Origin of the sequence: Rhizobium sp. WYCCWR 11146 (assembly GCF_013591995.1) — a bacterium.
GTDB classification, from domain to species: domain Bacteria; phylum Pseudomonadota; class Alphaproteobacteria; order Rhizobiales; family Rhizobiaceae; genus Rhizobium; species Rhizobium indicum.
The window spans coordinates 113,977-226,826 of the sequence record NZ_JACCEY010000009.1 but is presented as its reverse complement, the minus strand read 5'-3'; the positions used below and the strand labels follow the sequence as shown (position 1 = coordinate 226,826).

General features: G+C 62.1%; 105 protein-coding genes, 1 tRNA gene and 1 pseudogene (1 of these 107 running past the window's edge). 45 read left to right on the top strand and 62 right to left on the bottom strand.

Going from position 1 to position 112,850, the window contains the following annotated elements; all coding sequences use genetic code 11:
* Positions 1-54: 54 nt before the first annotated feature.
* From HX899_RS05410 to HX899_RS05380, 7 genes are all read right to left on the bottom strand, one after another.
* The gene (locus tag HX899_RS05410; protein ID WP_171600661.1) at positions 55-1,275 is read right to left on the bottom strand and encodes a pilus assembly protein; all 1,221 of its coding nucleotides are present in this window, start codon (positions 1,273-1,275) and stop codon (positions 55-57) included.
* 115 nt (positions 1,276-1,390) lie between these two features.
* Positions 1,391-2,269, bottom strand: a complete 879-nt coding sequence (locus HX899_RS05405) for a transglutaminase family protein (RefSeq protein ID WP_181291791.1) — start codon at positions 2,267-2,269, stop codon at positions 1,391-1,393.
* A 5-nt stretch (positions 2,270-2,274) separates the two neighbouring features.
* Positions 2,275-4,692 carry a circularly permuted type 2 ATP-grasp protein gene (locus HX899_RS05400; RefSeq protein WP_062939745.1) on the bottom strand — a complete coding sequence of 806 codons (2,418 nt, stop codon included), beginning with the start codon at positions 4,690-4,692 and terminating at the stop codon, positions 2,275-2,277.
* 40 nt (positions 4,693-4,732) lie between these two features.
* Complete coding sequence (locus HX899_RS05395; RefSeq protein WP_181291790.1) at positions 4,733-8,059, bottom strand: DUF2126 domain-containing protein; 3,327 nt, start codon at positions 8,057-8,059, stop codon at positions 4,733-4,735.
* A gap of 103 nt (positions 8,060-8,162) precedes the next feature.
* Positions 8,163-9,545, bottom strand: coding sequence for a sensor histidine kinase (locus tag HX899_RS05390; RefSeq protein WP_029871886.1), 1,383 nt, complete (start codon positions 9,543-9,545; stop codon positions 8,163-8,165).
* Complete coding sequence (locus HX899_RS05385) at positions 9,542-10,219, bottom strand: response regulator transcription factor (RefSeq protein WP_003542898.1); 678 nt, start codon at positions 10,217-10,219, stop codon at positions 9,542-9,544. The genes HX899_RS05390 and HX899_RS05385 overlap by 4 nt, the downstream gene beginning before the upstream one ends.
* A 199-nt stretch (positions 10,220-10,418) precedes the next feature.
* Positions 10,419-12,287 carry an adenylate/guanylate cyclase domain-containing protein gene (locus HX899_RS05380; RefSeq protein WP_181291789.1) on the bottom strand — a complete coding sequence of 623 codons (1,869 nt, stop codon included), beginning with the start codon at positions 12,285-12,287 and terminating at the stop codon, positions 10,419-10,421.
* A 435-nt stretch (positions 12,288-12,722) separates the two neighbouring features.
* On the opposite strand from HX899_RS05380, the pseudogene HX899_RS05375 reads away from it, so the two are divergent.
* The 6 genes and pseudogenes from HX899_RS05375 (at position 12,723) to HX899_RS05350 (ending at position 18,448) form a co-directional block, all read left to right on the top strand.
* Positions 12,723-13,590 (top strand): annotated as a pseudogene (locus HX899_RS05375) (ornithine carbamoyltransferase).
* A 63-nt stretch (positions 13,591-13,653) separates the two neighbouring features.
* Complete coding sequence (locus tag HX899_RS05370; protein WP_168308653.1) at positions 13,654-14,700, top strand: ABC transporter substrate-binding protein; 1,047 nt, start codon at positions 13,654-13,656, stop codon at positions 14,698-14,700.
* Between the two features lie 381 nt (positions 14,701-15,081).
* Positions 15,082-16,026, top strand: a complete 945-nt coding sequence (locus HX899_RS05365) for a tripartite tricarboxylate transporter substrate binding protein (RefSeq protein ID WP_011653512.1) — start codon at positions 15,082-15,084, stop codon at positions 16,024-16,026.
* Positions 16,023-16,514 (top strand): tripartite tricarboxylate transporter TctB family protein, encoded by a 492-nt coding sequence (locus tag HX899_RS05360; RefSeq protein ID WP_138333351.1) that lies wholly within the window; start codon positions 16,023-16,025, stop codon positions 16,512-16,514. The genes HX899_RS05365 and HX899_RS05360 overlap by 4 nt, the downstream gene beginning before the upstream one ends.
* Before the next feature lie 88 nt (positions 16,515-16,602).
* A complete protein-coding gene (locus tag HX899_RS05355) occupies positions 16,603-18,120 on the top strand; it encodes a tripartite tricarboxylate transporter permease (protein ID WP_011653510.1) in 1,518 nt (505 codons plus the stop codon).
* Positions 18,121-18,277: 157 nt separating this feature from the next.
* Positions 18,278-18,448 (top strand): hypothetical protein, encoded by a 171-nt coding sequence (locus tag HX899_RS05350; RefSeq protein WP_003542890.1) that lies wholly within the window; start codon positions 18,278-18,280, stop codon positions 18,446-18,448.
* A 99-nt stretch (positions 18,449-18,547) separates the two neighbouring features.
* Here the strand turns inward: HX899_RS05350 and HX899_RS05345 are convergent, their stop codons facing one another.
* Entirely contained in the window at positions 18,548-19,636 is a 1,089-nt protein-coding gene (locus HX899_RS05345; RefSeq protein WP_138333352.1) for a DUF475 domain-containing protein, read from the bottom strand.
* 353 nt (positions 19,637-19,989) lie between these two features.
* Between HX899_RS05345 and HX899_RS05340 the strand changes: the two genes are divergently transcribed.
* Complete coding sequence (locus tag HX899_RS05340) at positions 19,990-20,220, top strand: hypothetical protein (RefSeq protein ID WP_011653508.1); 231 nt, start codon at positions 19,990-19,992, stop codon at positions 20,218-20,220.
* A gap of 57 nt (positions 20,221-20,277) precedes the next feature.
* Entirely contained in the window at positions 20,278-20,454 is a 177-nt protein-coding gene (locus tag HX899_RS05335) for a hypothetical protein (RefSeq protein WP_171600653.1), read from the top strand.
* Between the two features lie 60 nt (positions 20,455-20,514).
* On the opposite strand, the gene HX899_RS05330 is transcribed toward HX899_RS05335, so the two are convergent.
* The gene (locus HX899_RS05330; protein WP_171600652.1) at positions 20,515-21,027 is read right to left on the bottom strand and encodes an MgtC/SapB family protein; all 513 of its coding nucleotides are present in this window, start codon (positions 21,025-21,027) and stop codon (positions 20,515-20,517) included.
* A gap of 231 nt (positions 21,028-21,258) precedes the next feature.
* On the opposite strand from HX899_RS05330, the gene HX899_RS05325 reads away from it, so the two are divergent.
* The gene (locus HX899_RS05325; protein WP_138333353.1) at positions 21,259-21,972 is read left to right on the top strand and encodes a hypothetical protein; all 714 of its coding nucleotides are present in this window, start codon (positions 21,259-21,261) and stop codon (positions 21,970-21,972) included.
* Between the two features lie 6 nt (positions 21,973-21,978).
* On the opposite strand, the gene HX899_RS05320 is transcribed toward HX899_RS05325, so the two are convergent.
* The 5 genes from HX899_RS05320 to cpdR1 form a co-directional block, all read right to left on the bottom strand.
* Positions 21,979-22,491 carry a hypothetical protein gene (locus HX899_RS05320; protein WP_171600721.1) on the bottom strand — a complete coding sequence of 171 codons (513 nt, stop codon included), beginning with the start codon at positions 22,489-22,491 and terminating at the stop codon, positions 21,979-21,981.
* A gap of 435 nt (positions 22,492-22,926) precedes the next feature.
* Positions 22,927-23,970 (bottom strand): porin, encoded by a 1,044-nt coding sequence (locus tag HX899_RS05315; protein WP_180196139.1) that lies wholly within the window; start codon positions 23,968-23,970, stop codon positions 22,927-22,929.
* Positions 23,971-24,540: 570 nt separating this feature from the next.
* Entirely contained in the window at positions 24,541-24,735 is a 195-nt protein-coding gene (locus HX899_RS35550) for a hypothetical protein (protein WP_138390560.1), read from the bottom strand.
* A gap of 176 nt (positions 24,736-24,911) precedes the next feature.
* A tRNA-Val gene (locus HX899_RS05305) sits at positions 24,912-24,986 on the bottom strand.
* Positions 24,987-25,070: 84 nt separating this feature from the next.
* Positions 25,071-25,433, bottom strand: a complete 363-nt coding sequence (gene cpdR1 / locus HX899_RS05300) for a response regulator CpdR1 (protein WP_003542883.1) — start codon at positions 25,431-25,433, stop codon at positions 25,071-25,073.
* Positions 25,434-25,620: 187 nt separating this feature from the next.
* On the opposite strand from cpdR1, the gene HX899_RS05295 reads away from it, so the two are divergent.
* Both HX899_RS05295 and hisN read left to right on the top strand, forming a co-directional pair.
* On the top strand, positions 25,621-26,502 hold the full coding sequence (locus HX899_RS05295; RefSeq protein WP_131713414.1) for an N-formylglutamate amidohydrolase: 882 nt from the start codon (positions 25,621-25,623) through the stop codon (positions 26,500-26,502).
* Positions 26,503-26,777: 275 nt separating this feature from the next.
* The gene (gene hisN, locus HX899_RS05290; protein WP_164054198.1) at positions 26,778-27,551 is read left to right on the top strand and encodes a histidinol-phosphatase; all 774 of its coding nucleotides are present in this window, start codon (positions 26,778-26,780) and stop codon (positions 27,549-27,551) included.
* A 64-nt stretch (positions 27,552-27,615) separates the two neighbouring features.
* On the opposite strand, the gene HX899_RS05285 is transcribed toward hisN, so the two are convergent.
* On the bottom strand, positions 27,616-28,590 hold the full coding sequence (locus HX899_RS05285; RefSeq protein WP_181291787.1) for an alpha/beta fold hydrolase: 975 nt from the start codon (positions 28,588-28,590) through the stop codon (positions 27,616-27,618).
* Positions 28,591-28,994: 404 nt separating this feature from the next.
* Between HX899_RS05285 and HX899_RS05280 the strand changes: the two genes are divergently transcribed.
* Entirely contained in the window at positions 28,995-29,465 is a 471-nt protein-coding gene (locus tag HX899_RS05280; protein ID WP_181291786.1) for an Hsp20 family protein, read from the top strand.
* Positions 29,466-29,524: 59 nt separating this feature from the next.
* On the opposite strand, the gene HX899_RS05275 is transcribed toward HX899_RS05280, so the two are convergent.
* The gene (locus tag HX899_RS05275; RefSeq protein WP_181291785.1) at positions 29,525-30,574 is read right to left on the bottom strand and encodes a bile acid:sodium symporter family protein; all 1,050 of its coding nucleotides are present in this window, start codon (positions 30,572-30,574) and stop codon (positions 29,525-29,527) included.
* A gap of 45 nt (positions 30,575-30,619) precedes the next feature.
* Between HX899_RS05275 and HX899_RS05270 the strand changes: the two genes are divergently transcribed.
* The gene (locus HX899_RS05270) at positions 30,620-31,474 is read left to right on the top strand and encodes a LysR family transcriptional regulator (RefSeq protein WP_181291784.1); all 855 of its coding nucleotides are present in this window, start codon (positions 30,620-30,622) and stop codon (positions 31,472-31,474) included.
* 54 nt (positions 31,475-31,528) lie between these two features.
* Here HX899_RS05270 and HX899_RS05265 read toward each other — a convergent pair whose 3' ends face one another.
* A complete protein-coding gene (locus HX899_RS05265) occupies positions 31,529-32,581 on the bottom strand; it encodes a low specificity L-threonine aldolase (protein WP_181291783.1) in 1,053 nt (350 codons plus the stop codon).
* A gap of 539 nt (positions 32,582-33,120) precedes the next feature.
* Here HX899_RS05265 and gltB point away from each other — a divergent pair.
* From gltB to HX899_RS05250, 3 genes are all read left to right on the top strand, one after another.
* Positions 33,121-37,845: a glutamate synthase large subunit gene (gene gltB / locus HX899_RS05260; RefSeq protein WP_181291782.1), complete on the top strand. Its 4,725-nt coding sequence runs from the start codon at positions 33,121-33,123 to the stop codon at positions 37,843-37,845.
* Between the two features lie 226 nt (positions 37,846-38,071).
* Positions 38,072-39,526, top strand: coding sequence for a glutamate synthase subunit beta (locus tag HX899_RS05255; protein ID WP_072640575.1), 1,455 nt, complete (start codon positions 38,072-38,074; stop codon positions 39,524-39,526).
* 267 nt (positions 39,527-39,793) lie between these two features.
* Entirely contained in the window at positions 39,794-40,426 is a 633-nt protein-coding gene (locus HX899_RS05250; protein ID WP_181291781.1) for a hypothetical protein, read from the top strand.
* A 34-nt stretch (positions 40,427-40,460) separates the two neighbouring features.
* On the opposite strand, the gene HX899_RS05245 is transcribed toward HX899_RS05250, so the two are convergent.
* Together HX899_RS05245 and HX899_RS05240 are read right to left on the bottom strand one after the other, a co-directional pair.
* Entirely contained in the window at positions 40,461-41,702 is a 1,242-nt protein-coding gene (locus tag HX899_RS05245) for an SGNH family hydrolase (protein WP_180196144.1), read from the bottom strand.
* A gap of 159 nt (positions 41,703-41,861) precedes the next feature.
* A complete protein-coding gene (locus tag HX899_RS05240; RefSeq protein WP_138333364.1) occupies positions 41,862-43,085 on the bottom strand; it encodes a lytic murein transglycosylase in 1,224 nt (407 codons plus the stop codon).
* Positions 43,086-43,289: 204 nt separating this feature from the next.
* Between HX899_RS05240 and galU the strand changes: the two genes are divergently transcribed.
* The gene (gene galU / locus HX899_RS05235; RefSeq protein WP_003542870.1) at positions 43,290-44,177 is read left to right on the top strand and encodes a UTP--glucose-1-phosphate uridylyltransferase GalU; all 888 of its coding nucleotides are present in this window, start codon (positions 43,290-43,292) and stop codon (positions 44,175-44,177) included.
* Positions 44,178-44,352: 175 nt separating this feature from the next.
* Here the strand turns inward: galU and HX899_RS05230 are convergent, their stop codons facing one another.
* Entirely contained in the window at positions 44,353-45,894 is a 1,542-nt protein-coding gene (locus HX899_RS05230; protein ID WP_181291780.1) for an outer membrane beta-barrel protein, read from the bottom strand.
* A 143-nt stretch (positions 45,895-46,037) separates the two neighbouring features.
* Here HX899_RS05230 and HX899_RS05225 point away from each other — a divergent pair, with 143 nt between their 5' ends.
* On the top strand, positions 46,038-47,033 hold the full coding sequence (locus HX899_RS05225) for an SIS domain-containing protein (protein ID WP_181291779.1): 996 nt from the start codon (positions 46,038-46,040) through the stop codon (positions 47,031-47,033).
* Between the two features lie 28 nt (positions 47,034-47,061).
* On the opposite strand, the gene HX899_RS05220 is transcribed toward HX899_RS05225, so the two are convergent.
* From HX899_RS05220 to HX899_RS05165, 12 genes are all read right to left on the bottom strand, one after another.
* Complete coding sequence (locus HX899_RS05220; protein WP_003542867.1) at positions 47,062-47,517, bottom strand: NfeD family protein; 456 nt, start codon at positions 47,515-47,517, stop codon at positions 47,062-47,064.
* A gap of 3 nt (positions 47,518-47,520) precedes the next feature.
* The gene (locus HX899_RS05215; protein ID WP_011653489.1) at positions 47,521-48,561 is read right to left on the bottom strand and encodes an SPFH domain-containing protein; all 1,041 of its coding nucleotides are present in this window, start codon (positions 48,559-48,561) and stop codon (positions 47,521-47,523) included.
* Positions 48,562-48,739: 178 nt separating this feature from the next.
* On the bottom strand, positions 48,740-49,774 hold the full coding sequence (gene hemH / locus HX899_RS05210) for a ferrochelatase (RefSeq protein WP_138333367.1): 1,035 nt from the start codon (positions 49,772-49,774) through the stop codon (positions 48,740-48,742).
* A gap of 125 nt (positions 49,775-49,899) precedes the next feature.
* Entirely contained in the window at positions 49,900-51,894 is a 1,995-nt protein-coding gene (locus HX899_RS05205; RefSeq protein ID WP_181291778.1) for a bifunctional UDP-sugar hydrolase/5'-nucleotidase, read from the bottom strand.
* 174 nt (positions 51,895-52,068) lie between these two features.
* Positions 52,069-52,389: a hypothetical protein gene (locus HX899_RS05200; protein WP_181291777.1), complete on the bottom strand. Its 321-nt coding sequence runs from the start codon at positions 52,387-52,389 to the stop codon at positions 52,069-52,071.
* Between the two features lie 27 nt (positions 52,390-52,416).
* Positions 52,417-52,785, bottom strand: a complete 369-nt coding sequence (gene omp10 / locus HX899_RS05195; protein ID WP_012758937.1) for an outer membrane lipoprotein Omp10 — start codon at positions 52,783-52,785, stop codon at positions 52,417-52,419.
* A 171-nt stretch (positions 52,786-52,956) separates the two neighbouring features.
* Positions 52,957-54,408: a homospermidine synthase gene (locus tag HX899_RS05190; protein WP_077979517.1), complete on the bottom strand. Its 1,452-nt coding sequence runs from the start codon at positions 54,406-54,408 to the stop codon at positions 52,957-52,959.
* Between the two features lie 197 nt (positions 54,409-54,605).
* Entirely contained in the window at positions 54,606-54,971 is a 366-nt protein-coding gene (locus HX899_RS05185) for a DUF4440 domain-containing protein (RefSeq protein WP_138333371.1), read from the bottom strand.
* A gap of 17 nt (positions 54,972-54,988) precedes the next feature.
* On the bottom strand, positions 54,989-55,273 hold the full coding sequence (locus tag HX899_RS05180) for a YciI family protein (RefSeq protein WP_171600646.1): 285 nt from the start codon (positions 55,271-55,273) through the stop codon (positions 54,989-54,991).
* Between the two features lie 2 nt (positions 55,274-55,275).
* A complete protein-coding gene (locus HX899_RS05175; RefSeq protein WP_181291776.1) occupies positions 55,276-55,905 on the bottom strand; it encodes an aminotransferase class IV family protein in 630 nt (209 codons plus the stop codon).
* Positions 55,902-57,056, bottom strand: a complete 1,155-nt coding sequence (locus HX899_RS05170; RefSeq protein ID WP_181291775.1) for an aminodeoxychorismate synthase component I — start codon at positions 57,054-57,056, stop codon at positions 55,902-55,904. The genes HX899_RS05175 and HX899_RS05170 overlap by 4 nt, the downstream gene beginning before the upstream one ends.
* A 358-nt stretch (positions 57,057-57,414) precedes the next feature.
* Complete coding sequence (locus HX899_RS05165; protein ID WP_138333375.1) at positions 57,415-59,268, bottom strand: M3 family oligoendopeptidase; 1,854 nt, start codon at positions 59,266-59,268, stop codon at positions 57,415-57,417.
* Positions 59,269-59,593: 325 nt separating this feature from the next.
* Between HX899_RS05165 and HX899_RS05160 the strand changes: the two genes are divergently transcribed.
* Positions 59,594-61,138 (top strand): sigma-54 dependent transcriptional regulator, encoded by a 1,545-nt coding sequence (locus tag HX899_RS05160; protein ID WP_041936462.1) that lies wholly within the window; start codon positions 59,594-59,596, stop codon positions 61,136-61,138.
* A gap of 178 nt (positions 61,139-61,316) precedes the next feature.
* The gene (locus tag HX899_RS05155) at positions 61,317-63,167 is read left to right on the top strand and encodes a DUF882 domain-containing protein (RefSeq protein ID WP_181291774.1); all 1,851 of its coding nucleotides are present in this window, start codon (positions 61,317-61,319) and stop codon (positions 63,165-63,167) included.
* Between the two features lie 157 nt (positions 63,168-63,324).
* Here the strand turns inward: HX899_RS05155 and HX899_RS05150 are convergent, their stop codons facing one another.
* The 3 genes from HX899_RS05150 to HX899_RS05140 form a co-directional block, all read right to left on the bottom strand.
* On the bottom strand, positions 63,325-63,588 hold the full coding sequence (locus HX899_RS05150; RefSeq protein ID WP_003542853.1) for a DUF2312 domain-containing protein: 264 nt from the start codon (positions 63,586-63,588) through the stop codon (positions 63,325-63,327).
* 91 nt (positions 63,589-63,679) lie between these two features.
* On the bottom strand, positions 63,680-63,985 hold the full coding sequence (locus HX899_RS05145) for a DUF1244 domain-containing protein (protein ID WP_181291773.1): 306 nt from the start codon (positions 63,983-63,985) through the stop codon (positions 63,680-63,682).
* Positions 63,986-64,000: 15 nt separating this feature from the next.
* Complete coding sequence (locus tag HX899_RS05140) at positions 64,001-64,789, bottom strand: N-formylglutamate amidohydrolase (RefSeq protein ID WP_171600720.1); 789 nt, start codon at positions 64,787-64,789, stop codon at positions 64,001-64,003.
* Positions 64,790-64,990: 201 nt separating this feature from the next.
* Between HX899_RS05140 and HX899_RS05135 the strand changes: the two genes are divergently transcribed.
* The 3 genes from HX899_RS05135 to HX899_RS05125 all read left to right on the top strand — a co-directional run bounded on the left by HX899_RS05135 (position 64,991) and on the right by HX899_RS05125 (position 67,674).
* Positions 64,991-65,476 (top strand): DUF1036 domain-containing protein, encoded by a 486-nt coding sequence (locus HX899_RS05135; RefSeq protein WP_011653476.1) that lies wholly within the window; start codon positions 64,991-64,993, stop codon positions 65,474-65,476.
* Entirely contained in the window at positions 65,476-66,915 is a 1,440-nt protein-coding gene (gene pyk, locus HX899_RS05130) for a pyruvate kinase (RefSeq protein ID WP_003542849.1), read from the top strand. The genes HX899_RS05135 and pyk overlap by 1 nt, the downstream gene beginning before the upstream one ends.
* 123 nt (positions 66,916-67,038) lie before the next feature.
* The gene (locus HX899_RS05125) at positions 67,039-67,674 is read left to right on the top strand and encodes a LysE family translocator (RefSeq protein ID WP_138333377.1); all 636 of its coding nucleotides are present in this window, start codon (positions 67,039-67,041) and stop codon (positions 67,672-67,674) included.
* Between the two features lie 2 nt (positions 67,675-67,676).
* Here HX899_RS05125 and HX899_RS05120 read toward each other — a convergent pair whose 3' ends face one another.
* From HX899_RS05120 to HX899_RS05110, 3 genes are read right to left on the bottom strand one after another with little or no spacing between them, the layout of a single operon-like run.
* Entirely contained in the window at positions 67,677-68,234 is a 558-nt protein-coding gene (locus tag HX899_RS05120; RefSeq protein WP_138390542.1) for a DUF4865 family protein, read from the bottom strand.
* Entirely contained in the window at positions 68,231-68,635 is a 405-nt protein-coding gene (locus HX899_RS05115) for a cupin domain-containing protein (protein ID WP_180196157.1), read from the bottom strand. Before HX899_RS05115 ends, HX899_RS05120 begins: the two co-directional genes overlap by 4 nt.
* Entirely contained in the window at positions 68,632-69,051 is a 420-nt protein-coding gene (locus HX899_RS05110; RefSeq protein ID WP_181291772.1) for a tautomerase family protein, read from the bottom strand. Before HX899_RS05110 ends, HX899_RS05115 begins: the two co-directional genes overlap by 4 nt.
* A 117-nt stretch (positions 69,052-69,168) precedes the next feature.
* On the opposite strand from HX899_RS05110, the gene HX899_RS05105 reads away from it, so the two are divergent.
* On the top strand, positions 69,169-70,065 hold the full coding sequence (locus tag HX899_RS05105) for a LysR substrate-binding domain-containing protein (RefSeq protein WP_138333381.1): 897 nt from the start codon (positions 69,169-69,171) through the stop codon (positions 70,063-70,065).
* 229 nt (positions 70,066-70,294) lie between these two features.
* Positions 70,295-71,158 (top strand): phytanoyl-CoA dioxygenase family protein, encoded by an 864-nt coding sequence (locus HX899_RS05100; protein WP_173862975.1) that lies wholly within the window; start codon positions 70,295-70,297, stop codon positions 71,156-71,158.
* 83 nt (positions 71,159-71,241) lie between these two features.
* Here HX899_RS05100 and HX899_RS05095 read toward each other — a convergent pair whose 3' ends face one another.
* On the bottom strand, positions 71,242-72,186 hold the full coding sequence (locus HX899_RS05095) for a GlxA family transcriptional regulator (RefSeq protein ID WP_138333382.1): 945 nt from the start codon (positions 72,184-72,186) through the stop codon (positions 71,242-71,244).
* A 129-nt stretch (positions 72,187-72,315) separates the two neighbouring features.
* On the opposite strand from HX899_RS05095, the gene HX899_RS05090 reads away from it, so the two are divergent.
* Positions 72,316-73,113 (top strand): SDR family oxidoreductase, encoded by a 798-nt coding sequence (locus HX899_RS05090; protein ID WP_138333383.1) that lies wholly within the window; start codon positions 72,316-72,318, stop codon positions 73,111-73,113.
* Positions 73,114-73,180: 67 nt separating this feature from the next.
* Here the strand turns inward: HX899_RS05090 and HX899_RS05085 are convergent, their stop codons facing one another.
* From HX899_RS05085 to HX899_RS05075, 3 genes are all read right to left on the bottom strand, one after another.
* Positions 73,181-74,155 carry a threonine/serine dehydratase gene (locus tag HX899_RS05085; RefSeq protein ID WP_181291771.1) on the bottom strand — a complete coding sequence of 325 codons (975 nt, stop codon included), beginning with the start codon at positions 74,153-74,155 and terminating at the stop codon, positions 73,181-73,183.
* A gap of 156 nt (positions 74,156-74,311) precedes the next feature.
* Complete coding sequence (gene ggt / locus HX899_RS05080; RefSeq protein WP_181291770.1) at positions 74,312-76,048, bottom strand: gamma-glutamyltransferase; 1,737 nt, start codon at positions 76,046-76,048, stop codon at positions 74,312-74,314.
* A 137-nt stretch (positions 76,049-76,185) separates the two neighbouring features.
* Positions 76,186-77,043 carry a helix-turn-helix transcriptional regulator gene (locus HX899_RS05075; RefSeq protein ID WP_181291769.1) on the bottom strand — a complete coding sequence of 286 codons (858 nt, stop codon included), beginning with the start codon at positions 77,041-77,043 and terminating at the stop codon, positions 76,186-76,188.
* A gap of 116 nt (positions 77,044-77,159) precedes the next feature.
* On the opposite strand from HX899_RS05075, the gene HX899_RS05070 reads away from it, so the two are divergent.
* The gene (locus tag HX899_RS05070) at positions 77,160-77,876 is read left to right on the top strand and encodes an SDR family oxidoreductase (RefSeq protein ID WP_138333388.1); all 717 of its coding nucleotides are present in this window, start codon (positions 77,160-77,162) and stop codon (positions 77,874-77,876) included.
* A gap of 45 nt (positions 77,877-77,921) precedes the next feature.
* On the opposite strand, the gene HX899_RS05065 is transcribed toward HX899_RS05070, so the two are convergent.
* The 6 genes from HX899_RS05065 to HX899_RS05040 all read right to left on the bottom strand — a co-directional run bounded on the left by HX899_RS05065 (position 77,922) and on the right by HX899_RS05040 (position 81,918).
* A complete protein-coding gene (locus tag HX899_RS05065) occupies positions 77,922-78,977 on the bottom strand; it encodes an alpha/beta fold hydrolase (RefSeq protein WP_181291768.1) in 1,056 nt (351 codons plus the stop codon).
* 113 nt (positions 78,978-79,090) lie between these two features.
* Positions 79,091-79,726: a hypothetical protein gene (locus tag HX899_RS05060; RefSeq protein WP_062941522.1), complete on the bottom strand. Its 636-nt coding sequence runs from the start codon at positions 79,724-79,726 to the stop codon at positions 79,091-79,093.
* A gap of 112 nt (positions 79,727-79,838) precedes the next feature.
* Entirely contained in the window at positions 79,839-79,964 is a 126-nt protein-coding gene (gene ykgO, locus HX899_RS05055) for a type B 50S ribosomal protein L36 (RefSeq protein ID WP_003542835.1), read from the bottom strand.
* A gap of 164 nt (positions 79,965-80,128) precedes the next feature.
* Positions 80,129-81,205 (bottom strand): 5-(carboxyamino)imidazole ribonucleotide synthase, encoded by a 1,077-nt coding sequence (locus HX899_RS05050; RefSeq protein WP_138333392.1) that lies wholly within the window; start codon positions 81,203-81,205, stop codon positions 80,129-80,131.
* Positions 81,202-81,696, bottom strand: a complete 495-nt coding sequence (gene purE, locus HX899_RS05045) for a 5-(carboxyamino)imidazole ribonucleotide mutase (protein WP_011653459.1) — start codon at positions 81,694-81,696, stop codon at positions 81,202-81,204. Before purE ends, HX899_RS05050 begins: the two co-directional genes overlap by 4 nt.
* An 18-nt stretch (positions 81,697-81,714) precedes the next feature.
* Entirely contained in the window at positions 81,715-81,918 is a 204-nt protein-coding gene (locus HX899_RS05040; protein ID WP_003542832.1) for a YdcH family protein, read from the bottom strand.
* 228 nt (positions 81,919-82,146) lie between these two features.
* Here HX899_RS05040 and HX899_RS05035 point away from each other — a divergent pair, with 228 nt between their 5' ends.
* Positions 82,147-82,320, top strand: a complete 174-nt coding sequence (locus HX899_RS05035) for a YdcH family protein (protein WP_003542831.1) — start codon at positions 82,147-82,149, stop codon at positions 82,318-82,320.
* 206 nt (positions 82,321-82,526) lie between these two features.
* On the opposite strand, the gene HX899_RS05030 is transcribed toward HX899_RS05035, so the two are convergent.
* Both HX899_RS05030 and HX899_RS05025 read right to left on the bottom strand, forming a co-directional pair.
* Positions 82,527-82,787: a helix-turn-helix transcriptional regulator gene (locus HX899_RS05030; RefSeq protein WP_003542830.1), complete on the bottom strand. Its 261-nt coding sequence runs from the start codon at positions 82,785-82,787 to the stop codon at positions 82,527-82,529.
* A 96-nt stretch (positions 82,788-82,883) separates the two neighbouring features.
* Positions 82,884-83,648, bottom strand: coding sequence for a sulfite exporter TauE/SafE family protein (locus HX899_RS05025; RefSeq protein WP_138390531.1), 765 nt, complete (start codon positions 83,646-83,648; stop codon positions 82,884-82,886).
* A 107-nt stretch (positions 83,649-83,755) separates the two neighbouring features.
* Here HX899_RS05025 and HX899_RS05020 point away from each other — a divergent pair, with 107 nt between their 5' ends.
* Positions 83,756-84,409, top strand: coding sequence for a thiamine phosphate synthase (locus HX899_RS05020; RefSeq protein ID WP_171600631.1), 654 nt, complete (start codon positions 83,756-83,758; stop codon positions 84,407-84,409).
* Between the two features lie 10 nt (positions 84,410-84,419).
* On the top strand, positions 84,420-85,502 hold the full coding sequence (locus HX899_RS05015; protein WP_138333393.1) for a tetratricopeptide repeat protein: 1,083 nt from the start codon (positions 84,420-84,422) through the stop codon (positions 85,500-85,502).
* 39 nt (positions 85,503-85,541) lie between these two features.
* On the opposite strand, the gene HX899_RS05010 is transcribed toward HX899_RS05015, so the two are convergent.
* Positions 85,542-87,284: a chemotaxis protein gene (locus tag HX899_RS05010; protein ID WP_138333394.1), complete on the bottom strand. Its 1,743-nt coding sequence runs from the start codon at positions 87,282-87,284 to the stop codon at positions 85,542-85,544.
* Positions 87,285-87,625: 341 nt separating this feature from the next.
* Here HX899_RS05010 and HX899_RS05005 point away from each other — a divergent pair, with 341 nt between their 5' ends.
* The 10 genes from HX899_RS05005 to HX899_RS04960 all read left to right on the top strand — a co-directional run bounded on the left by HX899_RS05005 (position 87,626) and on the right by HX899_RS04960 (position 99,345).
* The gene (locus tag HX899_RS05005; protein ID WP_181291767.1) at positions 87,626-87,955 is read left to right on the top strand and encodes an STAS domain-containing protein; all 330 of its coding nucleotides are present in this window, start codon (positions 87,626-87,628) and stop codon (positions 87,953-87,955) included.
* Complete coding sequence (locus HX899_RS05000; protein ID WP_003552634.1) at positions 87,952-88,320, top strand: response regulator; 369 nt, start codon at positions 87,952-87,954, stop codon at positions 88,318-88,320. Before HX899_RS05005 ends, HX899_RS05000 begins: the two co-directional genes overlap by 4 nt.
* Positions 88,317-90,377: a chemotaxis protein CheA gene (locus HX899_RS04995; protein WP_181291766.1), complete on the top strand. Its 2,061-nt coding sequence runs from the start codon at positions 88,317-88,319 to the stop codon at positions 90,375-90,377. The genes HX899_RS05000 and HX899_RS04995 overlap by 4 nt, the downstream gene beginning before the upstream one ends.
* Positions 90,374-90,883: a chemotaxis protein CheW gene (locus tag HX899_RS04990; RefSeq protein WP_003542822.1), complete on the top strand. Its 510-nt coding sequence runs from the start codon at positions 90,374-90,376 to the stop codon at positions 90,881-90,883. The genes HX899_RS04995 and HX899_RS04990 overlap by 4 nt, the downstream gene beginning before the upstream one ends.
* Before the next feature lie 33 nt (positions 90,884-90,916).
* Complete coding sequence (locus HX899_RS04985; RefSeq protein WP_138333397.1) at positions 90,917-92,626, top strand: methyl-accepting chemotaxis protein; 1,710 nt, start codon at positions 90,917-90,919, stop codon at positions 92,624-92,626.
* A 244-nt stretch (positions 92,627-92,870) separates the two neighbouring features.
* Positions 92,871-94,793 (top strand): methyl-accepting chemotaxis protein, encoded by a 1,923-nt coding sequence (locus HX899_RS04980; protein WP_181291765.1) that lies wholly within the window; start codon positions 92,871-92,873, stop codon positions 94,791-94,793.
* Positions 94,794-95,011: 218 nt separating this feature from the next.
* Entirely contained in the window at positions 95,012-96,820 is a 1,809-nt protein-coding gene (locus HX899_RS04975; protein ID WP_181291764.1) for a methyl-accepting chemotaxis protein, read from the top strand.
* The gene (locus HX899_RS04970) at positions 96,817-97,299 is read left to right on the top strand and encodes a chemotaxis protein CheW (RefSeq protein WP_003542818.1); all 483 of its coding nucleotides are present in this window, start codon (positions 96,817-96,819) and stop codon (positions 97,297-97,299) included. Before HX899_RS04975 ends, HX899_RS04970 begins: the two co-directional genes overlap by 4 nt.
* A gap of 29 nt (positions 97,300-97,328) precedes the next feature.
* Positions 97,329-98,186, top strand: a complete 858-nt coding sequence (locus HX899_RS04965; RefSeq protein ID WP_180196172.1) for a protein-glutamate O-methyltransferase CheR — start codon at positions 97,329-97,331, stop codon at positions 98,184-98,186.
* Between the two features lie 61 nt (positions 98,187-98,247).
* A complete protein-coding gene (locus HX899_RS04960) occupies positions 98,248-99,345 on the top strand; it encodes a chemotaxis response regulator protein-glutamate methylesterase (RefSeq protein WP_138333401.1) in 1,098 nt (365 codons plus the stop codon).
* Positions 99,346-99,427: 82 nt separating this feature from the next.
* Here HX899_RS04960 and HX899_RS04955 read toward each other — a convergent pair whose 3' ends face one another.
* Positions 99,428-100,168 (bottom strand): 3-oxoacyl-ACP reductase family protein, encoded by a 741-nt coding sequence (locus HX899_RS04955; protein WP_181291763.1) that lies wholly within the window; start codon positions 100,166-100,168, stop codon positions 99,428-99,430.
* Positions 100,169-100,242: 74 nt separating this feature from the next.
* Positions 100,243-100,821, bottom strand: a complete 579-nt coding sequence (locus HX899_RS04950; protein ID WP_181291762.1) for a TetR/AcrR family transcriptional regulator — start codon at positions 100,819-100,821, stop codon at positions 100,243-100,245.
* Positions 100,822-101,039: 218 nt separating this feature from the next.
* Between HX899_RS04950 and HX899_RS04945 the strand changes: the two genes are divergently transcribed.
* The 3 genes from HX899_RS04945 to HX899_RS04935 all read left to right on the top strand — a co-directional run bounded on the left by HX899_RS04945 (position 101,040) and on the right by HX899_RS04935 (position 104,094).
* Complete coding sequence (locus tag HX899_RS04945) at positions 101,040-101,840, top strand: inositol monophosphatase family protein (protein WP_138333404.1); 801 nt, start codon at positions 101,040-101,042, stop codon at positions 101,838-101,840.
* Positions 101,841-101,952: 112 nt separating this feature from the next.
* The gene (locus HX899_RS04940) at positions 101,953-103,059 is read left to right on the top strand and encodes a flagellar motor protein MotA (protein WP_138333405.1); all 1,107 of its coding nucleotides are present in this window, start codon (positions 101,953-101,955) and stop codon (positions 103,057-103,059) included.
* Positions 103,060-103,062: 3 nt separating this feature from the next.
* Positions 103,063-104,094: a peptidoglycan -binding protein gene (locus tag HX899_RS04935; protein WP_138333406.1), complete on the top strand. Its 1,032-nt coding sequence runs from the start codon at positions 103,063-103,065 to the stop codon at positions 104,092-104,094.
* On the opposite strand, the gene HX899_RS04930 is transcribed toward HX899_RS04935, so the two are convergent.
* The 5 genes from HX899_RS04930 to HX899_RS04910 form a co-directional block, all read right to left on the bottom strand.
* The gene (locus HX899_RS04930) at positions 104,095-105,345 is read right to left on the bottom strand and encodes an RNA polymerase sigma factor (RefSeq protein WP_181291761.1); all 1,251 of its coding nucleotides are present in this window, start codon (positions 105,343-105,345) and stop codon (positions 104,095-104,097) included.
* Positions 105,346-105,352: 7 nt separating this feature from the next.
* Complete coding sequence (locus HX899_RS04925) at positions 105,353-105,691, bottom strand: YciI family protein (protein WP_012758892.1); 339 nt, start codon at positions 105,689-105,691, stop codon at positions 105,353-105,355.
* Positions 105,692-105,959: 268 nt separating this feature from the next.
* The gene (locus HX899_RS04920; RefSeq protein ID WP_064651210.1) at positions 105,960-106,148 is read right to left on the bottom strand and encodes a YegP family protein; all 189 of its coding nucleotides are present in this window, start codon (positions 106,146-106,148) and stop codon (positions 105,960-105,962) included.
* 283 nt (positions 106,149-106,431) lie between these two features.
* Positions 106,432-107,424: a tripartite tricarboxylate transporter substrate binding protein gene (locus HX899_RS04915; RefSeq protein ID WP_181291760.1), complete on the bottom strand. Its 993-nt coding sequence runs from the start codon at positions 107,422-107,424 to the stop codon at positions 106,432-106,434.
* A gap of 143 nt (positions 107,425-107,567) precedes the next feature.
* Positions 107,568-109,370, bottom strand: a complete 1,803-nt coding sequence (locus HX899_RS04910) for an ABC transporter transmembrane domain-containing protein (protein WP_181291759.1) — start codon at positions 109,368-109,370, stop codon at positions 107,568-107,570.
* Between the two features lie 192 nt (positions 109,371-109,562).
* On the opposite strand from HX899_RS04910, the gene rpmE reads away from it, so the two are divergent.
* Entirely contained in the window at positions 109,563-109,784 is a 222-nt protein-coding gene (gene rpmE, locus HX899_RS04905) for a 50S ribosomal protein L31 (protein WP_003542805.1), read from the top strand.
* 190 nt (positions 109,785-109,974) lie between these two features.
* Here rpmE and HX899_RS04900 read toward each other — a convergent pair whose 3' ends face one another.
* The 3 genes from HX899_RS04900 to HX899_RS04890 form a co-directional block, all read right to left on the bottom strand.
* Positions 109,975-110,490, bottom strand: coding sequence for a DUF1465 family protein (locus HX899_RS04900; RefSeq protein ID WP_003542804.1), 516 nt, complete (start codon positions 110,488-110,490; stop codon positions 109,975-109,977).
* Positions 110,491-110,881: 391 nt separating this feature from the next.
* Positions 110,882-111,073 carry a DUF1192 domain-containing protein gene (locus HX899_RS04895; protein ID WP_181291758.1) on the bottom strand — a complete coding sequence of 64 codons (192 nt, stop codon included), beginning with the start codon at positions 111,071-111,073 and terminating at the stop codon, positions 110,882-110,884.
* Between the two features lie 21 nt (positions 111,074-111,094).
* Positions 111,095-112,393: an MFS transporter gene (locus tag HX899_RS04890; protein WP_181291757.1), complete on the bottom strand. Its 1,299-nt coding sequence runs from the start codon at positions 112,391-112,393 to the stop codon at positions 111,095-111,097.
* A gap of 173 nt (positions 112,394-112,566) precedes the next feature.
* Here HX899_RS04890 and HX899_RS04885 point away from each other — a divergent pair, with 173 nt between their 5' ends.
* Complete coding sequence (locus HX899_RS04885) at positions 112,567-112,731, top strand: hypothetical protein (protein WP_003542801.1); 165 nt, start codon at positions 112,567-112,569, stop codon at positions 112,729-112,731.
* A gap of 44 nt (positions 112,732-112,775) precedes the next feature.
* Here HX899_RS04885 and HX899_RS04880 read toward each other — a convergent pair whose 3' ends face one another.
* Positions 112,776-112,850 carry the end of a PhzF family phenazine biosynthesis protein gene (locus tag HX899_RS04880; RefSeq protein WP_181291756.1) on the bottom strand. The gene runs 849 nt beyond the window's last position, so the window shows 75 of its 924 coding nt (coding positions 850-924); its start codon lies off the right edge, out of view; its stop codon occupies positions 112,776-112,778.

Here is a 112,850-nt window from a genome sequence, read left to right as displayed (position 1 = left end):
GCTCCGGTTTGTTCCGGAGCGGCTTTTTGTTCGGCTTTTCGCCGGGACCTATCGTCAGTTCGTCAGACGCGTCAGCTGTGCGGAAGCCTTCGCTCCGATCGCCTTGAAGGCGGCAAGCAGATCTTCCATCTTTTCCGCCTGGAAATAATGCGCGTCATCGGAAGCGCAATAATGCAGCAGTGCCTGTCCCCCCGCGGGCGCCATAAAGGCAATCGTATAGATTTCGATGCCTTTCGATTTCGCGTCGTCGCATGTCTTCTTCGTCGCGGTATCGTAGGAACGGCCGCCGCTGCTATCATTGTTATTGTCGCCGTCCGTCATGAAGACGATGTACTTCTTCGGTACCTGCCCGGTTTTCTGCTGGTGGGCGGCGTCTTCGGCGTCATTCCCTGCAGCGTTCTTAGCCGTCAGGGACGAATAGGACGTGTTCATTGCGCCACTGGAGTTCGTGCCGCCATCCGCTTGAAGCGCGTTGACATAGCTGGAGACACCTGCGGTTCCCCAAGCAAGACTGCTAGGCGTGTACTCCTTGATATCGTAGGATACCGCGCCTGTGCGTACGTATTCGGCATTGGGATCCGCGCTATTGAGCTGACCAAAAAGATTGCCGGCGGCGATCTTCAGCGCTTCTATCTTAGTGTAATAACGCGTACGCGTGCCGGTGCAGGTGTCGTAGATTGTCTTGCCCTTTTTGTTGAGGTGAGGGTTGCAGTTATACGTGTATGATTCCGTCGTGACGGTGGCGGTAGGGTCTCCCATCGACCCTGATTTATCGAGCGCGAGATACATCGAGATGGAGCCCTGGGTTTGCGAATGGCCGCTAACCGTCGTGCCCGACGTCGAAAGATGCTGCGTGCTGAAGCCGACCGCTTGCATGAGCGGATTGACGGTGAGATCGTAACTCGGTGAAACAGTTACCTGGTAGGATGTCGACTTTCCCGATGTCGTTGTCCGGACATCGACGCCTGTCGTGCTCTTGATATCGACGCTGCTCTGCATGTAATTCGCCATTTGCCCGGCGACGAAATCCCGCGCGAAGGCCTCGGCCTGCGAGGTTTGGATCGTGCCGTTTGCTAGGGCGGTCGCGGTTGCCAGCGCGGCCGAATCGGCGGCTTCCTGCAACTGCTGCTTCGAAAGCAATATATCGCCCACCTGGATCGCCATGCCGGCGGCACCAAAAAGGACGGGCAGTACGATCGCCGTCATTATACCGAAATTGCCGCCACGGTCGCCAAGCATGCGACGCAGGCAGGGATGCAAAAAGGAGGTGCTCATCATGTTCACCCGTATAGGAGGCCCTGTGAGGTGATTTACGCACGCTCCTCCTTTCCGCCGTCCTTACGGCGTCAATAGAATTTTAACGAATCGTCGGATTTTTCCAGTTTTGGGATTATTTCAGCGGGATCACGTCGACCGCCTGGACGGCGCGTTGGCCGCCATAGCTTTTCAATACGCCGATGACGGGAACGACGTCGGAATAGTCCCGGCCATAGGCGACGACGATGTGGTCGGTGCCGGCGGGGATGTCGTTGGTCGGGTCGAGCTCGATCCAGCCGTTCGTCTCACCGCACCAGATCCTGACCCAGGCATGCATGGCGTCTGCGCCTTCCAGCCGTTCCTTGCCGGGCGGCGGGATGGTGCGCAGGAAACCGGAGACGTAGCCGGCCGGAATGCCGAGGCTTCTAAGCGCGAGGATCATGATGTGGGTGAAATCCTGGCAGACGCCGCGCTTCAATCTGAACGCCTCGAGCGGCGTCGTGTCCACCGTCGTCGCGTCGGGGTCGTAGGTGAAATCCTTGTTGATGCGGGTACAGAGCGCATGGGCGATCTGCATCGCCGTCAGATCAGGTATGGCGCTGTTTCGCGCATAGTCGGCGATCTCGCGGGCTTGGGCCAGGCGCGGGCTTTCACCAAGGAAATGGTGCGGCGAATCCGGCGCCAGAGACCAGATGCCGGCGACCTCCTCCGGCAGGTCGGCAAGCAGCGGCGAGAAATCGGCGGCGATCGGCTGGCTTTCCACTTGCACGCGGGCTTGCATGCGAATGTCGAGCGTCTCGTGCGGCGCGCGCAGCATGAAGGAGGTGGTGGGATGATGGAAGAAATCGACGAAATGCGACTGCTCGTCCGGCGTCGGCGAGATGGTGATCGAGCCGGCGACCAGGCGCTGTCGATTGGTCAGCGACAGCGGCATCAGGCGCATGACGTGGCGGGCGCCGGAGGCCGGCACGTCATAGATGTAACCCATGCGGAGGGAGAGATCGTAGAGCATCGCCGTCACCCGAGATAGGTCTGGGCGAGCAGATCGGAAAGCTGCTCCAATTCGCGCTCGAGCCGTTGATAGACCTCGACCCCCATACCCTCCGGTGTCATCACCGCCAGGCCGGAATGGAGCCGCATCGCCTCGCGGTAGAAGGGCGACATCTGGCCGTTGATCAGGGCGTTCGGCAGTTGCTCGACCTCGTGGTGGATCTCGTTCACCTGGAAGAGGACCGAGCGGGGGTTCAGGGGGTCGAGCGCCAAGAGGTCGGTGACGGTCAGCCGCGCCGTGTTGACGTTGTAACGGCGACGGTGGGTCATGACGCTGTCGCCGATTTCGAGCAGCATGTCGAGCGCGCCGTCCGGCGCGTCCGGGCCGGACATATGGCCGAGCAGGCGCGTCATGTGCAGGCCGCGCTCGATATAGCGGCCGAGCGAGAGGAAGCGCCAGCCGGTGAAGCGATACATGTTCTCGTGCACGAGGCCGGCGAAGCCCGCAAGCTTGCGCAGAAGGATGGTCATCGCATGGCTGGCGTCGTCGCCGGCAGCGACGGTGACGTGGAAGCGGCGGGCAGTCTTGGCGAGATCGTTGAGTGCCAGCCAGCCGTCCGGCGAGAAACGGTCGCGGATGTTGCTCGCCGAATAAACGGCGCTGTCGATGTTACGCAGCAGTGTTTCCGGCACGGCCTCGGCGGTATCGATATCGACGGCTGTGAGATACTCGGAGACATCGGCGAGCAGCGGCTGGCTCGGATCGGCAGCTTCGGCGTAACGCGCATGCCAGGCGCGCAGGATGCGCAGCGCCCCTTCGGCACGTTCGATGTAACGGCCGAGCCAGAACAGATTGTCGGCTGCCCGGCTTGGCAGGCTGCCCGGCATGTTGCGGGTAAAGCTGCCCTCGGCCGGCAGCAGCGTGTGGCGCTCGACCGGCTTGTCGCTGACGATCCAGACGTCGGCGGCCGCTCCGCCCGACTGCATGGCGATCGCCGCGACATCGGCGCCGGAGCCGATGCGGGCAAAACCGCCGGGCATAATCTGCCAGCCGTCTGCCGTGCGGGCAGCGAAAACGCGCAGTGACATCGGCCGCGGCACGAGCTTGCCGTCCACCCAGGCGGGCGTCGTCGACAGCGTGACGACCTCCTGGCCGACCAGTTTCGGGCCGTCCGAACTCAGCCAGTCGGTGATGGAATCCTTGGCGGCCGCACGCAGCGAGGAGCCGAGTACGGACTCGCCGTTGTCATCGAAGAAGGGTGCCCGGGAATAGGCCGGGCCGATCACCATCTTCTCGATGTTCTTTGCGACGTGCTCGCGCTCTTCCTTCTGACCGCACCACCAGGTGGCGATCGAGGGCAATTGCAGATCCTCCCCCAGCAGACGGTGACAGATGGTCGGCATGAAGGCCAGAAGCGCCCGGGTTTCGAGAACGCCGGTGCCGAGCGCATTGACGATGGTGACGCTTTCGGCGCGCAGCGCTTCCACCAGGCCGGGCGTGCCGATATGCGAATTCTGGTTCAGCTCCAGCGGGTCGGCAAAGGCCGAATCGAGACGGCGCCAGAGCACGCCGATCGGCTTCAGGCCGGCGACTGTGCGTACCATGACGCGGCCCTTGACGACGGTCAGGTCCTCGCCCTCGAGCAGCATGAGACCGAGATAGCGGGCAATGTAGGCGTGCTCGTAGTAGGTCTCGTTGGCGGGGCCTGGCGTCAGCACGGCGATGCGGTCATCGCCCGAATGTTTCATGCCCTGAAGTGCGTCGCGGAAGGCGCCGAAGAAGGAGGCGAGGCGGTGGACCGGGGTTTCGGCGTAGATATCCGAGAAGGCCCGGGTCGTCGCGACGCGGCTTTCCAGCGCGAAACCGGCGCCTGACGGCGCCTGCGTCCTGTCGGCCAGCACCCACCAGTTGCCGTCAGGTCCGCGGCCGATCTCGAAGGCGCAGAAATGCAGATAGTGCCCGGAGCCTGGCCGGATGCCGGCGAGCGGGCGCTGGAATTCGGGATTGGCGGCCATCAGCGCCGGCGGCAGCACTCCTTCCTCCACCAGCCGGTTGTCGCCGTAGATATCGGCAACGATCGCCTCCAGCAGGTCGGCGCGCTGGACGAGGCCTGCCGACAGCGTCTTCCATTCGCGCTCGTCGATCAGCACCGGGATATGCGAAATCGGCCAGGCGCGTTCGCCGGTGCCCTTGCTGCCATAGGCGCGGTAGAAGACGCCGGCATCGCGCAGGTAGCGGTCGGCGCGGGCAAAACGCTCAGTGAGATCCTTTTCCGGCATTGCGCTCAGATGCGAGAGAAAACGCTGCCAGACCGGGCGGACCGCGCCTTTGTTGTCGACCATCTCGTCAGCGGTGCCAGGAAGCGGCGCATAGTCGAAGGCCACACCCTTGCCGATGCGGTCCTCTGCCTCTCCCCTGCGCTCCGCTGCCGGCCTCTTACCCATCAAAACTGAAACCCTAACCCCCCGGCCCTAACCTTCGGCCTTAAATTCCGGCGGGCCGCCGCAGATCCAGCGTCAGCGGGAATTCAAGCGAACCCGTCTCGACGCGCGGAATGTATCCGCCCGCCGTATGCCCCCACGGCTCGAAGCGGGTGAGTCGTCTTGCTTCCGCCTCGTTACCGTTGACCGGGAAAGTGTCATAGGTCCGGCCACCCGGATGGGCAACATGATAGATGCAGCCGCCGATCGAACGCTTCGACCATGTATCATAAATGTCGAAAGTCAAAGGCGTGTTGATCGGCAGGACGGGATGCAGACCGGAGGACGGTTGCCACGCCTTGTAACGGACGCCGGCGACCGACACGCCGGCGGTGCCGGTCGGCGTTAGCGGCAGGGTGCGGCCATTGCAGGTGACGGTGTAACGCGCGGTATTGCTGGTTTCGAGCCGCACCTGAAGGCGTTCGACGGAGCTGTCGACGTAGCGGGCGGTGCCGCCCGGCGCGCCTTCCTCGCCCATGACGTGCCATGGCTCCAGCGCCTGGCGCAGTTCCAGCTTCGAGCCCTCGTATTCGACTTCGCCGCAGAAGGGGAAGCGGAATTCGAGCTGGGCCTTGAACCATTCCGGGCTGACGTCGAAGCCGTTTTGGCGAAGGTCGGCAAGCACGTCGAGGAAGTCGGCCCAGACGAAATGCGGCAGCATGAAACGGTCGTGCAGGGTCGTGCCCCAGCGGACGAATTTGCCGTCGACCGGGTTGACCCAGAAGCGGGCGATCAGCGCGCGCACCAGCAATTGCTGGGCAAGCGACATGCGCGCATTCGGCGGCATCTCGAAGCCGCGGAACTCGATGAGGCCGAGCCGTCCGGTCGGGCCGTCCGGCGAGAACAGCTTGTCGATGCAGATCTCGGCGCGGTGGGTGTTGCCGGTGACGTCGGTCAAAAGGTTGCGGAACAGGCGGTCGACGAGCCAGGGCAGCGGCTGCTGGCCACGGCCGGGGGCGCCGACCTGCGCCATGGCGATCTCCAGCTCGTAGAGGGTGTCGTGACGAGCCTCGTCGATGCGCGGCGCCTGGCTGGTGGGGCCGATGAACATGCCGGAGAAGAGGTAGGAGAGCGAGGGATGGCGCTGCCAGTGGAGGATCACGCTCTTCAAGAGATCGGGACGGCGCAGGAAGGGGCTGTTGTTCGGATTGGCCGCGCCTACGACGACATGGTTGCCGCCGCCGGTGCCGGTATGGCGACCGTCGATCATGAACTTGTCGGCGCCGAGCCGGGTGGCGCGCGCCTCCTCGTAGATCGCCGTTGTGATGTCGACGCAGTCCTTCCAGTTCGAGGCCGGATGAATGTTGACCTCGATGACACCGGGATCCGGGGCGACGCGGATGACGTTGATGCGCTCGTCCTGCGGCGGCGGGTAACCTTCGATATGGACGGGAAGCTTGAGCTCGGCGGCAGCGTTTTCGGCAGCGGCGATCAGCTCGAGATAATCCTCGATGCGCTCGACCGGTGGCATGAAGACGCAGAGCCTGCCGTCGCGCGGCTCGACCGACATGGCGGTGCGCACGGCACCGCGGAGCTCGCCGAGCGTCTGTTCGATCCGGCCGCGATTGCTCTCGTCGGCATGGAAGGAGGCTTCCGGCATGGCCCGGCCGGCCGGTACGAAGACATCAGGCAGCGGTTCGCGCGGGATCGTCGGATCGGCCGGGTGGATATAGGGATAACGCGCCGGGGGAACATAGGGCAGCGTGCCGAGCGGCAGGCGGTAACCGATCGGACTGTCGCCCGGGACGAGGAAGATCTTGCCGCGGCGGGTGCGCCATTTCTCGCTGACCCAGACTCGGCTTTCCGCCGCCTTGGCATTCCATGCCTGGACCGGAAGGATGTAACCGGTCGCGGTCGTGAGGCCGCGGGCGAAGACGCGGGCGATGCGGTTGCGTTCCTCAGGATCTTTCAGCTTCGAATTCGCCGGATCGACATTTTCGGGAAGGTTGCCTTCCTTGATGATCCAGTCGGCCGGATCTTCATAGGCCGGCTGCACCATGTCAGGCTTGATCGCCAGTTCCTTAGCGATCGCCGTCAGGAGCTTTTCGGCATCCTCGGCGGTGACGCCGGTATCCTTGCCTTCGGCGGCGACCAGATCGAGGTTCTGCCAGACCGGCTTGCCGTCGCGGCGCCAGTAGAGCGAGAAGGTCCAGCGCGGCAGACTTTCGCCCGGATACCATTTGCCCTGGCCGTAATGCAGGAAACCGCCGGGCGCGAAGCGTTCTTGCAGCTTGCGGATCAGGACGTCGGCCTTTTCGCGCTTGGTCGGGCCGACGGCGGCGGTGTTCCACTCCTCGGACTGGAAATCGTCGATCGAAACGAAGGTCGGTTCGCCGCCCATCGTCAGATGCACGTCCTCGGCTTCGAGGACACGATCGACTTTTTCGCCGAGTTCGTTGAGCTCCTCCCAGCTTTCATCGGAGAAGGGCTTGGTGATGCGCGGGTGCTCGGCGACGCGCGAAACCTTCATGTCGAAGGCGAATTCGGTTTCGGCCTCGCCGAAATAACCGCCGGAAATCGGAGCGGCGTTGCGATAATGCGGCGTGGCGGCAAGCGGGATGTGGCTTTCGCCGGTCAGCAGGCCAGAAGTCGGATCGAGGCCGACCCAGCCGGCGCCAGGCAGATAGACCTCGGCCCAGGCGTGCAGGTCGGTGAAATCGACTTCGGTGCCGGAGGGACCGTCAAGCGCCTTCAGGTCCGGCGTCAGCTGAATGAGGTAGCCGGAGACGAAGCGGGCGGCGAGGCCGAGATGGCGAAGGATCTGGACGAGCAGCCAGCTGGTGTCGCGGCAGGAACCCTTGGCGCTTTCCAGCGTCTCCTCCGGCGTCTGCACGCCGGTTTCCATGCGGATGACATAGCCGATCTGCCGCTGCAAGCGGGCATTCAGGCCGACGATCATATCGACCGTCGGCTGGTCGGGCGACCAGTCGAGCGTCGGCAGCAGCGCCTTGAGGCGCGGACCGGCCGGCTCCGGCGTCATGTAGATCGACAGATCCTCCTGGATCGTTTCAGGGTATCCGAAGGGCCACTTGGTTGCCTCTTCCTCGACGAAGAAGTCGAAGGGATTGTAGACCGTCATGTCGGCGACGAGATCGACCTCGATCTTGAACTCGGTCACCGGATCCGGAAAGACGTAGCGGGCAAGGTAATTGCCATAAGGGTCTTGCTGCAGATTGACGAAATGGTTGGAGGGCGTGACCTTCAGCGAGTGGCTGAGCACCCGTGTCTTCGAATGCGAGGCAGGTTTCAGCCGGATGATCTGTGGGCCGAGGCGGACCGGCTTGTCATAGGTGTAATGCGTCAGATGATAGATGCTGGCTTTGATCGACATATTTCTCTTTTTATCCGGCTCGCATCGTCGTGCGGCTTGCTGTTCCCGAAAATCAGTGTGTGCAATGCAGCGAAAGAAAGCAAGGCGGAAAGGTCGACGGCTTTTACGCTGCCTTGGCAAAGGTGACGGCCGCCTTCAGGCCTTTGCCATCCGCGCCCGGCTCCAGCGTCAGGTCGGCGTTGAAAAGATTGGCGATTTCTTCGACGATCGGCAGACCGAGACCGGCACCGGGCGCACCGGACTCATTGCCGCGCGAAAAGCGCCGGCGCACCGCCTCCAGCTTCTCGGGCGGAATGCCGGGACCGTTGTCCTCGACTTCGAGGCGGATCGTCTCTGACGCGGCGATGATACGGACGGTGACCTCAGCTCCCTTGCCGGCATAGGCGATGGCATTGCCGGCAAGGTTGCGCAGCATTTCGCCGATCAGCAGCGGCTCGGCGCGGACCATCGCCGGGCTCTCGCCCTCGAAGCCGAGATCGATGCCGGCGACGGCGGCCGTCGGGATCTGCTCGCCGGTGATTTCCTGGGCGATGGCGGCGAGATCGATGGCGGAAGCGGTCAGCGCCTCCTTGGCGGTGGCAGCGTCGATCTTGGCCATCAGCAGAAGCTGGGCAAGGATGCGCTCGGCATGCGCTACCGCCTGGTCGCCCTTCAGTGCCGCCGCCTGCGCCTCATCGAGCGAGCCGGCCCGGGCGGAAAGGGCGAGCTGGGTGCGGATGATCGCAAGCGGGGTGCGCAGCTGATGGCTGGCATTGCCGGTGAAATGGCGGAGCGCATCCAGCGCCGATTGCAGGCGGACCATGAAGGAATTCACCGTGTCGACCAGCGGCTCGACCTCGCTCGGCACGGTCTGCTTGATCGGATGCAGGTCATCAGGGCTGCGTTCGCCGATGGCGTCGCCGAGCTTGTAGAGCGGGCGAAGAGCCACCGTGACCGAGATCCAGACGATGACGGCCGCGCCCGCGATCATGAAGGCGAGACGGAGTGCGGATCGGACGAGGATCGCCTGCGCCAACTGCCGGCGGGCGATGGTGGTTTCGGCGACCGTCACCACGAAGGGCACCGAGCGGATGCCCGTCGAGGCAGAGCGTTCGAGTGTAGCGATGCGGATCGGTTCGCCGCGGAAGCTATCGTCGGCGAAGGCGGCGGCATCGCCCGGCGTCTTCTTGAGGACAGGCAGGGACTGGTAGCCGGTGATGAATTGGCCCGGCGGGCCGTCGACGCGGTAGAAGACGCGATCCTGCGCGGCCGAGGTCAGCATCTCCAGTGCGACATAGGGGATATCGACCTGCAGCGTGCCGTCCTCGGCGACGACGACGCGTTCGGCGATCGCCAGCGCGGAACCGGCGAGCACGCGGTCGGAGACGATATTGGAGGTCTGGACCGCCTCGCGATAGGTGTCGGCGAGTGCCAGCGTGCCGATGACGGCGGTGGAGACGAGCAACCAGAAGAGCAGCCGGCGCCTGAGGGAATAGGCGGCTTTCATGAGGCCTCGGGCAGCTTGTCGAGATAATAGCCGATGCCGCGGGCGGTCTTGACGGTCAGGCCGTGCGGCGACAGGCGCTTACGCAGGCGGCTTACATATTGCTCGATGGCGTTTGCGGAAATGTCGTCGTCGAAGGCCGTCAGCGATTGAATGATCGCCTCCTTTGCGACGACCTTGCCGGCCCGCATGAAGAGGATTTCGAGCAGGCCGAGTTCGCGGGCGGGAATATCGAGCGGCGTGGCGCCTGATGAAAAGGTGCGGGAATTGAGATCGAAGGAGATGCCGCCGAAGCCGACTGTCGCCGAGCGCAGCCCGGCCTGGCGGCGCAGCAGCACGCGCACGCGGGCCTCGAATTCGGCGATATCGAAAGGCTTGATCAGATAATCGTCAGCGCCGAGATCGAGCCCCTTCACCCGCTCTTCCGGTGTGCCGCGCGCGGTCAGGATGAGGACGGCCGCCTGGTTCTGCCGGGCGCGCATGGCGCGCAGCACGTCGAGACCGTCCATCTCCGGCAGGTTGAGGTCGAGGATCACCAGATCGAAATTTTCGGCTGCGATGACCGCATTGGCAGACGCCCCATCATGGACGACATCGACGGCATGGCCCGTGCCGCGCAAGATCGCCGACAGGCCGTCTGCCAGCGCGATATTGTCTTCGGTGAGCAGGATGCGCACGGATGTTTCCCCTGTTTTTCAAGGGAGATTACAGAGATGAAGCAGGGATGTCACAGCGATTTTCAAGCTTACAGCGCCGCGCGTCCTTCAGACGCGCAAAGGACGCTGTAATACTTTGAATCTATGCATCGTGCTTTCCGAAAATCGATTCCGATTTTCGGGCCGAGGCGCCAGTGAACGCCCGGGGAAAGGTTCGACCTCAGCTCCCGGTCCTTTCGATCCGCTCGCGCTGCATCATTGCGGCGGTGAGCAGCTTCCGGAAGCGGGGATCGTCGCGGATGTTGTCGAGGTCGGAATCATTGTCGAACCATTTGATATGGTAGACGGAGCTGTTCGGCAGCAGCTTCTCCAGCAGATCGATCGCCTGGTCGACGTCGCCGAGGACGGAGTAGACGCAGGCGAGATTATACTGCGCGACGATGTCGTCGGGATCGATGGCGATCGCACGGGCCGCCCAGTCGCGTGCCCTTGCCGCGTCGCCGAGATGGGCAAGCGCCAGCGCGCCGCGATGGGCGGGGCCTGAATTTTCCGGGTTGACGTTCAAGGCCCGTTCGGCGCGCAGCAGGCCGAGGCGCGCCCAGTTTTCCGTATCCAGCACCCGGCGGAGCGAGCGGTAGGCCGACATCAGATGGATCGGCGAGACGTAGTCATCAGGGCGGATTGCGGCGGCGCGGGTGAAATATTGCACGGATTCGGCGAAGTTGCCGTGCATGAAGAAGAACCGGGCATAGTGGAAATTCGCCTCGAAGAGGTTCGGGTCGAGCGCCAAGGCACGTTCGAAGGCTGCCGCCGCCCTGTCGTCATAGCCGCTCTGATGCAGGGCGAGACCATGGGAGGCGTGGGCTTCGGGAAGGTCAGGATCAAGCGCCAGGGCGCGGGCGCTCATCTCGAGGATGCGCCTCAGCGGCACGTCGTCAGGCGCCCAGTCGCGGATCGCCGCGTCGCAATCGGCGATGCCGGCATAGGCGCGGGCATAATCCGGATCGAGCTCCACCGCCTTGCAGAACATGCGCCTTGCGAGCTGCAGATAGGATTTGGTCCAGGTGTGGGAGAGCTGGCGGCCCCTGAGATAATAGGTATAGGCCTCGACATTGGCGGTCGGCTCAGTCGCGATCGCCTTCTTCTCTTCTGGCAGCAGGCGCACCTTCAACTGGCCGACGATCGCATGGGTGATCTCGTCCTGGATGGCGAAGATGTCGGTCATGTCGCGGTCGTAACGCTCGGCCCAGAGATGGTCGCCATTGGCGGTGTCGATCAGCTGGCCGGAAATGCGCACGCGATTGCCGACGATGCGCACGCTTCCCTCGAGCACGTAGCGTACGCCAAGCTCCTGGGCGAGCCGCTTCACCTTTACCGATATGCCCTTGTAGGTGAAGATCGTATTGCGCGGCACGACGTGCAGGCTGGAGATCTTGGAGAGATCGGTGATGATGTCTTCGGTGATGCCGTCGGAGAAATAATCCTGATCAGCATCGCCGCTCATATTGGTGAAGGGCAGCACTGCGATGAAGCAGGTGTTGCGGTTCTGCGCGACCAATCTGGCGGAGGAAGGCGGCGCCAAGCTGACGGTATAGACCTGAACGGGCTGCCTGATGTTCTTCAGCATATGTTCGCCGATGAATTCGAAGCCGAGATTGAGGCGCGAACCGACCTGGTCGCGCACCGAGGCCGACACGGCGATGCCGCCCGGCGCTGCGATGCGCTCGAGCCTGGCTGCGAGATTGACCCCGTCTCCGAATATGTCACCGTTCTCGACCACGACGTCGCCGAGATTGATGCCGATACGGAATTCGACGCGCTCGTCCTTGGGCACGTTCTCGTTACGCGCTGCCATGCTGCGCTGGATTTCGGCGGCGCAGGCGACCGCATTCACCACGCTCTGGAATTCGGCAAGGATGCCGTCGCCGGTGAGTTTGACGATCCGGCCCTTGTAGTCCGAAATACGAATGTCGACCAGCTCGCAGCGATGGCGGTTCAGCGCCTGCAACGTGCCGGATTCATCGATGCCCATCAGTCGGCTGTAGCCGACGACGTCTGCAGCAAGAATAGCGCTCAGTCGTCGTTCCATGACCCCTCCCATGGATCTTCCCAGTTTAGTCTAGCTTTTTATAGAGTTTTTGTCGCGTAGAGTCGTCCCCCGAATAATAAATTCGGGCGGCCTCGACGTTTTTAACGCGGCAGCGCGACCATATAACGTCGTCGATCTTCATCAATACTCTAAACGGGTGAAGGACGGAGCCAATCCCTAATCCTTTGTGAGGAAAAGACAATTCACATCGGAGAAAAATGGAATGTTCTGCTTGGGCCGACACTTTCTGAATCGACATCATAAAACCGATCGCCCACCGATTTAAGGCTTGAGCCGGACCCAGGACATAGCTTGGAAGACGAATCGCCAGGCTATCCAACGCGGTATGGAATGTGATTCGCGGCTGCTTGGGAGATTGCCGTGAGGCCAGCGAAGGGTATTGTGGCGACGGTTTCAAGCGCAACGAGGGTTGGAATGACAGGTTCGGCCCGGAATTTTCTGGAGTTTCATGACATTCCGGAGGCCGGGCTTCGGTCGATCATCGGTCGCGCCGGTGAGCTTGCCAAAGCCTGGGATGAGCGTGCGATGCCGCAGAGCCTTGCGGGCAAACGCGTCGCGCTGATTGTCGATGACGGCGGCTGGCGTAATACCACCGCCTTCGATCTCGGCATCCAGGCGATGGGCGGTATCTGCGCGCATGTGCCGATCGGCTTCAATGCCAGGGAGGAAACCGGCGATATCCAGGGTTATCTCGGCAACTGGTTCGACATGCTGGTGATCCGCACCAGGGAGCTCGCGACATTGAAGGCGGTGGCGGCAGCCTCGCCGGTGCCTGTCATCAATGCGCGGACACGCTCCAACCATCCCTGCGAGACGCTCGGCGACCTTGCCTATATCAAGAGCCGGCGCGGTTCGATCGACGGATTGAAGGTCGTTGGCGTGGCGGCGGACACAAATATCCTCCGCTCCTGGGCCGAAGCGTCGATCGCATTGCCGATCGAGGTGGTGCAGGTCTATCCCGAACGCTGGCACATCAGCGACGCCGCGTTGCTCAATGGACGCTTCCGCGTGAGCACCGATATGGGCGAGCTATCGAATGCCGACGTCGTCATTACCGATTCATGGCCGGGCGATGCCGCCTCGGACGCGCTCGCCGGCTACCGGATCGGGGCCGATGTGCTCGATCGTTGCGGAGGATGCGATCTTTCTGCCGTGCCCGCCGGTTATGCGCGGCCAGGAGGTGACGGCGGAGGCGATGGAACACCCGCTCTGCCGGAGCCGCGCCGCCAAGGCCTTTCTGCTGCATGCGCAGAATGCCCTGATGGAGTGGGTCGCTGCCTAGTCCCGCGCCCTTGCTCCTCTGGGCGCGCTCAGGCATTGTTGCTGCATGAGGAGAGTTTTCATCTTGCTGCTGGCGTTCTGGCCGGGCTTTGCGCTTGCCGATCAGGCCTTCTATCCGGCGAAGTCGGGCAATGCCGATGCGCCAGTGCTGACGGTTTACTCCTCGCTCGACGAGCCTCTGGCGCAGCCGATGATCCGGGGTTTCCAGGACGCCAATCCCGATATCGCAGTCAAATATGAGGATATGCTGACCGGCGACATCTACGACCGGATCGTCCGGGAGACGGATGCCGGCAAGAAGACGGCGGATTTCGCCTTCTCCTCGGCGATGGACCTGCAGGTGAAGCTTTCCAACGACGGATATGCACAGGTCAGCAACCTGCCGATGAGTGCTGCATGGCCGAAATGGGCGAACTGGCGCAACACCGCCTATGCGCTCACCTTCGAGCCGGCGGTGTTCGTCTATCACAAGCCGAGCTTTGCGCATGAGCCGGTGCCGAGTTCGCGGGCTGAATTCGTCGACTATCTGAAGCGCAAGGGCAACGAGGTCTATGGGCGGATCGGCACCTACGACATCGAGCGTTCCGGCGTCGGCTTTCTTTTCATGGCGCGCGACCAGGAGCAGTTCGGCGATATCTGGTCGGTGATCGGGGCGATGGGGGCTGCCGGCGTCAAGCTTTATTCGACGAGTTCGGCGATCCTCGAACGCGTTGCCGACGGGCGCTTCGTGCTCGGCTACAATATTCTCGGCTCCTATGCGGCCGATTGGGCCTCGCGCTATCCCGATGTCGGCATCGTGCTGCCGAAGGATTATACCGTGGTGATGTCGCGGATCGGGCTGGTGCCGCAGGCCGCCGCCGAGCCGGAGCTTGGTCGGCGTTACCTCACCTTCTTCATGTCGAGGGAAGGGCAGACGATCATGGCGCGCGAGCTGCAGATCCCGGCCGTCAGCCCCGAGGTGGCAGGAGAGAATACCGCCAATACGCTGCAGGAACTGCTCGGCGCCCAACTGCGACCGGTGCCGGTCAGCCCCGGGCTGATGGTCTATCTCGACCAGGTGAAACGGGCGCGGCTGATTGCGCACTGGAATGAGGTTCTGCGGACGCAGTGAAGGCGTCAGCTTTCAGCCGGTTCACCCTCCTTGCAGAGCTTTGGATCGCTCCGCCTGTAGCTCTCGCCAGATGAGGCTCGCGGCCATACTTCGTGGCCGCTGGAAGTACTGGTCATCCGGCAGCGAAGAACCGGGATTTAGATCCGCGCCTGCCAATTACGGCAAAAAAGTGTCCTGTCCTTCTGGATATCTTGCCGATGTCAGCTAAATGACAGGTTGTTGTGGTCGCTTTGGCTACTTCTTCTCCGTGGAGGCGGAGAGCTGAAGCCTTGGGAGGTATTCCGCTCGTCATTCAGGACGCTTGCGTCCGCTGGCCGGCCATTCCTCCCGATTCCCAGAGAACAGCAGGCGGTTTGCTCAGCCGCCGACGGAGGACACATCGTGAAGCATACGTTCATCGCAACCCTTCTTGCAGCGACCATCGCGCTGCCGGCCTATGCGGCCGATTACACCATCATCGCGCCGGCCGCTCCCGGCGGCGGCTGGGACCAGACGGCCCGTTCGCTGCAGACCGCGCTGCAGCAGGAGAAGATCTCCGGCAACGTGCAGGTCCAGAACGTCCCGGGCGCCGGCGGCACCATCGGCCTTGCGCAATTCAGCAGCCAGGCTGCCGGCAACCCGAATTCGCTGATCGTCGGCGGCTATGTCATGGTCGGCGCGATCCTCACCAACAAGTCGCCGGTGACGCTCAAGGATGTCACGCCGATCGCCCGCCTGACCGGCGAGTATGAGGCTGTCGTCGTTCCTGCCGCGTCCGAGATCAAGACCATGGCCGATCTGGTCGCGGCTCTGAAGAAGGATCCGGGTGCGGTTTCCTGGGGCGGCGGCTCTGCCGGCGGCACCGACCACATCGCCGTCGGCCTGATCGCCAAGGCTTCCGGCGTCGATCCGACGAAGATCAACTATGTCGCCTTCTCCGGCGGCGGTGAAGCGCTCGCCGCTATTCTCGGCGGCCAGGTCACGGCCGGCGTCTCGAGCTATAGCGAGTTCGAATCGCAGGTGAAGTCAGGCACGCTCCGTCTTCTCGCCGTATCCAGCGAAAAGCGTATCGACGGTGTCGATGCCCCGACACTGAAGGAAGCCGGCACCGACGTCATCATCCAGAACTGGCGCATGGTTGCTGCTGCCCCCGGCCTGTCGGCAGAGCAGGTGGCAGCCGTCACCGCCGATTTCGAGAAGCTGCACAGCTCCGCCACCTGGCAGGAAACGCTGAAGACCAAGGGCTGGGCCGACACCTATCTGTCCGGCGATGCCTTCAAGGCGCAGCTCGAAAAGGATGTCTCGGCCACTGAAGGCATTCTCAAAGACATCGGACTTGTTCAATGAGCGAGGATAACGCCTCCTCGGCAACCGAACGCCGCCCTGATTGGGCGGCGTTCATCATTGCCGTTTTCCTCTTCGCCATCGCCGGCGTGATGGCCTGGGATGCGTCGCATCTGAAAACGATTGCGCAGTACGACCGCATCGGTCCGGCGACAGTGCCTCAAGTGGTGGCGTTCGGCCTCTTCTGTCTCGGGATCTGGACCGCCTTCGAAGCCTGGCGCGGCGATTTTCCCGAACGTGACCGGCAGGAAGTCGCACCCGTCATCTGGATCGTCGCCGGTCTTGCCGGCCAGATGCTGCTTTTGCGCGTCGCCGGCTTCTCGATTGCGACAGGCGTGCTGTTTGCGCTGACGGCACGCGGCTTCGGCAAACGCAAGCTCTGGATCTCGCTGCCACTTGGCATCGTCTTCAGCTTCGTCGTCTGGGCGATCTTCTCGCAGCTGCTGCAGCTGACACTGCCGGCCGGCCCGCTCGAACATCTGTTCTTCTGACCGCGCGGGACGCGCTGTCAGCTCTTTTGATTTTGCGCGGCGCCCGGTTGCGAAACGCACGGCCGGAAATGCCGCTTGGGACACCAAGATGAGCACATTCGAATTCCTATGGCAGGGTATCCTGGTTGCGATGCAGCCGATGAACCTGATTTATGCGATGGTCGGCGTGACGCTCGGCACCGCCGTCGGCGTGCTTCCCGGCATCGGCCCGGCTCTCACCGTGGCGCTGCTGCTGCCCGTCACCTACAAGCTCGATCCGGGCGGCTCGCTGATCATGTTCGCCGGCATCTATTACGGCGGTATGTATGGCGGTTCGACGACCTCGATCCTGCTCAACACGCCAGGCGAAAGCGCCTCGATCGTCACCGCACTCGAGGGTAACAAGATGGCGCGCGCCGGACGCGGCGGACCGGCGCTGGCGACAGCGGCGATCGGCTCCTTCGTCGCCGGCCTGATCGCCACGCTCGGGCTTGCCTTCATCGCGCCTTACATCGTCAAGCTGGCGCTGGTCTTCGGGCCGCGCGAGTATTTCGCGCTGATGGTGCTTGCCTTCGTCACCGTTTCATCGGCCTTCGGCGATTCGGCATTAAGGGGTCTGACCTCGCTGTTCATCGGCTTTGCGCTCGCCATGGTCGGCATCGATCAGCAGACCGGGCAGGCCAGGCTTTCCTTCGGCATTCCCGACCTGCTCGACGGTATCGAGGTGACGACGCTGGCCGTGGCGATGTTTGCGATCGGCGAGACGCTTTATATCGCGGCGCAGGGCAACCGGATCGCCGAGAAGGTCGAGGCGGTCAAGGGTTCGCTCTGGATGAACGCGGAGGACTGGTCACGCTCGTGGAAGCCGTGGCTGCGCGGCACGCTGATCGGTTTCCCGATCGGCGCGATGCCGGCGGGCGGCGCCGAAATCGGCACGTTCCTCTCCTATGCGACCGAAAAGCGGCTGGCGAAAAACCCGGAAGAGTTCGGCCATGGCGCGATTGAAGGCGTAGCCGGTCCCGAGGCGGCGAACAACGCATCTGCCGCCGGCACGCTGGTGCCGCTTCTGACGCTCGGCCTGCCGACGACGGCAACGGCGGCGATCATGCTTGCCGGCTTCCAGCAATACGGGCTGCAGCCGGGGCCGCTGCTGTTTGCCACCAATCCGCAGCTCGTCTGGGGGCTGATCGCCAGCCTGCTCATCGCCAATGCGATGCTCTTGGTGCTGAACCTGCCGATGATCGGGCTCTGGGTGCGGCTGCTGACCGTTCCGAAGCCGTGGCTCTATGCCGGCATTCTGCTGTTTGCGACGCTCGGGACGATCGGCGCCAATCCGTCGGTGTTCGAGCTCGGCATGCTGCTCGCCTTCGGTCTGCTCGGCTATGTGATGCGGCTCTTCGGCTATCCGATCGCGCCTGCCGTGGTCGGCCTGATCCTCGGGCCGCTTGCCGAACAGCAGCTGCGCCGGGCGCTGGCGATCAGCCAGGGCGACGTCACGACGCTGGTGATGTCGCCAATCGCGGCAGGCCTGCTTATCGTTGCAGCGGCCGCCTTCCTCATCCCGCTGATCCTGCGGTTGCGCGGCAGGGGACAGGTGCTCTCGCAGCTGGCGGCAAACGAAGACTAAAAGAAAAAGACGACCCACCCCCTCCCTCGAGGTCGGCCATGGAGACATGCGCCGGCCTCCTGTTTTTGCATGGCTGAGGTGATTTTCTGAGCATTGTGGAGGTCTATGCGCGATGCCATCTATGAATAGTCAATCATAGAGCAAGAGGAAAAGGACAATGTCCGCACTTCGCAATTCAGTCCGTACTGGCTTCTTTGGCCGCGCATTCGCCGTCCTTGGTGCAGCAAACGCCGTCAGCGCTGCTGTCGAAGCCGGCCGCCGCCCGCGTGCCAATGACCTCACCACACTCGGTATCGACCCAGCCTCCTTCGGTCAGGTCTCCCGCTAAGACCTTCAAGCCATGCATGAATGAATTAGCCCGCAACCGGATGGTCGCGGGCTTTATTTTTAGCTGCATGGGCGTCGCGCACTGCGGCTTCTTACATCGTCAGGCGCGAAGCTCCTCCTGCCGGGCGCCGTGATCCTCCACCCTTTCGCGTCTGTTGTGGCGGATGGACGACCAGAGGGACAGGCCGATCAAGGCCGCGCCGCCGAGCCCGGTGATAACCTCGGGGATATGCACCAGGGTCTGCGCATACATGATCACCGAGAGGATCAGGATGGCGTAGAAGGCGCCATGCTCGAGATAGCGGTATTCGGCAAGCGTTCCCTTCTCCACCAGCATGATCGTCATCGAGCGCACGTACATGGCGCCGATGCCGAGGCCGATCGCGATGACGAAGAGGTTCTGCGTCAGCGCGAAGGCGCCGATGACGCCGTCGAAGGAAAAGCTTGCATCCAGCACCTCCAGATAGATGAAGGCGCCTAGACCGCCCTTGGCGGCGGCACTCATCGTCTTTTGCGAGGCATCGAGCAGCCCGCCGACCACCTCGACCGCGAGGAAGGTGAGCAGGCCGTAGAGGGCGCAGTTGACGAAGACGGTCGCTTCCTCCCCGCCGATCAGCCAGGAGAAAACCAGCATCAGCGCCAGCACGACGGCGATTTCGATACCCTTGATGGCGGCCGAACGCGCCATCACCCTTTCCAGGCCGGGAAGCCAGTGGATTTCCTTCTTGTAGTCAAAGAAGTAGTTGAGGCCGACCATCATCAGGAAAGTGCCGCCGAAGGCTGCGATCGGCAGATGCGCGTCGTTCATGATACGGGCATATTCGGCCGGCTCGCGTGCGGCAAGCACCAGAGCATCCCAAGGGCCGATCTGTGCCGCGATCGCGACGATTGCCAGCGGGAAGACGATGCGCATGCCGAAGACGGCGATGATGATGCCCCAGGTAAGGAAGCGCTGCTGCCAGACCGGCGTCATCTCCTTCAGCTTGTTGGCGTTGACGATGGCATTATCGAAGGAGAGCGAGATCTCCAGCACCGCAAGCACCGTGCAGATGAAGAAGACGGTCGCCATGCCGCCGATCGTACCGGTCGTCTGCCAGCCGAGCACTGCGCCGAGAACGAGGCCGAGGGCAGTTACGATGAAAGCCCAGCGGAAATAGCTGAGCGAGGATTGGGTCACGGGTTGATTCATGGCCGCACCTCGCGGCCGCAAATCGTGTTGAAGAGGGTCGATTTAGTGGAAAAACGCGGCACGCCACAACGGGCACGCGGGTCAGGCATGGTGAGCTTGTTCATCGATGAAAAATCCGCCGGCTAAGCTGCAGGCGGTACCGACATCACGAGAGCGCCGTAAAACTCTCGCCAGAGGGGCCCGGCACCAAAGTTCCCCGTCAGCCGATGTCTGGAAGGCTGCGGGATAGGCACTAGGTAATGAACTTCGCGGGCCAGTCAAGGTCGGTCGTCACACTGCGATTGGGTGATTTTTTTGGAACCATCCTGATGCCCGCCCGTTAGGCCTTGGTTGAGCTTAAAAAAAGGAGGCCGATGATGCACACTTCGACCCATCTTCCCGATAAACGCACGGAGGCGTCCGACCGCATGAAGCGGGCGAAGCCGAACCGCATGCAGAAGGCGCAGGTGCTGCCGCCGCATCACGTCGACCTGACGCTGACGCCCGGCGTCTACCACGACATTCACGTCCCGGCCCATGTTACCGGCGCCGATCTTTCCAAGGGTGGCCCCGACATCAAGGGCAATGCAGAGACCAAGAAATAACGGGCATTCCGGAAGTCTCCGGCGCTGACGGTAGATTTGAAACAGGGTGAAAAACATATGACGATCAACTTTGTGCCCCGCGAGATCTTCATCCGGCACGAAAATGAATGGCAGGCCATACGCGAGGCGGCGGACGAGCGCGTCGATATCGGCAAACGCCAGAAGCCGCTCTTCGCCATCGGCGGCACGGCTTCGGTTGGGAAAAGCGATCCTTCGGCAACACGCGCTGAATGACCGACAGACAATGACGCCGACAACACTAGCGCCCGGCATGATACCGGGCGCTCTGTTTTTCTATTTGTGTTCATCGCGATCGACACGCTGTCCGGAATTAAAGCCGAATCGTTGTTCGAGTTTACCGAAGGCGAAGAGTACGCAGATGGCGACGATCGTCGTGAAGAAAGCGATCGGCCAATAGCCGAAGCCCATGGCGAGGCCGATGGCGCCGGAGAGCCACATGCCGGCGCCCGTCGTCAGCCCTTGCACCCGACCTCTTGCAAAGACGATCATGCCGGCGGCAAGAAAGGCGACGCCGGCGGTCACGGCCTCGATGACACGTAGCGGATCGATGCGCACCTGCTCGTCATCGGTAAAACCCGGCATGTGCACTGCCTCGATCGAGATGATGGCGAAGAGGGCAGCGGCAAGACTGATCAGAATATGGGTGCGGAAGCCTGCCGGGCGGTCGCGGGCCTCACGCTCGAAGCCGATCAGCCCGCCGAAGACGATGGCGCCGAAGAGGCGGGCGAAAATGACGGGATAGTGGATACGCGACTCCGGTATTATGTCGGCGATAATAAGATCCATGGATTTTTCCCCCAGAAAGATGGAATTTTTCGCTGGCTAACGTCTGAGCGCGGAATTTGTTCAGCTTTTTCCCCGCTGCGTTTCGGTAGTGCCGTTAGCCTTTCCGGTGCGCGCCGGCGTGTTCATGTCATTTTAGGGAAAGTTTGGCGAACCAGGCACCATCCTGTCGCCGCGCCAACCTTTCGGAAAGGATTGGGCAGCGATAATCCCGGCCTCACGGGAATCGGACAGATGGCCAAGACAGCGACACGCGGCCGCCGCAAGGCGCCGGCGAGAGGAAAGAGCAAAGCGCGCAGCAGCGGTGGCGGATTGCTGCCCTGGGCGGTGATCGGCATTGCCGCGATCGGCGGCATCGTCGCCCACGACCATTGGAAGAGCATCCAGCCGATGCTTGCAAGACCATCGACGCCGATCACACGGGACACGGCGGAGCCGAGGCCTGTCGTCAGGAAGGACGCGCCGCCGAAGCAGGTAGCGCTTGCCGCACCCACGCCGAAAGTCGCAGTACCGCAGCCGCTGCCGCCGGCCGCGATCCCGACGCCGATGATCCAGCCGATAAAGGCAGTGCAGCCGCCGGCTTCCGATGCCGTTTCGCAAACCGGGACAGTCGCCTTCGGCTATTGCGGGCAGGGCGCCCATATCAATTGTGTCGGCGACGGTGGCGTCTTCTGGTACAAGGGCGAGAAGATCGTGATTGCCGACATGGCAAGCCCGGTGGTCGACCAGGCGCGCTGTGACGGCGAGCGCCGGGTGGCCTTTGCCGCCAAGTCGCGGCTGCTGGCGCTTCTGAACGCCGGACCCTTCACCATGAATGCGGCGGGCAAGGCCGAGCCCTCTGGCGCGCCGCGCGTCGTCTCGCGCGACGGGCGCTCTTTCGGCGCGCAACTGATCAATGAGGGCCTGGCACGCAAGCCAGGGGCCGCCGGCAGTGCCTGGTGCGCTTGAGGGCGGCTACTTACCCTTCTTCACCAGCTTGCCGCCAGTGCGGAAGCTGCCGGTGAAGGAGGAGTCCTTGCTTTCGGCGGTGCATTCGACCGCGATCGGCTTGCCGGCATAGGGATTGCCGAAAGTGCAGAAGCCGGCGACCTTGACCTCTCCGGTCATCTTGTTGCCGACACCCGTGGTGACGAGGCTGAGCGGCAGGCGGGCATTGCCATTGGAGGCAGGCTTGATGCCGCTGCCGTCGCCCTGGAAGCCCAGCGCCTTGCCATCCGAGGTGAAGATGAAGGTCACCACGCCATTGGCCAGCGTGACGCTGGCAAGCTCGTTCTTGCAGCCCTTGGTGGCGTCGAATTTGGCGACGACCAGCTTGGCGCATTTGCCGGAAAGCGTAATGACGCCGGGCGCACCAGGAAAGGTCTCTAAGGGCGCGGCCGGCGCGGCAGAGGCCGGCAAGGCGAGGACGGCGGAAAAAAGGGCGGCAGCGGCAAGCGCGTATAACTTCATTTCGATCTCAAACCCCATGTCGTGGCCCCATGTCGTAGCGAGGCGAATCACTACCTCACCCTCGGTTCGCCATGGCATGGCTCTGTGTCCGAATTTGGCGCCGTTATTGCTGAGGCGCAAAAATTTTGTCGGCCACCGGGCTCGCTCGGCGATCGGCGGCAGATGAATGAAAAGTTGGTTGAGCTTGCTGGTTACAAGGTCCGGCAATGACACAGGCTGCCGGACATCGGCAACGAACCGATGTGAAACGACAGTGGCAAGGCACTCATCGAGTGTGCCGTCTTGGACGCACGTCCGGTCAAGGGGAATGGGCCCAGGCAGGGAAGTCCAGGCCCATTCTTTCCCGATCGGAGGTCAGTCAGATCAGGAATTTGTAGCTGCCGGTCCAGAGCATAATGCCGAAAAGTGTGAACGGTTTTCGGATGACATCCTGTTCTAGCCGGCAGCCTTTTATCAGAACGCGCGCTGCAGGCGGAAGAAGCCCGAGGTAACGTCGCTAGCATTGTCCGGATCGAGGTACTGAACCGAAATCTTGGTGGAGAGGTTGTCGACGATCTGGTAATCAACCGTCAGACCGACCTTCCAGGCATCATTGTCGTCGTTGAACTCGCCAGCAGTGATGCCGTAGTTGTTGTAGTACTGAACAGCCGGGGTGATCTTCAGCTTGTCAGTCGCCTTGATGGCGTATTCAGCAGCAACAGCCCATTCAGCCTTGTTGTAGTAGGCGTTGGGGTTGCTTGCGTAGACAACTGCGAGGCCGAGCGTGCCCGGACCGACAGCAACCGTACCCATGGCGCGGACGGCGCCTTCTTCGTTGTCGGTGTCGTAACCGGCAGTGATCTGGTAGCTGAATGCACCAGCCTTGCCGCCGAGACCGACTGCAACGCCAACGTTGTTGGCGGTTTCGCCGTCATAGAACGGGCTGTCTTCCAGCTCATCAACGCTGATGCCAGCGTAGAAAGCGTCGGTTTCGTACTGATAACGGATGGAGTTATGCAGCGTTACCGGAGAACCGATATCGTCCGTTTCGCCGGAGAGACCATCGTCCCACCAGCTGTAGAACAGACCAGCGCGGAAGCCGGCGATGTCGATGTAGGCGGAGTCGAGAATGGCCTTCTGAGCCGAAGCGTTGTCAGCATTGAACTGCATGACGATAACGCCGGTCAGCGGACCATATTCGGTGTCGCTCTTGGCTGTGAACTGAACCTGACCACGCGTACGGGCGTCCCAGTCCGAGTCGTTAGCGACAGAACCACCGCCGCCGGCGCCGATCGAGCTGGCGTTCGGAGCAACGTCAACCTGGAAACGGATGTAACCGTTGATCTTGAGGCAGGTTTCGGTGCCCGGGATGTAGAAGTAGCCGGTGCCGTAGGCGTCGCAGACGCGAACGTATTCAACCGGTTCCGGCTCGGCAGCAACGATAGCGTCAGCAGCCTGAGCGCCGGATACTGCTGCAAGTGCTGCAGCGGAGCCGAGAAGAAGGCTCTTAATGTTCATGGAATAACCTCCAGTTCAGATGCAGAAGGATGAAGACCGTTGCCATCGGCAGTCCCTACGTATCTTCAACCCGTGTGAGCGAAGCGGCGCCTTTTGACCCGGTGCCTGCCTCGCCGCGGTAGTTACACGGCGGCATGTTGCGTCGCAATAACGATGTCGATCATGACAGCAGGGCTGGGCTGCTATGTTGCTGAAATAACACGCGTTTTGTCACAAACTCGTCATCCGGCCGTCACAAAACCGGCGGCTCTGGATGCTTGACCAACGAGGGGCTGAAACTTGAATACGCTAATGCAAGTGACGAGCGCGTGAGCATGTTCTCATATGCGATCGCGCCGTCGCTGCAATCAGTACGAATCGGACAAAGCCCAACGACCACTATCGTTTGCCAAGACATGCCGATGTCGGGCCACAGGTTCGAACTGGCAGTGATCGGTGGCTGACGATACGTCGCCTCGACGAGAAGCGGCGAAGGTCTGGCACGCACTTTTGCTGGAATTGCTCTATTTGCCCTTTTACCAGCTTGCCGGCCGTCGCTCGGGCGTCAAAACGGGGAGAGCAAGCGTCTCGCTAGGGATTTTTGAAGTCGTCCCAGAGGATCGCTACCCCAGCCGCGAGGATCGTGATCGGGATCAGCCAAAGCTTGATGCTGATGGGTTCGACGACATGAAACTGCATATAACTGAAACCGAGGAGGCCAGCCCCAACCAGGGCGAGGCCGAGGATTAAGGATATCGCTTTCCGTGTCCGCGTCCTTTGCGTCATACGTCCCCCGTGTGGGGCCATCCCACAGCCATTGAAACCCCGGCCCGGATCATGGTCGCGGACCAATCACGTGCAAGCCCTCGCTCCGCAAAGTGTTGGATCTGAAGCGCGTGCCAGGCTCAGGAATCAGAAAATCCCCAAGGCGGGGATTTATCAACGATGTCAGGGAGATCGGATGGTGGGCGTGACAGGGATTGAACCTGTGACCCCTACGATGTCAACGTAGTGCTCTCCCGCTGAGCTACACGCCCATCCGATGGCGGCGCATAGATCACAAAACCTTCGGAGCCGTCAATAGGCTTTTTTCAGTTTTGTGACGCGCCGTCCTGCAAGCCTTACGCGGCAAGCATCTTGTTGACCTCGTCGACGAGATCGCGCAGGTGGAAAGGCTTGGAAAGGACCTTGGCATCCTTCGGCGCTTTCGAATCGGGGTTCAGCGCCACGGCGGCAAAACCGGTGATGAACATCACCTTCAGGTCGGGGTCGAGCTCGGTGGCGCGGCGCGCCAGCTCGATGCCGTCCATCTCGGGCATGACGATATCGGTCAGCAACAAGGAAAACGGCTCCTCGCGCAGCCGGTCATAGGCGCTGGCGCCATTGTCATAGGAAAGGACCTTGTAGCCGGCCTTTTCGAGCGCTTTCACCAGGAAGCGGCGCATGTCGTTGTCGTCTTCGGCGAGAAGTATCTTCTGAGTCATCAATCCAGACCGCGATCCATAGGTTTTTGGTGGGCTGCCAGCCGTTTACACTAGTCTTTACCCGGTAAACAACCGGTGAATTGCCTGTGCGTGACCGCCATCCCGTCTACATAGTATGGACTTGCGGCCGGGCAACTGGCAACATGGGCCAAGCAGTCAGTTCATGACATGGTAAAGAGGGCCGAAAGTGCCGGAAATACGCGAATACGAGCTTTTTGAGGTTCATGAGCCCGTGTCGCAGACCATTCCCTTCGTCTACAACTCCCCCCATAGCGGCCGCATTTATCCACCGGAATTTATCGCTCAGTCGAGGCTGGAGGGCATCGCCATCCGCCGTTCCGAGGATCACTATGTCGACGAGCTCTTCGGCTCGGCCGTCGCACTCGGCGCGCCGCTGCTGGCGGCCAACTTCCCGCGCGCCTATCTCGACGTCAATCGCGAGCCTTACGAGCTCGATCCGCGGATGTTCGACGGGTTGCTGCCGCCCTATGCCAATGTCAATTCGCTCAGGGTCGCCGGCGGGCTCGGCACCATTCCGCGCATCGTCGCCGAGAACATGGAGATCTATGCGCGGCGCCTGCCGGTCCAGGAGGGGCTCGATCGCGTCGAGGCGGTCTACAAGCCCTATCATGCGGCGCTTCGCCGGCTGATCGCGCGAACGCATGTGCAGTTCGGCTTCGGCGTGCTGATCGACTGCCACTCAATGCCTGGCAATGTGCGCGTTGCCGGCAGCACTGCACGACCTGATTTCATCATTGGTGATCGCTACGGCACCAGCGCTTCGGCGGAACTTTCGCGCGCGGCCATCGCCATCCTCGAGGAAATGGGCTTTGCGGCGATCCGCAACAAGCCCTATGCCGGCGGCTTCATCACCGAACATTACGGCCGGCCTTCGCGCGGCCTGCATGCGCTGCAGATCGAGGTGAACCGAGCGATCTATGTCGATGAAGTGACGCTGGAGAAACGCGAGGATTTCGCCGCAGTGGCCGACGCCGTCACGGACTTCATGCAGCAGATGGCGGAATATGTCGAGAAATTTGCCGGCGACCGGGCGCTGGCCGCCGAATAGATCTCTTTTTCGATGTTGCTGACGTCTGGCCTTCGTTTTCCGGCCAAAAAAAACCGCGCTTGTGAGCGCGGCTAAGTCTAGGGAGGAAACACCCAAGGAGGGTATTTACAGTCAGAAGACTGTATGAAGACGCTACTATTGCATTGCACAAATGTCAAGCAATATATTGCGCTGCGATATCTTTGTGCAGTTAGAGCCAAATTGCCTGCTGCATTTGCATTCCCGTTGCTTTTCGCTATGAAAAGCGCCATTCCCGCCAGCCAAACGGATCCAACATGTTTCCTGACCGTTCGTTCTTCAATCGCCTGGCGGAGGCTGCTCGAGCCGAAACGCTGCCGCGCTTCCGCTCCGGCCTCGATGTCACGAACAAGCTTTCCTCCGGTTTCGATCCGGTGACGGAGGGCGACCGGGCGGCCGAACTCGCCATCCGGGCGCTGATCGAGGAGAGTTTCCCCGGCCACGGCATTCTCGGCGAGGAACACGGCAATGTCGGGCTCGACCGCGAATATGTTTGGGTGATCGATCCGATCGACGGCACGCGCGCCTTCATATCGGGTGTGCCGGTATGGGGAACGCTGATCGGCCTGCAGAAGGCGGGCCGGGCGATCATGGGCATGATCGAACAACCCTTTACCGGCGAGCGTTATTTCGCCGACCAGAACGGCTCGATCTATACCGGGCCGGAGGGCGAGCGGCGTCTGGCGACGCGCCAGTGCGATGCGCTTTCGAACGCCATCCTGTTCACCACCTCGCCGCATCTCTTTGCCGGCGAGGAGATGGAGAAATACCGCGAGATCGAGAGCCAGGTGCGGCTCTTCCGCTACGGCTGCGACTGCTATGCCTATGCGCTGCTTGCCGCCGGTCATGTCGATCTCGTCGTCGAAAACAGCCTGAAGCCTTATGATGTCGGCGGCATCATTCCCGTCATCGAGGGGGCGGGCGGCATCATCACCACCTGGGACGGCGGACGGCCGGAAAACGGCGGCTCGATCATCGCTGCCGGCAGCCGCGCAGTCTACGAACAGGCAATCGCCATCCTGCAGCGCTAACCCCGACCGGCCGCGCTGATCCCGGTCAGCAACGCTGACCCCCCGTCAATAACGCTAATGCGTCTCACGTGCCGAGGGCTGCGACGTCCTGGTTTTCTTCGGCATCGCTGCCGGGAATGAAGGCGTGGAAGGCCGCAAGGGCGGCGGCGCGATAGATATCGCGCTCCTGGAAGATCTCGTGACGGGCGCCGTTGATCGGCACCAGCTGGCCGGCGCGGAAATAACGCGAAAGCCGCTCCTGCGCCGTGTAGGGCACGACACCGTCACGCGTCGGGGCGATGACGATGGTCGGGATGGTGATCGAGAAGAGATGGTAGGGTGAGGTGACCCGGTCCATCGTGCGAAAAGCCTCGATCAGCCAGCGGGCCGTCGGCGGCCCGAGCGTCAATTCCGGATAGGCCTTCATCATTGCGACATTGCGCTCGAAGCGGTGTTCGTCCGAGGTCAGCGGGTTGTCGCTGAAGTTCGGCTCCTTCAGTTTCGAGGTCAGCGGCAGGAAGCCGAGGCCGACGGCGGTCAGCGTGCCGGCGAGAGCGCGGATGACGCGGGGCGAGGCCGACTGGCCCGTCAGGCCGATGAAGGGCGCCGACAGCACCATGCGATCGATACGGGTGGTGAGATAAGGGGCGGCCGAGAGTGCGATCAGGCCGCCGGTGGAATGCGCGAGCAGATAGAAGGGCAGGCGGGTATCCGGCAGCACCACCTTTTCCAGGAAGGTATCGAGATCACGCTCGTAATCGGCAAAGCGGCGGATGTGGCCGTGGTTGCTGCGTTTCATCAGCCGTGATGAACCGCCCTGGCCGCGCAGGTCGAAGGTCGCGACCCAGAGACCCTTGGCCGTGAGGTCGCGGATCGTCTCGAAATATTTCTCGATATATTCGTTTCGGCCGTGCAGGATGACGACGGTACCTTTGGCAATCTGGCCACTCGAGCGGAAGACGGCGTAACGCAGCTGCTGGCCGTCATGGGTTTCGAAGAACCCCTCCGTGCGGTTTTCCGGGGCGGGATTGTCGGGCGTCGAATAGAGAACCTGATCCATGACTTTGCCAATGCGCCGCTGCTGACTGCTTCGCATCAGGGATAGCGCATGGCATCCGGCTTGGAAAGCGGTGGGGAAAAGGGCCGGCAGGAGCATGAGGGTGCTCGCGGCCGGCCGAAGTTGAGACTGAAGAAGAAGGGACGATGCACTTCAGCCATCGGGACCAGATTCACCCGACGCTGAAATTCCTAGGCGAATGCGCCTGAACGTGCTCCGAACCGGTCGTTCATGCGGGGTTCACGGGCCGATCAAGGCGATTGCAAAAAGGTCTTGAACTCCTCGAATCTCATCACCATCTCCTTTCTGCGGGTGCCGAACAGGGCCTGCGCAACCGTCCCAAGGCCGCCAAAGATGGGGTCTCAGGGGCATTTCATCGCAACACGTCGCTTCCACAGGAGGACATCATGCGTCACGTAGACTTCTCTCCCCTTTATCGTTCGACCGTCGGTTTCGACCGGCTCTTCACCATGCTCGACAGCCTTGCCCAGCCGGAGCAGGCGCAGACCTATCCGCCCTATAATATCGAGCGCACCGGTGAAAACACCTATCGCATCACCATGGCCGTTGCCGGTTTCGACGAGACTGAACTTTCGATCGAAGCCCATGCCCATGTGCTGTCCGTGAAGGGTGAAAAGAACGAGGAACCTGCCGAAAGCGGCGAATTCCTCTATCGAGGCATTGCCAAGCGTGCCTTCGAGCGCCGCTTCCAACTTGCCGATCATGTCGAGGTGACCGCCGCTTCGCTGAAGAACGGCCTGCTGCACATCGATCTTCTGCGCAATATTCCCGAGGCCATGAAGCCCCGCAAGATCGCGATTGCCGCAGAACCGGTTGAGGCTCCGAAGGCCATCGAAGCGCAGATCATCAGCGGCTAATCACATCCTTATCGGATAAAACGAACGGCGCTCCATCGGGGCGCCGTTTTTGTTGTTGCTTAGGCCGGGCTGCCGGCCTCTTTCATCTCTTTTTCCGTTGCGCGGCGGGCCGCGGCGGCGGCGTATTTCTGGGCGATGACGGCGCAGACCATCAGCTGGATCTGGTGGAAGAGCATCAGCGGCAGCACGATCGCGCCGATCGACTGGCCGGCGAAGATGACGTTCGCCATCGGCACGCCGCTTGCGAGGCTCTTTTTGGAGCCGCAAAAGGTGATGGTGATCTGGTCGGGTTTGTTGAAGCCCAGCCAGCGGCTGCCAAACATCGTCAAAACAAGGATAACTGCCAGCAGCGCCATGTCGGCGACAATCACGACGGCGATATCGGCGATCGAGAAGGTGCGCCACAGGCCCTCGACGACCGCCGTGCTGAAGGCGAGGTAGACGACCATCAGGATCGAGCCGCGGTCGACTGGCATCAGGATCTTCTTCTTGGCGCGAATCCAGTCGCCGATCCAGGGCTGCAGAATCTGGCCGATGATGAAGGGGGCAAGCAGCTGCAGCAGGATCTGCTCTAATGCGTCGAAGGAGAAGCCGCCATGGCCGCCGACGGAAAACAGCAGGCCGACGAGCAGCGGCGTCAGGAACATGCCGAAGATGTTGGATGCCGAGGCCGAGCAGATGGCGGCGGGCACGTTGCCGCCCGCCATCGAGGTGAAGGCGATCGATGACTGCACCGTCGACGGCAGGACGCAGAGGAAGAGGATGCCGAGATAAAGCGGCTGCGGCAGGATGGTGTCGGGGATCAGCCCGAGCGCCATGCCGAGCAGAGGGAAGATGCCGAAGGTCGTCAGCAGGATGACGATATGCAGGCGCCAGTGCAACAGGCCTGATATGACGACGTCGCGCGACAGGCGGGCGCCATGCAGGAAAAACAGCAGCGCGATAGCGAGATCGGTGGCGATGCCGAAATAGTCCGCGAAGGTGCCGCTTGCCGGCAGCAACGAGGCAAGGATGACGGTGCAGACGAGCAGGATGGTGAATGTATCGGGCAGAAAGCGGCGCATGGCGGTCTCGCGGCGTGAAAAAACAGTCATTGTTCTGTCGTCCATTATGATCCAGGATGCAAGAAATAACAGTTATCGAGAATCTGGATCATGCTGGACCTTTCGCAATTGCGCAGTTTCGTCACCGTCGAGCAGATGGGCAGTTTCACGCTCGCCGCCGAAAGGCTGGGCCTCGGGCAGTCGACGGTCAGCCAGCACATCCAGCGGCTGGAGACAGCGCTCGGGCGCAGGCTGCTGGCACGCGATACGCATAAGGTGATGCTGACCGGCGATGGCGAGGCGCTGCTGTCGCATGCGCGCACCATGCTTTCGATCGAGGGGCAGGTGCAGTCATTGTTTAAGAGCCACAGCCTGCGCGGCAGTCTGCGGCTCGGCGTGTCGGAGGATTTCGTCACCAGCCAGCTGCCGGCGGTGCTGGAGGATTTCGTTCGTTCGCACCCTTCGGTCGACCTCGAACTGACAGTGGCGCTTTCCGGCGTCCTTTACGAGATGCAGGACAATGGCGAGATCGATCTGGTGCTCGCCAAGCGCCGGCTCGGCGATGCGCGCGGAAAGCTCGTCTATCGCGAGCCGCTCGTCTGGCTGGCGCGCGATCCCGAGCGTGTGCTCGCCTCCGGCCCTTTGCCGCTGATCGCCTTTCCGCCGCCGAGCGTCACACGGGTGATCGCGCTCGAAGCACTCGGGCGAAACGGGGTGCCGTGGCGGATTGTCTGCACCTGCGGCAGCCTGAGCGGGCTGACGGCGGCGGCGCGGGCCGGGATGGGCGTGCTGGTGCAGCCACGCAGCATGGCGCCGTCCGGTCTGAAGGAGATCGCTGCGGGAAAACTTCCGGTGCTGGAGGATGTGGAATTCGTGCTGGTGCCGCGCAAGGGCGCGGACCAGGCACTGGTTTCAGCACTGTCCGAGGATATTCTGCAAAAGGTGAGGGGACTGCGATCGGCGTGAGTCCTTGCCGTCACCGAAGGGCCTGCCGGGCCGGCAAGCCTTTCGGGCAGGCGATCAGGCGGCCAGGCACTTCAAGAAGCCATCGACATCCGTTTCTGTAGTCGCGAAGCTGGTGACGAGGCGGATCAGGATCTCGCTTTCGGAAACGAGTTCGGGCATTGCCGTCGGGACCGGCCATTCGTAAAATTTCGCGCCCTTTTCCTCCGCAGTTTTTGCGGCACTTTTGCTGACGACGGCAAAGACTTCGTTGGATGCGGTCGGCCAGGCCAGGCGGGCGGAGTTGCTCGTGCCGATACCGGAGCGCAGCCGGTCGGCCATGCCGTTCGAATGGCGGGCGAGATCGAGCCAGAGGCCATCTTCGAAATAGGCATCGAACTGGGCGGCAATGAAACGCGACTTGGAGAAGAGCTGGGCGGCGCGCTTGCGGATGAACGGCATTTCCCGGGCCCGATCGGGATCGAAGAAGACGATCGCTTCCGCACACCAGCAGCCGTTCTTGGTGCCGCCAAAGGATAGCATGTCGACACCGCGCTTCCAGGTCATCTCGGCCGGGCTGGCGCCGAGCGCGACCAGGGCGTTGGCGAAGCGGGCGCCGTCCATGTGGAGCGGCAGATTGCGCTTCCTTGATATGGCGGCGATCTCGCCGATCTCCGGCAGGGAATAGACGGTGCCGATCTCGGTCGCCTGGGTGATGGTCACCGCGCTGGCGCGGCCATGATGGACGGCATCCTCGGGAAAGCTCGCGATCTTTGCCGAGAGCTTTGCCGGATCGATCTTGCCGGCTTCGCCATCAACGGCAACGAGGCGGGCGGAGCCGGAGAAAAATTCCGGCGCGCCGCATTCATCCTCGATCACATGGGCCTCCGAATGGCAGAAGGTGATGCCGCCGGGGCGCTGGACGCTTGCCAGCGACAGGGAGTTGGCGGCCGTGCCGGTCGCGACGAAGAAGATCGAAACCTCGCGCTCGAAGATCTCGGAAAAGCGGGCCTCGACCTTCCTGTCGAGATCGCCGGCGCCATAGGCGGCGGCAAAGCCGGGCGATTCCGTCAGCAGACGTTCGGCAATGGATTTGTGGGCGCCGGCCCAGTTATCGGAAGCAAAGAACATGTGGGGAAACCGTGAGAAAGGAAGGGGTTGGCAAGTCCGCAGCGGACATTACGCCAAAGCTTCACAGGATCAAGGTTGTCGCCCGCGACACATCACGGAAATTGAACTACGCAATCAATAAACAAAATAACACGACACAACGTAATTTTCTTTCGTCATCGCCGCTACACAGGCAATCTTCCGTCGCAAATTGACGTTTTTTGACGGAGCGCTCTTGCAGAGCCGAATGCTTTCTGGCATAGAACTGATGAATTAGGACAGTGTTGCTGTCCTATTTTGGCCTTTATGACCGAAGAGGCGCCGAAAGCCCTGGAACAGACCGGCTTTCACGCTATAGTTCTTCCGAGCGTCAAGCCTCAAGGGCGGCGCGCGGAGGCGAATGGCAGGCGCGGAACGCGACGGTTTGCTTTCCTTTAAAAGCAGATGTCTGCGGCCGATCTTCACAATGCAACAGCGCTGTCATGCGCCGAACCTATCTTCGGGTTGCGGCGCGGGACGAAAAGCCGCCCGCGGCCCCGCGGGCTTCGACAGGAGGAAAGATGATGACGAAGACGCCATCCATGGAAGTTGACCGGTTTGCTGCTGCAGAGCTGCGCGCGACGGCCAATATGTCCAAATCCGCCTCCGGCCTGCCGAAGAAACAAGGCCTCTACGATCCGCGCAACGAACATGATGCCTGCGGCGTCGGCTTCGTCGCGCATATGAAGGGCCAGAAGTCGCACCAGATCGTCAAGGATGGCCTGTTCATCCTCGAGAACCTGACGCATCGCGGCGCCGTCGGCGCCGATCCGCTGATGGGTGACGGCGCCGGCATCCTGGTGCAGATCCCCGACCGTTTCTTCCGCGAGGAGATGGCCGAGCAGGGCATCACCCTGCCGCCGGTCGGCGAATATGGCGTCGGCCATATCTTCATGCCGCGCGATGAAAAGCAGATCGAGCACTTCAAGAAGGTGATCAAGGATGTCATCACCGAGGAAGGTCAGGTCTTCATCGGCTTTCGCGACGTGCCCGTCGACAATTCCTCGCTCTCCAAGGCGCCGGCCATTGCCGCCACCGAGCCGCATCATGTGCAGGTCTTCATCGGCGCCGGCGAGGATGCCGAAAACAACGACGAGTTCGAGCGCCGGCTGTTCACGCTGCGCAAGGTGATCTCCAACCGTATCTATGACGAGTTCGACGGCGAGGAGAGCAATTTCTATCCGGTGTCGCTGTCGTCGGCGACGGTGGTCTATAAGGGCATGTTCCTGGCTTATCAGGTCGGCGTCTATTACAAGGACCTGTCGGATCCGCGTTTTGAAAGCGCGGTCGCCCTGGTGCACCAGCGCTTCTCGACCAACACCTTCCCGTCATGGAAGCTCGCGCATCCCTACCGCATGGTCGCCCATAACGGCGAGATCAACACGCTGCGCGGCAACGTCAACTGGATGGCGGCGCGCCAGGCGTCGGTCTCCTCACCGCTGTTCGGCGAGGACATCTCCAAGCTCTGGCCGATCTCCTACGAGGGGCAGTCGGACACGGCCTGCTTTGACAACGCGCTCGAATTCCTGGTGCGCGGCGGTTATTCGATGGCGCATGCCGTGATGATGCTGATCCCGGAAGCCTGGGCCGGCAACCAGTCGATGGCGGCCGAACGCAAGGCCTTCTACGAATATCATGCGGCGCTGATGGAGCCCTGGGACGGGCCGGCTGCCGTCGCCTTCACCGACGGCAAGCAGATCGGCGCGACGCTCGACCGCAACGGCCTGCGGCCGGCGCGCTACCTCGTCACCGATGACGACCGCGTCATCATGGCGTCCGAAGCCGGCGTGCTGCCGGTTCCGGAGGAGAAGATCATCCAGAAGTGGCGCCTGCAGCCGGGCAAGATGCTGCTGATCGACATGGAAGAAGGCCGCATCATTTCCGACGACGAGGTGAAGTCGCAACTGGCGACGGCGCATCCCTATCGCAGCTGGCTCAATCGCACCCAGCTCATCCTCGAAGACCTGAAGCCGGTGGAACCGCGGGCACTGCGCCGCGACGTCTCGCTGCTCGACCGCCAGCAGGCCTTCGGCTACACGCTCGAGGACACACGCATCCTGATGTCGCCGATGGCGACGACCGGCCAGGAGGCGATCGGCTCGATGGGCACGGATACGCCGATCTCGGCGATGTCGGAAAAGCCGAAGCTGCTCTACACCTATTTCAAGCAGAACTTCGCGCAGGTGACCAACCCGCCGATCGACCCGATCCGCGAGGAACTGGTCATGAGCCTGGTTTCCTTCATCGGGCCGCGGCCGAACATTCTCGACCATGAGGGGGCGGCCAACGCCAAGCGGCTCGAGGTTCGTCAGCCGATCCTGACCAATGGCGATCTCGAAAAGATCCGCTCGATCGGTCATACGGAAGACCGTTTCGACACCAAGACGCTCGATTTCACCTATGATATCGAGCGTGGTGCCGAAGGCATGCCCGAAATGCTCGACCGGCTCTGCGAGCGCGCGGAAGCGGCCGTCAAGGGCGGCTACAACATCATCGTGCTCTCCGACCGCCAGATCGGGCCGGACCGGATCGCGATTCCTGCTTTGCTCGCCACAGCTGCCGTGCATCACCATCTGATCCGCAAGGGGCTGCGCACCTCGGTCGGTCTCGTCGTCGAGACCGGAGAGCCGCGCGAAGTCCATCATTTCTGCCTGCTTGCCGGCTACGGCGCCGAGGCGATCAACCCCTATCTCGCCTTCGACACGCTGCTCGACATGCATGCCAAGGGCGAATTCCCGAAGGAAGTGGATGCTTCCGAAATCGTCTACCGCTACATCAAGGCGGTCGGCAAAGGCATCCTCAAGGTCATGTCGAAGATGGGCATCTCGACCTACCAGTCCTATTGTGGCGCGCAGATCTTCGATGCGATCGGCCTGCAGTCGGAACTGATCGACAAGTATTTCTTCGGAACCGCGACGATGATCGAAGGCGTCGGCCTCGAGGCGATCGCCGCGGAAACCGTCGCCCGCCATAATGCGGCCTTCGGCACCGATCCGCTTCTTGCCACGACGCTCGATATCGGCGGCGAATATGCCTACCGCATGCGCGGTGAAAGCCATGCCTGGACGCCGGATGCGGTCGCAGCCCTCCAGCATGCCGTGCGCGGCAATGCCGAGGACCGCTACCGCGAATTCGCCGACATGGTGAACAATTCGGCGCTGCGCATGAACACGATCCGCGGGCTCTTCAAGATGAAGAGCGCCGAGGCGCTCGGCCGTACGCCGGTATCGATCGACGAGGTCGAGCCGGCGGCCGATATCGTCAAGCGTTTCTCGACGGGGGCGATGTCCTTCGGATCGATTTCCAGGGAGGCGCATACGACACTGGCGATCGCCATGAACCGGATCGGCGGCAAGTCGAACACCGGCGAGGGCGGCGAAGAATCCGACCGCTATATACCGCTGGCCAATGGTTCGATGAACCCGGAGCGTTCGGCGATCAAGCAGATCGCCTCGGGCCGCTTCGGGGTGACCACCGAATATCTCGTCAATGCCGACGTGCTGCAGATCAAGGTGGCGCAGGGCGCCAAGCCTGGCGAAGGTGGCCAGCTGCCGGGTCACAAGGTTGACGCGACGGTTGCCAAGACCCGCCACTCGACACCGGGCGTCGGCTTGATTTCGCCGCCGCCGCACCACGACATCTATTCCATCGAAGATCTGGCGCAGCTGATCTACGATCTGAAGAACGTCAACCCGACTGCCGATGTTTCGGTCAAGCTGGTCTCGGAAGTCGGCGTCGGTACGGTCGCTGCCGGCGTCGCCAAGGCGCGCGCCGACCATATCACGGTCGCCGGCTTCGACGGCGGCACCGGTGCCTCACCGCTGACCTCGCTCAAACATGCCGGCAGCCCCTGGGAAATCGGCCTTGCCGAGACCCAGCAGACTCTGGTGCTGAACGGCTTGCGTTCGCGCGTCGCCCTGCAGGTGGACGGCGGCCTGAAGACCGGCCGCGACGTTATTATCGGAGCGCTGCTTGGAGCCGACGAGTTCGGCTTTGCCACCGCGCCGCTGATTGCCGCCGGCTGCATCATGATGCGCAAGTGCCATCTCAACACCTGTCCGGTGGGTGTGGCGACCCAGGATCCGGTGCTGCGCAAGCGCTTCAAGGGCGCGCCGGAGCACGTCATCAACTACTTCTTCTTCGTCGCCAACGAAGTGCGCGAAATCCTCGCCTCGCTGGGCTTCACCCGGCTCGACCAGATCATCGGCGCCTCGGAGCTGCTGGAGAAGGACGAGATGCTGAACCACTGGAAGGCGAAGGGCCTCGACTTCAGCCGCATCTTCCACAAGGTCGACGCTCCCAAGGAAGAGACCTTCTGGACGAGCCGGCAGAAGCACCCGATCGACGACATTCTCGACCGCGTGCTGATCGAACAGGCGCAGCCGGCACTGACGGCCAAGACGCCCGTTGCCTTCGAGGTCGGCATCAAGAACGTCGACCGGTCGGTGGGCGCGATGCTTTCCGGCGAGGTCGCCAAGCGTTATCGCCATCGCGGTCTGAAGGAAGACACGATCAACGTGACGCTTCGCGGCACGGCGGGGCAGAGCTTCGGCGCCTTCCTGGCGCGCGGCGTCACCTTCAACCTGATCGGTGACGGCAACGACTATGTCGGCAAGGGCCTTTCGGGCGGCAAGATCATCATCAGGCCGCCGGAGAATTCGAGGATCGTCGCCGAGGACTCGATCATCGTCGGCAACACCGTGCTTTATGGTGCGACCGAGGGCGAATGCTACTTCCGCGGTGTGGCGGGCGAACGTTTCGCCGTGCGCAATTCGGGCGCGATCGCCATCGTCGAGGGTGTCGGCGACCATGGCTGCGAATACATGACCGGCGGCGTCGTCGTTGTGCTCGGCGCCACGGGCCGCAACTTCGCAGCCGGCATGTCCGGCGGTGTCGCCTACGTGCTCGATGAAACCGGTGATTTCGCCAGCCGCTGCAACATGGCAATGGTCGAGCTCGAGCCGGTGCCCGAGGAGGACGACATGCTGGAGAAGCTGCATCATCACGGCGGTGATCTCATGCACAAGGGACGCGTCGACGTCTCTGGCGACATGACGCGCCATGACGAGGAGCGCCTTTACCAGCTGATCTCCAACCATCTGCATTATACGGGCTCGGCCCGCGCCACTGAGATCCTCGACAACTGGGCCGATTACCGGCCGAAATTCCGCAAGGTCATGCCGGTCGAATACCGGCGTGCGCTCGAGGAAATGGAGCGCAGCCGGATGGGCATCGCCGCGGAATGAATTGCACCGGACATCCGTCACCTGACGACTGCAGGTGACGGGTGACGAAAATATCTCGATGACCCGTGACGATCACACCGACGGCGAAGGCTGTCCAGATCGCCCGGATGTCTTTCAGGGGATATGGTCCAATGACGGTCAAGACAAGCAACTTGCCCCGGGTACCGGGACTGACGATAGACAGATTGGCTGCGGTGAGGCGGTCATGAGGGTAAGGGACGAAGATATGGGTAAGGTAACAGGGTTTCTGGAAATCGACCGGCAGGTGGCAAAGTACCAGCCGGCGTCGGATCGTATCCGTCATTTCCGCGAGTTCACGATCCCGATGTCGGACCCGGAAGTGCAGAAACAGGCCGCGCGCTGCATGGACTGTGGCATCCCTTATTGCCACGGCCCGACCGGCTGCCCGGTTCACAACCAGATTCCCGATTGGAACGACCTCGTCTACAACAACAACTGGGAAGCGGCGATCCAGAACCTGCATTCGACCAACAACTTCCCTGAGTTCACCGGTCGCGTCTGCCCGGCGCCTTGCGAGGAAGCTTGCACGTTGAACCTCGAGGATGCGCCGGTCGCCATCAAGACGGTCGAGCAGGCGATCGCCGACAAGGCTTATGAACTCGGTTTCATCCGGCCGCAGCCGGCAACGGTCCATACCGGCAAGAAGGTCGCCGTCATCGGCTCCGGCCCCGCCGGCATGGCGGCCGCCCAGCAGCTCGGCCGCGCCGGCCACGAGGTGCATCTCTATGAGCGCGAGACCAAGCCGGGCGGACTGCTGCGGTACGGCATTCCCGACTTCAAAATGGAGAAGAACTTCATCGACCGTCGCGTCGAGCAGATGAAGGGTGAGGGCGTCACCTTCCATTGCGGCGTCAATATCGGCGTCGACGTCAAGGTCGAGCAGTTGCTCGCCGATCACGACGCCGTGCTTTACTGCGGCGGCTCCGAGACGCCGCGCGAGGCGGGCATTCCGGGCACCGACCTTGCGGGCGTGCATGATGCGATGCCCTATCTGGTGCAGCAGAACCGCCGCGTCGGGCGCGAGAACATCGACAGCGTCGGCTGGCCGTCGGACCCGATCCTTGCCGGCGCCAAACATATCGTCGTCGTCGGCGGCGGGGATACGGCTTCGGACTGCGTCGGCACGGCCTTCCGCCAGGGCGCCGTCAGGGTCACCCAGCTCGACATCCGGCCGCAGCCGCCGGAGAAGGAAGACAAGCTTGCCGTCTGGCCCTTCTGGGCGACGAAGATGCGCACCTCTTCCTCGCAGGCCGAGGGCGCCGTGCGTGAATTCCAGGTGGCCACTCTTGAATTCGTCGGCGAAGACGGTGTGCTGACCGGCGTCAAGTGCTGCGAGGTCGACGAACGCCGGCGGCCGGTTCCAGGCACGGAATTCGTCATCCGGGCCGATCTCGCCTTCATCGCCATCGGTTTCCGCGGGCCGTTCACCGGCAGCGTGCTGAAGGAGCTCGACGGCAAGCTGACGCTCAACACCGATAAGCGCGGCTCGACCAACGTCGTCGCCAACGACCGCGACTACAAGACTTCGGTCGACAAGTTCTGGACGGCGGGCGACGTGCGCCGCGGCCAATCGCTGGTGGTCTGGGCGATCCGTGAAGGCCGCCAGGCTGCGCGCGCCATCGACGAGGAATTGATGGGCTCGACCGTTCTGCCGAACTGACCGCCAGCCGCACACCTGCCCGAAGACCACGAACTCCGCCCCTCCGGCGGAGTTTTTTCATGGTGCACAGCGCTGTAGTGCGACCGCTTGACGCGGAGGCTCTGCGCCGCAAGCCCCAGGCAATGCCGGGAAGCGAGATTTTCCGCCGGACGCGGGCTCAGAAGGAGCCGGCGGCGACCGAAGCGGAGGTGCCCTGCCGTTTTGGCCACAGCACATTTCACCATCGGTCGCGACGCAAGGCCGCGAATGATCGACAAGGATTTTCAAATGGTTTCCGCACTTGACAGCACACGGCTGGTTTCGGCCCAATATGCCCTGAAAAACCTTCGCGGCTCCGATGACAGCGCGCAGGATACGCAGAGTTCATCGGCTGCCAGCATTCTGAGCAGCTACGGGCTCGATCCGAGCTCTTCCTCGCTTCTTTCCAACCAGGCCCTTTCTGGGCTGCTCGACAGGCTTTCGGCCCAAAGCGACACGTCGGACGAGTCCGACACGACGGGTGACGGCGCCGACGTCACCAGCGCCTCGTTCATGTCGATGCTGAAGCAGCAGCTGCAGGATGCGGCTGCGGCCGAAGGCGAGAGCGGCAAGGCCCATGACATGCTGGCCGCCCTCGAAGCGGGCACGCTCACCATCACCGATCCGACACAGGGTGTGTCGGTCAACGCCTGGGATGTCGCCGATCCCGACGAGGCGGACACGGAGAGCAAGGACAGCCAGGATATCGATGTCAGCGGCTGGAGCGACTTCCTCGATGCGCATCTGGAGCGTGGCGCCAACGGCGCCTTCGTCAAGGAAAACGGCAGCTACGTCGACCAGACGAACGACAGCAATGCTTTTTTCGGCCTGATCGGCGCGAACTACTATTATCTGAGCTGGCCGCAGGCGACGGCGAAGTAAACGGGACGAAGTGGAGGGCGGCCTCGCGCAGCCTTTATTTGACCGAGACTTCGGCCGGCGCCTTTACGGCAGGCAGGCGGTAATCGTCAACGCGGCCGGGAGGTGCTGGCGTCATTTCGCCCTGCTCGACCAGCAGGTCGCGCGGCGACCGCGTCAAAGCCACAGGCGGCGGCCTGGCGCCGAGAAGCTCGCCGCCGCCGTCGAGATTGGGATCGGAGAGACTGATCGGCACGGTATGTTCGACCGGATTGGTGGGAAGGCCGAGACCGGGCAGATTGCTGGAGTCGAGGCGGACCAGATCGGGGCTTGCCTGCGTGCCGAGCAGACGCCGGGCCGGTTTTTCCACATAGAAGGCAAGCTTGCGCCGGCCGGCCTGCGTAAGGTTGATGCCATCGGAGGTGCGCAGGCGCACCTGCTGGCCGTTCACATCCGAACCGGTGACGATGAAGTTGCCGTTTTCGTCGACGAAACCATCCCAGATGTCGACGAATTCACCGCCGATGCTTTCGACCTGGTTGCGATAGAGCTGGTTCATCTGGACGGCATCGGCCGTCATCGAATCGGATTCGAAGGCGGGAAGACCGACCCAGAGCAGCGGGATCTTGCGGTCGGTGACCTCCTTGCCGAAGGAAAGCACGCGGCGGCGGTATTCGGTGAACCAGCCATCGGTGCGGAATTTTTCCTTGGCGGTGTCGGTCACCATCTGCTGGCGGTCGTTGGCGCCGATCATGACGACGACCATTGCCGGCTTCAGCTCGTCGATCATCTTCGGCAGCTGTTCCGGCCAGTCGTAATAATCGTCGCGGACAAGGCCTGAGGAGACGTTGCCGCGGGCTTCGACGACGACACCCGGCGAGGTCTCGAAGGCGGCGGTGAGGCCGTCGCCAAGGCCGCTGGCCAGGAAATCGCCGACGATCAGGATCTTTCGGGCGTCGCCGAGCTTCTGTACGGCCGGCTCCTCCTCCTGTACGGGAGCGCGGACCGGCGGTGCAGTGCGGGTATTGACTATGGCTTTCTGCGCCGGCGGGCGTTTGCGCTGCTGGCGTCTCGGCTGCTGCACGTCAGGGGCCTGCGGGCCGTCGTCGAGATAGCGTCGGCCAAGGAAGAAATCGAAGATCGACCGGCGCTGATACCGCTGCTCCTGGGCTTCGGCGACATGCACCGGCGCAAAAGCGCCAAGGCACAGCGAAGCCGCCGCCAAGGCGAGCACGAGCCAACGGATTTTACAGGTCCGATCAATTTTCTTCGTCATGGGCAGTTCCGCATCTGCCGGCATCTTGCACGCAGGGCAGGCCAGCGTCCACTCCCACTGATATCTAGGTCACGGTTCTGCCGCTTCCAATGCTGGTTCGCCAAAACCGTGCGGCAGGACGGGGCGACCTGCATGAGACAAAGACTTGAAGCGCCCTGCATGATTCCCGAACCGATGCAAACTCTAGCGGCGCAGTGCGTTCAGAAGCGGCAACGAGGGCTCGCCGTCCGGCTGCATGCCGATGCGCGACTGCACGGCTGAAATCGCCGCCTTCGAACCCGAGCCGAAATTGCCGTCCACCTCGCCATTGTAATAGCCGAGCGTTTTCAAACGGGTCTGCAGCTCGAATTTCTCGGTAATGTCGAGTGCGCCGTTCGGGCGCGGCCAACGCTGCTGCATACCGCCGTAGCCGGCGATCTGGTCGGCCAGCAGGCCGACGGCAAGCGCGTAGCTGTCCGAGGCATTGTAGTTCTTGATGGTGAAGAAGTTGGCGGTCATCAGGAAGCCTGGGCCGCCAGCTCCGGCCGGCATCTTCAGCACGGCTTTGGTAGCGCTCTCGCGGAAGGCCTTGCCGTTCGGGCGTGTCAGGCCGAGTGCCGCCCATTGGGCCAATGTATGGGTCTTGCCGGCCTGCTTGGCGGCCGCTGCGGGAACGACCACCTCGTAGCCCCAGGTCTTGCCGGTATCCCAGCCGTTCTTCATTAGGAGGTTGGCCGAGGTCGCCAGCGCGTCGGGGATCGAGTTCCAGATATCGCGATGGCCGTTGCCGTCGGCATCGATGGCATAAAGCAGATAGCTTGTCGGAATGAACTGGGTGTGGCCCATGGCGCCGGCCCAGGAGCCGGTCATCTCGCGCGCCGGCACATCGCCGTTCTGCAGGATCTTCAGCGCGGCGACCAGCTGTTTCTTGGCGAATTTGGCGCGGCTCGGATCGGCATAGGCAAGCGTTGCCAGGGCGCGCGGCACGTAGTGCAGCCGGTCGTCCTTGTCGAGGACTGCGCCGTAATTCGATTCCATCGACCAGATAGCCAGCAGAATGGTCTTGTCGACGCCGAAGCGCTGCTCGATCGCGGCGAGCGTCCTTGCGTGCTTGGCAGCCATCTCGCGGCCGATCTTGACCGTATAGGGGTTGACGCGGGAATCGACATAGTCCCAGATCTTCGAGGTGAATTCCGGCTGGTAGGCCGCCTTTTCGAGCACGGTCGGATCGGGCTCGCTCACTCCGGAAAAGGCCTTTTGATAGGTTGCCTTACTGATGCCACTCTGAGCGGCAGTCTGGTAAAAATCCGCGATCCATTTCTGGAAGCGGGAATCAGCTTGCGCGTTGTCGGGGACCAGTGCCACCTGGACGGCGACAACGAGGGCGAGAGCAAGACCACGAAGGGAGTTTTTGTGATTCTGGGTCATCGACAGTCGTATCCGTCATCTTTAGTTTCTGGTGCAGCGGGGCATCATTTCCGCCCAGACCCGAGACTACAGGAACGGAGTCAACAAATTCTTTACCATGGCGGCCCGCTGCGGTCACCATTTGCAAAACAGTAGCAATTCTATACTAGTTAAAGCTAAAAAGCTCTATTTCCAAAGCGATATGATCGAAGCAGGAGGCCGGGTGTGGCTCAACACAACAAAGTTCGTAAAGCAGTATTTCCGGTTGCCGGGTTGGGAACGCGATTCCTGCCGGCGACAAAGGCTGTTCCGAAGGAAATGTTGACCGTCGTCGACAAGCCAATCATTCAATATGTCGTCGATGAGGCGATCGAAGCCGGGATCGAACATCTGGTCTTCGTCACCGGACGCAACAAGCACGTCATCGAAGATTATTTCGACATTCATTTCGAGCTGGAACAGACGCTGCGCGAACGCGCCAAGAAGGCGGAGATTACCCTTCTCGCCCAGCAATTGCCGAAGGCAGGCACGGTGAGCTTCACTCGCCAGCAGGAGCCGCTCGGCCTCGGCCACGCCGTGTGGTGCGCGCGTGAGATCGTCGGCGACGAGCCCTTCGCGCTGCTGCTGCCCGATATGATCATGAAGGGTGACAAGGGCTGCATGAAGGGCATGATTGACCTCTATGCCCAGAGCGGCGGCAATATCATTGCCGTCGAGGAATGCGCGCCGGATCAGGCGCATAAATACGGCATCGTCGGCGTCGGCGAGGCGATCGGCGATGGCTTCCGCATCACCGGCATGGTGGAAAAGCCTGCCAAGGGGACGGCGCCTTCCAACTTCTTCATCAACGGCCGCTATATCCTGCAGCCTGAGATCTTCAAGATCCTCGAAACCCAGGAGCGTGGCGCCGGCAACGAGATCCAGCTCACCGACGGCATGCTGAAGCTGCTGAAGGAACAGGATTTCGCCGGTTACCACTTCCGCGGCGCGACTTACGACTGCGGCGCCAAGGACGGCTTCATTCTGGCGAACGTCGCCTTCGCCCTCGAACGCGCCGATATCCGCCCCTCCGTCGAAGGCGGCTTCAGGGAACTGCTGGCCGGCCTGAAATAAGTTGCAGATTCAACGCGATAAAGCGCCGCGTGTCCTAACGGATGCGCGGCGCTTTATTTTGGTCGTCATGCATTAGAGCGCCGTGCGTCCTTACGGATGCACAAAGGACGCTCCAACACTTTGAATCTACGCATCGTGCTTTCCGAAAATCGATTCCGATTTTCGGGCCGATGCGCTAGCGTTTCAGCTTGAGACCGACGCCGGCTCGCCATTGCTGCGAATCGCTGCCTTCTTTGCGCGTCGTCAGCTCGTAGCCGAGCGTGCTGGTCAGATCGAGATAGCGGTTGATGTTCCAGGTCAAGCCGGTTGCGGCGGTATAGACGAGCTCATCGTTAATCGTGCTGTCCGTGGGATAATCGCGCCATATGACCCCGCCGATCATCGTCCCGACCAGATTGTCGCGCAGCTGGTGGGTGACCGTCGTCGTCAGCGCGTGCGAGACGTAGCCGCTTTCGCCTGCCGTGGTCGAGGGTTGGATGCTCGTCTGCAGGTCGAGATTGACATCGGTGCCGCGGATCGGCGACCAGAGCAGGCTCGCATCGAGCGTGGCTGTATCGATCGAGGACAGCCGGCTGTCTTCGAAATCCACCATCTCGTAGCCGAGGCCGACTTCACCCTTCAGCTTTTCGCCGAGATCGACCTCGACGCCTGCCTTGGCGCCATAGCTATGGCCGGAGCGCTCGTAACCGGCAGAGTCGCGGGTTTCGTCATAGACCGAACGGCCGATCGTCGCCTCGATGAAGGGAATGAGCGCGGGAGACAGCTCGTAGCCGACGCGGCCGCGCAGCGTACCCGTCGTCTGGTTACGATCGCTGAGGGCGACGGTGGTGCCGTTCGCAAGCTTGGCATCCGAATAGATCGAGCGGGTCAGTGCCAGTGCCGTCGTGCCGCGCAGGATGCCGAAATCGCGTTGGACGGAGGCGCCGGCCGAAATTTCCTGCACGTCCGACTGCTGTGCGGCGTCGGCGATGGCGTCGGGATCATCCGTATCCTCACGGTAGAAATTATAGCCAGCGGTGAGGTGCGCGGTCGTATCGTCGGGAAGATCCAGCCTGAGATCGCCGTTGACTTTAAAGGAAGGCTGCTCCTCGCCCTCGCCGCTGATATTCCTCTGCCAGGCACCTTCCGAGGTGACGGTCAGCTGGTGCCGACCCCAGTCGGAAGTCAGTGTCGCTGCGGCATCCGTTTCAAGAAAGGCGCGCCGCTGCCTGGTATTGCCGTCCTTGGTGGTCTCGGTGTTGATGCTCTGGGTGACGCTCGGGCGGAGCACGAAAGTGCCAATCGGGATTCCCGGCGTTTCCTCTGTCGAGGCGCTATCGGTAGCCCTGCGGCGCGGCAGCGTCTCGTCGCTCGGCGCCTCGCGGGTGTTCAGCCGGCGTATGTCTTCGTCGAGGATGGAGCCGGTAATGTCGTCGCCGGCTTGCGCATCCGGTATGGCGGGCCGCTGCTGGGCATCGTCCGCGTTCGCGGTCGCGCCGTTTGCCGTAGGCGCAATGGTATCGCCGGTCTCGTCATCGAAACCGGCGGCGGATGCCGCATTGTTGGTGGCGCGGTTATCCTGGGAGGCGGCGGAGCGGCTGTTTGCCGGCTGTGTCGAGGCGGACTGCGCGAAGGCTGCCGTCTGGCTGAGAAGCAGACCACCGACCACTGCAAAAGAGACGGCACGGCTCATGGCGCGGAGCGGCGTCACACTGCTCGTCTGTTTTGGCTGGCCCATGCAATTCGCGCCTGACATGCTTTCGGTTCTTACCCAAAGGTAAAGCCTCGTGGTTAATCATTCGTTGCTGTCGGCGGGCGCTGTTCACAATTCAGAAAGAGTGCGGGGTGGACTTGGAAAGTGAAAAGGTCTAACGCAACTTCATGAACAGAAGAGCGATCAACCTCGTTGAAAACAGCGTGCTCGAGTCGGCAAAACGCACGATAGAGACCGAAAGACGCGGTCTTGAAGCGCTCGAACAGGCTTTTGACAATGGATTGGCCGGCCCTTTCACACGCGCCGTCGAAGTCATCGGCGACATCTCCGGACGTGTGATTGTCACCGGCGTCGGCAAGAGTGGGCATATCGGCGCCAAGCTCGCGGCGACATTCGCTTCGACCGGAACACCCGCCTTTTTCGTGCATGCGGCGGAAGCCAATCACGGCGATCTCGGCATGATCGAGCGTGATGACGTTGTGCTGGCGATTTCGAAAGGCGGCGAGAGCGCCGAACTCAAGAGCATCATTTCCTTCACGCGGCGCTTCTCCATTCCGCTGATCGCGATCACCTGCAGCGAAGGCTCCTCGCTCGCCGCCGCCGCCGATATCGTCCTTCTGATGCCGAACGAACAGGAAGCCTGCCCCAATGGGCTGGCACCGACGACCTCGACGCTGATGCAGCTTGCCATCGGCGACGCGCTGGCGGTGGCGCTGTTGGAGGCGCGCGGCTTTACCGCCACGGATTTCCACGTCTTCCATCCGGGCGGCAAGCTGGGCGCGAGCCTGATGCATGTCGCCGATGTCATGCATACCGGCGAGCGGCTGCCGCTCGTTGCCAAGGGCACACCGATGCCGGAGGCGATCACGGTGCTGTCGCGCAAGCATTTCGGCTGCGTCGGCGTGCTTGATGAGGATGGGCGGCTCTGCGGTATCGTCACCGAAGGCGACATGGCGCGCAACCTGACGCGCAATCTTTCAGAGCTTGCCGTCGACGACATCATGACGCGGACGCCGAAGACGGTGAAGCAGACGGTGCTGGCGACCGCAGCCCTGGCGCTGCTCAACCAGCATCACATCGGCGCGCTGATCGTCATCGACGACGACCGCCGGCCGGTCGGGCTGGTGCATTTCCACGACCTGCTGCGGATCGGCGTCGCCTGATCAGGTCCGTTTGATCAGAATCATTTGATCAAACGGGCTCGACCGTCAGGTCGCGGCCGTTGCTCGATACCACCTTCACCTGCGTTCCGACGGGCAAGTCGGGTCCCATCACCTGCCATAGCGTATCGTCGAGGCGAATGCGGCCGCGACCTTCGCGGATCGGTTCGTGCAGCGTCGCCGTGCGGCCGACGAGGCTGGCGCCGCGCTGATTGAGAAAGGGCTCGTCGGTCGTCGCATTGCGCAGCGTCAGCCGACGGCCGGCGAAGGTGGTGGCAACGGCGAGAAGCGCAAAAAGGATCGCCTGCAACTCCCAGACCCAAAAGGCGCTGTCCCAGAAAAGCAGCGACAGCGCGCCGACGATCAAGGCGGCAAGGCCGATCCAGACCAGGAAGAAGCCGGGAACGATCATTTCCGCGGCGAGCAGCACGAGGCCCGCGACCCACCAGCTCCACGGACCGAGTTCGGCGACGATCTTCGCCAGCATGGCTTAGCGCTCCTGCTCGGGATTGAAAGGATTGGGGGTCGATGGATTGATCGGCGGCGTCGAGCGCGCCGGAGCGGGACGCGGACGCGGCGGTACCGGCAGCGGCGTTGATGGGCTGTTGCCGGCATCGCCGAAGACCTCGCGGGCAATGGCGCCGATACCACCGAGCGAGCTCAGGATGGAAGAGGCTTCCATCGGCATCATAACGATCTTGGAATTGGGCGCCGAACCGATCGAGGTGAGCGCCTCGGTATATTTCTGGGCGACGAAATAGTTGATCGCCTGAATGTCGCCGGCGGCGATCGCTTCCGAAACCATCTTCGTCGCCTTGGCTTCGGCCTCGGCCAGGCGTTCGCGGGCTTCGGCGTTGCGGAAGGCAGCCTCGCGCTGGCCTTCGGCCTGCAGGATGGCGGATTGCTTGGCACCTTCGGCTCTCAGAATCTGCGCATTGCGTGAGCCTTCGGCCTCCAGCACCTGGGCGCGCTTCTCGCGCTCGGCCTTCATCTGGCGGGCCATCGCATCGACGAGGTCGCGCGGCGGCTGAATGTCCTTGATCTCGACGCGGGTGACCTTGATGCCCCAGGGATGTACGGCCTCATCGACGACGCGCAATAGCCGGTCGTTGATCGCATCGCGGTTGGAGAGCAATTCGTCGAGATCCATCGAACCCATGACCGAGCGGATGTTGGTCATGGTGAGATTGAGGATGGCGTTTTCGAGGTTGGAGACCTGATAGGCAGCCTGGGCGGCGTTGAGCACCTGATAGAAGGAGACGGCATCGGCCGAAACCGAGGCATTGTCCTTGGTAATCACCTCCTGGGTCGGCACGTTCAGCACCTGCTCCATGACGTTCAACTTAGCGCCGACACGCTCGATGAAGGGGGTGATGAGGTTGAGGCCTGGCTCCAGCGTGCGGGTATAACGCCCGAAGCGCTCGATCGTATAGCGGTAGCCCTGCGGCACGGTCTTGATCCCGGCAAAGAGTACCAGGATGACGAAGATGACCAGCACGATCACGACGATGTCGAAGCCGCCGAACAGCATGAAAAATTCCTCCTATCGGCGCATTCGCGCCCACCTACACCACTGATGTGGTGAGTTAGCATGTTCTTTGCGAGGAGGAAATGACGCACGGCTGCCGCACCTTCCAAGCGAAAGAACGGTAAGGTCCGTCGGGTCGTCGCCGACTATCCGTGCGGTGTAAATTTCTGAAGATGGTTTCTTAGATCCAGCCCTGCAATTCGCGGCGGACGACCTTTTCCAGCACCTTCATGCCGTCCTCGCCATCGTTGAGGCAGGGGATATGCGCGAACTTCTCGCCGCCGTTTTCGTGGAAGGAGTGGGCGGCCTGTTCGGCGATCTCCTCCAGCGTCTCCAGACAGTCGGAGACGAATCCGGGATTGATGACGGCGATGCGTTTGACGCCGTCCTTGGCGAGCTTCTCAACGGTCTTGTCGGTATAGGGCTGCAGCCATTCCTCCGGCCCGAAGCGGGACTGGAAGGTCACCATGAAGTTTTCTTTGGTGAGCCCGAGCCTCTCGCGCAGCAGCCGGCCGGTCTTCTGGCATTGACAGTAATAGGGATCGCCTTGCTTGAAATAGGACATCGGTATGCCGTGGAAGGAGGCGAGCAGCATCTCGGGCTTCCAGTCGAGGGTCGAAAGATGCCTTTCGACGGATGCGGCGAGCGCTTCGATATAGGTCTCGTCGTCATGATAGGCGGGAACGGTGCGCAGCGCCGGCTGCCAGCGCATTGAGAGCAGCTTCTGGAAGGCCTTGTCGTTGACGGTGGCGGTCGTCGCCGCCGCATATTGCGGATAGAGCGGGAAGAGCACGATCCGGTCGCAGCCTTCTTCTTTCAGCGCGTCGATGCGCGAGGCGATCGACGGCGTGCCGTAGCGCATCGCCCAGTCGACCTTGACGCTATCAAGATCCTTCAGGCGCTCGGCCATCAGTTCCGACTGGTTGCGGGTGTAGGTGCGCAGATAACTTTCGTTCCTCTCCTTGTTCCAGATCAACTCATAGGCCTTACCGACCTTTTGCGGGCGGGTGTTGAGGACGATGCCGAACAGGATCGGATACCACTTCCAGGGCGACCATTCGATGACGCGGCGATCGGTCAGGAATTCCCTGAGGTAACGGCGCATCGAGGTATAATCGGTGCCATCAGGCGTGCCGAGATTGACCAGCAGAACACCGACCTTGCCAAATTTGACGGCCGGATGGTCGGCCGGGCGGAGTGAAATATCTGCTGTCATTCTGACCCCAAAGCTCTTTCTGTCTCTTCGGCTCATACGCAGCCTGGAGATCGTGGTTCACCCTATAGAAAGAAAAGCCGGCCCGGGAAACCCCGGACCGGCCATTGGCATCGGGACAAATCGTCTTACTTGGCAGGGACCTCGATCTCCTTGCCGACCGTCAGGTGACGCGGGTTCGGCTTGCCATTGGCATCCGAAAGCTTCCGCCACAGCGTGCCGTCGCCATAGAAGGTCACTGCGAGATCCCAGAAGGTGTCGCCCGCGGCGATGACGTGGGTGGAAGGCGTCGTCGCGGCAGGTGTGGAGGCTGCCGGTGCGGGTGCCGGTTCCGCAGCGGGTGCGGGTGTTGCTGGCGCCGGTGCCGCGGGTGCAGGAGTCGGTTCTGCAGGTGCCGCCGGCGCGGGAGCCGGTGCTGCTGGGGCCGGGGCAGCGGGTGCGGGAGCCGGCTCGGTGGATGGGGCGGGAGCAGCCGGTGCAGGGCTGGGTTCGGCAGAGGGAGCCGGAGCAGGCGCTGCCTGCGCCAGTTCCGTGACGCGGCCGTCCGTGTAGGGCTTGTAAGGCGAATGCGCGGCGACATATTCGGCGGTCACGTCGGCAAGATCCGGACCATAGTCATAGGCGTTCTGGCCGTCCTTGAAGATCGAATAGCCATCGCCGCCGGCCCGCATGAAGTTGTTGGTGGCGACTTTGTAGGTCTTGGCGGGATCGATCGAAGCGAAATTGTCGCCGTCCTTCACCTGAACATCGCTGACGCGGCTGCCGACGGGTTTCGACTGGTCGAAGGAGAACTTCAGGCCGGCGACCTGCGGAAAGCGGCCGGCGCCCTGGTCGATCTGGCTGACGCCGTTTTCGAGCGCCTTGACGATGTCTGCGCCGCTCAGCTCAAACGTCGCGAGCGTGTTCTGGAAAGGCAGGACGGTGATGACCTCGCCCTGGGTGATCTCGCCTCCGTCGATCGAAGCACGCAGGCCGCCGCCGTTCTGAACAGCGATGGTGACGCCCTGGTTTTTGGTGCGATCGAGCATGGCGTCGGCCACAAGGTTGCCCATCGAGCACTCCTTGACGCGGCAGACCTTGCGGTCGCCTTCGATCGGGCTTTCCGAGGAGCCGATCACCTTTTTGCGCAGGTCCTCGATCGGTTTTGCCAGTTCGGCGATACGGGCGATGACGGCCGGATCGGGCGTGAAGGTGGAATCGATCAGGATCGGATCGCCCTTGGCATCCTTGACGACGCCGCTATCGTCGAAATTGACGACGAGATCGCCGAGATACTTGCTGTAGGAGGCGGCCTGGACGACCGGTACCTTGTAGCCACCGGGATTGTCGACCATCGTCGGGTAGGGGCCTTCAGCCTTCGGGTCGGTGTTGGAGAGCAGGCTGTGGGAATGGCCGCCGACGACGATATCGACATCCGGGATCTTGGCGATCAGGGCGAGATCGCGGGGATAACCGACATGGGTCAGCGCGATGATCTTGTTGACGCCCTGGCCCTTCAGATCCTGAATGGCCGCTGTGATGGTCTCAACGTCTTCGGCGATCGTGACGTTCGGGCCGGGGGAGGAAAGCTCTGCCGTATCATTGGTGACGGCGCCGACGATGCCGATCTTCTGGCCGCCGACATCGAGCACCAGCGACGGCTTGATGCGGTCACCGAGCTTGGAGGCGGCCGTCGCCTTGACGTTCGCGGTCACGACAGGGAACTGGACCTTGTCGAGGAAGGTCGCGAGCCCGTCCTCGCTGTCGTCGAATTCATGGTTGCCGACGGTCATGGCGTCGAACTTCATCAGGTTGAGGAATTCGGCTTCGGCCGCTCCCTTGTAGGTCGTGTAGAAGAGCGAGCCCTGGAAATTGTCGCCGGCATTGAGGAGGAGGACGTTCTTGCCCGATAGCGCCTGACGGCGCTGGTCGATCGCGGTCTTCAGACGGGCGGCACCGCCGAAGCATTCCTTCTTGCCTTCCTCCTCGGCCGAGCAGGTGGAGTCGAACTTGTTGATCGATTCGATGCGTGAATGGAAATCGTTGATATGAAGAATATTGAGTTCGTAATCCGCAAAGGCGGCGCCCGCGCTGAGCGCCAGCATGGACGCGGTCAAAAGACCGAAGCTGAAAGACTTCGTCATCCCTGTTCTCCTGATTGAGGCGAAAGATCCCCCTGATCCTCGCCGATCCCTTTCATTATGCGCCGGGGCGGTTTCCCGGCCTGCGGATGTTCCATCAGACGATGCACGACCGCAAGAGAAAGCTGGGCCAGGCGAGGCGCTTTCCAAGGGGGCAGGGCAAAAAAGCGGGGTTGCCTATCCCAGGCATTCGCCGTCGGCGGCGTTTCGATAGAGTTCGTGCACGGCCTCTGCAATATTCGGAACCGTGGCGAGCGCGATGATCAGGCAGAGAAGGGAGATGAGGCGATGAAAGCGCCGGCCGGCCCGATAGGCAAGGAGCGCGCCTGCACCATAGATCAGCACAGTAGGCACGGCGAAGATCAGCACCTGCGCCGGCCCGTCGCAATCGGGAGCGGCGATGCCCTGGGCACGATATTCGTTGGCCGGTGAAACGACCGCAAGTGCCGCAAGCGGCAATGCGAGCAGCAGGATGAGATAAGAGGCGAAGGCCCGCATGGCGTGCTTAGCCTATCGCCTCATCTTTCAGCCGCGGCGGGAAAGCGTGAACTGTGCGCCGGAATCGGAGGTGCAATTGAGCTGGCTCGGGTTGACGAGGGCGCAATTGACCTTGGACTGGGTCTTGCGCACCAGCGAGGTCATGTTGATCTCCACCAGGGTCGGTGAGGTATTGATATAGGTGCCCGAGGCAAGAAGCTGGTTGCTGTCGGTCGTGCGGGTGGTGAAACTACCGCCCTGGAAGGTGGAGACGATGCCGTTCGGATCGCTCCAGTTGCCTTCGACGCCGGTGGCGGCGGGTGCGGTTGCAACCGGCAAGCGACGCGGCTCTGATGAAACGCAGGCGGCAAGAGCGGCCGCTGCACCGACAAGAACAAGACCAGTTCTGATTTTCATAAGGCTTCTCCCGGCGAATCGGCGCGGCGGACAGCCGCCAAGTTCGGGCAAAACATGGCGCGCGCCCGGCATGAAGGCAAGCCTTGGAAGGGCGGCGGGCGGCATTTAGACAGCCGGCGTTACAAAAATGCCCGCCTTGCGGCGGGCATTGTCGAAGTCGTGCAGGAGATCTCAGCGAACGAGAATGTTCCTGAACTGCCACGGATCCTTGGTGTCGATATCCTCGGGGAAGAGGCCCGGACGGCCGTCGAGCGGGGTCCAGTCGGTGTAGTGGCCTTCGACCGGGCCGAGATAGGGCATCTGCACTTCGAGGCAGCGCTTGTAATCGATCTCGTCGGCTTCGACGATGCCGGCATTCGGGTTTTCGAGCGCCCAGACCATGCCGGCGAGGACGGCGGAGGTCACCTGCAGGCCGGTGGCGTTCTGGTAGGGCGCGATGCGGCGCGTTTCTTCCAGCGACAGGCGCGAGCCATACCAGTAGGCATTCTTCTCATGGCCGTAGAGCAGGACGCCGAGTTCGTCGATGCCGTCCTCCAGCTCGTCCTCGTCGAGAACGTGATGGACCGGCTGCGGCGTTCCGCCATTGCCGAACATCTCATGCAGCGAGAGAACGGCGTCGTTGGCCGGATGGTAGGCATAGTGGCAGGTCGGGCGGAAGGTCACTTCGCCGTCCTTGTCGCGGACCGTGAAAAAGTCGGCGATCGAGATCGACTCGTTGTGGGTGACGAGGAAGCCATATTGCGGGCCGGGCGTCGGGCACCAGGTGCGCACGCGGGTGTTGGCGCCCGGCTGCTCCAGGTAGATCGCCGCCTTGTTGCCCTTCTTGTGCTTCTTGGCGTTTTTCGGCATCCACTCTTCATGCGTGCCCCAGCCGAGTTCAGCCGGCTGCAGGCCTTCAGAGATGAAGCCTTCGACGGACCAGGTGTTCCAGAAGACGTTGAGCGGCTTCGGATGCTTGGTGCGCTGGGTGTCGCGCTCGGCGATGTGAATGCCCTTGACGCCGACCTTCTTCATCAGCTTTGCCCAGCCTTCGCGATCGTGCTGGTCCGGCTCCTCGAACTTGAGGCCGATGTCATTGGCGAGGTTGACGAGCGCCTGCTTGACGAACCAGGAGACCATGCCCGGATTGGCGCCGCAGGTGGACACGGCGGTGGCGCCGCCCGGGTTCTTCGCCTTTTCCTTGCGCATGGTTTCGCGCAGCGCATAGTTGGTGCGGTCGGCATTGCTCATGCCCTTGTCGAAATAGAAGCCGAGCCAGGGCTCGACGACGGTGTCGATATAGGGAACGTCGAGTTTGCGGCAGAGCTTGATGATGTCGAGCGAGGAGGTGTCGACCGAGAGGTTGACGCAGAAGCCCTGACCTTCGCCCTCCGTCAGCAGCGGCTTCAGCAGTTCCTTGTAATTGTCCTTAGTGACATGTTCCTTGATATGGCGAACGCCGTGCTTCTTCAGGATCTCCATGTCGGAGGGCTCTTCACGAGGGTCGATGACGACCATCCGGCTCTTGTCGAATTTGAAATGGCGCTCGATCAGGGGCAGGGTGCCGCGGCCGATGGAGCCAAAGCCGATCATTACGATCGGACCGGTAATTTCGGCATATACCGGATAATTCTGTTCCGTCATTCTTTTCTCCTGTGGAAGGCGACGAAGGCGTTCAGCCCGAAGAATTGTTTTGAAATTGCCGCAGAGAGTGCGAGGTGACCGGCTCTAACCATAAAACGACGTCACAATAAAGAGCGTTGACAGGGAAAGACCAAATATCGAGTGGCGATAGGGGCCGGCGAAACCGTCTTGGGGATCGGCAGACCGCATGGATTGGCTTAACCGATGACGGTGCCCTGATGGAAGAGCATGCGCCAGTGCCCCTCCTCTTCCAGCCGCCAGATGGAACTGCGCAGCGTCCGCCTTTCGCTTCCGTCGGTGTCTGTGTAAATGGCGCGGTAGGTGACGAGCGCGATGTGCTCCGCAAGTCTTTGGGTTTCGAAATGCTCGCCGCGGGACGTTCCCGTTCGTTGCTCGGCCAAAAGACTGGGCACAATGACGTCGAAGGTATAGAGCCGTCCGGAACTGCCGATTTCACGGAAATCGCGCGAGAGCAGCGTAGTCAGCATCTCCCGCGAGGCGCGAACGGACGGGTCGAAGAGTTTTTCTTCGAGCTCCTTCAGATGGGCTGCGAGATCATCCATGATCGGCTCCTGCAAATTCAGCCCTTCAGGATTTCCAGTCCGTCGACCGCAGTCGTTACGGCAAACTCGGTGATGTCATATTCGGCAACGCCATGGATGGTGAAGGGATCGGCGGCGACATAGGCCTCGATTGCGGTGCGATCGCCGATTGCGAGGATGACGCCGCCGGTGCGCGGCACCTTGCGGCCTGAGGCGAGGAACCAGCCCTTTGCATAACCCTCCTTCACCCAGGCCATGTGCGGCTCCATGTGCCTGTCGGCTTCATCGTTGGGTTTCACATAGGTGAGCGAGAGAATGAACATGGTCAGCTCCTGACGAGGTTTGCGCGGATCAGGCCGCGCAGCGAATTGCCGATATAAAGCGTGCCGGCATCGAGATCGGCAAGCGAGATACGGCCGACGCGGGCCTGCCGCCGGCAGATGAGCTCGGTGCGCAGCACGCCGGCGAGCAGGCCGCAGGAGATCGGCGGGGTGCGCAGGATGCCGGTTCCGTCGTCCAGGAAGATCGAGGTGATGGCGCCCTCGCAGACTTCGCCGCACTCGTTCAAAAGCATGACCTCATCGGCCTCATCAGGCCGATATTCGGCCCGCGCGGCCTCGTAGACGGCACGGCGCGTGGTCTTGACGCGCAGCAGCCTGTCGGCGGAATCCAGGCGGGTCTCGGCGAGGCGGATGGTCCAGATGGCATCGGGCGCCAGGGGCACGAAAGCGGCGCTCGTCACTTCGATATGGCCCTGCGCGTCGAAGGTCAGGCGGATGCGCAGCGGACCGGCAGCACCCGCAACGGCTTCGTCGAGCTTGGCCGCGGCCTCGATCGGTGGGGGGAAGCCAAGGCGACGGGCGGAGCGGGAAAGCCGGGCGAGATGCAGCCGCAGCCGGATGAAGCCCTCGCCGGGTTGCCAGAGCAGCGTCTCGATCAGCGAAAAATCGATCATCGCGCAATCCATTGGTCGCCGACAGCGAAGCGGGCCTTGAGCAGGCATTCCTCATATTCGGCCTCGGCGGTCGAATCGAAGACGATGCCGCCGCCGACATTGAAGACGGCCCTGCCGCCCTCAAAAAGCGTGATCGTGCGGATGGCGACGGAAAAACGCATGGCGCCGGTGGGCGAGATCATGCCGATCGCCCCGCAATAGGCGTCGCGCGGGACATCCTCGAGCGCATGGAGGATTTCCATTGCCCGCATCTTCGGCGCGCCGGTGATCGAACCGCAGGGGAAGAGCGCGGAGAAGATGTCGCGGATCGAAAGATCGGGGCGGAGCCTTGCCTGGACATGGCTCACCATCTGGTGGACGGTCGGATAGGTCTCGATGTCGAAGAGCTTAGGGACGTCGAGCGTGCCGACCTCGGTGATGCGGGAGATATCGTTGCGCAGGAGATCGACGATCATGCGGTTTTCCGCTTGCGTCTTGATATCGCGGCGCATGGCCTCGATGATTTCGGCATCCTCGACGGCAGTCGTGCCGCGTTTTGCCGTGCCCTTCATCGGATGGGTCTCGATCCAGCCCTCTTCATCGGTGCGGAAGAAAAGCTCGGGCGAACGCGAAAGGATGATCGGGCCGCCGAGATCGACCACCGCGCCGTATTTTACAGGCTGGCGTTCGATCAGCCACCAGAAGGCGGCCCGAGGATCGCCGTTCCAGCGAGCCTCGACCGGCATGGTGAGGTTTGCCTGATAGGCGTCGCCGAGCCGCAGGTGCCGGTGGAGGCGGTCGAAGCGCTCTTTATATATAGGGAAATCCCACGCGGCTTTCGGAGCGGTGAGGAATTCCTCGTTTTCGAGGCGCTGTCTTGGCTGGGCAAACGGATGCGTATCGGGCTGCGGGGCGTCGAAAACGCCGAAACAGATGAGCGGGGTTTCGCGATGTTCCCCGGCGAAGGGGGCAAGTTTTTCTTCGAAGAGGTATCCGGCCTCATAGGCCATGTAACCGGCAAGCCATTTGCCTGCGGCCTTGGCCTGCTCCATCCGAACAAGGCCTGCAAAGAACTCGGCGCGCGTCCTGGCAAGGATGATCTCTGCCGGCTCGGCGAAAAGCATCACCTGTCCTGATGTGTCGTCGCGGAAGAGAATGTAGGGGTCAGACATTGTTCACGGCATATTGCTTGGTTATCCGACGGTCGCGTCTGCGATGCGGGGCGATGCGAAACTCGTGGTTTTGCTGCGGTAGGCCGAGACCGCAGTAGCACCCACCTCCCTCATTCCTGTGCTTGTCACAGGAATCCAGCCACGGCGCGTCTGCGCCGTGAATGACTCATGTCCGACAGATAAAGAGTCTCCGGCGCCCAAGGACTTGGGCGCGCTGGATTCCTGTGACGAGCACAGGAATGAGGGAGAGTGGGCTGCCGTCATGGGTCCTCGTGGACATTGCAGAATGCGGTCAATGTATCAAGCGTAACAACGGTCCCATCATAGCGTTCGTTCTTTCAAGTCATGGTCGGGGCTCTCAGCCCTTATCCAACGCTTCCAACTCGTCGATCAGCCCTTCGATCATCGACAGGCCCTGGCTCCAGAACGACGGATCGGTGGCATCGAGGCCGAAAGGCTTCAACAGTTCCGAGTGATGCTTGGTGCCGCCGGCCCTCAGCAGTTCGAAATACTTCTCCTGAAAGCCCTTCTCGGCCTTCTGGTAGACGGCATAGAGCGAATTCACCAGGCAATCGCCGAAGGCATAGGCGTAGACATAGAAGGGCGAGTGGATGAAGTGGGGGATATAAGCCCAGTAGGTCTCGTATCCTTCAGAAATGTTGATCGCCGGCCCAAGGCTTTCCGACTGGACGGAGAGCCAGAGTTCGCCGATGTCGTCGGCTGTGAGTTCGCCAGCCTTGCGGGCGGTGTGCAGCTTGCGCTCGAATTCGTAGAAGGCGATCTGGCGCACGACCGTGTTGATCATGTCCTCGACCTTCTGGGCAAGCATCGCCTTGCGCTCGCGCGTATCGGTGGTCTTTTGCAGAAGGGCGCGGAAGGTCAGCATTTCGCCGAAGACGGAAGCGGTTTCGGCAAGTGTCAGCGGCGTCTGGCACATCAGTGCCCCCTGCGCACCGGCGAGAACCTGGTGCACGCCGTGCCCGAGTTCATGGGCGAGCGTCATCACATCGCGCGGCTTGCCCATATAATTGACGAGCACGTAGGGGTGGGCCGAGGGAACCGTCGGATGGGCGAAGGCGCCGGGCGCCTTGCCGGCACGAACCGGCGCATCGATCCACTGTTCGTCGAAGAAGCGCCTGGCGATATCAGCCATCTCGGGGGCAAAATTGCCATAGGCCGAAAGCACCGTGTCCTTCGCCTCCGGCCAGGAGATGATGGCGCTGGAGGTTTCCGGAAGGGGCGCATTGCGGTCCCAGAAATTCATCTGCTCCATGCCGAGCCATTTCGCCTTCATCTTGTAATAGCGATGAGACAGGCGGGGATAGGCTTCGCGGACGGCTGCTGCCAGCGCATCGACGACCTCGCGCTCGACGCGATTTGCCAGGTGGCGGCTGTCGGCGATGTCTTCGAAGCCGCGCCAGCGGTCGGCGATCTCCTTGTCCTTGGCAAGCGTGTTGGTGATCAGCGTGAAGGTGCGGATATTCGCCTTGAAGGTTTCGGCAAGCGCCATGGCTGCCTTGCGGCGCACTTCCGGATCCTTTTCCTGCAGCTTGTTCAGCGCCACTTCGAGCGGCACTTTCTCGCCATCGATGTCGTAGCGAAGTTCCGCCATGGTTTCGTCGAAGAGGCGGTTGAAGGCTGCGGCCGATGTCATCGACTTCTCGAGGAAGAGCTGTTCCAGCCTGTCGTCGAGCTGGTAGGGCTTGTCCTTCCTGAGGTCGAGCAGCCATGGGCGATAATGTCCGGCGGCAGGATCATTCGCCATGCAGGCGTCGATCACCGCGTCGTCGATGCGGTTCAGTTCCAGCGCGAAGAACAGGAGATGGCCGGAAAATTCGGTGATCTTGGCCTGTACGTCGCCGTAGAGCTTGCCGTTTGCCGGGTTAGTGGTGTCGGAGAAATAGGTGAGGCCGGCAAAGGAGCCGAGACGGCCGATGATGTCATCCAGCGCCTCATATTCCTTCAGCGCCGCGCCGATGCCCTCAGCGCCGGTCTTCGCCGCCGCCTCAGTGAGTGTGCCCTTCCACTTTTCTTCGAAGGCGATCGCTGCCTTGCCGGCCTTTTCCATGTCGGCGACGAAGGCGGTGGATGTGGCGGAGGGATAAAGATCCTGCAGCTTCCAGACCGGCAGATCGCCGAGCGCCGCATCGGCGGCCCCAGCTGGCGCTGCCGCCGATAGAAGAAGGCCGGCGTGCGGGAGCTTGTTTTTCATGAGCGCAATTCCTCTCCACTTTTATAACAGGTCTGCCGTAACAGGTCAGCTTGTCTACCGCATCGGCCCGAAAATCGGAATCGATTTTCGGAAAGCACGATGCGTCGATTGAAAGTGTTACAGCGTCCTTTGCGCGTCTGAGAAGACGCGCAGCGCTGTAAGCGTGCTAGGGCCCGGCATCAAGGGGCTTTCGGCGCATGAAAGGCCTCGCTTCGGCACGAAAACGACCCGTTGCAATCGTTAAAATGCAATTGTTTCTCAAAACTGGATGTTCAAGCCTTGCTGTCAGAGTGCGCTTTATGGTTTCGCATGAAGTGAGGCGACAATGACCGGTTACAATGAGCTCAAGGGAGCAGGGCAAATCCTCGTGGTCGAGGACGACCCCGTGCAGCGCCGCCTGCTCAAGAACGCAATCGAGCGTCACGGCCATGTCGTGCACCAGGCGGAAAATGGCCGCATCGGCCTGGAAATGGTCAAACGCGACAGCGGCCTTTTCAACGTCATCGTGCTCGACTTGATGATGCCGGAGATGACAGGCCTCGAATTCCTCGATGCGCTTCATGAATTCGGCACGCAGATCCCCGTCATCGTGCAGACGGGGCAGGGCGGCATCGAGACGGTGGTGCAGGCGATGCGCGCCGGCGCCTTCGATTTCGTCGTCAAGCCGGTCTCGCCTGAACGCATCGCCACTTCGATCTCGAATGCAATGAAGCTCGACCAGCGCGAGGTGAAGGCACGGGCCGGACGCCGGTCGCGCTCAGGCTCGGTTGGCTTCGACGATATCGTCTCGGCAAGCCCGGCGATGCTCCGTGTCATCGATCTCGCCCAGCGGGCGGCTCAGTCCAACATTCCCGTTGTGCTCGAAGGCGAATCCGGCGTCGGCAAGGAACTGGTGGCGCGCGCCATCCAGTCCGGCGGCGACCGCTCGAACAAGCCCTTCGTCACGGTCAATTGCGGGGCGATCCCGCATAATCTGGTCGAAAGCATTCTCTTCGGTCACGAGAAGGGCGCGTTTACCGGCGCGACCGAGCGTCATATCGGCAAATTCATGGAAGCCGATGGCGGCACCATCTTCCTCGACGAGATCGGCGATCTGCCGCTCGAGGTGCAGGTGAAGCTTCTGCGTGCCGTGCAGCAGGGCGAGATCGAGACCGTCGGTGCCCGCACCGCGCACAAGGTCAATGTCCGGCTGATCTCGGCGACCAACAAGGATCTGATCGAGGAGGTCAAGAACGGCCATTTCCGCGAGGATCTCTACTATCGCCTCAACGTCTTCCCGATCACCATTCCGGCGCTGCGCAAACGCAAGGAAGACATTCCGCATCTGGTGCGCGTCTTTGCCGACCGCTTCTCCAGCGAGCAGAAGAACGGCCGCCGCATGACGGTGAATGCCGGCACGCTGGCTTTGCTGACCGCCTATGACTGGCCGGGTAATATCCGCCAGCTCGAAAACGCGATCTTCCGCGCGGTCGTTCTGGCCGAAGGGCCGGAGTTGACCGAGGCTGATTTCCCGCAGATCGCCGCCCAGCTTCCGGAATATGACGTGGTGGATCACCTGGCACTAGTTGCCGACAATACCGGCCTCGATCCTGACAATGGCTATGGCGAGGACTTCAGGGCGTCGATGTCGGGAGAGGTGCACCACCGCCTGTCCGAGGCCTCGGAAAACGCGATCGCCAGCGTCAATCCTGCCGGAGACGTGCGCAAGCTTGCCGATGTCGAGGAGGAACTCATCCGATTCGCGCTCAAATTCTATCGCGGGCAGATGAGTCAAGTAGCGCGCAAACTTGGCATCGGCCGATCCACACTTTATCGCAAGCTCAAGGACTACGGCATAGACCCTGACAATCCCCAGAAAGATGCGGCTTAAGCGCTTTTCCTTAAGATTAAGGCAACCACGTTTTGTTACTAGTCATAAACCACTTGTTAGTGGCGCGTTCACTATGTAAAGAAAAGGTTGATCATGTGTGGCATTTTTGCCATCGTGTGACCGCATTTGACAGTCATCTGAGACAGTACGGGACATTGTCTGTCTGACGGGGATCGAGTTGCCGAATCTGAATGGGAATTCCAAGCCTTCGCGCTTGAGCTGGCGTTTGTTGTGCGCCGACATTTGCGGAAAGGCAATAAGGACGGTAGCGGCCGCCCTTCTTGCGCTCGCGGTTTCCTCACCGGTATTCGTTAGTACGCCTTCGCAGGCAGCGGGCGACACCCGCAGCCTCAAGCTCTATTTCATTCATACCGGCGAAAAAGCCGTCATCACCTACAAGCGTAACGGCAAGTTCGACCCCAAGGGTCTGGAGCAGCTGAACCGCTTCCTGCGCGATTGGCGCAAGAACCAGCCGACGAAGATGGACCCGCGCCTGTTCGACCTGATCTGGGAAGTCTATCGCCAGAGCGGTTCGAGGGATTACATCAACGTCGTCTGCGGCTTCCGCTCGCCGGGGACCAACGAGATGCTGCGCGGCCGCTCGCGCAAATCCGGCGTCGCCGAAAAGAGCCAGCATATGCTCGGCAAGGCGATGGACTTCTTCATTCCCGACGTCAAACTCGCGACGTTGCGCGGCATCGGCATGAAGATGCAGGTCGGCGGCGTCGGCTTCTATCCGAAATCGGGCTCGCCCTTCGTGCATATGGATGTCGGCGGCGTTCGCGCCTGGCCGCGCATGAGCCGCGACGAGCTTGTCCGGCTTTTCCCGAACGGCAATACCATCCATATTCCGGCCGACGGCAAGCCGCTGCCGGGCTACCAGCAGGCGATGGCCGACTACAAGCGCCGCGCCAGCGGCACGCAGATTCAGATCGCCAGCGCTTCCGAATCGGCGGCGCCGAAGCACAAGACGCTGTTTGCCGCGCTCTTTGGCGGCGGAGCGGACGAGCAGGAAGACGAGTCGGATGATTCCACGCCTGTCGCCGTCGCCAAGGCGACGCCGTCTAAGGCCGAGCCTGCTCCTGCTGAGCCGCAGCAGACCGAAGTCGCCGATCTGAACGCGCCGGTGCCGCAGGTTCGCCCGGCATTCAGCAACCAGCCGGCGGCCAGCGAAGTCGCGAATGCACTCGTCGCGCCGCCTTCGGGTAATGCCGCACAGCAGGCTCTTGCGGCGGCCATTCCGGCCGATCAGGCCCAGCCGCAGCAGTTCGCCGATCTCAGCGCCTACAGCATTCCGGTTCCCTCGCTTCTCGGTCAGCGCCGCGCGCCCGGCGACGCCGAGGTTGCGTCGACCGATCCCGTGCTGACGGGCGCGAATGCGCTGCCGGTTCCGACGCCGATCGAACGCCCTTCCGTTGCCGAGAACCTTCTTGCCGCGGCCGATGCCGATCCGGAGGCAGACGCCGACGAAGCCGATCAGGACGCACTGTCTCCTGCGGTCGCCGATGCGCTCGACCAGCAGCGGAACGAGGATGCGGAAAGGCAGATCGCGTCCAGGTCGGCGCCGCAGACGGTCGAGCAGGCGATCAACGCCGCGATGACGCAAAAGGCGCCTGCCGCAAAGCCGCCGCTCGAACTCGCCGCCTTGGCGCCGATGACCAAATCGGCAAGCTTTGGCGACGGCTTCGACGAACCGGCTGTCGAAAGCGCCGTGGCGCAGGGGCTTCCTGCCAAGGGTGGTCGCCCGACGCATAAGGAAGCCGCGGCAGCGGATGCCAGCCGCACGACGGTGCGCACCGAGCCGAAGCTGACGGAAAAGATGATTTCGCAGTGGGCGCTCACCAATGCCCGCCTGGAAATGGCCTCCAAGCAGGTCAAGGCGCCGCGGTTCGTCAGCCAGACGATGCGCGCCCAGCCGACCGCCGTCTATGCCGAGGGCTTCAACGTCAAGACCGCTTCGGTCGACCCGGCCCGCTTCAGCGGCACGGCTGTGAACTTCATGGAAGTGCGCAAGTTCAACACGAACTGAGCCTGCCAATCGAGGAAATGTCGAAAACCGCCGGAGCGATCCGGCGGTTTTTCTTTTTTTCGATCCGGCAAGTTGGCTGTTTAGGCAGTTGTTTCCACCGCAAAAGAAAAGCCGCCGGGAGGCCGGCGGCTTGTCGACATCGGTAATGCCGGAAGGATCAGCCTTCCGGCGGCGACTCGATCATGCCGAGCGCGAGCAGGTAGGTGTCGAGGATTGCTTCCTCTTCCATGCGTTCCTGCTCGTCCTTCTTGCGCAGCGCCACAACCTTCTTCAGGATCTTGGTATCGAAGCCCATTCCCTTGGCTTCGCCATAGACGTCCTTGATGTCGTCGGCGATGGTCTTCTTTTCTTCTTCCAGCCGTTCAATGCGCTCGATGAAAGCGCGAAGCTGATCGCGGGCGACGCCATGAGCATCAGACATCGTGTTCTCCTGGTTTTTCGGTGATCAATTTTGGATGCCAGTGACTGCCGCGAAGCGACGTCACGGTCAAGCCTGTTCGCGGCCAGCCACGCTATTTGTGTGGATTGTTCAGTTCAAAAGCAGCCTTTTGCACAGGCGACGCCTCGTTCTGGTGAAGATTCTTCCAGTCCTCATAGGACATGCCATAGACCATTTCGCGCGATTCGTCCTTGGTAACCGGGACACCTTCGGCCTCGGCGGCTTCGCGATACCAGTTCGACAGGCAGTTGCGGCAGAAGCCGGCCAGATTCATCAGATCGATGTTCTGAACGTCGCTGCGCTCACGAAGATGTGCGACGAGGCGGCGGAAGGCGGCAGCTTCGAATTCGGTCTGTTGTTCCTTGCTGAGCGCGGTCATCTTGCTTCCTTTCTTTCAATAGGGGCCGGTGCGTGACAGGTGGACGTCGTATCCGTGCAAGGCGGGATCGGCATTCATCGCCGCAAAGATCGGCGCTAGGCGTTCGGCCCATGCTGATATGCCGGTCTCGTCTCCGATCAGGTCCTGCCGCACCTCGAGCAGCGCATGTGGAATGCCTGTGATCATGCAATGGCGGTACATGGTATCGCCCTTCAGTGCGCCGTCATAGGGTTCGTTGTCGCCAACGGCGAGATCGGGGTCGGCGCGCAGCATGTCGAGCAGCGGGCCGACGGCGCGATGGTCGCTATCCCAAAGCACGGCGGCGTGCCAGGGACGGGGAATGCCTTTCCAGGCCGGCGTGAAGGAGTGCAGCGACAGCACCAGCGGCGCCCTGCCGGTGGCATTCGCCACGCTGTCGATCGTTGCGGCGACAGCGTCGTGATAGGGGCGGTGGAAGGTTTCGATGCGGTAGTCCCATTCCTGCGGTGTGATCGGATGATTGCCTGATATGACGGCGCCGTCGGAGATCTTCATGATCAGCGTCGGATCGTCTTCGCCGCGATTCGGATCGATCAGCAGACGCGAAAAGCCGCCGAGCACGGCAGGAACGCCGAGTTTCGCCGAAAGCTGTCGCGTCAGGCCCTCGATGCCGATGTCATAGGCGATGTGGCGGGCGAAGGCCGCCTCGGGCAGTCCGAGCCGGCCATATCGCGCGGGAAGGCGGTTCATCGCGTGATCTGCGAGGATCACCATGCCTTTGTCATGTTTGCCGGATAGGATTTCGAAGGATTGGAAGTCGTCCATCAGGGAATTGCCGTTTGTCATTGCGCCGTCGGGCGCAGTGATCGCATGCACCTGCGGCAGGTTCAAGCGCGGCAGGGTGGGGAGAGGTTGAGTCGGACCCTCGACGGTGGTTATGAAAGGAAATATAATCGATTAGCATTGCGTTGACTTTCGCTTGACGGCGGCGCAAGAAGACACGGATACGAATAACCGTGGAGCTATTTGGGAGCCGTGTTGATCCAAGCCGCGCCAAGTTTCCTCACGCGGTCCGGACCGCTGGTCCGTCTCGCTCTGTTCGCTCTTGCAGCCGCCATGCCGTTTTTCATCGCAGATGCCGCACGCGCCGATTTTCGCGTCTGCAACGGAACACAGAATCTCGTCGGCGTTGCGATCGGATACCGGGCCAAGGATGGCTGGGTGACGGAGGGCTGGTGGCAGGTGCCGGCAACGACCTGCGCCACGCTGATCGAGGGAGAATTGCAGTCGCGTTATTATTACCTCTACGCAGAGGACGCCGCCCGGGGAGGACGATGGACGGGTGACGTGCAGATGTGCGTGGCGGAAAATGAATTCAAGATCTCGGGTGTGCAGGATTGTTATGCCCGCGGTTACCAGAAGATGGGATTCAAGGAATATGATACGGGCCGCCAGGGTAGCTGGATGGTTCAACTCTCCGACACCCCAGGGACGCAAGAAAGCCAGAATTGATGAAGCGTAATCGCAAAGTTAAAATCCTCGCCACCCTCGGGCCAGCCTCCTCCGAGGAATCGATGATCGAGAAGCTGCACCAGGCTGGTGCCGATGTCTTCCGCATCAATATGAGCCATGCGAGCCACGACATGATGCGTATGCTCATCCAGCGCATCCGCTCGGTCGAGGCGCGCTCCGGCCGGCCGATCGGCATTCTCGCCGACCTGCAGGGACCGAAACTGCGTGTCGGCAAGTTCGTCGACGGCAAGGTGGATCTGAAGCCCGGCCAGACCTTCACGCTCGACAACAACGAAGCCCTCGGCGACCAGAACCGCGTCTATCTGCCGCACCCCGAGATCCTGGAGTCGGTACAGCCCGGCCACCGTCTGCTGATCGATGACGGCAAGCTCGCCCTGCGCGCAGAAAAATGCGACGGCAAGAGCATCGTCACGACTGTTATTTCGGGCACGCGCATCTCCGACCGCAAGGGCGTCAGCCTTCCCGACACGCTGCTCGGCGTCGGCGCGCTGACGGACAAGGATCGCGCCGATCTCGACGCAGTGCTTGCCACCGACGATGTCGACTGGGTGGCGCTTTCCTTCGTCCAGCGTCCCGACGACCTTGCCGAAGTGCGCAAGATCGCCCGTGGCCGCGTCGGCCTGATGTCGAAGATCGAAAAGCCGCAGGCTCTCGAGCGCATCGAGGAAATTATCGAACTTTCCGATGCATTGATGGTCGCGCGCGGCGATCTCGGCGTCGAAATGCCGCTCGAATCGGTTCCCGGTATCCAGAAGCAGCTGATCCGCGCCTGCCGTCGTTCGGGCAAGCCGGTGGTCGTTGCCACGCAGATGTTGGAATCGATGATCTCCGCGCCGGTGCCGACACGCGCCGAAGTTTCCGACGTCGCGACCGCCGTCTTCGAAGGTGCGGATGCCGTCATGCTCTCGGCCGAATCGGCCTCGGGCGACTATCCCGTCGAAGCTGTCACGACGATGGCGTCGATTGCCACCGCCATCGAGCGCGAGCCGCATTATCCCGGCATCATCTATGCCCAGCGTGCCCAGCCGGAAGCGACCGGTGCCGATGCGATCTCGCTGGCCGCCCGTCAGATCGCCGAAACGCTGAAGCTGTCGGCGATCGTCTGTTACACCTCGTCGGGCACCACAGGCCTTCGTGCCTCGCGCGAGCGTCCGCAGGTGCCGATCCTGGCGCTGTCGCCGATCATCAAGACGGCGCGCCGTCTTGCCGTCGTCTGGGGCCTGCATTGCGTCGTCACCCATGACGCGACCGATCTCGACGACATGGTCAACCGCGCCTGCCGGATCGTCGCCGACGAAGGCTTCGGCAAGCCGGGCGACCGCATCATCATCTCGGCCGGTGTGCCGCTCGGCACGCCCGGCGCCACCAACATGATCCGCATCGCCTATATCGGCTCCGACGGCCAGAGCGGCGTCTGATCCGATCGCATCTCTTCGAACGCCCGCTGCCTGAAGAGGCGGCGGGCTTGTTCGTTGATGGGGCGGTATTGCCAAGGGCTGCGGTGCGTGCAAGTTTCGCTTCCCTGGGTTCGGAGGAGCATCATGGATATCGTCACGCTTCTGGCTTTTGCGGCCGTTTCCTTCGTTGGTATCGCGACTCCGGGGCCGACAGTGCTGTTGGCGCTGACCAACGGCTCTCGGCACGGTCTGCGCCGCGCAGTTGCCGGCATGATCGGCGCGGTGCTGTCCGATTTCGTGCTGATCGGCGCCGTCGCGATCGGGCTCGGTGCGCTGCTCGCTGCATCGGAATTCTGGTTCTCGATGCTGAAATGGGCGGGTGCCGCCTATCTCGCTTTTCTCGGCATCATGCTGCTGCGTTCGAAGGGCACGATCGATGCGGCGTTGAAGTCCGGAGCGCCTGCGAGTGCGACATCGCCCTTCTCGATCGGACTGAAGAGTTTCATGGTCGCGGCGACCAATCCGAAGGGCTACCTGTTCTTCTCGGCCTTCCTGCCCCAATTCATCGATCCGACCATGCCGCAGGCGACGCAATATATGCTGCTCGCCCTTGTCTTTGCCGCGCTCGATTTCCTCATCATGTTCGGCTACGCCTTCTTCGGTTCGCAGGCGGTGCGTTTCCTGAAAACCTCAGGCGCCATGTGGTTAGAGCGGGCCTGCGGTGGCGCGCTGCTGGCGCTCGCCGGCTCGCTGGCCTTCTATCGCCGGGCAACCGTTTGAGGTTAGGGTCGAGCCAGGGATAGATGGCCGACGCGATAGGCCTGCGTCTGCTCGCCGATCTCGGGAATTTCTCGCCACAGTCTGAAGCGTACCCGCGTCCAGGTCGTCGGTTCGAAGCCGGAGACGGAGGCGAGTGCGCCGCCTGTCGCCAGGTCGGCTTCGGCCGCCACGCTTTCGACGCGGCGAATGTCGGCGAGCGGTGCGTAGGGCTCGGTTTGCAGGATATCGCGTGTGGCGAACCTGGCTGCGGCGATGTCGGATGAGACTTCCGACCGCCAGACGATCCAAGTCCTCACCCGCGGCCAGCCGAAGGCACCGGTCAGTGTCTCGAAGCCCGGACCACAAAGGAAGTCGCTCGCTCCTTCCGGCTGCTGCCAGAGATAGAAGGGCGCATAGAGATTGTCGCGACTGCCGAACTCGCCCTTGCGGGCGCTGAGATAGGCTTTGAAGCCGAGATTGGGAAAGCCGTCGAGCATCGGCCCCTTGTCGCGGATGCGGCGGTCGATGATCGACATGTCGTAATCGGTGGGCAGGGTGAAGCTGTACTGCATGGCGATCATGACCGTCTCTCCACCGGCTGCAGCCATTCGACGACGCTGCCGTTTTCCGTCGGCTGGACGCTGATATAGCTGAAGGGGCTGTCATCGGCCGCGCCATGCCAGTGGCGCTCCCCGGGCGCAAACCAGACGGCATCGCCGGTACGCAATGTTTCGATCGGGCCGCCATCGTTCTGCGCCAACCCAAGCCCCGAAAGCACATAGAGCAACTGACCCCTGGGATGCGTGTGCCAACGGGTGATGGTGCCGGGATCGAGCGTCGCCCGCATCGCGGTGTTCTCGCCATCGGCGCTGCCTTCGAGCAGCATCTCGACCCAGAAGGGCGCAGTCACGACGCCCTCCGGCGAGCGGATTGCCTTGCCGGGGCGTTTAACAGTCATGGTCTTCGGGTTCGACGCGCTCATTGCCGGCCTCCAGCCACACGAAGCCACCAGTCTGGGTCGGTCATCTGGGCAATGCCATTGCCGAAGGACCAGTCTTCCGGTGCGCTGGTGCTGATGACGATCATCACATCCTCAGGCCGGAGGCCCGGCGATTGCGCCAGGAGATCGGCGAGCCGCCGATAGAGCGCCGCCTTCATCTCGCCGGTGCGAGGCCTGCCGATCGTGATCGAGATATAGACGAAGTCGTCCGAGCGCAGGCCGGCGAGATAGCTGCGGTCGAAGATCAATTCGTTCCCGTCATGCTGATGGATGGCCTGGAAACGATCGTTTTCGGGCACGTCGAAAGTCTCGACCAGGGCGCGCTGGATGTTGTCGGCCAGTGCCATGAGGTAGTCCGGCGACTTGCCTTTGCGAAGGGAAATGCGAACGAAGGGCATCGGAATCTCCATGGTTCAGGCCGTCGATCGGCCTTGACAGCAGAACCATCGCACGGCACGATGATGCTGAAAATCAGAATTTTATGGATCAATGATCCTGAAAATTGGGACTATATTATGCGACGGACGATCTTCGATCTCGATGTGCTTCGAACCTTTTCGACCGGCATGGAACTCGGCAACTTCGCCAAGGCGGCCGAGCGGCTTGGGCGTTCGACCTCGGCAGTGAGTGCACAGCTGAAGAAGTTGGAGGAGCAGGCGGGCACGCCGATCTTCCGTAAGGCGGGGCGCGGACTGGCGCTGACCGATGCCGGCGAGACGATGCTTGGTTATGCCAGGCGGCTGCTGGAACTCAACGACGAGGCGGCTGCCGCCGTCAACAGCGTCGAGCTGGAAGGCTGGGTGCGGCTCGGCCTGCAGGAGGATTTCGGCGAGAGCCTGCTGCCGGATGTGCTCGGTCGCTTTGCGCGCGCTCATCCGAAGGTCCGGATCGAAGCGCGGGTGGTGCGCAATGCCGAACTGCTCGAGCGCGTCACATCGGGCAAGCTCGATCTGGCGCTTGCCTGGAGTGACGGCACGCTGACGGCGCATTGCGAGCGGATCGGCGAAGTGCCGATGCGCTGGATCGGACCTTCCGAGGGGCAGCCGGCCTGGCAAGCCGCAAGCGGTGAGCCGATGCCGCTCGCTTCGCTGGAGGCGCCGTGTCTGTTACGCAGCGCCGCGACCAAGGCGCTGGATGAGGCGGGCATCTCCTGGCGGCTCGCCTTCGTTAGTCCCAGTCTCGGCGGTCTCTGGGCCGCGACGGCGGCAGGCCTCGGTCTCACCATCCGCACGCCGATCGGCCTGCCGGCGAAGGTCCGGCCGCTCGCGCCGGAGACCATCGGCTTACCGGATTTGCCCAAGCTCGGTCTGGTCCTGCATCGGGCGGAAGCCGAACCGCAACCGGCTGCGGCCCGGCTTGCCGAGCTCGTGCTTCAGTCCGTGCAGGGTGCGCTGCGCGAGGTGTTGGCTTGACATCTCCGCATTGACCCTTCGGGCGCAAGCCTGTAGCCTCGAACCGCTATGAAGACGTTCACCCTCAATATCGCTTCGGTCTTCTTCTTGAGCCTCTAAGGCTCTGCCTTCGGGCATTAGAAGATGCGGCCGCTGACCAGCCTTCGTGGTTGGCGCGTTGCCGTGGATGTAACCACCCTGCATCTGGCCAAGGAAAGAGCCGGTAGGTTTGGCGATAGAGAGATATTTCATGACATCAGATGTTTATCCGGCGGCACTGAGTGCTGCGCAGATCGAGCAATTCATCGAGGACGGTTTCGTCAGGATCGACGACGCTTTTCCCCGCGCATTGGCCGAGGAAGCCCGTGCCATCATGTGGCGCGATATTCCCTTCGCTGCGGATGATCCAAGGACGTGGACGCAGCCCGTCGTGCGGCTTGCCGGTTATGGCGGCGGGCCGTTCGAGAAAGCCGTCAACACGCCGGTATTGCATTCGGCCTTCGATCAGCTCGTCGGCAAGGGTCGCTGGGAGCCACGCAGTGGGCTTGGCAGCTTCCCGGTCCGCTTTCCCCATCCCGATGATCCCGGCGATGCCGGTTGGCATGTCGATCTGAGCTTTCCCGGCGAGGATTCCAATCCGGGTGAGCAGCGGGACTTTTCCGCCTGGCGGGTGAACATCACCTCGCACGGGCGGGCGCTGCTGATGCTCTTCCTGTTTTCGGATGTGGGGCAAGAGGATGCGCCGACCCGTATCCGCGTCGGTTCGCACAAGGATATCGCCCGCCTTCTGGCGCCAGCAGGGGAAGCGGGCATGGCGCATCTCTGGCTGGAGCATGTCGGGGAAGACCGGCCGTTGGCGTTAGCGACGGGCTTGGCGGGCACGGTCTATCTGTGCCATCCGTTCCTCATCCATGCAGCGCAGATGCATCGCGGCAAGGAGCCGCGTTTCATGGCGCAGCCCGGCCTTGCACCTTCCGAACCTCTTCTGCTTGAACGGGAGGACGGCGCCTATTCGCCAGTCGAGATCGCGATCCGCCGGGCGCTTCAGGAGCACTCGTCGGCACAGGATGCATCCGGCCGCCTACAGCGCCGCGCGTCGCTTCAGACGCGCTAAGGACGCTGTAGCACTTTGAATTGCTGCATAATTTTATCCTTAAATCGAATCCGATTTAAGGAATTAGCAGCAGGCCGGGTGCATCACATCTGCTGTTCCTGCACGGCGGCGCGTCGAATTGCCTGGGGCGGCTGGCCAAAGGCGCGAAGGAAGGCGCGGCGCATACGCTCGCGATCGGTAAAGCCGGTTTCGCGGGCGACGACGTCGATCGGGTGGCGGCCCTGCTCCATCATCAGGCGGGCCGCTTCCAGCCGCAGGTTCTCGACGGCCTTGGCCGGCGATTGCCCGGTTTCGGCGCGGAAGGCGCGGCTGAACTGGCGGGGGCTGAGATGGGCGGCTTCCGCCAGCTCCTCGACCGAAAGCGTCGATTTCAGATTGCTGCGGGCGTGGGCGAGCGCCTTCTGAATCCGGTCTGATTTGGGCTCCAACTCCAGCAGGGCGGAAAACTGCGACTGGCCGCCGGAGCGGCGATGATAGACGACGAGCATGCGGGAAACGGCGCGCGCTACCTCGAAGCCGTGATCCTTCTCGACCATCGCCAAAGCCAGGTCGAGACCGGCCGTCATGCCTGCCGAGGTCCAGATGGAACCGTCGATGATGAATATCCGGTCCTCTTCCATCTTTATCTTGGGATAGCGGCTTTGCAGCTCGCGAGAGACATACCAGTGCGTCGTCGCGCGGCGGCCGTCGAGGATGCCGGCTTCGGCAAGAAAGAAGGCGCCGGTGCAGATCGACGCCAGGCGACGTGTGGCGGACAGGGCGGTGCGGATGAAGTCGGTTTCCGCCGCATTCGGCAGCCTGATACCGGGCGCTCCCGCCACGATCAGCGTGTCGAGGGCCGGGTCCCCAAAGGCCTCCGTCTCCATCACCATGCCAAGCGAATTGGTAATCGGCCCGCCGTGTTCGGAGAGATAGCGGACCTCGTAAACCTTTTCCTCGAGTTCGATATTGGCGAACTCGAAGGCCGAGACGGCCGCCAGGCTCATGATTTGGAAGCCGGGATAAACAAGAAAGCCGATTTGCTGCATGACCATCACGTTCTGGCAAGAGGATGTCCTGAAAGGTGGTATATATGACATTCAGGACATTCGCAATTGGGGGTAAGACTTTCCTCAAGCGCAAGGCATCGGGCTGGCGCGCATGCAAGGAGACGGATCATGACACAGGACCATAAGGGTACGGCGCTGGTGACCGGCGCATCGTCGGGTATCGGCGCAATTTATGCCCACAGGCTGGCAAAGCAGGGTTACGATCTCATCCTCGTTGCCCGCAACGGCGAGCGGCTGAAGGCGCTGGCAAGCCGGCTGACCGATGAGACCGGCCGGACGGTCGAGACTGTCGTTGCCGATCTCGGCAACCGGGCCGATCTCGGCCGCATCGAAGGGGTGTTGAAGGATGACCGGAGCATCACGCTTCTGGTCAACAATGCCGGTGTCGGTGGAACGGCGCCGCTGCTTTCCGCCGATGTCGAAAAGATGCAGGAGATGATCGAGCTCAACGTCACGGCGCTGACGCGGCTGACCTATGCCGCCGTGCCGGGGTTCGTCGCACGCGGCGGCGGCACGATCATCAATATTGCGTCCATCGTCGCGATCGCGCCGGAGCTGCTGAACGGCGTTTACGGCGGTACGAAAGCCTTCGTGCTCGCCTTCAGCCAGTCGCTGAAGCACGAACTGGCGGAGAAGAACATCCGCGTGCAGGCGGTGCTGCCCGGCGCCACCGCCACGGAATTCTGGGACATCGCCGGCACGCCGGTCGAACATTTGCCGAATGAGATCGTGATGTCGGCAGAAAATATGGTCGATGCATCGCTCGCAGGTCTTGAGCAGGGCGAATTTGCAACGATCCCCTCGCTTGAGGATGCAGGCCTGCTTGCCGCCTACGAGCAGGCGCGTCAGGCATTGATGCCGAACCTCTCACGCACCGCGCCGGCGAAACGCTACAAGGTCGCGTAATTATAAAAGATAGAAACCATCCGCGGCGGCGGCTGCGGATGGTCGACCGCGTTCACTTGCACGATGTTCAGCCGAAACGTTCCAGAGCCATGGCGAAAATATCGGAATCGACATTGCCGCCGGAGGTGACCACGACGACCGTGTCGCTTTCCAGGGCATCGCCATGGAAGAGGGCGGCGGCAAGCGCCACGGCGCCGCCGGGCTCGACGACGATCTTTAGCCGTGTGAAGGCGAGCGCCATGGCGCGCAGCGCCTCCTCGTCGGTGACGACGATGCCGGCGCCGGCGAGGCGCTTGAGGATCGGGAAGGTGATGTTGCCCGGCTGCGGCGTAACGATCGCATCGCAGATCGAGCCCGAAACCGTCGCGTTGCGTTCGATCTTGCCGGAGGCGAGCGAGCGGGTCGTGTCGTCGAAATCCCTGGGCTCGCAGGGGCGGACACGAAAGCCGGGGGAACTGGCCTCAAGGGCGAGCGCGATGCCGGAGGTCAATCCGCCGCCGCCGCAGGGAACGAGGACTTCGGCTGATGTCACACCTTCCTCCCCAGCCTGCTCGGAAATTTCGAGACCGGTCGTGCCCTGGCCGGCGATGACAAGCGGTTCGTCGAAGGGCTTGATCAGCGTCAGGCCGCGCTCGGCCGAAAGTCTCGCGCCGATCTCGTCACGATCCTCGTTGACGCGGTCGTAGAGCACCACTTCAGCGCCGAAGGCGCGGGTGTTGGCGATCTTCAGCTTCGGCGCATCGCTCGGCATGATGATGACGGAGGGGATATTGTGCAGCTTGGCCGCAAGCGCAACGCCTTGGGCGTGGTTGCCGGAGGAGAAGGCGATAACGCCCTTCGAGCGTACCGCAGCATCGAGGCCGGAGACGGCCGACCAGCCGCCGCGAAACTTGAACGAGCCGGAATGCTGCAGACATTCCGCTTTCACGAACAGACGCCGGCCGGCGATCTCATCGAGGAAAGGGGAGGAGAGAAGCGGCGTGCGCCTTGCATGACCGCGCAGACGGGCGCGGGCTGCGACAATCATTTCAATGCTGGCCATTCGGGAATCTTTCTGCTTGCGGGTTCGCCCATGCATAGGGCGCGGCAGGCCAATTGTGAACGGCGACTTTGTCACGGTGACATGAATGGTGCCACCGCTGCTTCTCGAGCCGCGTTACGTTTCCGCCGACTGTTTTATCATGCGATCCCCGAAGCGTCAGTAACCGCTTGCCGACCCTTCCGCTGCGCGGCTATCCATGGCGCCGTTGTAGCGGGCGCCGCCGCCCTTTTCGATGGCAGCAAGGCTTTTGCCACCGACGAGGATGCCGGCGGCCTGGCCCCATTGCGGCGCGTCATTGCCGCCATCGAAGCTGTAGCCCATGGCGGCGAGCGTCTTTTCGGTATCGGGCGAAAGCGCATAGGGTTCGAGAAAGACCTTGTCGGGCTGCCATTGGTGGTGGAGACGCGGGGCGTTGACCGCCTGGCTGATATCCATGCCGAAATCGACGACGTTGAGGATCGCCTCCAGCGTGATGGTGATGATGCGCGAGCCGCCGGGGCTGCCGATCACCATGAAGGGCTTGCCGTCCCGGGTGACGATGGTCGGGCTCATCGAGGAGAGCGGCGTCTTCTTCGGGGCAATGGCATTGGCTTCGCCCTGCACCAGCCCGTAGAGGTTCGGCACGCCGGGCTTGGAGGTGAAATCGTCCATCTCGTTGTTGAGCAGGACGCCGGTACCCGGCGCAACGACGCCGGCGCCGAAGGAGCCGTTCAGCGTATAGGTGACGGCAACCGCGTTGCCCGCGTCGTCGATGATCGAATAATGCGTCGTCTCGGTGCTCTCCTTGCCGCCGAGCGGTTTGAGATTCGCCGAGGCGCCGGCCTTGTAGGGGTCGATCTTGGCAGCAATTTCCAGGGCATACTTCTTGTCGAGGAGTTTTGTGACCGGGTTCTCGACGAAGTCGGGATCACCGAGTGCTGCATTGCGGTCGACATAGGCATAGCGCATCGCCTCGACCATGAGGTGCACGGTTTCGGCCGAGTTATAGCCGAGATAGGAGAGTGGATAGCCTTCGAGAACATTGAGGATCTCGCAGATGATGACGCCACCGGAAGAAGGCGGCGGCGAGGAGATGATGTCGTAGCCGCGGTAATTGCACTCGATCGGCTTCAATTCGCGCACGGCATATTGCTCGAAATCCTCCTTGGCGAGGATGCCGCCCTTGGCCTGGCTCGCCTTGACGATCGCCTCGGCGGGCGCGGCCTTGTAGAAGGCGTCGGGGCCTTTTTCGGAGATGCCTGAGAGGACCGAAGCAAGGTCTGGCTGCTGGAGTTTTTCGCCGGATGCATAGGGTTTACCATCAGGTTTCAGGAATATCTTTGCCGCCGCCTCATCCTTGGCGAGGCGCTTGGCGTTGCCGGCGAAACTTGCGGCGTCGCCCTGTTCCAGCGTGAAACCCTCTTTGGCGAAGCGAAGTGCCGGCGCGATCAGATCCTGGCGCGATTTGGTGCCGTATTTCTCGCGCGCGGTCTCGAAGCCCATGACGGAGCCCGGCACGCCGACGGCAAGATAACCGTCGAGGCTGGCGCGTGGCACGATATCGCCCGTGGCATCCAGATACATGGTCTTCGTTGCGGCAAGCGGTGCACGTTCGCGAAAATCGAGGAAGGTCTTCGTGCCGTCCTTCAGGCGGATGGTCATGAAGCCGCCGCCGCCGAGATTGCCGGCCGCGGGATAGACGACTGCCAATGCATAACCGACGGCAACTGCCGCATCGACCGCGTTGCCGCCGCTTTTCAGCACCTCGACGCCGACATCGGTCGCCAGATGCTGGGCGGTGACCACCATGCCGTGCTCGGCTTCGACGGGCGCAGGCGAGGCGGCGAAAGCCGAGGTCAGGCTCAGCGACAATGCTGATATGACGGAGATCGTCCCGATATGCAGGCGGCCCATGATTTCCCCTCCTATGGACAATGATGGAAAAACATATGGGGCTGCGACAGCCCGAGGCAATGCAAGGGATTGGCTTTAAAACATGTCGCGCAAAGTATGTCGCGAGTTTGCGGCGACGACTTACGTAAAAACAAAATCTAGAGCGTCAGCAGTTCGGCGAGTTTCCGGTTGGTGTCGTCGTCATCGAGGGGCGTATAGACGATGAGCTTCATCTCCGGCCGACTGGTCAGTGTCAGGCCGGTATGTTCGAAGGACATGCGGCCCTTGACGGGATGGTTGATGCGCTTGATGCCGGATAGCGGGTTGACGACCTCATGGCGCTGCCACCAATCACGAAATTCAGGGCTTGCTTGTTTCAGCAGCGCGATCAGCCGGTCGAAATCCGGATCGCCGGCATAACGCGCACTGTCGGCGCGAAACATCGCCAGCGATACGCGGGCAACGGCTTCCCAGTCGACGAGCAGCTTGCGATGCGCGGGGTCGGCAAAGAGGCGATGCATGGTATTGCGCTCGTCGCGGTTGAGTGTGTCGTAACCGCCGAACAGCACCTCGGCGGCACGGTTCCAGGCGAGCACGTCCCACCGGCGGCCAAGTACATAAGCCGGTTGATGGGTCAGGTTGGCGAGCATGCGTTGCAGCGGCTCGTCGACACATTCGGGTGCGGATGAGACTGGCTGCGGCGCTTGGCGATTGTTGAGGGTGAAGAGATGCCGGCGCTCAGCCTCGTCGAGGCGCAGCGCATCGGCAAGGGCGTTGAGCACCTGCATGGAGGGCCTGATGTCGCGGCCTTGTTCCAGCCAGGTGTACCAGGTGGTGCCGACGCCGGCGAGCATGGCGAGCTCCTCGCGGCGGAGACCCGGCGTGCGCCGGCGAAACCCCTCCGGCAGGCCAACCTCGCAGGGCGTCAGCCGCTCGCGACGGGAGCGCAGGAAGGCTGCGAATTCACGGCGGCGGGCTTCGAATGTGTCGGATCTCTGGTCCATGGCGGCAATCATATCAGTATCGATACCAGGATAAAACCGGAACTGTTTACCGTTTCCGGGCCGCGCATGATGCCGGTGTCGCAGGTGGTTGAAGCGTCTGCGGCTCGATCAATTCAAGGAGCAGCATCATGTCTTTGCAGCATGTGGTCGTCATCGGCGGTTCTTCCGGCATCGGCCTTGCCACGGCGAAATTACTTTTGAAACAGGGATATACGGTCACCATTGCAGGCCGTGACGGCGAAAAACTTGCGGCGGCGAAGGCATCGCTCGATGGCGATCTGCGCAGCCTCGTCCTCGATGCGGCTGAGCTTTCCGACCTTGGGGAGGCTTTTGCTGGGGTTGGCGCATTCGGTCATCTCGTGTTGGCGATGGGCAGCGGTCACGGCGCCGGACCTTTTGCGACGCTCGACATGGCGGATCTGCTTGCCGGGTTCCAGACCAAGCTCATTCCGCATGCTGCGGCTGCTCAGGCGGCGCTGCCGTTGCTGCAGCCGGGCGGCAGCATCACCTTCGTTTCGGCGGTCAGCGCGCAAGCTGCGATGCCCGGCACGGCTGGGCTTGCGGCCGTCAATGCCGGCATCGAGGCGATGGTGCCGGTGCTTGCCGCCGAACTGAAGCCGCTGCGCGTCAACGGCGTTTCGCCTGGGGTCGTCGATACGCCGTGGTGGAGTTTCCTGCCGCCCGAGCAGCGCAGGAGCGTTTTTGCGGATTTCGCCGGCCGCACGCCGGTCGGCCGTGTCGGCAAGCCGGAGGATATTGCAGAGGCGATTGCCTTCCTGATTGGAAACGGCTTCATGAGCGGCCACGTCATCACCTGTGACGGGGGTGTGCGTCTCAGCGCGTGAGCTAGGCTTCAGGCTGTCGCCGACCGGAAATCCAAGCCGGAGAGGTCATACGCCGTGCAGGGCGCCGGGCCTCAACGACGGCGAGGTTGCGGCCGTCCGATCGCGTGAGGTGGCGGCAAGCCTCGCTTCGGCCTTGCGGGCGATCGCCTGCAGGTCGCGCGGCTTGCCTGATATCTTCTCCATGGCGGCGATGGCGACATCGGTTGCGAGGTAATCCGGCTTGTGGCCGACGCCGCTGACGGTAATGAGCTCCGAGCCTGATATATCGCGGGCAAGGCCGCGCGAGTGCAGGTGTTCCCAGACGATCTCGTCGCGGTCGCCCGTTATGATGACAGTCGGCGCGGTGATCTGCGAATAGAGCAGCGACTGCTCCTTCACATAGGCAAGCAGTCGTTTGAAATCGTTGGCGTTGTTGTGGAAGGCGCTGGGGCGCAGCGCCAGCGACGGACCGGTTTTTTCGATGTAATCGGCCGGGCGAGGATTGGGGCGGAAGACATTCAGCGTGCCTCGCTCCAGCCGGCTGAGCCCGAGCGGCACGACGATCGCGTGGTTGAAGAGCCAGCCGACGATCGGTACGGTTGCCACATGATAGTACCAGTCGATGCCGCCCGGCCATGGATGGGTGGCGGGCGCGAGGAAGAGCAGGCCGGCGGTCTTGTCAGGATGGCGCAGGCCGAAGGCGGCGGTGATCGCGCCGCCGAAGGAATGGCCGACGATGATCGCTTTCCCGATGCCACGCTTCTCCATCAGCCTGGCGATTGCATCTGCCTGGCCGGAGGGGACGGCGTTCTCAGGGCCGCCGCGTTCGGAATAGCCATGACCGGGACGATCGACGAACAGCATTTCCGCCCGGCCTTCGAGTGCGGCGCGGAAGGCAACGACCTGGTCGAGCAGATTGCCGCTGGCGCCGTGAATGAAGACCAGCGCCGGCAGATCCGCATTTTCGGGACGCTCGACGTGGACGGCATTCATGCGGTAGCCGCCGACATCCGTCAGTTCGCCGATATTCGGATAGGCGTGTTCGAATTGCCGCGCCTTATAAGTGGAGTAACCGATGGCGGCGGCAAGCGGGGCGAGAAGAGCGGAAACTTCTGCAAGCATGATCTCAACGAGCGATAATTGCGGGACGTCCTGCGGCTGACAACCGCCACATCGTTCCCTCTCTATTCTAAAATTGTGCAGCGTGATCCGACGTCAAGATCGCTGACCGGGAATCAGGTGCGGTTGCCGGCAAGTTTTTCCGCAAGCGTGTTGGCCTGTTCCTGTGCGGTGCGTTCGGCGGGATAGATATCGAGAAAACGCTCCCACGCCTTCAAGGTCAGCTGGTCGTTACCGGAATTGCTGAGGATCGCCGCCATGCCGGAGAGCGCGCCGAAATGGCGCGGCTCGAGATCGAGCACACGTTCGATGTCGGACATCGACTTGCGATAGTTTCCCATGACGAAATTCAGCGTGGCGCGGCGGTTCCAGCTTTCGGCATAATCGGGCTTCAGCGCGATCGCCTCGTCGAGGAAATCGAGGGCCGCGGGGTTGCGCTTTTCCTCGATCGCCTTGTCGGCCCACTGCATCAGCAGATTGACGGTGGCACTGCCGGAATCGTTCCATTCCATGCGGATTTCATTGGCGATGCCGCTGGCCTTTTCGGGATCGCGTTCACGCTTCAGCTGGCTGAAGAGTTGGTCGAGGTGCTGCTTCGGCGCATTGTGGGCATCCGCCTGCTCGACGATGACGTCCTTTTTCGCGGCAGCCGCCGGCTGTTCCGCGGCGGCGGCCGGAAAGGAGGAGGTGAGGAAAATGAGGGCGAGCGGCAGCGCCGCTGATGTCAAAGCAAAAAAGCGCATGGCGGGCATATTAGCCCGCCAGCGCCGAAGATCAAACAAATTTGACGTGATCACCGCAGCGACCCACCGGATATATCTGCCGGCGCAAGCTCACGCGACAGGGCGATCCGGACGCGCGAAATCAGCCCTGACGAGCCTTGAAGCGCGGGTTCAGCTTGTTGATGATGTACATGCGGCCCTTGCGGCGAACCAGACGGTTGTCACGGTGACGAGCCTTGAGCGACTTGAGCGAATTCTTGATCTTCATTTTTCTGATCCGCGATCTCTATGGGGGAATTCACATTCGCCCGTATCTTTAACAATCAAAAGCGCGCCATCGGGCGCGCTGTTTAGGTGGGGGAGCAGATACCTCGTCACCTTTTCCGTGTCAACCACATGAAGGTGTTTTTCCCAAGGCATAAGGGTGTTTTCTCAGGCCAAAACCGGCGATTTGGGCGTCAAGGTGGTGACATGACCCATCTTGCGGCCGGGGCGCCACTCGGTCTTGCCATAGAGATGAACCAGCGTGTCGGGGCGCCGCAACCAGTCGGGAACGGCAAGGATATCGTCGCCGATCAGGTTCTGCATGACGCAGTCGGAATGGCGCTCGGCATTGCCGAGCGGCAGGCCGGCAACGGCGCGGATATGCTGCTCGAACTGGCTGACGACGCAGGCGGCTTCCGTCCAGTGACCGGAGTTGTGGACACGTGGCGCCATCTCGTTGGCGACCAGGCCGCCATCGGCAAGCACGAAGAATTCGATGCCGATGACGCCGACATAGTTCAACGCGGCAAGGATTTTCTCGGCCGATTGGCGCGCGGCGTCCGCCGCCGGCGCAGCGATCGCAGCGGGAACCGTCGAGGTGTGGAGGATGCCGTTGCGGTGGACATTCTCGGCGGGATCGAAGCAGACGACCGTACCGTCGGTGGCGCGGGCGGCGATGATCGAGACTTCGCGCTCGAAGGCAACGAAGCTTTCGAGGATGAGCGGCACGCCGCCAAGTGCTGCATAGGCGCCATCCGGGCTGTCTGCGGCCGAGCGGAAAACCTTCTGGCCCTTGCCGTCATAACCGAGACGGCGGGTCTTCAGCACGCCCTGGCCGCCGAAATCCTTCAGTGCCGCCTCGAGATCGGCCTGGCTGTCGATCGCATGGAAGCGGGCAGTTGATATGCCGCAGCCATTGAGAAAGCGTTTCTCGACGAGGCGGTCCTGGGCGGCTTCCAGCGCCTTCGGCGGCGGATAGACAGACACGCTCGCCGACAGCGTTTCGGCGGCTGCGACGGGCACGTTCTCGAATTCGTAGGTGACGACGTCGCAGATATCGGCGAGTTCGGCCAGTGCCGAGGGATCGTCATAGGCGGCGGTAATCTGCCGGTTGGTGAGCTGGGCGGCCGGGCAGTCTGCCTGCGGCTCGAGGATGACCGTGCGAAAATTCAACCTGGCGGCGGCAATGGCCAGCATGCGGCCGAGCTGGCCGCCGCCGATAATGCCGATCGTTCGTGCCGTCATAGATCGTCCATCGGGTATTCGGCGACGGCAGCACTCTGGCGCTCGCGCCATTCGTCGAGCCGGTCGGCGATTTCTTCGTCGGAAAGGGCAAGCACGGCGGCGGCGAGAAGGGCGGCGTTGACTGCGCCGGCCTTGCCGATGGCGAGCGTACCGACAGGAATACCGGCCGGCATCTGCACGATGGAAAGGAGGCTGTCCTGGCCGGACAGGGCTTTCGACTGGACCGGCACGCCGAAGACCGGCAGCGGCGTCATCGCGGCGGTCATACCCGGCAGGTGGGCGGCGCCGCCGGCGCCGGCGATGATGACCTTGAAGCCCTCCGCGCGTGCGCCCTTGGCGAAATTGACTAGCCGGTCGACTGTGCGGTGGGCCGAAATGATGCGCGCGTCATAGGGAATTTCCAGCGCCTCCAGCGTGTCGGCGGCGTTTTTCATGGTCTCCCAGTCGGACTGGCTGCCCATGATGATGGCGACGGGTGGTCTGTCTGTCATCGTTGCTGTTATTCCCTCTCAGGCGATGATGTCAGGGATGATCTGATCTTCCAGCTTGGAGAGCCTGTCCTTGATAACGAGCTTCTTCTTTTTCATGCGCTGGATCCGCAGAGCGTCGCATCCGGTCTGGATCATGGCGTTGATCGCGGCGTCGAAATCTTCGTGCTCCTGGCGCAGGCGCGCCACTATGAGCCTGATTTCCGCCTGTTCCTGATCGGCCATATGCATTCCCCGTTATCGTCCTTGGACCTTGTCCGATCTGGCGATGATTTCCGCAAGCTCCTATCATCAAATACAGGTAACGGCTAGTTAGTCTTGATCATGAAATTGCCATCCAGTCTTCATCTTTTGGCCTTCGACAAGCCTTCAAAAATATGTCACAGTCCCGCCCGTTGACACCTTGATCCCCGACGATGTTGGCCGGGGAGGGTAAGAGGAAGGAAGGGTCATATGACTGTTCAAGCTCATCTTGAGTCACTCCAGAAAAAGCATGTCGCTCTCGAGGAGGAGTTGCACGCGCTCAGAACATCTCCCTCTATTTCGGATACGGAGCTTGCCGAATGCAAGCGCCGCAAGTTGCGCATCAAGGACGAGATTCAGCGTCTTAAGTCATCCGTCCACTAATCTTCCCAAGGGTCGCCGGGCGATCATCTTGCGCAACAAGGTAAATCCATCCATTCCGCCAAAAATTTGCAAGAACCGGTGATTTGACACCATATTTGCGCCAGTCCGATGCATCCGGCATCGTGGCTGGCGCTTTTGGGTCTGTCACGTCCCACATCGCGTTCTTATGATTCGCATCGTATCCCCAGATCTTATGGGAACCTGCATCAGGCCCAGAACTGATCCAGCCACAAATTGAGCTTGTCGAAGCCGCGGTTATTGACCGTGTAGATGCGTTTGGTGCCTTCCGAGGTCACGGAAACGAGATTGCTGTCGAGAAGCGCCTTCAGGTGCTGTGAAACAGCTGGACGGCTGATCGGCAGGCCTTCGGCGAGCTCATTGACCGTCCGTGGCGCGCGACGCAATTCCTCCAGCAGAAACCGCCGGTTCGGATCGGCAATCGCAGAGAAAGGGTCGGTGTTCGACATGGCAGCAACGCTACGTCAAACCGGCCGCGCCAGCAAGGAAATTGTGCATTGCAGCGAATTGCAGCAATGCGAAGTGCAGCGGCGCTGTAGGGCCTCTTACCAGCCAAGGCCCTCGCGCACGATCAGGAAGGCGGCGATCAGCGCCATTGTATAGATGAAGGGATAGAAGATCTGTGGCCTCATGCGGCGCACGCACCAGGCGCCGGCAATGGTGGCGAGCGGAGCAAAGGGCAGAAGCGTTGCGGAGGTCGCAAGGTTCTGGGTGCCGAGCTGGCCGAGCGCGAAATAGGGGATCAGCTTGACAGCGTTGAGGATCGCGAAGAAGCGCACGCTGGTGCCGGTATATTCGCGTGGCTGCAATTTGAGCGGCAGGGCATAGATCTGGAAGGGCGCACCGCCGGCATGGGCGACGAAGCTGCCATAACCGGAAAATGTTCCCCAGAGGCTGGCGGCTACCGGCCGCTGGCTGCGCGGCGGGATCACCTTGCCGGCGCCCGGGCCGAAATTGCTCCAGAAATAGCGCAGGCAGAAGAGGATGGTCACCGCGCCGATAACGATGCGCAGCAAGTTGCCCGGAACCAGAGCCGAGGTCGCCCAGCCCAGCGCAATGCCGGTGAAGGCGCCGGGCAGCATGATCTTCAGCGTCGTCCAGTCGCCATGCTTGCGCCAGATGACGAGCGAGATCATGTCCATGAAAACCAGGATCGGTAGCAGGATGGCCGCCGCCTCGACCGGCGAGACGACAAGGGCGAGGAAGGGCAAGCCGATCAGCGACAAAGCGTCGCCCATGCCGCCCTTTGCGAGGCCCACCAGCAGAACGGCGGGCACGGCGGCGTAGTAGAATAACAAATCCTGCGGCATGCTTTCGACGTCCTCCTCTTGCAAGCCTCGTCTAACGGAACTACTCACACAAAACGAGTGCGGATCCCTCATTTCGAAGGGGAATTCGCAGGAAACGGAAAGACCCCATGACCGAACCGGAAAACCGCTGCCGCCTTGTGCTCATCGTAGCCGATATCGCCGATGCCGATGAACAGGCAAAGATCGTCGCCGACGCGCTCAAGGGCGGCGATGTCGCTTCGGTGATCGTGCCGCAATACGGGCTCGACGACGGCACCTTCCAGAAACATGCCGAAAAGCTGGTGCCGTTGATCCAGGGCGCTGGCGCCGCCGCGCTGATTGCAGGCGACAGCCGTGTCGCAGGCCGGGCGAAGGCCGACGGCCTGCACCTTTCCGGCAATGCGGAGGCCCTTTCGGAGGCGATCGACAAACATGCGCCGAAGCTGATCGTCGGCGGCGGCAACGCGGCCGACCGGCACCATGCGCTGGAGATCGGCGAAGTCAGGCCGGACTATATCTTCTTCGGCAAGCTCGACGGCGACATCAAGCCGGAGGCGCATCCGAAGAACCTGGCGCTCGCCGAATGGTGGGCCTCGATGATCGAGATCCCCTGCATCGTCATGGGCGGCACCGATCCGGCCTCGGCGCTTGCCGTCGCCGAGACCGGAGCGGAGTTCGTGGCGATGCGGCTGGCGGTTTTCGGCGAGCCCGCCCGGGCGCCGTCCGTCGTTGCCGAGATCAATGCGTTGCTTGACGAAAAAGCGCCACGGTTTGAGGATTGAAATCGCGCTCATGCCGATCCCGCCCGCCCGTCATTTGAAATATCTCCTCGCCGGCATGGCCGCCTTCCTTGCGGCCGGGCCGAATATTGCCTTGGCGCAGGCGCCTGACAGCGTCATCAGTCAGCCGGGCACGGGGCCGGCTTCGACCTTCCGCACCGATCGGCCTTCCAGCCCGGGCGTGCAACCCTCCGACGGCGTCGGCGTATTCGACCGCATGGGCGCGAAGCTGCCGGACCTGCCGCCGGAGAAGGATTACAAGGGGCCGATTGACGAGGCCTACGGCGCCTTCCAACGCGGCTATTACCTGACGGCAATGGACAAGGCGCTGCCGCGCGCCCAGCTCGGCGATCCGGCGGCGCAGACGCTGATCGGCGAAATCCTCTCGCAGGGCCTCGGCGTCAAGAAGGACGTGAAGAACGCTGCCTTCTGGTACGGCAAGGCGGCCGAAGGCGGCGATGCGGCGGCAATGTTCAAATATGCGCTTATCCTGATGGAAGGCGAGGGCGTGCCGCGTGACAAGGTCAAGGCCGACGACTACATGCACAAGGCGGCCGAGGCCGGCAATCCTTCGGCGGAATTCAACTGGGCACAGCTTCTCATCGCCGACAATCCCGGCGAGAAGGGACTGAGGCTGGCGCTGCCATTCTACGAGAAATCGGCCGAGCAGGGCATTGCCGATTCGCAATATGCCGTTGCGCAGATCTATGCGACGCTGAAGGACCTGCCGGAAGAAAAGAAGAAGCTCGCGCGCGAATGGATGGTGCGCGCGGCGCGCGCCGGCTTCGACACGGCCCAGCTCGATCTCGGCATCTGGCTCGTCAACGGCGTCGGCGGGCCGAAGGATTACGTCAAGGGCTTCGAATGGCTGAAACTTGCCGCCAATGGCGGCAATGTCGCCGCGCAGAACAAGCTCGCCCATCTCTATATCAATGCGATCGGCACGGCGCCCAATCCGATCGAGGCGGCGAAGTGGTACGTGCTGTCGCGCCGGGCCGGGCTCGCCGATCCGGCGCTCGAGGATTTCTACCTCGGCATCGAGGACACCCAGCAGAAGGCGGCGATCGACGCCGCCAACAAGTTCCGGCGGCGATAGCGGCCGTTTGTCGACCCGGCCGACGACAGGCGTTTCAACCTAAAAAAGCGCATCGGCGAAGAGGTCTTCATCGTTTTCGGCTTTGGCGGTTTCGGCGGGAGCGGAGGTGCTGTCCTCGCTCGCCGGAATGATACCGCGATGAATGCTGCGCTCCTGGACCATCGTATAGTGCTTGAAGATCTTGCGGTCGAGCGGCGCGATCGTCTCAGCGAGATCGGAGATATCGGCGACATCGGTGCCGGCGACCCCTTCGAGCATATCGGCGCAGCCGGCAAGGACTTCGCCCAGATTATGCTGGAAATCGAGCTTGCCGATCAGCAGGCTGATCTTGGTGGCGACCTCGCGACCGTTCTCGGCGAGCACCTTCAGCTCGTTTTCCATCACATTGGCTGCAGAGCGGATGTTGCCGACGGCCGAGGTCAGGCTTTCTCCGAGGTTGCCGGCTCCGGCATCGGTGGCGGGGGCGACGCGCCCGGCCGCAGCTTCGAGCGTGGGCAGGCCGTTGACGATGGCGTCGGCGGAATCGTCGAGTTTGCCGGCGAAGATGCGCAGCTCGGCGGTGACGACGTTGATCGACCTGCCTTCCTCGCCGAGCCGGCTGCAGCGCAGGTTGGTATTCAAAGCCATATAGTGAATGTCGGTCTTGACGGCGCGGATGTTGCCGATTGCTTCGGAGAGCTTGGCCGCCGTACCGATCGTCGACTGGCTCACCTGATCGGCCTGGCGGCTTGCCGTATCGACCTGCTTGACGATTTCATGGGCGGCCGAGACGCTGGATTCCAGCGCGCGCATGAAGTTGCCGCCGGCCTCGCCACTCTCACCGCTCATCTGATCGCGCAGCTTGAGAATCTCCCGCATGTCGTGGTCGAAACTCGCGATCGTCTTGACGACGTTTTCGGAATCCCGCTGGAAATTTGCGCACATGTCGCTCATCTGCGCCGCTGTCAGATGGTGAATGACGTTCTGGAGGCGCTGACGCGCGCCGGCGTCGAGTCTGGCGCCATCCTCGCCGGCAAAGAAGTCTTCAAGCAGCGAAAACGTGGCCTGCACATGCTCGATGCGCTGGCGGGTGATGTCGCCGATCTGCAGGGCAGACAGGGTCGAGGCGACCTTGCTCTGGACGGCGCGGGCAATTGCGCCGACCTCGCGGGCGATGACGCCGAGATCCTTGCGATGTCCGGCGATCTTGGCGGCATCATCGCGCAGGGCTCCGGCGACGGCCGGAACAGTATCGGCATAGCCCTTGGAAACGCTGGCGCCAAAGGAGGCGGCGAGCTTGACCTCCTTGTCGAGACTGTCGAGGTGCGTGGCGAAACGGTTGACCTCATCGGTGCCGGAATAGATGCGCTCCAGGATCTCCTGGGCGAAGCCGGCGAATTCGGCAAGGCCGGCACCGGTAATCTTCACGGTCACCGCGAAGGTTCTGAGATAACGCATCGTCTCCTGCATGTCGGCGACGTGCTTGCGCAGCTCTCTGCCGGTATGCGCCAGCGAGACGAGCGCCTGCTGCCGGTTTTCCTCGGTGACGGGCAGCGCCATTAGGCTCTCCACCGTGGCGCGGAGATCGGCGCTGGTGTCGCTCGCCTCCTTGTTGTCGAGCGTCGTGGTGACACTCTCGAGCGAGTTCAACAGACGGTTGAGGACATCCATCACCGAGAGCAGCACGGTGCCGCCTTCGAGGAAACGTTCCTCGACCTGGCTACGAGCAGATTCCAGGGTCTGGCTGATGTCCCGCCCCGACGTGTAGGCTACGGCGTTCGATGATACCAGAGCGTGTGCCACTTTTATACCTTTTCTTAAAATACAGGCAATTCGACTCTATTTTTACGGGCAGGATGGAAACGTCCGGTAAACGCGGCGGGACTCGCCAGCGTTGTGATTAACGAAAGATGTCGATGGAGTGCCGGTGAAAGGTCACTGTCGTGTCGTGCAATTCAACATACTGTTTTTACTTTATTTATTTCTAAATATTGAGGAAAAAATACAACTTATCCCGGATGAGAATTGGGAGTCGCGGAACGCGCTATACGGCAGTTTCCTACAACCGCTGTTTACTCTGCATTAACGCTGTCGTGAGAGTCCTTTTAGGGTCATCAAGTATTTTTCTGACCCAGGAGGCTGCATTGGATACTCCGAAACAATATTGTGAATCTATAAATTTGCCGGACGTGCTCAGTATTCGAAACGTATCCGAACTATATTCAAAGTTTACTGATGAATTTCATAGCAATGATACAATCATCATCAGCATTCCCGAAGGCGCGGAAGCGGATCTGAGTTTCGTTCAACTCATCGAATCCTCGCGTCGCCAAGCAAAAGCCAAGGGAAAGACGTTCAAGCTTTCTTCGCCGGCCAGCGGCTCGGTCCTGAAGGTACTTGAGCGCGCAGGTTTCATCGAATCCTTCGATCACGAAGACGCAAAGTTCTGGTTGCATAAAGAGGTGACGTTATGAGTGCAAATATCCTGACTGTCGACGATTCCGCCAGCATTCGTCTGACCACCAAGGTCACGCTGACCAATGCCGGCTATAGCGTCACCGAGGCGGTCAATGGGGCAGAGGGCCTCGCGACGGCCAAGGGCAGCAGCTTCGATCTGATCGTGACCGATCTCAACATGCCTGTCATGGACGGGCTGACGATGATCGAGGAACTGCGCAAGCTGCCGGCGCAAGCCGGCGTTCCGATCATCTTCCTGACGACGGAATCGGACGCCGATCTCAAGGCGCGCGCCAAGGCCGCCGGCGCGACGGGCTGGCTGACCAAGCCGTTCGACCCGGAAAGCCTGGTGAAGATCGTGAAGAAGGTTCTCGGACGATGAGTACGCTCGATCCGGTTGCCGTATTCCGCACCGAAGCCGCCGAATGCCTCGAAGCGATCGAGACCGGTCTTCTCGACCTGACCCACCAGCTCGACAATAAGGATCTCGTCGACGCCGTGTTTCGCGGCCTCCACACGCTCAAGGGCTCCGGCGCGATGTTCGGTTTCGAGGCGCTTGCCGCCTTCACCCATCATTGCGAAACGGCCTTCGACCGTGTCCGCAAGGGCGAAGTCGCGGCGACCAGTGAACTCGTCGCCGCCGTTCTCGCCGCCCAGGACCACATGCGGGCTCTGGTCGACCAGCCGGACGCCGATCATGGCGATACCGGGCATAAGCTTCTGGCGCAGCTGCAAGCCGCCGTCGGCGGCAAGGAAGCGGCGCCAGCAGCAGCGCCGGCCGCTGTTTCCGTACCCGCAGCCGTGCGTGACGCAGCGGCGAAGAAGAAGAAGAACAGCTGGCGCATCCGCTTCAGCCTGCCCGCCAATTCGATGGCCAACGGCACCAACCCGCTCGGCCTGCTGGACGAGCTGCGCGATCTCGGCGAATGCACCGTGCGCGCCAACACCTCGGCCATTCCGCCCCTCAACGCGCTGGCTCCGACGGAACTCCACATTTCCTGGGACGTGACGCTGACCAGCGAGCAGGACCGCTCGGCGATCGACGACGTCTTCATCTTCGTGCTCGATGATATGGAACTCAGCGTCGAGGAGATCGACACGTCGGCAGCGGCAACCGCCGCTCCGGTCGAGGAAAAGGTTGCACCTGCCCCTGTCGTCGCAGCATCGGCGGCCGCCGTTTCACCAACCACCGTCCCGGAGTTCCGTCCTGTCGAGGCGGTTCCGGCCAAGCGTGAGGCGCCTGCCGCCGTCAGCCAGGCGAAGGCGGCCGAGAATGTCCGCGTTCCGGCCGAACGTCTCGACGAACTGATGGACCGCGTCGGAGAGCTCGTCATCGCGCAATCGCGCCTCAGCCAGCTCGCCAGCGCCAGCACCAATATTGCACTGCGCTCCGTCTCGGAAGAAATCGAACGTCTCTCCGGCGAATTGCGCGACACGATGATGGTGCTGCGCATGGTGCCGGTCGCCACCCTGTTCTCCCGCTTCCGCCGCCTCGTTCACGATCTCGCTCGCGAGACCGGCAAGGTGATCGAACTGGTGACGGACGGCGAGAGCACCGAAGTCGACAAAACCGTCATCGAGCGTCTGGCCGATCCGCTTGTGCATCTGGTGCGCAATTCGATCGATCACGGCCTCGAAACGCCCGCCGACCGCCTTGCCTCCGGCAAGACGGAAGCCGGCACGGTGACGCTTTCGGCCCGCCAGGCCGGCGGCGAGGTGATCATCTCGATCAGGGACGACGGCCGCGGCATCAATCGTGAACGGGTGCGCGCCAAGGCGGAGTCCTCCGGCCTTATCCAGCCCGGCCAGCCGCTTTCCGACTCCGAGCTGCTGCAGCTGATCTTCGCCCCGGGCTTCTCGACGGCAGCCGCGATCACCAATCTGTCCGGCCGCGGGGTCGGCATGGACGTGGTGAAGAAGACGGTCGAGGCGCTCCGCGGCGCGATCGACATCGTCAGCGTGCCGGGACAGGGTTCGGAAGTGTCGCTGCGCATCCCGCTGACGCTCGCCATCATCGACGGCCTGCTGGTGCGCGTCGGTTCCGGCCGCTACGTCATCCCGCTCTCGGCGGTCGAGGAATGCCTCGAACTGTCGCTCGAGGAAGATCTTCGTTCGCGCGGCCGCAGCTTCATCTCGCTGCGCGACAGCCTGGTGCCGTTCCTGCGCCTGCGCGACCTCTTCCGCACCGGCACAAAACCCGATGTGCATCAGAAGGTCGTCGTTATCTCCACAGGCACAGAGCGCGTCGGCCTCGTCGTCGACCAGATCATCGGCGACCACCAGACGGTCATCAAGTCGATGTCGAAACTGCACAATAACGTCGCGACCTTCTCGGGCGCCACCATTCTCGGCGACGGCAGCGTCGCTCTCATTCTCGACGTCGGGCACCTGGTTGCCGCGGGTCAGCAACAGGAGGCGCAATTGCGTGTAGCAGGATGAGTGCAACAGCAGCAGCCGAACGATTTGACAATCACTGGAACTATGCCGAGGAAGTCGAAGTCCTGACCTTCGATCTCAACGGCGAAACCTTCGCGCTGGAAGCGGTCATCGTCCAGGAAATCCTGGACCTGCTTCCCGAGACCGCGGTGCCGGGCAGCCAGCCCTTCGTCGCCAGCGTCATCAACTTTCGCGGCAAGGTCATTCCGCTCGCCGATCTGCGTCTCGCCTTCGGGATGGAAGCGGCGGAGGCGACAATCGACAGCCGCATCATCGTCATCGAGATCGATCTGCAGGGCGAGCAGACGCTCGTCGGCCTCAGGACCGACAAGGTGAACGAGGTGACGACGCTTGCAAAGTCCGCGAGCGAGGCCCCGCCGAGTGTCGGCATGCGCTGGCGCGCCGATTACATCAACTGCCTGGTGAAAAGGGGCGGAGAGTTCATCATTCTCCCCAATCTGCAGGCGATTTTTTCATCGAGGCGAGATGCGGCGGGAGCCGCTAATTGACGCTGAATGAATTCAACGAGGGGTTTGGGGACTATGCGACTGACAATCAAGACGAAACTGGTGACCGCGTTCACCTTCATCATTCTGATGCTCGTAGGCACCGCCGCTTACGGTATCTTCAGCCTTGGATCGCTGAATGACACGATCGATAAGCTTCTCGCCGGCCCGGCAGCCCGGCTCGATCTGGCGCAGCAGATCAACATTGCCCAGCTCGAGGAGATCCGCCAGCAGAAGAACCTGCTCACTGCCCGCAGCGCAGACGAGACGGCTGGCGCAATCGCGAAGGGCAATCAGGCCCGCAAGGACTTCACCGACGCCTTCAACCAGGTGTTGGAGCTGGCCACGGAAGAAGGCAAGGCGCGCTGGGCGCGCATCGCCGAACTTTCCAAGAGCTTCACGGCAGCCGACGATCAGATCCGGGAATATATGAAGGCCGGCAATGCCGAAGGCGCAAATGCCGTTTCCGTCACGACGGCGCGGGTCGCTGCCAACGACATCGACTCGACGCTCAGCGAAATCCTGGCACTTGAAAAGCAGCGTATGAAGGCTGCCGACGACGGCGCCGAAGCGCAGTACACGACGACGCGCACAATGATGGTTGCGGTCGCCGCCGTTGCCCTGCTGATTGCTGCCTTTACCGCGTTCTGGATCGCCAGCACGATCAGCAAGGGCCTCGGCCGTGCCAACAGCGTGGTGCGCGAAGTGTCGGAAGGCGATCTGACCAAGATGGCCGATATCACCAGCCATGACGAAATCGGCGAACTTCTGGGCAACGTCAATACGATGATCGAACGCCTGCGCGGCGTCGTCGCCGACGCACTGTCGGCCGCCGACAACGTCTCTTCCGGCAGCCAGCAGCTTTCGGCAAGCTCGGAACAGGTATCGCAGGGCGCAACTGAACAGGCCGCGTCCGCCGAAGAGGCTTCCGCCTCGATGGAGCAGATGGCCGCCAACATCAAGCAGAACGCCGATAACGCCGCCCAGACCGAAAAGATCGCCCGCCAGTCGGCCAAGGACGCGGAGATGAGCGGAGAAGCGGTGACGCGTGCTGTCGACGCCATGCGCACGATTGCCCAGAAGATTGGCATCGTCCAGGAGATCGCCCGCCAGACCGATCTGCTGGCTCTGAACGCTGCCGTCGAAGCCGCTCGTGCGGGGGAACACGGCAAGGGTTTTGCGGTCGTCGCCTCGGAGGTGCGCAAGCTTGCCGAACGCAGCCAGTCGGCCGCTGCCGAAATCAGCTCGATGTCGAGCGACACAGTCAAGGCTGCCGCCGATGCCGGCGACATGCTTGGCCGGCTGGTGCCCGACATCCGCAAGACGGCGGAACTTGTCTCCGAGATCAGTGCGGCCTGCCGCGAACAGGATATCGGCGCCTCGCAGATCAACGAAGCGATCCAGCAGCTCGACAAAGTGACGCAGCAGAATGCCGGCGCTTCCGAGCAGATGTCGGCGACCTCCGAGGAGCTCGCCTCCCAGGCCGAGGAGCTGCAGACCTCGATCGCCTTCTTCAAGGTCGATACGGCAGGCAGCGCACGGACCGGCGCCTACAAGGCCCAGCCAAAAGCTTCGACCAAGGTGATCAAGACCCCGGCTGCTGTCCGCAAACCCGCCCCGCAGGCCAACGGCCAGGGCCGTGGCCAGACGGTTTCGGCGCAGCAGCAGCGTCTCAAGGGCTTTGCTCTCGATATGTCGATGGGCGGTCCAGACGCCGGCGACGACGACTTTAGGGAGAGCGCATAGGCGCTCCCCTGGCAAAAGCGCCTGAACGCTTTCGCCATGTGATCCCTCGGGCTGCTCCGGTGGCCCGAGGCGGGATATCCCCCAACGCATGTAGGCGTTGGCGCTGCGATCGATAGATGTCCGGCTGCCGGGAAGTGAATGTAGTCGCTTTCCCCCTTTTCAGACACATCACTTTCACGCTCGACGCCCCACCGATGGGACGTGTCTCTATCCATTCGTTTTGACCGCAAACAGGGGGTCTCACATGCGTTTCACCATCAAGCTCAAATTGGGTCTTGCCTTCGGCATCATGACGCTGCTGCTGATCGGCATCGCGGTTTATGGAAGCCTGAGCCTCGGCACCTTGAACGATGCAAGCGGCAATATGATCGACGGCCCGATGCGCCGCCTGGAACTGGCGCTGAACGCCAATGTTGCCGAAGTCAACGCCATCCGCGCTCAGAAGAACGCGCTGCTTTCCACCGAACCCGACGCCGCTGCCGGTTTCTACAAGGAGGCCGACCAGAACTTGCAGGCGATGTTCGATGCCGTCGATGCCGGCCACGCCATCGCTTCGCCCGAAGGCAAGCCCTATTGGGAAAAGCTGCAGACGATCGGTGCAAAATTCCGCGACAGATCCGCCGAACTGCAGCAGCTTGACGCCAGGGGCGATCAAGCCGGTGCACTGGCGCTGTCGCTCGGCGACCTGCGCACGATGACCAACGACATGGGTGACGCGATTGCCGCACTCATCGAGATCCAGCGCAAGGGCATGAAGGCGACCGATCAGTCGAACACCGATCTTTACAATTCGACCAAGCTGATCCTCGGCACCGCTTCCGGTATCGCCGTGCTCATCGCTCTCGGCGCTGCACTGTGGATCACGCTCGGCATCAACAACGGTCTGCGGAAGATTACGACCGTCGTAAACGCCGTCGCAATCGGCGACCTCAACCAGAAGGTCGACGTCAAGACCAATGACGAGATCAAGGATCTCATCAACACGGTCAACACCATGACTGCCAACCTGCGCGCCACGGCAGCACTCGCCGATCAGATCGCTATGGGCGACCTCAGTACCGATGCCAAGCCGCTTTCGGACAAGGATACGCTCGGCATCGCGATGCAGAGCATGATCTCCAACCTGCGGACCACCGCCGGCATCGCCGATCAGATCGCAAACGGCGACCTGACGGTGTCTCCGAAGCCGCTCTCCGACAAGGATGCGCTGGGCCTCGCCCTGGAGCAGATGGTCGAACGTCTGCGCGGCGTCGTCGCCGACGCGATCTCCGCCGCCGAGAACGTCTCTTCCGGCAGCCAGGAACTCTCGGCAAGCTCCGAGCAGGTCTCGCAGGGCGCCACCGAACAGGCGGCTTCGGCCGAAGAGGCTTCCGCCTCGATGGAAGAGATGGCTTCCAATATCAAGCAGAACGCTGACAACGCGGCGCAAACGGAAAAGATCGCCCGTCAGTCGGCCAAGGATGCTGAAGCCAGCGGCGAGGCCGTCTCCCGTGCCGTCGATGCCATGCGCACGATCGCCCAGAAGATCGGCATCGTCCAGGAAATCGCCCGCCAGACCGATCTGCTCGCCCTCAATGCCGCCGTCGAAGCCGCTCGTGCGGGTGAACACGGTAAGGGTTTTGCAGTCGTCGCCTCGGAGGTGCGCAAGCTTGCCGAACGCAGCCAGTCGGCTGCCGCCGAAATCAGCGCGATGTCGAGCGATACCGTGACGGCCGCCCAGGAAGCCGGCGATATGCTCGGCCGTCTGGTGCCCGACATCCGCAAGACGGCGGAACTGGTCTCCGAGATCAGTGCTGCCTGCCGCGAACAGGATATCGGGGCTGCCCAGATCAACGAGGCAATCCAGCAGCTCGACAAGGTGACTCAGCAGAATGCCGGTGCCTCCGAGCAGATGTCGGCGACCTCCGAGGAGCTCGCTTCCCAGGCCGAGGAACTGCAGACCTCGATCGCCTTCTTCAGGGTTGACATGGCGGGCGGGGGCCGCGATCGCACGCCGGCTGCAAAACTCACCGTCCGCAGCCGGGCTCCGGCCACACCGCGCAAGCCGGCCAGCAAGGCGCCGGCCAATACGGTCGCCGGCCAGCAGGCCCGCGCCAAGGGGTTTGCCCTCGATATGTCGATGGGCGGTCCCGACACGGCCGATGACGAGTTTAGGGAGAGCGCATAGCGCTCCCCTGGGGAAAGCGCATAGCGCTCCCCCGTTCGCAACTGTCGTGGGCCAGCCAGCCTGGCCCACGACGCACACTCCGGCGCTCGCGTGCCGGCACGGAAGTCCGCCAATTTCCTTCCGTGGCATGTCTTTGCCTACTCGAATTTCTTTGCTGCATGATGCCGCGCGCGCCTGGACCCCATTTTATTGCTTCGCTCTCGGAGAGGTATATTGAGATGCGTATTACGATCAAACTTAAGCTCGCAGCCGCATTCGGCTTTGTCATACTGTTGCTGGTAGGCAGCGCGGTCTATGGAATCATCAGCCTCAGTTCCCTGAACGATGCTGTCGGCAACCTTGTTTCAGGTCCTGCAAAAAGGCTGGAACTGGCTCTGGAGGCAAAGACTGCCGAGCTTAATGCCGTTCGCTGGCAGAAGAATGCCCTTCTGGAAATGGATCCCGAAGTGGCCAGGAAGGACTACCAGAACTCGGCGAAGAGCCTGGATGAAATGGTGGCCTTCGCCACGGGCGGCCAACAGCTCGCAACCACCGAGGGCAAACCCACTTGGAACAGGCTGGTTGAGCTTGCCAAACGCTTCAATGAGAGCTCCAACAAGGTCGCCTCCATCCAGGAAAGCGGCGACAGGGCAGGGGCCGCGGCGCTTTCGTCGGGAGAGGTCCGCGTCCTCGTCGTGGAACTGGAAGAGGTTTTCGAGACGCTCGTCGCACTTCAGCAGAAGTCGATGACGCAAGCCGATGACGACACCGACATTCTTTATAGTTCGACGAAGAACATGCTCATCGGTATCGCTGTCGGCGCTTCCGTCATCGCGTTCGCTGCTGCGCTATGGATCGCGCTCGGCGTCAACAGCGGCCTGCGCAAGATCATGAACGTTGCCAGCGCCGTCGCCATCGGTGACCTGAACCAGAAGGTCGAGATCAGGAGCAACGACGAGATCAAGGATCTCGTGAACACGATCAACGTTATGACGGAAAATCTTCGCAACACCGCGGAGATCGCCAATCAGATCGCAAACGGCGACCTGACGGTGTCTCCGAAGCCGCTCTCCGACAAGGATGCGTTGGGCATTGCGCTCGAGCAGATGGTCGAGCGCCTGCGCGGGGTTGTCTCCGACGCGGCCGCTGCCGCAGAAAATGTCTCGGCCGGCAGCCAGGAACTCTCCTCTAGCTCCGAGCAGGTGTCGCAGGGCGCAACTGAACAGGCCGCGTCGGCCGAAGAGGCTTCCGCCTCGATGGAAGAGATGGCCGCCAACATCAAGCAGAACGCCGATAACGCCGCCCAGACCGAAAAGATCGCCCGCCAGTCGGCCAAGGACGCGGAGATGAGCGGTGAAGCGGTGACGCGTGCTGTCGACGCCATGCGCACGATTGCCCAGAAGATCGGCATCGTCCAGGAAATCGCCCGCCAGACCGATCTGCTGGCTTTGAACGCTGCCGTCGAAGCCGCGCGTGCGGGGGAACACGGCAAGGGTTTTGCGGTCGTCGCCTCGGAAGTGCGCAAGCTTGCCGAACGCAGCCAGTCGGCCGCCGCCGAAATCAGCTCTATGTCGGGCGATACGGTCAAGGCCGCTCAGGAAGCCGGCGACATGCTCGGCCGGCTGGTGCCCGATATCCGCAAGACGGCGGAACTGGTTTCCGAGATCAGTGCCGCCTGCCGCGAGCAGGATATCGGCGCCTCGCAGATCAATGAAGCGATCCAGCAGCTCGACAAGGTGACGCAGCAGAATGCCGGTGCTTCCGAGCAGATGTCTGCGACATCGGAAGAGCTCGCGACCCAAGCGGAAGAACTGCAGACGTCGATCGCCTTCTTTAAAGTCGATACGGCAAGCAATCGCCAGCATCGCGTGCCGGCCGCCAAGGTCACGGTCCGCAGCCCGGCTTCCGCCGCCGGCCGCAAGCCCATGTCCAAGAAGCCGGCTGCCAACAGCGTTGCCGGCCAGCAGGCTCGGGCGAAAGGCTTCGCTCTCGATCTCTCGATGGGTGGTCCCGATAGTGGGGACGCCGAGTTCAAGGAAAGCGCATGATCATGGCCACGACATCTCTGGAAGCGCAATTCGTGACCTTCAGCCTCGGCGACGAGATTTTCGCCGTGCCGGTTGAGGTCGTACGGGAAATCCTCGACTATGCGGAAGCTTTCAAGATTCCGAATGGTCCTGACTATCTGCTCGGCCTGCGCGATGTGCGCGGGCAGGGCGTGCCGACGATCGATCTTCGTTTGAAGCTCGGCATGACGAAAACCGTGCCGACGCCGCACACGCGGGTGCTCGTGCTCGACGTGCCGATGGAAAGCCGGCTTCTGACCCTCGGCCTCGTCGCCGACCGCGTCTTCGAGGTCACACCGTTCCGTCGCGAGCAGATCGAGGCGGCGCCCGATATCGGCGTGCGCTGGCGCTCGGACTATATCGCCGGCGTCGTTCGCCGTGAAAACGGCTTCGTCGTCATCATCGATCTTGCACGGTTGCTGTCGCGCGAGGACGCCTCGGCACTGCAATCAGCGGCCTGACCGCGTATCAACCTGGAGTAGTGCGTTCTATGGGTATGGCAGCAGCGGTGGAAACCCAATTGCCGGGCGACCGGATCAGCAAGCGCAATTTCGACAAGCTTGCCCGGTTCATCTACGATTATAGCGGCATCAAGATGCCGCCGACCAAGCTGACGATGCTCGAAGGGCGGTTGAGGCGCCGCCTTCGCGCAACCAACCATTCGACCTTCGACGATTATTGCGACTTCCTGTTCAATGAGGATGGCCTCGCCCAGGAAACCGTCTACCTGATCGACGTCGTGACGACGAATAAGACCGACTTCTTCCGCGAAGCCAAGCATTTCGACTATCTGCAGAGCGTGGCGTTGCCGGCGATCGCCAACAGCGGCGTGCGGACCATCCGTACCTGGAGTTCGGCCTGCTCGACGGGGGCGGAACCCTACACGATGGCTATGGTGCTGGCAGAATTCGCCGAAGGCCGCAACGACGTTTCCTACAGCGTGCTGGCGACCGACCTTTCCACCGACGTGCTGCAGACGGCGCGCCGTGGCATCTATCCGGAAGATTTGATCGCACCCGTGCCGCGCGACCTGCAGCGCAAATACGTGCTGACGGCCAAGCAGCCGGGTCGGCGGGAGGTGCGCATCACGCCGAGATTGCGTAGCAAGATCGGTTTTGCCCGCATGAACCTGATGGACGAGAAATACGCGATCGGCGAACCGATGCACGTCATCTTCTGCCGCAACGTGCTAATCTACTTCGACAAGCAGACTCAGGCCGGTGTTCTCAACCGCCTCTGTGACTGCCTGGCGAAGGGCGGCTACATGTTTATCGGTCACTCCGAATCGATCACCGGCTTCGATCTGCCGTTGAAGCAGGTCTCGAATACGGTGTTTCAGCGTATCTAAAGCGCATCGCGTCATCCCAAAACCGCTGCGCACTTCTGGACGGCATGCATTAGGGGTATTCATGGCTAAGAAAATCCGCGTTCTCATCATCGACGATTCCGCCAGCATCCGCCAGACGCTGACCCATGTGCTGGAGCAGGATCCCGATATCGAGATCATGGCGGTCGCATCCGACCCTTTCATGGCGGCGCGGAAGCTCCAGGAGGAGATCCCCGATGTCATCACGCTCGACGTCGAGATGCCGCGCATGGATGGCATCACCTTCCTGCGCAAGCTGATGTCGCAACGGCCGATCCCCGTCGTGATGTGCTCGTCGCTGACGGAAGCGGGTTCGGAAACGCTGCTCCAGGCGCTGGAGGCCGGCGCCGTCGACGTCATTTTGAAATCGAAGATCGGAGCGGCCGACAGCCTTGCCGACGATGCGATGCGTATTCGCGAAGTCGTCAAGAGCGCCTCGCATGCACGGCTTTCCAACGTGCGCCGCGCCGCCGGAACCATTCGCCCGGCTTCGGCGGAGGGGCCGGCCAAGAAGCTGACCGCGGATGTGATGCTGCCGCCACCGACGGGGCGGGCCATGGCTAAGACGACGGAGATGGTCGTCTGCGTCGGCGCCTCCACCGGCGGCACCGAAGCGCTGCGCGAGTTCCTGGAGGAACTGCCGGCCAATGCACCTGGCATGGTGATCGTCCAGCATATGCCGGAAAAATTTACTGCCGCCTTCGCCAAGCGGCTGAACGGGCTCTGCGAGGTCGAGGTCAAGGAAGCCGTCGATGGCGATCCGGTGCTGCGCGGCCATGTGCTGATCGCGCCAGGCGACAAACACATGCTGCTCGAACGCCAGGGTGCGCGCTACTATGTGAGCGTCAAGACCGGGCCGCTGGTGTCGCGACACCGGCCTTCCGTCGACGTGCTCTTCCGCTCGGCGGCGCGCTCGGCCGGCTCGAACGCCATGGGGATCATCATGACCGGCATGGGCGACGACGGCGCGCGCGGCATGCTGGAAATGCATCAGGCCGGCGCCTACACAGTGGCGCAGGACGAGGCGAGTTCCGTTGTTTTCGGCATGCCGAAGGAGGCGATCGCCAAAGGCGGCGTCGACCGTATTCTGCCGCTCGATCAGATCGCTCGCGAAGTGCTGATGACACAACAGAAGTTTTAAGTCGGTTTCAAGGGAACCGGCTGAAGCCGGCGGTATCGCACGATGCCGCCGGCTTTTGATCATAGCCGTGCAAGTTCTGTATTCAGGCGAGATAACCGCCGTCGATCGTCAGGCTGGTGCCGGTGACGAAGGCGGCCTCGGCACTGGCGAGATAGGCGGCGAGACCGGCGATCTCGCGGTCCTCACCCAGGCGGCCAAGCGCCATCAGCGGCTTGAGGCGCTCATGATCGTCCTCATTGGGGTTCATGTCGGTCGCCGTCGGGCCGGGCTGGATGTTGTTGACGGTGATGCCGCGTGGGCCGAGATCGCGGGCGAGGCCGCGGGTCATCGAGGCGATCGCGCCCTTCGTCATGCTGTAGACTGCGGAGGTCGGAAAGCCGCTGCGATCGGCGGTGACGCTGCCGATGGTGATGATGCGGCCGCCTTCCTTCATATGTCTTGCCGCTGCCTGGATGCCGACGAAGGCAGCGCGGACATTAACGGCGAACATCCGGTCGAAATCTTCGAGCGAATAGTCGTCGAGCGGGTTGAGGATGAGAATCCCGGCATTGCTGACGAGAATGTCGAGACCGCCAAAGGTCCCAGTTGTCAGCGCGACGGCATCCTGTACGGCTTTCGTATCGGCACTGTCGGCCCGGATCGCCAGCGCCCTACCGCCAGCAGCCTCCAACTCGGCGACGATCGCCTTCGCCTTGTGCTCGGAGCTGGAATAGGTGAAGGCAACGGCGGCGCCATCAGCGGCGAGCCTTCGGACGATGGCGGCACCGATGCCGCGTGAGCCGCCGGTAACGAGGGCGATCTTGGTGGAAAGGGGTTGAGACATGCAGGTTTCCTTTGTTTTTGGATAGATCAGTCTAGAATTGTGCATGGAAAGGCCGGTTCGGAGTTGTCCCTTCGTCAGCGGAGGCTTCTGATTGCCATGCGTGCGATACCGCGTAGCGTCGCGGGTGGGGCGCCGTTTCGGGCGCTGACTTTCATGCCCGACAGGGCAGCGCCGAGAAACGGAATGGCGTCGGCGATATCGATATCTGTTGCGAGATCTCCGGTCCTGCGAGCCTCCGCGAGAAGGCTCTTGATCGCCGCGTGAAGCGCGTGGCCGGCGCTGTCGGTAAGAGCTGCGACCTCGGCATCGGTGCGGCCGAATTCACAGATGGCGCTGACACCGAGGCAGCCGCGCCGCGCTTCGGCAGCGGGACGCGAGGCGAAGGCGACAAGAGCGCCTTCCAGCGCCTCGATCGGCCGGCCTTCGCGGCGAAGATCGGCGATGATGTTGTCGATGCTCTCCACATTGTAGCGCTTCAGCGCTTCCAGATAGAGGCCGCGCTTGTCGCCGAAGGTGTCGTACATGCTTTGCCGGCTGATCTTCATCGCCGTCAGCAATTCCTCGGTCGAGGTGCCTTCATAGCCGTGCTCGGAAAATACGCCGATGGCGGCATGAAGGGCGGTGTCGCGATCGAATTCCTTGTGTCGTGCCATGACGAGGCTTCTACTCTTATTGGACTGATCTGTCCAGAATAAAATTAATGGTTTCTGGCACCGCAGGGCAGCCATGCGCGCCTCCCCTTGAAATTTCCCTGATTTTGTGGTCTTGAGGCCGCCAATCTTCGCAGCGCTGCCTGTCATGCATGTTCAGGGACACTTCCCGCCCCTGGCAGCGCGCGCGCCACGTATCAGTCCCAAGGAAAAATGCGCCGATGGCCCGTTCAGCTCTTCTCAATGTCATGGTTCAGGCTGCCCTCAAGGCAGGAAAGTCGCTGGGACGTGATTTCGGCGAAGTGCAGAACCTGCAGGTTTCCGTGAAGGGACCGGGCGATTTCGTTTCCACCGCCGACCGCAAGGCCGAAAAGATCGTCAGGGAAGAGCTGCTCAAGGCGCGTCCGACCTATGGCTTCCTCGGCGAGGAAAGCGAGGAAATCAGGGGCACCGACGGCGCGCATCGCTGGATCGTCGACCCGCTCGACGGCACGACGAACTTTTTGCACGGCATCCCAGCCTTCGCTGTCTCGATCGCGCTCGAACGCAATGGCGAGATCGTTGCCGCCGTCGTCTTCAATCCGGCGACCGACGAACTCTATACCGCCGAGCGTGGCGGCGGCGCCTTTCTCAACGACCGGCGCCTGCGCGTCGCTGCGCGCCGGGCACTGTCGGATTGCGTCATCGGCTGTGGCGTGCCGGCGCTCGGCAAGCGCAATCACGGCAAGTTCCTGGTCGAGCTTCGCCACGTGATGGGCGAAGTGGCAGGCATCCGGCGCCTGGGCTCGCCGACGCTTGATCTTGCCTATGTCGCGGCCGGGCGTTTCGACGGTTTCTGGGAAGCGGAGCTTGCGCCCTGGGATATGGCGGCTGGCATCCTGCTCATCCGCGAAGCTGGCGGTTTCGCCACCGACTGGGACGGTGGCGCAACGATGCTCGAGAGCGGCACGATCGTCGCCGGCAACGAGATTATCCACAAGGCGCTGATCGAAGTCGTCAAGCGGCCGGTTCCCGCCAAGTGACCGAACGAAAATCTGGCTGTTGTAAAGTCACGGTTTTCTCCCCGGCATACTTCAATTCGGCACAATGTTGTTCTAGTCTCCGCCAGCAGGGAATCCGGAGGCTGCGTAACCTATGGAAAATGTGAATGTGGCGGAGATCGGCTCCACCGAAAAGACGGCGGGCATTTATGCCAACAGGCTTTCGAGCCCCATGCCCTTCCTCTGGACGATGCTGCTTTTCCTCGTCATCGTCGGTTTTATCGCCGCCATCCTCTTCCGCCAGACGCAGACCGCCTTCATGCACAATCCGGGCCTCAACGGCCTGATCGTCGGCGTTCTCGCGGTCGGAATCATCCTTGTTTTCAACCATGTACTGGCGCTTCGCCCCGAGGTGCGCTGGTTCAATTCGTTCCGCGCCGCCGGCAGCGTCGACAAGGTCAACCGCAATCCGCGGCTGCTTGCGCCAATGCGGGCGCTGCTCGGCAGCCGCAAGTCCGCAGTGTCGCTGTCGACGACGGCGCTACGCTCGATCCTCGATTCGATTGCCAGCCGCCTCGACGAATCGCGCGACGTTTCGCGCTACCTGATCGGCCTCTTGGTCTTCCTCGGCCTGCTCGGCACATTCTGGGGCCTCATCGGCACGATCGGTTCGATCAGCATTGTCATCCAGTCGCTCGATGCCGGCTCGAACGGCACCGGGGACGTGCTCTCGGCGCTGAAGGAAGGGCTTTCCACGCCGCTTTCGGGCATGGGCCAGGCCTTCTCCTCCTCGCTGCTCGGCCTTTCCGGTTCGCTCATTCTCGGCTTCCTCGACCTGCAGGCCGGCCGCGCGCAAAACCGCTTCTATATGGAGCTGGAAAACTGGCTCTCCTCGGTCACGGATGTCGGCTCCGATCATCTTGCCCCAGCTCTCGACGCCGTTTCCGGCGCTTCGTCGGACGACATGCGCGCGCTCTCCGATTATCTGCGCAAGGTCTCGGAAGAGGGCGGCGCCGGCAGCCAGCGCTCCGTCGCTGCCATGGCGAGCCTTGCCGAAGGCATTCAGGGTCTCGTCAAGAACATGCGCAACGAGCAGCAGATGCTGCGCGACTGGATCGAGGCACAGCAGGACGAGGCCAAGGCAATGCGACGCACGCTCGACCGGCTTGCCGAACGCATCGGCGTGCAGGAGCGCGCAGGTGAGAGGGGCGAGCGTTTGCGCGACCGTGCCAGCCAGGCAGAAAAGAGCGAGGGCAAGTAAGCCATGGCTCTTGCCCGCAACCGGCGCCGCGAACGCACGGTGGATTACTGGCCGGGTTTCGTCGACGCGCTGTCGACGCTGCTCATTTCCATCATGTTCCTGCTGACGGTCTTCGTCGTCGGGCAGTTCATCCTCAGCCGCGAGATCACTGGACGCGATGAGGTGCTCAATCGCCTCAACAGCCAGATCAACGAGCTGACGCAGCTTCTCGCGCTCGAAAAGGGCAGCAACCAGGATCTCCAGGATTCGGTCGCCAATCTGCAGGCTTCGCTTGCCAGCGCCGAAGGTGACCGGTCGCGGCTGCAGGCGCTGCTGAATGCCGGTTCGGGCGGTCAGGATGCTGCACAGAAGCGGATCGGCTCGATGACGCAGGAGCTCGACGAGCAGAAGCAGGTGAGCGAACGGGCGCTCAGCCAGGTCGAACTGCTAAACCAGCAGATCGCAGCGCTTCGCAGCCAGATTGCCGCCGTCGAAGCAGCCCTTCAGGCGTCGGAGGAGAAAGACCGGGTCTCGCAGACCAAGATCGCCGACCTCGGCAGCCGCCTCAACGTGGCGCTCGCCGCACGCGTGCAGGAGCTGAACCGCTACCGTTCCGACTTCTTCGGCCGGTTGCGTGAGATCCTCTCGGACCGCGAGAATATCCGCATCGTCGGCGACCGGTTCGTCTTCCAGTCGGAGGTGCTGTTTCCCTCGGGCGGCGCCGATCTCAACCCGGAGGGGCAGACCGAGATGGCGAAGCTTGCTAGCGCCCTTCTCGATCTCGCCAAGGAAATTCCGCCCGAGATCAACTGGGTGCTGCGCGTCGACGGCCATACCGACAATGTGCCGCTTGGCGGAACGGGCCGCTATCGCGACAATTGGGAACTCTCCTCGGCGCGTGCGATTTCGGTCGTCAAATTCCTGATCGCACAGGGCGTGCCGGCCGACCGGCTGGTTGCCGCCGGCTTCGGCGAATTCCAGCCGATCGCGCCTGGCGATACGCCGGATGCGCGCTCTACCAACCGCCGCATTGAGCTGAAGCTGACCGAGAAGTGATTAACTTGATATCGCCTGCCGCGCCTCCTTTAGCCGACCGGCAAGAAAATCGCGCACGGCTGGGCTGTCGCTGAGGCCGATCGCTGTCATATAGGCATCGGCTGCCGCGGTATCATCGCCGGCCTGAGTGAGGAGAAAGGCACGCACCGCCCAGTAGGGCTGGTAGCTTGCGATGTCGCGCGGATCGAGCTTGTCGAGCCGCTCCAGGCCGGCAGTGGTGCTCAAGGCCCTGCCGATCACCGCAGCCTGGCTGACACGCGCACCCAGCGTCGGCTTCATCATCACCAGCGCCGCGTAGAGTGTCGTCAGCGCCTGCCAGTCTGTCGCTCCCGACAGCCGGCGGGCCGCATGAACGGACTGGATCGCCGCCTGGCACTGGAAGGGGCCGAAACGGTCGAAGCCGCCGGCCTTGCGCAGCAGTGCATCCGCCTCGTCCATCATGATCGCGTTCCACGCGGCCGCGTCCTGCTCGTCCAGCGGTACATATCGGCCGTGATCGTCACGCCGGGCGCTGCGGCGGGCTTCGCAGTGAAGCATCAGCGACAGCAGACCAATCGCTTCCGGTTCGTTCGGCAGCACTGCCAGAAGCGCACGGCCGAGCCAGATCGCCTCGCCGGCGAGCGAATGGCGTTCGTTCTCTCCATCAAGACCGTCCCAGCCGAGACCGTAAGCCGCATAGATCGCCGAAAGCACCGTGGCGAGCCGCCCGGGCAAGGCGGGGCGAGGCGGGACGGCGAAGGGAATGCCGGCATCGCGGATCTTCACCTTGGCCCGCACCAGCCGCTGGCTTATCGTTTCCGGCGAAACGACGAAGGTCCGCGCGATGGTTCTCGCCTCAATGCCGAGAACGGTCTGCAGCATCAGCGCCGTATGCACGGAGCTGTCGATGGCGGGATGGGTGCAGGCGAAGAGCAGCTTCAGGCGCTCATCGGGAAAGACGGCGCTGCCGGCCGCGTTCATACGTTCCTCCGCCTCCTCGAAGGCGACCGATATCGTCGTTTGCGCATTGGCCTCGACGATGCGGTGGCGGGCGGTATGCATGAGGTTGCGGCGGGCGGCCACCAGCAGCCAGGCTTCCGGATTACCGGGAACGCCGCGTTCCGGCCAGACGCGAAGCGCCGACGCCAGCGCTTCCGACAATGCATCCTCTGCCGCCGGCACGTCGCGCGAGCGGGCGGCGAGAAAGGCGATCAGCTTGCCGTAGGACTGACGCGCCACCTTTTCGGCAGCGCGTCCGGCATCGGGCGGCATGACCACCTCACATCTGCAGGCGCGGGCGCACCTCGACCGAACCCTTGTCGGAGATCGGAACGCGGATTGCCCATTCGAGTGCGGTGTCCATGTCAGGGACGTCGATCAGATAGAAGCCGCCGAGCTGTTCCTTGCCGTCCGGATAGGGGCCGTCCTGGACATCATGGTCCTCGCCTTTGCGGCGCACGATCGTGCCGGTTTCCGGGCCTGTCAGCCCGGCGCCGCCAGTCATGATCCCTGCCTGGGCGAGCGCCTGGCTGTAGGCGACCCAGCCGTCGCGATAGGCGGGATCGCTACGGCGGGCGAAATCCTCGGCGGCTTCGCGAATGATGAGAGCATATTGCATGGAAAACTCCTGATCTCGTTGCTGACGTTGATCCGGGCATGCCGATAGCGGGGATCCAGATCCCGAAAACCGTGAAGCCCGGCGGAGCGGTGGGGCCGTTCCGAAACAATGAGGCGCGGCCACCGGTCGTTTCGACATGGTTTTCAAAAAAATATGCGAAAAAGAAAAATGGCGCCGAAAATCGCAAGCGGGCCAGGCTCAAGGGCGCCGGCGCTGCTTACGGGCGCGAAAGGGCAGGGCGGCAATCACGCCGCCGCTGCCGGTCTGCTCAGGACTCGGCCTTCGTCTGGTCGACGACCTCGGCGCTTGGCGTGTTCTTCTTGATGGATTCGATGGCACTCACGGCGGACGCCTTCGCCTTGTAGCCTTCGGACAGGAACATGGTTTCCCCGTTCGATGCCTTGAAGCGGAAGCGGAACTCGCCGGCCTTATCCTTATAGACTTCGAATTTATACATAGATGTCTCCCGAAATCCCAAAACGCTGAATTGCAACCATCAGCTTAGTGGAGGCTAGATCAAAATGGCGAGCTTTTCCACTGCCTTAATCAGGATTGGGTTGCTTAGCGTCCAATTGTCACCGTTTCTATTGGACGCAAGCGAATGAGGGCGGCAGCGCCTATGCCCGAGAACAGGATGATCTCAGGCCGGATCGGCCTAAAATCTGAATCCTGTTCTCATTTAAAGAATAGAGCATGACGTCATCCGAAAACCGCTCACACTTTGCGGATCATGCTCGGCATCACTCCATCTGGATGTTCGCGCCCTTGACGACCGGTCCCCATTTGGCGAGTTCGGCCTTCACATGGGCGGCGAGTTCCTCCGGCGTCGAGCCGACGATGGTGGCGCTGAATTCCTTCATCCGTTCCGCAACGGCAGGGTCGGCGAGCGCTTTCTTGGCCGAGGCGTTAAGGCGCGTCACGACCTCGCTCGGCGTCTTGGCCGGGGCGAAAAGCGCGTTCCAGGTGTAGGTCTCGTAACCTGGAATGCCTGACTCGGCGACGGTCGGTACGTCGGGGAAGGAGGGCGCGCGCTCGGCCGTGGTCACCGCCAGCGCCCGCAGAGTGCCGGCCTTGATGTGGCTCGACGAGGAGGGCAGGTTGTCGAACATGATCGGCACCTGGTTGCCGATGACGTCGTTCAATGCCGGACCGGCACCCTTATAGGGGATGTGCTGCATGCTGACGCCGGCCATGGACTTGAAGAGTTCACCGGAAAGATGCAACGGCGTGCCGTTGCCCGATGAGGCGTAGCTGTATTTGTCGGGCTCGGCCTTCAGCAGGGCGACCAGTTCCTGCACGGTCTTTGCCGGCAGTTCCGGGTTGACGACCAGCACATTCGGCACGACGACGAGCAGCGAGACCGGCGCGAAATCCTTTTCGGCGTCATAGGGCGTCGATTTCAGGATCAGCGGATTGAGGGCGTGGGTCGCGACCGTGCCCATCAGGATGGTGTAGCCGTCCGGTTCGGCGCGGGCGACGTTACCGGCGCCGAGATTGCCGCCGGCGCCGGCGACGTTCTGGACGATTACCTGTTGGCCGAGATCCTCCGACATCTTCTGCGCGACGATGCGGGCGACGACATCGGTCGAGCCGCCGGCCGCGAAGGGCACGACCATAGTGATCGCGCGATCGGGAAAATCCGCAGCAGCGGCAGACGCGCCGACGGCAAGGGCCGCAAGCGCACCGAAACCGAGCGCAAGGCCCGTACGTCGCGTCATATCGAAAAGCGCCATTCCTATCTCCTCCCAAGGATTTCAGCAGCAATATCCCCACCCCGGGGAATGAAGAGGTTAGGGCAGGACGCGCGAAAGACAACCGCAGAGAAGCGCGGCGGGTTCAGACTTTAGTCGCTGTTGGCGGGAGGAGTGCGCGCCGGCTATTTCGCGGCGGCGAGCACATCCTCATTGGCGGCGTCGAATTGCAGCCGCGCCAGCCGCGCATAGATGCCGCCGTGACGGATCAGGCTCTGATGCGTGCCCTCTTCGACGACCCGGCCCTGATCCATGACGAGAATACGGTCGGCCTTCAGCACGGTTGCCAGGCGATGGGCGATGACGAGCGTCGTGCGGCCGTCCACCAGGCCGTCAAGCGCCTTCTGCACCAGCGTTTCGCTTTCGGCGTCAAGCGCGGAGGTTGCCTCGTCGAGCAGCAGCACGGGCGCGTTCTTCAGGATGGCGCGGGCAATGGCGATGCGCTGTCGCTGGCCGCCGGAGAGCGTGATGCCGCGTTCGCCGACCTCGGTCTCATAACCCTGGTCCAGCCGGGCGATGAATTCGTCGGCCTGCGCGGCAAGAGCTGCGGCGCGGACCTCGTCACGCGAGGCGCCGGGACGGCCGAAGGCGATGTTGTCATGGATCGAGGCGGCAAAGATGGTGACATCCTGCGGCACGATGGCGATGCGCTGGCGCAGCTCGTCGGGCGTCGTCAGCTGCGCATCGACACCGTCGATCTTCACGCTGCCCTGCTGCGGATCGTAGAAGCGCAGCAGCAGCGAAAAGACGGTGCTCTTGCCGGCACCGGAAGGGCCGACGATGGCGACGGTCTCACCTGGCGTGATCGCGAAGCTTAAGCCATGCAGCGCCGATTTGCCGGGGCGCGAGGGATAGGCAAAGTGCACGCCTGAGAATTCGACACGGCCGCGGCTGGGCGAAGGAAGCGGCTCGGGGCTGGCGGGAGCGGTGATCGGCGAGACCTCGTCGAGAAGCTCGGTCAGCCTGTCTGCGGCACCGGCTGCCTGCGAGAGCTCACCCCAGACCTCCGACAGCGCGCCCAGCGAACCGGCGGAGATGACGGCATAGAGCAGGAACTGACCGAGCGTGCCGGCCGAAAGCGTACCGGCAAGCACGCTGTGGGCGCCGACCCAAAGAACGGCGACGACGCTGCCGAAGATCAGCGTGATGGCAATCCCCGTCAGCAGCGCGCGCGAGCGGATGGCGGCGCGGGCAGCCTCATAGGCGGATTCGACGGCGCTGCCGTAACGCGTCGCTGCGGCATCCTCGCCGTTGAAGGCCTGGACGGTGCGGGTCGCGGCGATCGTCTCGTTGGCGAAGGCGGAGGCATCGGCGAGCGTATCCTGGGCGGCGCGCGAGCGCTTGCGCACCGAGCGGCCAAAGGCGACGAGCGGGAAGACGATCAGCGGAATCGCTCCGATGACGAGGCTCGAAAGCTTCGGCGAGGTGACGATCATCATGCCCATGGCGCCGATACAGAGGATGAAGTTCCTGAGCGCCACCGAGGCGGTGGCGCCGACAGCGGACTTGATCTGCGTCGTATCGGCGGTCAGCCGCGAGACAATCTCACCGGATTGGTTGACGTCGAAGAAGGAGGGCGACAGCCTGGTCACATGGGAAAAGACGTCGCGGCGAAGATCGGCGACGATGCGTTCGCCGATGGTGATGACGAAATAATAGCGCAGCGCGCTGGCGACCGCGAGCACGATGGCCATGACCATCAGCATGGCGAAGTAGCTGTTGATGAAGCGGCCGTCGGATTGGGTAAAGCCGTGATCGATCATCCGACGCACGGCGAGCGGCAGCGCCAGCGAGGTAATGGCGGCAAGCGCCAGCGACATCAGCGCACCGGCCACCAGGCCGCGATAACGCATGAGATAGGGCGTCAGCCTGCCGAGCGGTCGCAGCGATCGCTTCTTGTTTTCCTCAGCCCGTGCCTGCTCTACCAAATCGTCTCCGATCGCCCGCAGGACCCGCGCAATGCGGCCTGTTGGCTCTTGTTATCCCGGCGTCCTTCATGTATAGGCACCGCATCCTAATGGGAAGCCGTAGCCATCCGACTGCGGCTTCATTTATTCAATCGGTTCGTCGGCCGCAACTGCATGCGGCAAATTGAACTCCGGTATCGCAGGAAGATTGTTATGAAGGCAGGCATCCATCCCGAATATCACATGATCAAGGTGGTCATGACCGATGGCACTGAGTACGAAACCCGCTCGACCTGGGGTTCGGAAGGCGCTGTCATGAACCTCGAAATCGATTCCAAGTCGCATCCGGCCTGGACCGGCGGCAACCAGCAGCTCATGGACCGCGGTGGCCGCGTCTCCAAGTTCAACAAGCGTTTCGGCGGCCTCGGCCTCTAATCGCTTCTGCTCGACGGAATTCGAAGAGAGCCCGGTTTCGCCGGGCTTTTTTGCGTTCGCAACGGCTTACAGCGCCGCGCGTCTTTTCGGACGCGCAAAGGACGCTGTAGGGATGTCGGCGTTCAGCGGCAAACAAAAAACCGGCCGCGTAAGACGCAGCCGGTTCGTATTCGAATTCTTGCGGATTCGGTCAGTTGTTGCCGAAGGCGGTTTGCAGCAGGGAAAGCTGGGCCTGGACGCTGTTCTGATTATCATGAACGATCACTGCTTCGGACGGGCGGTAGATCTCGCGGTCGAGCAGGGCAATGCGGTTTTGCAAACGCAGCGAGCGTTCGACGAGGTCGCGGAAGGATTCCGGCAGGTCACCCCAGCCGGGTGCGGCGCGGTCGACGTTGAAGCCGTCGAGGCGAACCTTGTTCTTTTCGGCCAGCACCTGGTCACGGGACATTTCGCCATTGTTGACGGCGCGCTGCAACAGCAGCCAGGAGGCCATCTGCATCAGGCGGGTGGTGAGGCGCATCGATTCCGCAGCGTAGAGAACCGAGGCCATCCGCGGCAGAACCTTGGAAGCGGCGCGGCCCTGACCGTCGAGATAGGCGGCAGTCTCTTCGACCAGCGACATGCCTTCCGCATAAAGTGCCTTGAACTGCGAGGATGCAGCGGCGCGGCCTGCAAAACTGATCGTGTTCAATCCAACTTCCGACATCGCAATAGTCCCTGTTCGCACGCAGCTACATATATTCAGGTAACGCCGGCACCGACGGAAAAGTTTCCAGGCCCGGTCTTTATGACTTTAAGATGGTATCATTAGCCCAAATGCGCAAGCCGTTTCTTAAGAAAGGGTTAATCTCCACAGTTTCGTGGAAGTGCGCCGGCCATAGGAAAAAGAAGAGCCGCAAACGCGGCTCTCAAGGTAAAACAGGGAGAAAAATCAGACCAATTCACCGCTTGGAAAACTGTCTGAGATCCAGAGGAAATCCGGATGAATACAGTAATACCTTATAAAGCTTAATATTTTATTAACATTGTGCCGGATTAAGACTTGAGGCGGGCTATTTTATCCGCCTATAGCCTTGTTTTTCGGGATTTTTATCGGATCACGAGCGGAAGAAGCTTTCCGCCGCCTGCCGCCCGGAGGCTTTGCGGACCGCCTCGGCCTCGAGACGGGCAATCTCCGTCTTCAGCAATTCCACCCGTGCCTTCAATTCGTCGACCGAAAGCATGGAGAGATCGGCGCCGATCTCGTGGGCGACTTTCTTCTGCGGCCGGTCATCATCGATGAAGCTCATGGTTCGTCCTCCGTTCGCTGCCTAACCAAACTTTACAGCAGGATCGTCGCTTTCGGGAGACTTTCCGGTTTCGGGAGGTTTGCCGGCGCCGCGATCGGCAAGCGACATGCTTTGCGGTGTCAGGATCGCCGAGGTGCCGGTCGGGATCGTCGTGTAGGCGTCGCGGTCGCTGGCGGGAACCGCGGCGCGGATGCGGCTCCTGATGATGGCATAAACGGTGATCAGCACATGGGCGATGGCGGTGACCAAGAAAAGCGCATGTGGACTGATCGCCGACATCACGGGACCGCTGAGCGTCGGGCCGATCACCGTGCCGATGCCGTAGAGCAGCAGCAAGCCGCCGGAGACCTTGACGAAATCCTCCGACGCCGCGAAGTCGTTCGCGTGGGCGACGGCGATCGGATAGAGCGTATTCGCCACAGCGCCGTAAAGGACGACGAGCCCGATCAGCAAGGCGGGGGACGTTGGGTGGAGCAGAAAGATCAGCAGGCCGGCAAGGGCGGCGATCCCCGACATGGCAGCGAGCACGTAACGCCGGTCGATGCGATCGGAAAGCCTACCGGCCGGCAGCTGCATCACCGCCCCGGCGAAGATGGTGGCGCTCATCATGACGGCGATGCTGGTGTCGGAGAGGCCGGCGCCGGCGCCGAAGACGGCGCCGAGCGTGCCGTAGGCACCGTTGGCGATGCCGACGAGCAGGATGCCGAGGCAGGAAACCGGCGAGTTGCGATAGAGCGCCGGCAGATCAAGGCGCACCGCCTTCAGCGGCTGTGGCGAAGCGGCGGTTGAAAGCGTCGTCGGCAGCATGGCGATGCAATAGAAGATGCCGCAGATCATGAAGAGAACCGGCGTGCGCACATCCTCGAGCGGGATCATCATCTGGCCGCCGACGACGCCGATGAGTGTGATGCCGATATAAAGCGAGAAGATCATGCCGCGGCTCTCGTTGCTGGCACGCTCGTTCAGCCAGCTTTCAATGATCATCGACGTGCCGGCGGTGGAGAAGCCGGTGACGGCGCGCAGGACCACCCACCAGACCGGATCGATGATGATACCGCTGACCAGCGCAATGATGGCAATGATCGAGATGAAGCCCGAAAAGGCACGCACATGGCCGACGCGGCGCACGATCTTCGGCGCAACCAGGCAGCCGATGACGAAGCCCCCGGCCCATGAGGTGCCGAGCAGGCCGAGCGTCGTCGTCGCGTAGCCTTCGAGATTGCCGCGTACGGGAAGCAGGATGCCCTGCAGGCCGTTGCCCATGAAAAGGAAGAGCGTGCCAAAGAGCAGCGCGGCGACGGACAGCAGATTTCTCTTCATTTCCCCAGACTCGGTCTTAGCGATTTGCAATGGACATAAGGCAGGACCTGCCTCAGCCCAGCCTCAAGATGATTGATTGTGCCCCGGAATATCTTTACGGCGTGTCGAGATCCTCTTGTTCGCGCGGAAAAATGTCCGTCCTGTGACATTCCGAAAAACGGAAAAAATAAAGCATGACAAAGCTGATAGCCTTGCTGCTCATCCTTGCCATGGCGATACAGGTGATCAAACCGCTCGGGCTTCCCGGCCTCAGGCGGCGGATGGATTTCTGGAAGCTCGCGCTGATCGCTTTCGCCGTCTGGGCAGTGGCTCTGCTTTCGCGCGATTTCCTGATGTAGCCCCGGATTGCGTGTAAAGCAGGGTACGGTCCGGGCTGCAACCGTCAGTCTTGCAAGCTAATTTCTCCGCGCATGACGGAAACGCAGCCTCCCGAGATGACGACATCGGTGACGATGCC

Bases quoted from the DNA above. Each gene is read 5' to 3' on its own strand.
- HX899_RS05320 (WP_171600721.1), bottom strand. From the start codon at position 22,491: ATGGGGTTTGAGATCGAAATGAAGTTATACGCGCTTGCCGCTGCCGCC.
- HX899_RS05015 (WP_138333393.1), top strand. From the start codon at position 84,420: ATGCCGATCCCGCCCGCCCGTCATTTGAAATATCTCCTCGCCGGCATG.
- HX899_RS05270 (WP_181291784.1), top strand. From the start codon at position 30,620: ATGCTGGACCTTTCGCAATTGCGCAGTTTCGTCACCGTCGAGCAGATG.
- HX899_RS04965 (WP_180196172.1), top strand. From the start codon at position 97,329: ATGGGTATGGCAGCAGCGGTGGAAACCCAATTGCCGGGCGACCGGATC.
- HX899_RS05395 (WP_181291790.1), bottom strand. From the start codon at position 8,059: ATGTCGATCAAAGCCAGCATCTATCATCTGACGCATTACACCTATGAC.
- HX899_RS05345 (WP_138333352.1), bottom strand. From the start codon at position 19,636: ATGAATCAACCCGTGACCCAATCCTCGCTCAGCTATTTCCGCTGGGCT.
- HX899_RS05140 (WP_171600720.1), bottom strand. From the start codon at position 64,789: ATGGACGACTTCCAATCCTTCGAAATCCTATCCGGCAAACATGACAAA.
- HX899_RS05180 (WP_171600646.1), bottom strand. From the start codon at position 55,273: ATGTTCATTCTCTCGCTCACCTATGTGAAACCCAACGATGAAGCCGAC.
- HX899_RS05025 (WP_138390531.1), bottom strand. From the start codon at position 83,648: ATGCCGCAGGATTTGTTATTCTACTACGCCGCCGTGCCCGCCGTTCTG.
- HX899_RS05030 (WP_003542830.1), bottom strand. From the start codon at position 82,787: ATGTCGAACACCGACCCTTTCTCTGCGATTGCCGATCCGAACCGGCGG.
- HX899_RS04885 (WP_003542801.1), top strand. From the start codon at position 112,567: ATGACAAAGCTGATAGCCTTGCTGCTCATCCTTGCCATGGCGATACAG.
- HX899_RS05095 (WP_138333382.1), bottom strand. From the start codon at position 72,186: ATGCAGCAAATCGGCTTTCTTGTTTATCCCGGCTTCCAAATCATGAGC.
- HX899_RS05105 (WP_138333381.1), top strand. From the start codon at position 69,169: ATGCGACGGACGATCTTCGATCTCGATGTGCTTCGAACCTTTTCGACC.
- HX899_RS05020 (WP_171600631.1), top strand. From the start codon at position 83,756: ATGACCGAACCGGAAAACCGCTGCCGCCTTGTGCTCATCGTAGCCGAT.
- HX899_RS05165 (WP_138333375.1), bottom strand. From the start codon at position 59,268: ATGAAAAACAAGCTCCCGCACGCCGGCCTTCTTCTATCGGCGGCAGCG.
- omp10 (WP_012758937.1), bottom strand. From the start codon at position 52,785: ATGAAAATCAGAACTGGTCTTGTTCTTGTCGGTGCAGCGGCCGCTCTT.
- HX899_RS05175 (WP_181291776.1), bottom strand. From the start codon at position 55,905: ATGATCGATTTTTCGCTGATCGAGACGCTGCTCTGGCAACCCGGCGAG.
- HX899_RS04890 (WP_181291757.1), bottom strand. From the start codon at position 112,393: ATGAAGAGAAATCTGCTGTCCGTCGCCGCGCTGCTCTTTGGCACGCTC.
- HX899_RS05350 (WP_003542890.1), top strand. From the start codon at position 18,278: ATGTCCGCACTTCGCAATTCAGTCCGTACTGGCTTCTTTGGCCGCGCA.
- HX899_RS05040 (WP_003542832.1), bottom strand. From the start codon at position 81,918: ATGGCCGATCAGGAACAGGCGGAAATCAGGCTCATAGTGGCGCGCCTG.
- HX899_RS05245 (WP_180196144.1), bottom strand. From the start codon at position 41,702: ATGCCGGCAGATGCGGAACTGCCCATGACGAAGAAAATTGATCGGACC.
- HX899_RS35550 (WP_138390560.1), bottom strand. From the start codon at position 24,735: ATGACGCAAAGGACGCGGACACGGAAAGCGATATCCTTAATCCTCGGC.
- HX899_RS05230 (WP_181291780.1), bottom strand. From the start codon at position 45,894: ATGGGCCAGCCAAAACAGACGAGCAGTGTGACGCCGCTCCGCGCCATG.
- HX899_RS05050 (WP_138333392.1), bottom strand. From the start codon at position 81,205: ATGACGGCACGAACGATCGGCATTATCGGCGGCGGCCAGCTCGGCCGC.
- HX899_RS05190 (WP_077979517.1), bottom strand. From the start codon at position 54,408: ATGACGGAACAGAATTATCCGGTATATGCCGAAATTACCGGTCCGATC.
- HX899_RS05280 (WP_181291786.1), top strand. From the start codon at position 28,995: ATGCGTCACGTAGACTTCTCTCCCCTTTATCGTTCGACCGTCGGTTTC.
- HX899_RS05085 (WP_181291771.1), bottom strand. From the start codon at position 74,155: ATGGCCAGCATTGAAATGATTGTCGCAGCCCGCGCCCGTCTGCGCGGT.
- HX899_RS04920 (WP_064651210.1), bottom strand. From the start codon at position 106,148: ATGTATAAATTCGAAGTCTATAAGGATAAGGCCGGCGAGTTCCGCTTC.
- HX899_RS05100 (WP_173862975.1), top strand. From the start codon at position 70,295: ATGACATCAGATGTTTATCCGGCGGCACTGAGTGCTGCGCAGATCGAG.
- HX899_RS05150 (WP_003542853.1), bottom strand. From the start codon at position 63,588: ATGTCTGATGCTCATGGCGTCGCCCGCGATCAGCTTCGCGCTTTCATC.
- HX899_RS04940 (WP_138333405.1), top strand. From the start codon at position 101,953: ATGGAAAATGTGAATGTGGCGGAGATCGGCTCCACCGAAAAGACGGCG.
- HX899_RS05340 (WP_011653508.1), top strand. From the start codon at position 19,990: ATGATGCACACTTCGACCCATCTTCCCGATAAACGCACGGAGGCGTCC.
- HX899_RS04955 (WP_181291763.1), bottom strand. From the start codon at position 100,168: ATGTCTCAACCCCTTTCCACCAAGATCGCCCTCGTTACCGGCGGCTCA.
- HX899_RS05115 (WP_180196157.1), bottom strand. From the start codon at position 68,635: ATGAGCGCGTCGAACCCGAAGACCATGACTGTTAAACGCCCCGGCAAG.
- ykgO (WP_003542835.1), bottom strand. From the start codon at position 79,964: ATGAAGATCAAGAATTCGCTCAAGTCGCTCAAGGCTCGTCACCGTGAC.
- HX899_RS04950 (WP_181291762.1), bottom strand. From the start codon at position 100,821: ATGGCACGACACAAGGAATTCGATCGCGACACCGCCCTTCATGCCGCC.
- cpdR1 (WP_003542883.1), bottom strand. From the start codon at position 25,433: ATGACTCAGAAGATACTTCTCGCCGAAGACGACAACGACATGCGCCGC.
- HX899_RS04935 (WP_138333406.1), top strand. From the start codon at position 103,063: ATGGCTCTTGCCCGCAACCGGCGCCGCGAACGCACGGTGGATTACTGG.
- HX899_RS05145 (WP_181291773.1), bottom strand. From the start codon at position 63,985: ATGACCGCGCTCAGCAAGGAACAACAGACCGAATTCGAAGCTGCCGCC.
- HX899_RS04985 (WP_138333397.1), top strand. From the start codon at position 90,917: ATGCGACTGACAATCAAGACGAAACTGGTGACCGCGTTCACCTTCATC.
- HX899_RS05170 (WP_181291775.1), bottom strand. From the start codon at position 57,056: ATGTCTGACCCCTACATTCTCTTCCGCGACGACACATCAGGACAGGTG.
- HX899_RS05360 (WP_138333351.1), top strand. From the start codon at position 16,023: ATGAGCGAGGATAACGCCTCCTCGGCAACCGAACGCCGCCCTGATTGG.
- HX899_RS05255 (WP_072640575.1), top strand. From the start codon at position 38,072: ATGGGTAAGGTAACAGGGTTTCTGGAAATCGACCGGCAGGTGGCAAAG.
- HX899_RS05380 (WP_181291789.1), bottom strand. From the start codon at position 12,287: ATGGAACGACGACTGAGCGCTATTCTTGCTGCAGACGTCGTCGGCTAC.
- HX899_RS04980 (WP_181291765.1), top strand. From the start codon at position 92,871: ATGCGTTTCACCATCAAGCTCAAATTGGGTCTTGCCTTCGGCATCATG.
- HX899_RS04970 (WP_003542818.1), top strand. From the start codon at position 96,817: ATGATCATGGCCACGACATCTCTGGAAGCGCAATTCGTGACCTTCAGC.
- HX899_RS05065 (WP_181291768.1), bottom strand. From the start codon at position 78,977: ATGCTTGCAGAAGTTTCCGCTCTTCTCGCCCCGCTTGCCGCCGCCATC.
- ggt (WP_181291770.1), bottom strand. From the start codon at position 76,048: ATGGGCCGCCTGCATATCGGGACGATCTCCGTCATATCAGCATTGTCG.
- HX899_RS05405 (WP_181291791.1), bottom strand. From the start codon at position 2,269: ATGCTCTACGATCTCTCCCTCCGCATGGGTTACATCTATGACGTGCCG.
- HX899_RS04990 (WP_003542822.1), top strand. From the start codon at position 90,374: ATGAGTGCAACAGCAGCAGCCGAACGATTTGACAATCACTGGAACTAT.
- HX899_RS05330 (WP_171600652.1), bottom strand. From the start codon at position 21,027: ATGGATCTTATTATCGCCGACATAATACCGGAGTCGCGTATCCACTAT.
- HX899_RS05075 (WP_181291769.1), bottom strand. From the start codon at position 77,043: ATGATTGCCGCCATGGACCAGAGATCCGACACATTCGAAGCCCGCCGC.
- HX899_RS05215 (WP_011653489.1), bottom strand. From the start codon at position 48,561: ATGCTGTTCGGCGGCTTCGACATCGTCGTGATCGTGCTGGTCATCTTC.
- HX899_RS05410 (WP_171600661.1), bottom strand. From the start codon at position 1,275: ATGAGCACCTCCTTTTTGCATCCCTGCCTGCGTCGCATGCTTGGCGAC.
- HX899_RS05225 (WP_181291779.1), top strand. From the start codon at position 46,038: ATGAACAGAAGAGCGATCAACCTCGTTGAAAACAGCGTGCTCGAGTCG.
- HX899_RS05000 (WP_003552634.1), top strand. From the start codon at position 87,952: ATGAGTGCAAATATCCTGACTGTCGACGATTCCGCCAGCATTCGTCTG.
- HX899_RS05275 (WP_181291785.1), bottom strand. From the start codon at position 30,574: ATGGACGACAGAACAATGACTGTTTTTTCACGCCGCGAGACCGCCATG.
- pyk (WP_003542849.1), top strand. From the start codon at position 65,476: ATGAAGCGTAATCGCAAAGTTAAAATCCTCGCCACCCTCGGGCCAGCC.
- HX899_RS05265 (WP_181291783.1), bottom strand. From the start codon at position 32,581: ATGTTCTTTGCTTCCGATAACTGGGCCGGCGCCCACAAATCCATTGCC.
- HX899_RS05120 (WP_138390542.1), bottom strand. From the start codon at position 68,234: ATGATCGCCATGCAGTACAGCTTCACCCTGCCCACCGATTACGACATG.
- HX899_RS04995 (WP_181291766.1), top strand. From the start codon at position 88,317: ATGAGTACGCTCGATCCGGTTGCCGTATTCCGCACCGAAGCCGCCGAA.
- HX899_RS05250 (WP_181291781.1), top strand. From the start codon at position 39,794: ATGGTTTCCGCACTTGACAGCACACGGCTGGTTTCGGCCCAATATGCC.
- HX899_RS05160 (WP_041936462.1), top strand. From the start codon at position 59,594: ATGACCGGTTACAATGAGCTCAAGGGAGCAGGGCAAATCCTCGTGGTC.
- HX899_RS05205 (WP_181291778.1), bottom strand. From the start codon at position 51,894: ATGACGAAGTCTTTCAGCTTCGGTCTTTTGACCGCGTCCATGCTGGCG.
- HX899_RS04900 (WP_003542804.1), bottom strand. From the start codon at position 110,490: ATGTCGGAAGTTGGATTGAACACGATCAGTTTTGCAGGCCGCGCCGCT.
- HX899_RS05355 (WP_011653510.1), top strand. From the start codon at position 16,603: ATGAGCACATTCGAATTCCTATGGCAGGGTATCCTGGTTGCGATGCAG.
- hisN (WP_164054198.1), top strand. From the start codon at position 26,778: ATGTTTCCTGACCGTTCGTTCTTCAATCGCCTGGCGGAGGCTGCTCGA.
- HX899_RS04975 (WP_181291764.1), top strand. From the start codon at position 95,012: ATGCGTATTACGATCAAACTTAAGCTCGCAGCCGCATTCGGCTTTGTC.
- gltB (WP_181291782.1), top strand. From the start codon at position 33,121: ATGATGACGAAGACGCCATCCATGGAAGTTGACCGGTTTGCTGCTGCA.
- HX899_RS05390 (WP_029871886.1), bottom strand. From the start codon at position 9,545: ATGAAAGCCGCCTATTCCCTCAGGCGCCGGCTGCTCTTCTGGTTGCTC.
- HX899_RS05110 (WP_181291772.1), bottom strand. From the start codon at position 69,051: ATGCCCTTCGTTCGCATTTCCCTTCGCAAAGGCAAGTCGCCGGACTAC.
- HX899_RS04930 (WP_181291761.1), bottom strand. From the start codon at position 105,345: ATGCCGCCCGATGCCGGACGCGCTGCCGAAAAGGTGGCGCGTCAGTCC.
- hemH (WP_138333367.1), bottom strand. From the start codon at position 49,774: ATGACAGCAGATATTTCACTCCGCCCGGCCGACCATCCGGCCGTCAAA.
- HX899_RS04945 (WP_138333404.1), top strand. From the start codon at position 101,040: ATGGCCCGTTCAGCTCTTCTCAATGTCATGGTTCAGGCTGCCCTCAAG.
- HX899_RS05325 (WP_138333353.1), top strand. From the start codon at position 21,259: ATGGCCAAGACAGCGACACGCGGCCGCCGCAAGGCGCCGGCGAGAGGA.
- HX899_RS05285 (WP_181291787.1), bottom strand. From the start codon at position 28,590: ATGGATCAGGTTCTCTATTCGACGCCCGACAATCCCGCCCCGGAAAAC.
- HX899_RS05240 (WP_138333364.1), bottom strand. From the start codon at position 43,085: ATGACCCAGAATCACAAAAACTCCCTTCGTGGTCTTGCTCTCGCCCTC.
- HX899_RS05220 (WP_003542867.1), bottom strand. From the start codon at position 47,517: ATGCTGGCGAAGATCGTCGCCGAACTCGGTCCGTGGAGCTGGTGGGTC.
- HX899_RS04960 (WP_138333401.1), top strand. From the start codon at position 98,248: ATGGCTAAGAAAATCCGCGTTCTCATCATCGACGATTCCGCCAGCATC.
- HX899_RS05335 (WP_171600653.1), top strand. From the start codon at position 20,278: ATGACGATCAACTTTGTGCCCCGCGAGATCTTCATCCGGCACGAAAAT.
- rpmE (WP_003542805.1), top strand. From the start codon at position 109,563: ATGAAGGCAGGCATCCATCCCGAATATCACATGATCAAGGTGGTCATG.
- HX899_RS05125 (WP_138333377.1), top strand. From the start codon at position 67,039: ATGGATATCGTCACGCTTCTGGCTTTTGCGGCCGTTTCCTTCGTTGGT.
- HX899_RS05315 (WP_180196139.1), bottom strand. From the start codon at position 23,970: ATGAACATTAAGAGCCTTCTTCTCGGCTCCGCTGCAGCACTTGCAGCA.
- HX899_RS05070 (WP_138333388.1), top strand. From the start codon at position 77,160: ATGTCTTTGCAGCATGTGGTCGTCATCGGCGGTTCTTCCGGCATCGGC.
- HX899_RS04925 (WP_012758892.1), bottom strand. From the start codon at position 105,691: ATGCAATATGCTCTCATCATTCGCGAAGCCGCCGAGGATTTCGCCCGC.
- HX899_RS05200 (WP_181291777.1), bottom strand. From the start codon at position 52,389: ATGCGGGCCTTCGCCTCTTATCTCATCCTGCTGCTCGCATTGCCGCTT.
- HX899_RS05035 (WP_003542831.1), top strand. From the start codon at position 82,147: ATGACTGTTCAAGCTCATCTTGAGTCACTCCAGAAAAAGCATGTCGCT.
- purE (WP_011653459.1), bottom strand. From the start codon at position 81,696: ATGACAGACAGACCACCCGTCGCCATCATCATGGGCAGCCAGTCCGAC.
- HX899_RS05090 (WP_138333383.1), top strand. From the start codon at position 72,316: ATGACACAGGACCATAAGGGTACGGCGCTGGTGACCGGCGCATCGTCG.
- HX899_RS05400 (WP_062939745.1), bottom strand. From the start codon at position 4,692: ATGGGTAAGAGGCCGGCAGCGGAGCGCAGGGGAGAGGCAGAGGACCGC.
- HX899_RS04915 (WP_181291760.1), bottom strand. From the start codon at position 107,424: ATGGCGCTTTTCGATATGACGCGACGTACGGGCCTTGCGCTCGGTTTC.
- HX899_RS04895 (WP_181291758.1), bottom strand. From the start codon at position 111,073: ATGAGCTTCATCGATGATGACCGGCCGCAGAAGAAAGTCGCCCACGAG.
- HX899_RS05185 (WP_138333371.1), bottom strand. From the start codon at position 54,971: ATGGATGATCTCGCAGCCCATCTGAAGGAGCTCGAAGAAAAACTCTTC.
- HX899_RS05060 (WP_062941522.1), bottom strand. From the start codon at position 79,726: ATGCCCGCCATGCGCTTTTTTGCTTTGACATCAGCGGCGCTGCCGCTC.